At 58.5% G+C, this 115,343-nt stretch carries 85 protein-coding genes, 3 tRNA genes and 1 other RNA gene (1 of these 89 running past the window's edge); 34 read left to right on the top strand and 55 right to left on the bottom strand.

What is annotated here, in order from left to right; all coding sequences use genetic code 11:
- The 3 genes in view from fusA to rpsL are tightly spaced (at most 45 nt apart) and all read right to left on the bottom strand, a layout consistent with a single transcriptional unit that may run on beyond the window.
- Positions 1–1,126, bottom strand: partial view of an elongation factor G gene (gene fusA / locus QEH57_RS20345; RefSeq protein ID WP_309008627.1) — the 5' portion only. Its footprint begins 1,016 nt before the window's first position; 1,126 of the gene's 2,142 nt are visible here — the first part of the coding sequence; the start codon lies at positions 1,124–1,126; its stop codon lies beyond the left edge, outside the window.
- 45 nt (positions 1,127–1,171) lie between these two features.
- The gene (gene rpsG / locus QEH57_RS20340; RefSeq protein ID WP_309008626.1) at positions 1,172–1,645 is read right to left on the bottom strand and encodes a 30S ribosomal protein S7; all 474 of its coding nucleotides are present in this window, start codon (positions 1,643–1,645) and stop codon (positions 1,172–1,174) included.
- 20 nt (positions 1,646–1,665) lie between these two features.
- Positions 1,666–2,046, bottom strand: coding sequence for a 30S ribosomal protein S12 (rpsL, locus tag QEH57_RS20335; RefSeq protein WP_191619634.1), 381 nt, complete (start codon positions 2,044–2,046; stop codon positions 1,666–1,668).
- A 563-nt stretch (positions 2,047–2,609) separates the two neighbouring features.
- Here rpsL and QEH57_RS20330 point away from each other — a divergent pair.
- The 5 genes from QEH57_RS20330 to QEH57_RS20310 all read left to right on the top strand — a co-directional run bounded on the left by QEH57_RS20330 (position 2,610) and on the right by QEH57_RS20310 (position 12,102).
- Positions 2,610–4,049: a circularly permuted type 2 ATP-grasp protein gene (locus QEH57_RS20330; RefSeq protein ID WP_309008625.1), complete on the top strand. Its 1,440-nt coding sequence runs from the start codon at positions 2,610–2,612 to the stop codon at positions 4,047–4,049.
- A 48-nt stretch (positions 4,050–4,097) separates the two neighbouring features.
- On the top strand, positions 4,098–5,093 hold the full coding sequence (locus QEH57_RS20325; RefSeq protein ID WP_309008624.1) for an alpha-E domain-containing protein: 996 nt from the start codon (positions 4,098–4,100) through the stop codon (positions 5,091–5,093).
- Between the two features lie 84 nt (positions 5,094–5,177).
- On the top strand, positions 5,178–8,549 hold the full coding sequence (locus QEH57_RS20320; protein WP_309008623.1) for a transglutaminase family protein: 3,372 nt from the start codon (positions 5,178–5,180) through the stop codon (positions 8,547–8,549).
- A gap of 93 nt (positions 8,550–8,642) precedes the next feature.
- The gene (locus QEH57_RS20315; protein ID WP_309008622.1) at positions 8,643–11,201 is read left to right on the top strand and encodes a circularly permuted type 2 ATP-grasp protein; all 2,559 of its coding nucleotides are present in this window, start codon (positions 8,643–8,645) and stop codon (positions 11,199–11,201) included.
- Positions 11,202–11,226: 25 nt separating this feature from the next.
- Positions 11,227–12,102 carry a transglutaminase family protein gene (locus QEH57_RS20310; RefSeq protein ID WP_309008621.1) on the top strand — a complete coding sequence of 292 codons (876 nt, stop codon included), beginning with the start codon at positions 11,227–11,229 and terminating at the stop codon, positions 12,100–12,102.
- Positions 12,103–12,121: 19 nt separating this feature from the next.
- Here QEH57_RS20310 and QEH57_RS20305 read toward each other — a convergent pair whose 3' ends face one another.
- A complete protein-coding gene (locus QEH57_RS20305; protein ID WP_309008620.1) occupies positions 12,122–12,970 on the bottom strand; it encodes a heparin lyase I family protein in 849 nt (282 codons plus the stop codon).
- Positions 12,971–13,005: 35 nt separating this feature from the next.
- Positions 13,006–14,463: a hypothetical protein gene (locus tag QEH57_RS20300; protein WP_309008619.1), complete on the bottom strand. Its 1,458-nt coding sequence runs from the start codon at positions 14,461–14,463 to the stop codon at positions 13,006–13,008.
- Between the two features lie 397 nt (positions 14,464–14,860).
- Between QEH57_RS20300 and QEH57_RS20295 the strand changes: the two genes are divergently transcribed.
- On the top strand, positions 14,861–16,312 hold the full coding sequence (locus tag QEH57_RS20295) for an SLC13 family permease (protein ID WP_309008618.1): 1,452 nt from the start codon (positions 14,861–14,863) through the stop codon (positions 16,310–16,312).
- Positions 16,313–16,417: 105 nt separating this feature from the next.
- A complete protein-coding gene (locus QEH57_RS20290) occupies positions 16,418–17,326 on the top strand; it encodes a YceI family protein (RefSeq protein WP_309008617.1) in 909 nt (302 codons plus the stop codon).
- Here the strand turns inward: QEH57_RS20290 and QEH57_RS20285 are convergent.
- The 4 genes from QEH57_RS20285 to QEH57_RS20270 form a co-directional block, all read right to left on the bottom strand.
- Positions 17,323–20,004 (bottom strand): Hsp70 family protein, encoded by a 2,682-nt coding sequence (locus QEH57_RS20285; protein ID WP_309008616.1) that lies wholly within the window; start codon positions 20,002–20,004, stop codon positions 17,323–17,325. The two genes, QEH57_RS20290 and QEH57_RS20285, sit on opposite strands and share 4 nt — an antisense overlap.
- A 96-nt stretch (positions 20,005–20,100) precedes the next feature.
- Positions 20,101–21,942: an Hsp70 family protein gene (locus tag QEH57_RS20280; protein WP_309008615.1), complete on the bottom strand. Its 1,842-nt coding sequence runs from the start codon at positions 21,940–21,942 to the stop codon at positions 20,101–20,103.
- A 100-nt stretch (positions 21,943–22,042) separates the two neighbouring features.
- The gene (locus tag QEH57_RS20275) at positions 22,043–22,666 is read right to left on the bottom strand and encodes a DUF2760 domain-containing protein (protein ID WP_309008614.1); all 624 of its coding nucleotides are present in this window, start codon (positions 22,664–22,666) and stop codon (positions 22,043–22,045) included.
- 153 nt (positions 22,667–22,819) lie between these two features.
- On the bottom strand, positions 22,820–23,710 hold the full coding sequence (locus QEH57_RS20270) for a diadenylate cyclase (RefSeq protein ID WP_309008613.1): 891 nt from the start codon (positions 23,708–23,710) through the stop codon (positions 22,820–22,822).
- A gap of 201 nt (positions 23,711–23,911) precedes the next feature.
- On the opposite strand from QEH57_RS20270, the gene QEH57_RS20265 reads away from it, so the two are divergent.
- Positions 23,912–25,348, top strand: coding sequence for a malonyl-CoA decarboxylase (locus QEH57_RS20265; RefSeq protein ID WP_309008612.1), 1,437 nt, complete (start codon positions 23,912–23,914; stop codon positions 25,346–25,348).
- A gap of 32 nt (positions 25,349–25,380) precedes the next feature.
- Here QEH57_RS20265 and QEH57_RS20260 read toward each other — a convergent pair whose 3' ends face one another.
- The 17 genes from QEH57_RS20260 to QEH57_RS20180 all read right to left on the bottom strand — a co-directional run bounded on the left by QEH57_RS20260 (position 25,381) and on the right by QEH57_RS20180 (position 44,516).
- Complete coding sequence (locus QEH57_RS20260; protein WP_309008611.1) at positions 25,381–26,520, bottom strand: agmatine deiminase family protein; 1,140 nt, start codon at positions 26,518–26,520, stop codon at positions 25,381–25,383.
- 158 nt (positions 26,521–26,678) lie between these two features.
- Positions 26,679–30,833, bottom strand: coding sequence for a DNA-directed RNA polymerase subunit beta' (gene rpoC, locus QEH57_RS20255; protein WP_309008610.1), 4,155 nt, complete (start codon positions 30,831–30,833; stop codon positions 26,679–26,681).
- Between the two features lie 28 nt (positions 30,834–30,861).
- Entirely contained in the window at positions 30,862–34,635 is a 3,774-nt protein-coding gene (rpoB, locus tag QEH57_RS20250; RefSeq protein WP_309008609.1) for a DNA-directed RNA polymerase subunit beta, read from the bottom strand.
- Positions 34,636–34,798: 163 nt separating this feature from the next.
- On the bottom strand, positions 34,799–35,182 hold the full coding sequence (gene rplL / locus QEH57_RS20245) for a 50S ribosomal protein L7/L12 (protein ID WP_309008608.1): 384 nt from the start codon (positions 35,180–35,182) through the stop codon (positions 34,799–34,801).
- A 135-nt stretch (positions 35,183–35,317) separates the two neighbouring features.
- The gene (gene rplJ, locus QEH57_RS20240; protein WP_309008607.1) at positions 35,318–35,830 is read right to left on the bottom strand and encodes a 50S ribosomal protein L10; all 513 of its coding nucleotides are present in this window, start codon (positions 35,828–35,830) and stop codon (positions 35,318–35,320) included.
- Between the two features lie 21 nt (positions 35,831–35,851).
- A complete protein-coding gene (gene rplA, locus QEH57_RS20235; protein WP_309008606.1) occupies positions 35,852–36,544 on the bottom strand; it encodes a 50S ribosomal protein L1 in 693 nt (230 codons plus the stop codon).
- 57 nt (positions 36,545–36,601) lie between these two features.
- A complete protein-coding gene (rplK, locus tag QEH57_RS20230; RefSeq protein ID WP_191619650.1) occupies positions 36,602–37,027 on the bottom strand; it encodes a 50S ribosomal protein L11 in 426 nt (141 codons plus the stop codon).
- A 4-nt stretch (positions 37,028–37,031) separates the two neighbouring features.
- The gene (nusG, locus tag QEH57_RS20225) at positions 37,032–37,607 is read right to left on the bottom strand and encodes a transcription termination/antitermination protein NusG (protein ID WP_191619651.1); all 576 of its coding nucleotides are present in this window, start codon (positions 37,605–37,607) and stop codon (positions 37,032–37,034) included.
- A gap of 33 nt (positions 37,608–37,640) precedes the next feature.
- The gene (gene secE, locus QEH57_RS20220) at positions 37,641–37,844 is read right to left on the bottom strand and encodes a preprotein translocase subunit SecE (protein WP_191619652.1); all 204 of its coding nucleotides are present in this window, start codon (positions 37,842–37,844) and stop codon (positions 37,641–37,643) included.
- 13 nt (positions 37,845–37,857) lie between these two features.
- A tRNA-Trp gene (locus QEH57_RS20215) sits at positions 37,858–37,933 on the bottom strand.
- A 77-nt stretch (positions 37,934–38,010) separates the two neighbouring features.
- Positions 38,011–39,201, bottom strand: coding sequence for an elongation factor Tu (gene tuf, locus QEH57_RS20210; RefSeq protein WP_309008605.1), 1,191 nt, complete (start codon positions 39,199–39,201; stop codon positions 38,011–38,013).
- 80 nt (positions 39,202–39,281) lie between these two features.
- Positions 39,282–39,357: transfer RNA gene (locus tag QEH57_RS20205), tRNA-Thr, on the bottom strand.
- Positions 39,358–39,449: 92 nt separating this feature from the next.
- A complete protein-coding gene (locus tag QEH57_RS20200; protein ID WP_309008604.1) occupies positions 39,450–40,205 on the bottom strand; it encodes a hypothetical protein in 756 nt (251 codons plus the stop codon).
- The gene (locus QEH57_RS20195) at positions 40,202–40,648 is read right to left on the bottom strand and encodes a biopolymer transporter ExbD (RefSeq protein WP_309008603.1); all 447 of its coding nucleotides are present in this window, start codon (positions 40,646–40,648) and stop codon (positions 40,202–40,204) included. The genes QEH57_RS20200 and QEH57_RS20195 overlap by 4 nt, the downstream gene beginning before the upstream one ends.
- Positions 40,611–41,324: a MotA/TolQ/ExbB proton channel family protein gene (locus QEH57_RS20190; protein ID WP_309008602.1), complete on the bottom strand. Its 714-nt coding sequence runs from the start codon at positions 41,322–41,324 to the stop codon at positions 40,611–40,613. The genes QEH57_RS20195 and QEH57_RS20190 overlap by 38 nt, the downstream gene beginning before the upstream one ends.
- Positions 41,325–41,379: 55 nt before the next feature.
- Complete coding sequence (locus QEH57_RS20185; protein WP_309008601.1) at positions 41,380–44,076, bottom strand: hypothetical protein; 2,697 nt, start codon at positions 44,074–44,076, stop codon at positions 41,380–41,382.
- Positions 44,077–44,144: 68 nt separating this feature from the next.
- Positions 44,145–44,516, bottom strand: a complete 372-nt coding sequence (locus QEH57_RS20180; RefSeq protein ID WP_309008600.1) for a dUTPase — start codon at positions 44,514–44,516, stop codon at positions 44,145–44,147.
- Positions 44,517–44,718: 202 nt separating this feature from the next.
- On the opposite strand from QEH57_RS20180, the gene QEH57_RS20175 reads away from it, so the two are divergent.
- The 4 genes from QEH57_RS20175 to QEH57_RS20160 all read left to right on the top strand — a co-directional run bounded on the left by QEH57_RS20175 (position 44,719) and on the right by QEH57_RS20160 (position 50,969).
- Positions 44,719–45,732, top strand: coding sequence for a hypothetical protein (locus QEH57_RS20175; RefSeq protein ID WP_309008599.1), 1,014 nt, complete (start codon positions 44,719–44,721; stop codon positions 45,730–45,732).
- 156 nt (positions 45,733–45,888) lie between these two features.
- Positions 45,889–46,911 (top strand): Holliday junction branch migration DNA helicase RuvB, encoded by a 1,023-nt coding sequence (gene ruvB / locus QEH57_RS20170; RefSeq protein ID WP_309008598.1) that lies wholly within the window; start codon positions 45,889–45,891, stop codon positions 46,909–46,911.
- A 66-nt stretch (positions 46,912–46,977) separates the two neighbouring features.
- On the top strand, positions 46,978–48,999 hold the full coding sequence (locus tag QEH57_RS20165) for a hypothetical protein (RefSeq protein ID WP_309008597.1): 2,022 nt from the start codon (positions 46,978–46,980) through the stop codon (positions 48,997–48,999).
- Complete coding sequence (locus QEH57_RS20160; RefSeq protein WP_309008596.1) at positions 48,993–50,969, top strand: hypothetical protein; 1,977 nt, start codon at positions 48,993–48,995, stop codon at positions 50,967–50,969. Before QEH57_RS20165 ends, QEH57_RS20160 begins: the two co-directional genes overlap by 7 nt.
- 222 nt (positions 50,970–51,191) lie before the next feature.
- On the opposite strand, the gene QEH57_RS20155 is transcribed toward QEH57_RS20160, so the two are convergent.
- Entirely contained in the window at positions 51,192–52,415 is a 1,224-nt protein-coding gene (locus QEH57_RS20155) for an LL-diaminopimelate aminotransferase (RefSeq protein WP_309008594.1), read from the bottom strand.
- Between the two features lie 142 nt (positions 52,416–52,557).
- Between QEH57_RS20155 and QEH57_RS20150 the strand changes: the two genes are divergently transcribed.
- The gene (locus QEH57_RS20150; protein WP_309008592.1) at positions 52,558–53,358 is read left to right on the top strand and encodes a hypothetical protein; all 801 of its coding nucleotides are present in this window, start codon (positions 52,558–52,560) and stop codon (positions 53,356–53,358) included.
- 48 nt (positions 53,359–53,406) lie between these two features.
- On the opposite strand, the gene QEH57_RS20145 is transcribed toward QEH57_RS20150, so the two are convergent.
- The 4 genes from QEH57_RS20145 to QEH57_RS20130 all read right to left on the bottom strand — a co-directional run bounded on the left by QEH57_RS20145 (position 53,407) and on the right by QEH57_RS20130 (position 57,334).
- Entirely contained in the window at positions 53,407–54,057 is a 651-nt protein-coding gene (locus QEH57_RS20145) for an NAD(P)H-dependent oxidoreductase (protein WP_309008591.1), read from the bottom strand.
- An 81-nt stretch (positions 54,058–54,138) separates the two neighbouring features.
- Positions 54,139–55,740: an L-aspartate oxidase gene (gene nadB / locus QEH57_RS20140; protein WP_309008590.1), complete on the bottom strand. Its 1,602-nt coding sequence runs from the start codon at positions 55,738–55,740 to the stop codon at positions 54,139–54,141.
- Positions 55,741–55,769: 29 nt separating this feature from the next.
- Positions 55,770–56,855 carry a quinolinate synthase NadA gene (gene nadA, locus QEH57_RS20135; protein ID WP_309008589.1) on the bottom strand — a complete coding sequence of 362 codons (1,086 nt, stop codon included), beginning with the start codon at positions 56,853–56,855 and terminating at the stop codon, positions 55,770–55,772.
- Between the two features lie 394 nt (positions 56,856–57,249).
- Positions 57,250–57,334: transfer RNA gene (locus tag QEH57_RS20130), tRNA-Leu, on the bottom strand.
- A gap of 567 nt (positions 57,335–57,901) precedes the next feature.
- Between QEH57_RS20130 and QEH57_RS20125 the strand changes: the two genes are divergently transcribed.
- The 3 genes from QEH57_RS20125 to QEH57_RS20115 all read left to right on the top strand — a co-directional run bounded on the left by QEH57_RS20125 (position 57,902) and on the right by QEH57_RS20115 (position 60,038).
- Positions 57,902–58,663, top strand: coding sequence for a 16S rRNA (uracil(1498)-N(3))-methyltransferase (locus QEH57_RS20125; protein WP_309008588.1), 762 nt, complete (start codon positions 57,902–57,904; stop codon positions 58,661–58,663).
- Positions 58,664–58,910: 247 nt separating this feature from the next.
- The gene (locus QEH57_RS20120; RefSeq protein ID WP_309008587.1) at positions 58,911–59,117 is read left to right on the top strand and encodes a hypothetical protein; all 207 of its coding nucleotides are present in this window, start codon (positions 58,911–58,913) and stop codon (positions 59,115–59,117) included.
- 468 nt (positions 59,118–59,585) lie between these two features.
- Complete coding sequence (locus tag QEH57_RS20115; RefSeq protein WP_309008586.1) at positions 59,586–60,038, top strand: VPDSG-CTERM sorting domain-containing protein; 453 nt, start codon at positions 59,586–59,588, stop codon at positions 60,036–60,038.
- A 100-nt stretch (positions 60,039–60,138) separates the two neighbouring features.
- Here QEH57_RS20115 and QEH57_RS20110 read toward each other — a convergent pair whose 3' ends face one another.
- The 3 genes from QEH57_RS20110 to QEH57_RS20100 are packed head-to-tail and all read right to left on the bottom strand — an operon-like array spanning position 60,139 to position 63,645.
- Complete coding sequence (locus tag QEH57_RS20110) at positions 60,139–61,728, bottom strand: beta-ketoacyl-ACP synthase 3 (protein WP_309008585.1); 1,590 nt, start codon at positions 61,726–61,728, stop codon at positions 60,139–60,141.
- Positions 61,729–61,776: 48 nt separating this feature from the next.
- Positions 61,777–63,408: a CTP synthase gene (locus QEH57_RS20105; RefSeq protein WP_343224823.1), complete on the bottom strand. Its 1,632-nt coding sequence runs from the start codon at positions 63,406–63,408 to the stop codon at positions 61,777–61,779.
- A gap of 39 nt (positions 63,409–63,447) precedes the next feature.
- A complete protein-coding gene (locus tag QEH57_RS20100) occupies positions 63,448–63,645 on the bottom strand; it encodes a hypothetical protein (protein WP_309008583.1) in 198 nt (65 codons plus the stop codon).
- A gap of 153 nt (positions 63,646–63,798) precedes the next feature.
- On the opposite strand from QEH57_RS20100, the gene QEH57_RS20095 reads away from it, so the two are divergent.
- The 7 genes from QEH57_RS20095 to QEH57_RS20065 all read left to right on the top strand — a co-directional run bounded on the left by QEH57_RS20095 (position 63,799) and on the right by QEH57_RS20065 (position 69,886).
- The gene (locus QEH57_RS20095) at positions 63,799–64,227 is read left to right on the top strand and encodes a MerR family DNA-binding protein (RefSeq protein ID WP_309008582.1); all 429 of its coding nucleotides are present in this window, start codon (positions 63,799–63,801) and stop codon (positions 64,225–64,227) included.
- 118 nt (positions 64,228–64,345) lie between these two features.
- Complete coding sequence (locus QEH57_RS20090; RefSeq protein ID WP_309008581.1) at positions 64,346–64,615, top strand: hypothetical protein; 270 nt, start codon at positions 64,346–64,348, stop codon at positions 64,613–64,615.
- A gap of 75 nt (positions 64,616–64,690) precedes the next feature.
- A complete protein-coding gene (locus QEH57_RS20085) occupies positions 64,691–65,674 on the top strand; it encodes an adenosine kinase (protein WP_309008580.1) in 984 nt (327 codons plus the stop codon).
- A gap of 175 nt (positions 65,675–65,849) precedes the next feature.
- Complete coding sequence (locus tag QEH57_RS20080; RefSeq protein ID WP_309008579.1) at positions 65,850–67,112, top strand: NAD(P)/FAD-dependent oxidoreductase; 1,263 nt, start codon at positions 65,850–65,852, stop codon at positions 67,110–67,112.
- Positions 67,113–67,166: 54 nt separating this feature from the next.
- Positions 67,167–67,775, top strand: a complete 609-nt coding sequence (locus QEH57_RS20075; protein ID WP_309008578.1) for a hypothetical protein — start codon at positions 67,167–67,169, stop codon at positions 67,773–67,775.
- A gap of 79 nt (positions 67,776–67,854) precedes the next feature.
- Complete coding sequence (locus tag QEH57_RS20070) at positions 67,855–69,342, top strand: carboxypeptidase M32 (protein WP_309008577.1); 1,488 nt, start codon at positions 67,855–67,857, stop codon at positions 69,340–69,342.
- Between the two features lie 64 nt (positions 69,343–69,406).
- Entirely contained in the window at positions 69,407–69,886 is a 480-nt protein-coding gene (locus QEH57_RS20065) for a VanZ family protein (RefSeq protein ID WP_309008576.1), read from the top strand.
- Positions 69,887–69,900: 14 nt separating this feature from the next.
- Here the strand turns inward: QEH57_RS20065 and QEH57_RS20060 are convergent, their stop codons facing one another.
- A complete protein-coding gene (locus tag QEH57_RS20060; RefSeq protein WP_309008575.1) occupies positions 69,901–70,104 on the bottom strand; it encodes a hypothetical protein in 204 nt (67 codons plus the stop codon).
- Between the two features lie 162 nt (positions 70,105–70,266).
- Here QEH57_RS20060 and QEH57_RS20055 point away from each other — a divergent pair, with 162 nt between their 5' ends.
- Entirely contained in the window at positions 70,267–71,550 is a 1,284-nt protein-coding gene (locus tag QEH57_RS20055; protein WP_309008574.1) for a glutamate-5-semialdehyde dehydrogenase, read from the top strand.
- Positions 71,551–71,581: 31 nt separating this feature from the next.
- Here QEH57_RS20055 and lnt read toward each other — a convergent pair whose 3' ends face one another.
- The 3 genes from lnt to QEH57_RS20040 all read right to left on the bottom strand — a co-directional run bounded on the left by lnt (position 71,582) and on the right by QEH57_RS20040 (position 80,180).
- A complete protein-coding gene (gene lnt / locus QEH57_RS20050) occupies positions 71,582–73,216 on the bottom strand; it encodes an apolipoprotein N-acyltransferase (protein WP_309008573.1) in 1,635 nt (544 codons plus the stop codon).
- A 10-nt stretch (positions 73,217–73,226) separates the two neighbouring features.
- On the bottom strand, positions 73,227–76,334 hold the full coding sequence (locus QEH57_RS20045; protein WP_309008572.1) for a VCBS repeat-containing protein: 3,108 nt from the start codon (positions 76,332–76,334) through the stop codon (positions 73,227–73,229).
- 264 nt (positions 76,335–76,598) lie between these two features.
- Positions 76,599–80,180, bottom strand: coding sequence for a TonB-dependent receptor plug domain-containing protein (locus tag QEH57_RS20040; protein ID WP_309008571.1), 3,582 nt, complete (start codon positions 80,178–80,180; stop codon positions 76,599–76,601).
- Between the two features lie 663 nt (positions 80,181–80,843).
- Here QEH57_RS20040 and QEH57_RS20035 point away from each other — a divergent pair.
- Positions 80,844–81,404 (top strand): ATP-binding protein, encoded by a 561-nt coding sequence (locus tag QEH57_RS20035; RefSeq protein ID WP_309008570.1) that lies wholly within the window; start codon positions 80,844–80,846, stop codon positions 81,402–81,404.
- On the opposite strand, the gene QEH57_RS20030 is transcribed toward QEH57_RS20035, so the two are convergent.
- The 3 genes from QEH57_RS20030 to QEH57_RS20020 form a co-directional block, all read right to left on the bottom strand.
- Positions 81,401–84,385, bottom strand: coding sequence for a response regulator (locus QEH57_RS20030; RefSeq protein ID WP_309008569.1), 2,985 nt, complete (start codon positions 84,383–84,385; stop codon positions 81,401–81,403). The genes QEH57_RS20035 and QEH57_RS20030 overlap by 4 nt on opposite strands.
- Positions 84,386–84,630: 245 nt before the next feature.
- Positions 84,631–86,259 carry an ABC-F family ATP-binding cassette domain-containing protein gene (locus tag QEH57_RS20025; protein ID WP_309008568.1) on the bottom strand — a complete coding sequence of 543 codons (1,629 nt, stop codon included), beginning with the start codon at positions 86,257–86,259 and terminating at the stop codon, positions 84,631–84,633.
- Between the two features lie 155 nt (positions 86,260–86,414).
- Positions 86,415–87,521 carry a fatty acid desaturase gene (locus tag QEH57_RS20020; protein ID WP_309008567.1) on the bottom strand — a complete coding sequence of 369 codons (1,107 nt, stop codon included), beginning with the start codon at positions 87,519–87,521 and terminating at the stop codon, positions 86,415–86,417.
- A 189-nt stretch (positions 87,522–87,710) separates the two neighbouring features.
- On the opposite strand from QEH57_RS20020, the gene QEH57_RS20015 reads away from it, so the two are divergent.
- Both QEH57_RS20015 and QEH57_RS20010 read left to right on the top strand, forming a co-directional pair.
- The gene (locus QEH57_RS20015; RefSeq protein ID WP_309008566.1) at positions 87,711–88,373 is read left to right on the top strand and encodes an HAD family hydrolase; all 663 of its coding nucleotides are present in this window, start codon (positions 87,711–87,713) and stop codon (positions 88,371–88,373) included.
- Positions 88,374–88,450: 77 nt separating this feature from the next.
- Positions 88,451–90,634 (top strand): ATP-dependent RecD-like DNA helicase, encoded by a 2,184-nt coding sequence (locus QEH57_RS20010; protein ID WP_309008565.1) that lies wholly within the window; start codon positions 88,451–88,453, stop codon positions 90,632–90,634.
- A gap of 28 nt (positions 90,635–90,662) precedes the next feature.
- Here the strand turns inward: QEH57_RS20010 and QEH57_RS20005 are convergent, their stop codons facing one another.
- A complete protein-coding gene (locus QEH57_RS20005; protein WP_309008564.1) occupies positions 90,663–91,931 on the bottom strand; it encodes a beta-ketoacyl-[acyl-carrier-protein] synthase family protein in 1,269 nt (422 codons plus the stop codon).
- Positions 91,932–91,985: 54 nt separating this feature from the next.
- Positions 91,986–92,867: a phosphopantetheine-binding protein gene (locus QEH57_RS20000; RefSeq protein ID WP_309008563.1), complete on the bottom strand. Its 882-nt coding sequence runs from the start codon at positions 92,865–92,867 to the stop codon at positions 91,986–91,988.
- A 218-nt stretch (positions 92,868–93,085) separates the two neighbouring features.
- Here QEH57_RS20000 and QEH57_RS19995 point away from each other — a divergent pair, with 218 nt between their 5' ends.
- Both QEH57_RS19995 and QEH57_RS19990 read left to right on the top strand, forming a co-directional pair.
- Positions 93,086–94,273 (top strand): glycosyltransferase family 4 protein, encoded by a 1,188-nt coding sequence (locus QEH57_RS19995; protein ID WP_309008562.1) that lies wholly within the window; start codon positions 93,086–93,088, stop codon positions 94,271–94,273.
- A gap of 62 nt (positions 94,274–94,335) precedes the next feature.
- Complete coding sequence (locus QEH57_RS19990) at positions 94,336–94,740, top strand: thioesterase family protein (RefSeq protein ID WP_309008560.1); 405 nt, start codon at positions 94,336–94,338, stop codon at positions 94,738–94,740.
- 33 nt (positions 94,741–94,773) lie between these two features.
- Here QEH57_RS19990 and QEH57_RS19985 read toward each other — a convergent pair whose 3' ends face one another.
- Both QEH57_RS19985 and QEH57_RS19980 read right to left on the bottom strand, forming a co-directional pair.
- The gene (locus QEH57_RS19985) at positions 94,774–96,000 is read right to left on the bottom strand and encodes a QueG-associated DUF1730 domain-containing protein (RefSeq protein WP_309008559.1); all 1,227 of its coding nucleotides are present in this window, start codon (positions 95,998–96,000) and stop codon (positions 94,774–94,776) included.
- Entirely contained in the window at positions 95,997–96,530 is a 534-nt protein-coding gene (locus QEH57_RS19980; RefSeq protein WP_309008558.1) for a shikimate kinase, read from the bottom strand. The genes QEH57_RS19985 and QEH57_RS19980 overlap by 4 nt, the downstream gene beginning before the upstream one ends.
- 65 nt (positions 96,531–96,595) lie before the next feature.
- On the opposite strand from QEH57_RS19980, the gene QEH57_RS19975 reads away from it, so the two are divergent.
- A complete protein-coding gene (locus tag QEH57_RS19975; RefSeq protein WP_309008671.1) occupies positions 96,596–98,278 on the top strand; it encodes an FAD-dependent oxidoreductase in 1,683 nt (560 codons plus the stop codon).
- A 56-nt stretch (positions 98,279–98,334) separates the two neighbouring features.
- On the opposite strand, the gene QEH57_RS19970 is transcribed toward QEH57_RS19975, so the two are convergent.
- From QEH57_RS19970 to QEH57_RS19930, 9 genes are all read right to left on the bottom strand, one after another.
- On the bottom strand, positions 98,335–98,820 hold the full coding sequence (locus QEH57_RS19970; protein ID WP_309008557.1) for a cupin domain-containing protein: 486 nt from the start codon (positions 98,818–98,820) through the stop codon (positions 98,335–98,337).
- Positions 98,821–98,895: 75 nt separating this feature from the next.
- Positions 98,896–101,088, bottom strand: a complete 2,193-nt coding sequence (locus QEH57_RS19965; RefSeq protein ID WP_309008556.1) for a DNA polymerase domain-containing protein — start codon at positions 101,086–101,088, stop codon at positions 98,896–98,898.
- A 108-nt stretch (positions 101,089–101,196) separates the two neighbouring features.
- On the bottom strand, positions 101,197–102,096 hold the full coding sequence (locus tag QEH57_RS19960; protein ID WP_309008555.1) for an aldo/keto reductase: 900 nt from the start codon (positions 102,094–102,096) through the stop codon (positions 101,197–101,199).
- A 134-nt stretch (positions 102,097–102,230) separates the two neighbouring features.
- Positions 102,231–102,569, bottom strand: coding sequence for a hypothetical protein (locus QEH57_RS19955; protein ID WP_309008554.1), 339 nt, complete (start codon positions 102,567–102,569; stop codon positions 102,231–102,233).
- A gap of 68 nt (positions 102,570–102,637) precedes the next feature.
- A non-coding RNA gene (ssrS, locus tag QEH57_RS19950) (6S RNA) lies at positions 102,638–102,820 on the bottom strand.
- A gap of 56 nt (positions 102,821–102,876) precedes the next feature.
- On the bottom strand, positions 102,877–103,371 hold the full coding sequence (locus tag QEH57_RS19945; RefSeq protein ID WP_309008553.1) for a hypothetical protein: 495 nt from the start codon (positions 103,369–103,371) through the stop codon (positions 102,877–102,879).
- Between the two features lie 3 nt (positions 103,372–103,374).
- On the bottom strand, positions 103,375–103,896 hold the full coding sequence (locus QEH57_RS19940) for a hypothetical protein (RefSeq protein ID WP_309008552.1): 522 nt from the start codon (positions 103,894–103,896) through the stop codon (positions 103,375–103,377).
- Positions 103,883–104,191 carry an ATP-dependent Clp protease adaptor ClpS gene (locus tag QEH57_RS19935; RefSeq protein WP_309008551.1) on the bottom strand — a complete coding sequence of 103 codons (309 nt, stop codon included), beginning with the start codon at positions 104,189–104,191 and terminating at the stop codon, positions 103,883–103,885. Before QEH57_RS19935 ends, QEH57_RS19940 begins: the two co-directional genes overlap by 14 nt.
- A 19-nt stretch (positions 104,192–104,210) precedes the next feature.
- Complete coding sequence (locus QEH57_RS19930; RefSeq protein WP_309008550.1) at positions 104,211–105,974, bottom strand: proline--tRNA ligase; 1,764 nt, start codon at positions 105,972–105,974, stop codon at positions 104,211–104,213.
- Positions 105,975–106,274: 300 nt separating this feature from the next.
- Between QEH57_RS19930 and QEH57_RS19925 the strand changes: the two genes are divergently transcribed.
- Both QEH57_RS19925 and argA read left to right on the top strand, forming a co-directional pair.
- On the top strand, positions 106,275–107,015 hold the full coding sequence (locus QEH57_RS19925) for a hypothetical protein (protein ID WP_309008549.1): 741 nt from the start codon (positions 106,275–106,277) through the stop codon (positions 107,013–107,015).
- Between the two features lie 63 nt (positions 107,016–107,078).
- The gene (gene argA / locus QEH57_RS19920) at positions 107,079–108,392 is read left to right on the top strand and encodes an amino-acid N-acetyltransferase (RefSeq protein ID WP_309008548.1); all 1,314 of its coding nucleotides are present in this window, start codon (positions 107,079–107,081) and stop codon (positions 108,390–108,392) included.
- A gap of 57 nt (positions 108,393–108,449) precedes the next feature.
- Here argA and QEH57_RS19915 read toward each other — a convergent pair whose 3' ends face one another.
- Positions 108,450–108,668 (bottom strand): hypothetical protein, encoded by a 219-nt coding sequence (locus QEH57_RS19915; protein WP_309008547.1) that lies wholly within the window; start codon positions 108,666–108,668, stop codon positions 108,450–108,452.
- 94 nt (positions 108,669–108,762) lie between these two features.
- Here QEH57_RS19915 and QEH57_RS19910 point away from each other — a divergent pair, with 94 nt between their 5' ends.
- Positions 108,763–109,584: a metallophosphoesterase family protein gene (locus QEH57_RS19910; protein ID WP_309008546.1), complete on the top strand. Its 822-nt coding sequence runs from the start codon at positions 108,763–108,765 to the stop codon at positions 109,582–109,584.
- Between the two features lie 187 nt (positions 109,585–109,771).
- The coding region (locus QEH57_RS19905; protein ID WP_309008545.1) for a putative Ig domain-containing protein at positions 109,772–115,343 on the top strand (5,572 nt) is incomplete at its 3' end.

Below are 115,343 nucleotides of genomic sequence, written 5' to 3'. Positions count from 1 at the left end.
GGCTTACGCGCTCGCCCTTCCCTGTACGCGGATTGAAAAGCATGTCGCCCTTCTTGATCGTACCGGAATAGACGCGAACGAAGACCAGCTTGCCGACATAGGGGTCGCTCCAGAGCTTGAACGCGAGAGCGGAAGCCTTGCCGGCGTCGTCCGCTTCGATCTCTACCGTGGACTCGTCGCTCGCATGCGCTTGAGTGGCCGGGAGATCCAATGGGCTCGGCAGGTAGTTGACTACCGCGTCGAGTACGCTTTGCACGCCCTTGTTCTTAAAGGCCGAACCTGGAATGACGCCCACGAACTTGAGAGCGATGGTTGCCTTGCGGATTGCAAGGATGAGCTGGCTAACGGAGATCTCCTCTCCACTGAGGTATGCCTCTGCGAGCTCATCGTCGAAATCAGCCACTGCTTCGATCAGGGATTCGCGAAGCCTTGCTGCCTCGTCCGCGATGTCCGCCGGGATTTCAGTCTCGATGGCATTGACTCCCATCTCGTCAGATTCGTCGAACAAGAAGGCCTTGTTCTGCACGAGGTCGACCAACCCCTTGAAGCCTTCCTCGGCGCCGATATTGAGAAACAGCGGGTGAGCATTTGCCCCCAACTTGCTTCGCATATCTTCTACAGCCGCCTGGAAGTCAGCGCCGACGCGATCCATCTTATTGATGAAAGCGATACGCGGCACGCGGTACTTGTCGGCTTGACGCCAAACCGTTTCCGACTGCGGCTGTACGCCAGCGACCGCGCAAAAGACGGCGACCGCTCCATCGAGCACGCGGAGGGATCGCTCCACTTCCGCGGTAAAGTCAACGTGACCCGGGGTGTCGATGATGTTGACCAAATGGTCAACCCCCTCGAAAGGCCCAAACTTGGCCTTCCAATTGCAAGAGATCGCGGCGGACGTAATCGTGATGCCACGCTCGCGCTCTTGCTCCATGAAGTCCGTGACGGCATTTCCGTCATGAACTTCCCCTACCTTATGAACTACGCCTGTATAATATAGAATGCGCTCTGTAGTAGTCGTCTTCCCTGCGTCAATATGGGCCGCGATGCCGATATTACGCGTCCACTCCATCGGCACCGGTCTGTCGGCGCCGTTTCGTGGCGAATGAGCTGTGAGGGAAACTGACATTTACAAAGAACAAAACAGGCGAAGCTGCGGAGGGTTAGGAGATGATTACCAGCGAAGGTGAGCGAAGGCACGGTTGGACTGAGCCATCTTGTGCGTGTCTTCCTTCTTCTTAACAACGGAACCGGTGTTGTTGTACGCGTCCACGATCTCGGATGCGAGAGCGTCCTTCATAGGAAGACCACGACGACCAGCAGCTGCATTAACGATCCAACGGAATGCGAGCGACTCCTGGCGATCGTAAGAGATCTCAACAGGAACCTGGTAAGTGGCGCCACCAACGCGGCGGCTCTTCACTTCGAGGCGAGGACGAGCGTTTTCGAGAGCTCCAAGCAGGAGGTCGATCGGATCACCCTTACCGAGCTTCTCGGCAACCTTTTCGAATGCGGAGTAGACGATACGCTCAGCGACAGTCTTCTTACCATCACGCATGACGGTGTTGACGAGGCGACCTACGAGTACGCTGCCGTAGCGGGCGTCTGGCTTTGCTGGTCTTTTAGTAGCTCTTCTGCGACGTGACATGGTCTTATAAAATTAGATGATTACTTCTTTTCCTTAGGACGCTTTACGCCGTACTTGGAGCGGCTGCGGCGACGCTTGTCGACACCCTGCGCGTCGAGCGTTCCACGAACGATGTGGTAACGAACACCTGGAAGGTCCTTAACACGACCACCACGCACGAGAACGATGCTGTGCTCCTGAAGGTTGTGACCTTCGTCAGGAATGTAAGCGATCACTTCGTAACCATTGGTTAGGCGTACCTTCGCGACCTTACGGATAGCCGAGTTTGGCTTCTTAGGCGTACGAGTCATGACTTGTACGCACACACCGCGGCGGAACGGATTTGCTTCGAGGGCACGTGACTTGGACTTGGCCTTGATCACTTTGCGGCCCAATCGGACTAACTGGTTAATAGTAGGCATGGTGTGAAATTTTGAGAAAAGAGCGTGAACGTATCGTTTGAAGGTGCTTCGGCAAGTATTTTCTCGCCGAAATAGAACAAAAAACAGAACCAGCCCGTTCACCGGCTGAATCTGTCCTTTTCCTACACGTTAATTTGGGCGGAAAGCCCTTTTGGAGCCTCCTATGTGATGGGAAATTTTGAAGGAGGAAGGGTTTGGGGCGCCACAGCTCTCGCATCAAGCACAAAGAAAGCAAAAGCCGAGAAATCCGGCATCTACATCGCCCCGCTCCCCCGAAGCTCGAAGGCCCGCGGCGTTCGCGCCCAGGATTCGCGCTCTAATATTAATAAACAAGGTTCGCTTTCTCTACGGCGCGGCCTCATGGAGGACAGCAGCCCCGGCGGGCGCCTTTCAATATCCAACACTTCTCGATCAACTTTGAACGCAGCGATGCAGATTACGAATCGATCCGCGAACTTTCACCGCGCTGGCGCAGCGGGTGCTAACACGAACTCGCTGTCAAAGTGACCGCCCTTCCGGCCCGCGAAGACCGCACTGACTAACCCCCAGTTCGCTTCCTCTTAATGCAAATCAAATACGACACCGAATCCTTCTTCGACGAAATGTTCGACGAGAAGGGACTCCCTCGCCCGCACTACAAAAACTTCGTCGACCGCTTCAGCGAACTCACCGAATCCGAGTTCAACCGAAAACGAGAAGCCGTAAACCTCTCCTTCCTGCAGCAAGGCATCACCTTCACCGTCTACGGAAACCAGGAAAGCACCGAGCGCATCTTTCCCTTCGACATGGTGCCCCGCATCATTCCGGACACCGAATGGAAGCAGATGGCTCGCGGCCTCGAGCAACGCATCCAGGCCCTCAACCTCTTCCTGCAGGACGTCTACCACGAGCAGAAAATCGTCAAGGACGGCGTCGTTCCCGCCGAAATCCTCAATTCCTCCAAGCACTACCGCAAAGAGATCGTCGGGCTAGACGTCCCCCGCGACATCTACATCCACATCTGCGGGACCGACCTCATTCGAGACGACAACGGAGACTACCTGGTCCTCGAAGACAACGGCCGCTGCCCTTCCGGCGTCTCCTACATGATAGAGAACCGGCAGGCCATGAAGCGGGCCTTCCCCCGCTTCTTCCCCAAGGCCGGCGTACGCTCCGTCCTCGACTACCCGGAAAAGCTCCTCTCCGCCCTCCAGTACATCGCCCCCCAGGGCAAAAGCTCGCCGACCGTGGCGGTGCTCACCCCGGGCGTCTACAATTCCGCCTACTTCGAACACTGCTTCCTGGCCCGCCAGATGGGCGTGGAAATCGTGGAAGGCCGCGACCTGATGGTCGACTCCGACGACTGCGTCTACATGCGCACCACCGAAGGCCTCAAGCAAGTCGACGTGCTCTACCGCCGCATCGACGACGACTTCATCGATCCCGAAGTCTTCCGCAAGGACTCCCTCCTCGGCGTTCCCGGACTCGTTCGCGCCTACAAGAAAGGCAATATCGGCCTCGCCAACGCCCTCGGCACCGGCGTCGCCGACGACAAGGTCATGTACTGCTTCGTCCCGGACATGATCAAGTACTACCTCGGTGAGGACGCCATCCTTCCCAACGTCGAAACCTGGCTGCCCTACCGCAAGCCCGACCTCGACTACGTGCTAGAGAACGCCGACAAGCTGGTCATCAAGGCCGCCAACGAAGCGGGCGGCTACGGTATGCTTATCGGCCCGCACGCCAGCAAGAAGGAGGTCGAAGAATTCAAGGCCAAGGTCAAAGCGGCTCCCCGCGAGTTCATCGCCCAGACCCCGATTTCGCTCTCCCGCCACCCGACCTATTGCGACGAAGGATTCGGCGGACGTCACATCGACCTGCGCCCCTATATTATATGCGGCGAAAAGACGCAGATCATACCCGGCGGCCTGACCCGGGTCGCCCTCAAGAAAGGCTCCCTGGTCGTTAACTCCTCCCAAGGCGGCGGCAGCAAGGACACCTGGGTCCTCTACGGAGACGAATAAACCGCGCCTTCAGCCCTCAGTCCCTCAACCTTCAGACTCTCTAAAAACATGCTTTGCCGCGTCGCAGACTCACTCTTCTGGATGGCCCGCTACATCGAACGGGCCGAAAACACCGTTCGCCTCGTAGACGTCACCCTACAAACCCTCCTCGAATCGGAACACGCCCCGGAAGAGGATCCCTACAAAAACTGGAGCCCCATCCTCGCCAGCCTCGGAGACCAAGCCCTCTTCGAATCGCTCTACGAGGACAAGTCGAGCGCCAACATCACCGACTTCCTCACCTTCAACCGCGAGAACCCCAGCTCCGTTCTCCAATGCATCTCCGCGGCCCGCGAAAACGCCCGCATGATCCGCGACCAGATCTCCTCCGAAATGTGGGAGGTCATCAACCGCACCTACCTCTGGATCAAGAACCAGGACCCGCAAAAGGTCTGCGAAGAGGCAGACTACGACTTCTTCCAGCACATCAAGGAATTCTCCCAGCTCTTCCAAGGCCTCGTCGACACCACCTTTCCCCACCAAATCGGCTTCGAGTTCGTAAAGATCGGGGCCAACCTCGAACGCGCCGACAAAACCTGCCGCATCCTCGACGCCAAGCGTTACATGCTGCAGGACTCCCCCGCCAAGGACGACGCCCTGGACAACGCCCAATGGGCCGCCATCCTCCGCGGCTGCAGCGCCCACGAAGCCTACCGTCGCGTCTACGTGGCCGACATCGAAGGCGACACCGTACGCGACTTTCTCCTGCGCTCCCGCGACTTCCCTCGCTCCGTGCTCTACTGCCTCACCCGCACCCAACTCGCCCTGCACGCCATCTCCAAGTGCCCGGTCACCCACTTCTCCAACGAAGCGGAACGCCGCCTCGGCCAATTGATCGCCAAGCTCAACTACGCCAACCCGAGCGACCTGAACGGCAAGGAAGCCCACAAACTCATCGAATCGATCGAAAGCGACCTCGGCGAGATTGCGGTCGAAATCAGCAAGCGCTATATGTTCTCGGAAATCGTCGATCCCGCCGAAGACCTCGAGCAATCCCAAGCCTAGCCTCATAGTCCGCAGCCCGGAGCCAACCCCGCCCGCTCCCCTCGCGCACTTCACTCCTCACTCTCTACCTTTCACCTTTCCAAGATGGCCATCAAAGTCGCTCTCAACCACCGGACCTTCTACAACTACGACCGCTTCGCCACCCTCGGGCCGCAAGTCGTGCGCCTCCGCCCCGCCCCGCACTGCCGCTCCCGCATCGTAAGCTACTCGATGAAAGTCCACCCCGAGGAGACCTTCGTCAACTGGCAGCAGGACCCGCAAAGCAACTACGTGGCCCGCCTCCTTCTTCAGGAGCCGACCAAGTCCTTCGGCCTCGAAGTCGACCTCGTCGTCGACCTCGCCCCCATCAACCCCTTCGACTTCTTCCTCGAGGAAAGCGCGACCAGCTACCCCTTCGAGTACAGCAACGTACTCAAAAAGGAACTACGGCCCTACTTCTCGAAAATTCCCATACGCGGACGCTTCAAGGACTTCGTCGACTCCATCGACGTCTCCAAGAAGGACACCAACGACTTCGTCGCCTACATCAACCAAAAGGTAAACGCTCACCTCGAGTACACCCTCCGCATGGATCCGGGCATCTACAGTCCGGAAAGGACGCTCAAGGAAGGGAAAGGCAGCTGCCGCGACTTCGCTTGGCTGCTCGTGCACGTTTTCCGACGGCTCGGCATCGCCGCGCGCTTCGTATCCGGCTACTCGATACAACTCAAGCCCGACCAAAAGCCCGTCGATCCCGACGCTCCCGCCGGCGTGCAGGAAGACTGCTGCGACCTCCACGCCTGGTGCGAAGTCTACCTGCCGGGAGCTGGTTGGGTCGGGCTCGACGCCACCAGCGGCCTGTTCTGCGGCGAAGGACACATCCCCCTCGCCACCTCCGCCGACGCCAAAGGGGCCGCCCCCATCGAAGGCGGCATCACCGCCTGCAAGACCGAATTCGACGTGTCCATGTCGGTCACGCGCATCCACGAGGACCCGCGCGTCACCAAGCCCTTCACCGACGCCCAATGGAAGGCTATCCTCTCCCTCGGAAAAACCGTCGACAAACGGCTCGAAGCCGGCGACGTGCGGCTCAGCATGGGCGGCGAGCCGACCTTCATATCCATCTACGACCAGGAAGGCGAAGAATGGAACACCGGCGCCGTCGGCCCCACCAAGAAGCCGCTTTCCGACAAGCTCATCCGCCGCCTGCGCAAGAAGTTCGGCCCGCAAGGCCTCCTCCACTACGGACAGGGCAAATGGTACCCAGGCGAGCCCCTCCCCCGCTGGGCTCTCGGCCTCTACTGGAGAAAGGACGGCCAACCGCTCTGGGAAAATGACGAGTTTCTCGGAGACGAGTCCAAGGACTACGGATACACCCACGCGGACGCTAAGGAACTCATCGAAGAGCTCACCCGCCAGCTTCGCGTCGAAAAGCAATACATCAACCCCGCCTTCGAAGATCCCGTCGCCTTCTCCCTCAAGGAACGCAACCTCCCCGTAAACATCAACCCGCTCGACAACGAGCTCGACGACCCCCAGGAGCGAGAGAACCTGCTCAACGTTTTCAACCGCGGCCTCAACACCCCCGTCGGCTACGCGCTCCCCCTCCAGCGCGGTTGGGACAAGGACGGCCGCGCCTGGCACAGCGGCATCTGGATGCTGCGCGGCAAGCAGCTCTTCCTCACGCCCGGCGACTCCCCGCTCGGCCTGCGACTCCCCCTCGACCGCCTCCCTTGGGTCAAGGAAGAGGAGTACCCTTACCTCCACCCGTCCGACCCCTCCGCCCGCTACCCCGACCTCCCTTCCCGTCGCTCCCTCATCGTCCCCCAACGCAAGGAGGACGACCACGCCGCCCGCGAGATCGCCAAGCGCATCGAAGAGGAGCAAGAAGCAGCCGAGAGCTTCGAGGAGGAGTTCAAGAAGCTTCCCCAAAACCAAGTTCCCGCCGAAGGACAATCCGCTCCTTGGGTCATCCGCACCGCCCTCTGCGTCGAGTGCCGCAAGGGCCGCCTCTACGTCTTCATGCCGCCCACCGAAACCATCGAGGACTACATCGACCTCGTGGCCGCCGTCGAACACGCCGCCACCGTGGTAAACAAGCCCGTCCTCATCGAAGGCTACACCCCGCCGCACGACCCCCGCGTCGACTACATGAAGATCACCCCCGACCCGGGCGTCATGGAGGTCAACATCCACCCTTCCACGAACTGGGACCAACTCGTCAGCAAAACCGAAATCCTCTACGAGGAAGCCCGCCAGCTCAACCTCGGCACCGACAAGTTCCAGCTCGACGGACGCCATACCGGAACCGGCGGCGGCAACCACATCGTAGTCGGCGGCTCCACCCCTGCCGACTCCCCCTTCCTGCGCCGCCCCGACGTGCTCAAGTCCCTCATCGGCTTCTGGCTCAACCACCCGTCCCTCAGCTACCTCTTCAGCGGACTGTTCATCGGCCCCACCTCCCAAGCGCCTCGCGTGGACGAAGGTCGCCCCGACGCCTGCTACGAGATGGAGATCGCCTTCAAGCAAATCCCCAAGCTCGGCGAGCAAAGCATCCCACCCTGGCTCGTGGACCGCGTCTTCCGCCACCTGCTCACCGACCTCACCGGCAACACCCACCGGGCCGAGTTCTGCATCGACAAGATGTTCTCGCCCGACAGCGCCACCGGCCGCCTCGGGCTCGTGGAATTCCGCGGCTTCGAGATGCCACCGCACGCCCAGATGAGCCTCGCCCAGCAGCTCCTGCTGCGCGCCCTCATCGTTCACTTCTGGGAAAAGCCCTACGAAGCGCCGCTCACCCGCTGGCTCACCAAACTGCACGACCGCTTCATGCTCCCCCACTTCGTCAAGGAAGACTTCAAGCAAGTCATCCAAACCCTCCACGAAGCGGACCTGCCCATCCAGGAGAACTGGTTCACCACCCACTTCGAATTCCGCTTCGCCATCATCGGCACCGCCACCTTCGAAGGCATGACCATCGAGCTCCGCCAAGGCATCGAACCTTGGCTCGTCCTCGGCGAGGAAGCCGGCGGCGGCGGCACCGCCCGCTACGTCGACTCCTCCATCGAGCGCATGCAAGCCAAGATCACCGGCCTCGATCCGGACCGCTATGCCGTCACCGTCAACCGCATCGAGCTCCCCGTCACCTCCACCGGCGAGCCAGGCAGCTACGTCGCCGGCGTCCGCTACCGAGCCTGGCAGCCGCCCAGCTGCCTGCACCCCACCATTCCCGTGCACGCCCCGCTCGTCTTCGACATCGTCGACAAGTACCACTCCCGAGCCATCGGCGGCTGCACCTACTTCGTCAGCCACCCCGGCGGCCGCAGCCATGAACGTTTCCCTGTCAACGCCCTCGAGGCCGAAACCCGCCGCGCCGAGCGATTCCACGCGTTCGGCCACAACACCGGCCCCATCCAGATCCGCCACATCGAACGGAGCCCCGAGATGCCCGTCACTCTCGATTTACGTAGGTTATAAGACGTACTGTGATTTGGGGATCGCCACGCTTGCACTTGCAAGCGTTCGGAATACTCCAGTCATCACGCGCCTAGACAGCGCTCAACCCCTCTGATGACCGACGCTGGCCAGACAAATTTGCTCAACAACTGGATGGGAGGCTACGCCTCGCCCGGTGGCTCCTACGACGAGTTTCTCGACGAAAAGGGGCAACCGCGTCCGCATTGGCAAAGCGTGTCCGAGCACCTCGGCGACCTCAACCAGCCCCGCTGGGAGCGACGCGAGCGCCAGCTCGAGCGCCTCATCCGGGACAACGGCATCACCTACAACGTCTACGACGCAGAGGACTCCAGCTCCCGCCCTTGGTCCATGGACATGGTGCCCCTGGCCCTCCCGCAAAAGGAAATGGAGTCCCTGGAGGCCTCCCTCGGCCAACGCGCCCACCTCCTAAACCTCATCCTCGGAGACGTCTACGGTCGGCAGACCATGCTGCAGGGCAGCAAGATGCACCCCTACCTCGTCTTCTCGAATCCCGCCTTCCTCCGCCCCTGCCACGGACTCCTGCCCCCCCGCCAAAACCACATCCAGCTCTACGCAGCCGACCTAGCCCGCTCCCCCGACGGCAGCTGGTGGGTCCTCTCCGACCGCGTCGAAGCCGCCTCCGGCCTCGGCTACGCCCTGGAGAACCGCATGCTGATGTCCCGCATCTTCCCCAAGGCCATCTGGCAGTCCGACATCCTCTCCCTCCAGCCCTTCGTCCAAAAGTTCTGCCAACAGATCGAGTCGCTGGCCGCGACCTCCTCCGACCAGCCCAACATCGCCCTGCTCACCGCCGGCCCGAAAAACGAGACCTACTTCGAGCAATCCTTCCTCGCGCGCAACCTCGGCTACACCCTCGCCGAAGGCGAAGACCTCACCGTACGCTCCAACCGCCTCTACATGAAGACCATCGGCGGCGTGCAGCAAGTGCACGGACTCCTGCGCCGCGTCGACTCCCCCTGGGTCGACCCCCTCGAGCTCCGCAACGACTCCCTGCTCGGCGTCCCCGGACTGGTCAACACCATCCGCCAACGAAACGTTTCCCTCGTCAACGCCCTCGGTTCCGGCTTCGTCGAAACGCCAGCCCTGCTCGCCTTCCTCCCTTGGTTCTGCCGCAACTACCTCGGCGAAAGCCTCGAGCTCCCCTCCGTCGCCACCTGGTGGTGCGGACAAAAGCACGAGCGCCAATACGTGCTGGAGAACCTCGACAAGCTCATCGTCAAGCCGACCTTCCGCCAAAACGGAGGCGCCACCCACTTCGGGCCCCGCCTCAGCTCCAAGGAAAAGCAAGCCCTGATCGAACAGATCAACAAGTACCCGGAACGCTACTGCGGCCAGGAGATCCTCTCCCAAGCCACCACTCCGGTCTTCGAAAACGGCCAGCTCCAACCCCGCCACTTCCTCATGCGCGTCTTCATGGTCGCGGACGAAAACGGCTGGAACATGATGCCCGGCGGCCTCGTGCGCTACCCCGCCAGCGACGACGTCATGGACGTATCCATGCAACGCGGCGGCGCCAGCAAGGACGCCTGGATCATCCGCGAGCAAGACTCCGAAGCCGGACAACGCGCCGTCGCCCACATCCACACCGAGCGCCCCGTCCGCCGCACCCACACCGACCTCCCCAGCCGCACGGCCGACAACCTCCACTGGCTCGGCCGCTACATCGAGCGAGCCGAATCCCTCGCCCGCCTGCAACGCACCATCTGCAACTTCCTCACCGAAGAGCTCGGCAGCGAAACCCAGCGCGCCATCGTCCCCTTCCTCGAGCAAATCATCCCGCCCGACGAATCCATCGACAGCCTGCTCGACCCCGAAACCGAGCGCCTCGAGTTCGCCGCCGTCGAGCCCTTCCTCACCCGCTCCCTCTTCTCCAAGGCCAATCCCGAAAGTCTGATCAACAACCTTCACTTCATCGAACGCGCCGGGGCCAAGGTGAAGGAACGCCTCTCAGTCGATACCTGGAAACGCATGCAAGCCTTCCGGGAAATCGGCGACAGCTACGAGTCCAAGGAACTCAGCATCTTCGACGACGAAGTATCCATATTCCTGGACGACACTCTCGAAAACCTCTCCATCTTCGTCGGCAACGCCTACGAAAACATGACCCGCAGCCAAGGCTGGGCCTTCCTCCAGATCGGACGCCGCATCGAGCGAGCCCTCGCCATCTCCTCCCTCCTGCAAGCCTCCTACTCCGTCGCCAAGCCCTTCGACGAGCGCCTCGACTCCCAACTCCTCTACTGGGCCGATTCCAGCATCACCTACCGTCGCCGCTATCTGAATACGATGTCCTCCGAAAGCGTGCTCGACGTCCTCTGCTTCGACACCACCAACCCCCGCTCCCTCGTCTACCAAATTTCCAACCTCAGAGAGCTGCTCGCCACCCTGCCCCACGCCAGCAAAGGCCTTCGCAACACCATCGACACCCTCTCCCTCCAGCTCTTCAGCCGCATCGGACTCACCACCCCCGAAAGCCTCATGCAGCAGGAACCGCTTGCCCGCATGAAAAGCGTGCACGACTTCTTCGGCGACACCTTCAAAAACCTGCTCGACCTCGGCAGCGCCATCCAACAGCACTACTTCGCCCACACCACCAACGCGGCCACCAAAAAGCCAAACGCCACCATCGGCTAGCCCGACGCGGCAGATCACCTCAAACATGGCTACCTATCGCATAGACCACAAGACGACCTACACGTACAGCTACCCTGTAACCGCGTCCCACCATACTGCGATCCTCAAGCCCCTCAGCAACGAATCCCAAAGCTGCAGCCGCTTCTCCCTCGAAGTCAGTCCCGAAGCCGCCGACCTCGCGGAACGCATGGACTACTTCGGAAACACCTCCCACCTCTTCGCCGTCCAAGAGCCGCACGACGCCCTCGTCGTCGAAGCATCCAGCATCGTAACGGTCACCAGCGAAGCCGTCGATCTCCAAAAACTGGATACGCCCGCTTCCGAAATCAGAGAAGCCCTCGCCGACATCAAGCGGACCGATCTTATCGAAGCCAAAGAGTTCCTCTACGAGACCGAAAACACCCGCAAGTCAGACGAAGTCACCGCCTTCGGCGCCCGCTTCCTTGCCGGCGATGCCCCGATTGGCAAGGGAATCCTCGCCCTGCTTCAAGCCTTCAAGGACGAGTTCAAGTTCGACCCCGAAGCCAGCGACATCTACACCCCCGTCGAGCAAACCCTCTCCCACAAGCGGGGCGTCTGCCAGGACTTCGCCCACCTCATGATCGCCGCCCTACGGGCCCAAGGCCTAGCCGCGTGCTACGCCAGTGGATACATTCTCACCATGCCGCCTCCCGGCCAGCCCCGACTCGTCGGGGCCGACGCCTCCCACGCTTGGGTCAGCGTCTTCATCCCCAACAGCGGCTGGGTCGACGTCGACCCCACCAACAACCTCGTATGCGGCGACCAACACGTCGCCGTCGCCTACGGCCGCGACTTCTCCGACGTCAGCATGCTCAGCGGCGCCGTTACCGGCGGCGGAGAGCACACCATATCCGTCGAAGTCACCATGCAGCCGATTTGAGGCGACTCTTCTCGCTTACCTATTGAGGACGCGCCGAAGAATAAGAGGTGTCGATTCGAAGATCGGAAAGCTCGACGTTCAAATTATACTTCCGAGACGATTCGTTGTACGCCCCCCACTTCGGATAGGTATAGCTCCCGTCCTTAGTGCGATGATACGCCTTTCGATTGCTATCGCCAAACGTGCTGATGCTATAGTTGCTTCCCGTCTCTACATTGCTCAGAGTCTGCTTCGACCCGTTCTTCCAAAGCGAAACCCAACCGTCTCCGGGATCCGTGGAAAACTTAAACCCAATGACAATCGTCACCCATTGGTTTTCATTCAAAGTGGACTTCCATACCGTTGCCTTTCGGCTCGATTGAGACTGTCCCGTAGTGGTCGGACCATATAGATTCAGGCAGTACTCCTTCGTCTTCGGATTCCACTCCATGTTAAAAGGATAGTTCTGCATCATCCCGCTACCCGCCGATTTCCACTGAAAAACAGTCACATCGTCATCCTCTAGCGTGATGTTGTTCAGAACATCTGCGCGAAACCGAAAACCAATATAATACGTGTTCCCAGCCACGAAATTATAGTCCACCGAACTCAGCTGAGCTCGACTAAACTCGGCCCGCTTCGCGCCAGCGGGCTTATTGATGCGCCAAACGTTTCCATAAGTGCTATTGTTGACGATGCTCACAGTTGGCGTCGTGCCTCCATTGTCCTCCGTGTTGAAGTTCTTGAAGTAGTCGCGCCAGTCCGCTCCGCTCGCATCCGGATTCGCATACCAGTACTGCGCAGAGGCATGACCGGCGGCCAGGCAGGCAAAGACAAGAAAAACGAACGCTTTAGCGGTCGGCTTAAACATACTATTTTGTTTATTCATACTATTATTCATTTCTGGGGTTTTGGTACAAAAGATCAGCGAGCCACCAAATTCAGGAGTTCGTTATCCATACGGCGGTTCAACAGGGCTAAAGAACGGTTCCGCGCTTCTTCGCGTATCGGAGCATCGCGAAGACTTTGGGCGATCGCTGGCAGAGCACTTGTATCCGCTCTTTCAATATAGGAGCTCAGAAAGGCCGCTCTTCTCTCGGACGCTTCGATCTTGCCCGCCCATTGCAAGGTCGCCTGAGGATCTCTCTGAGCGTAATGCCCTGCAAACGCCTCCGCCGCTCGGTCGAAAGCCTCCCCGCGCGGCAAGGTTTCGACCCACTCTTGAGCCAGCTCAGCATCTCCCTCCGCAACCAAGAGCGTGCGCAACACCGAGCCCGCCGCCGTTGTCCTGAGATGATTGGGAAGATCGTCGAAACTTGAAATAAGCAAGTCTGGCGCTGTCCGAGACATTCTCGCGAAAAGGTCCGCGACCTCTTCCGCCTCGCCATCGAGCAGGTTAGCATGATGAGCAATCACCTCTATCGCAGCGACGACATCTTGCTCCACATTCTCGTCCAATAATGCCAATACGGAATTCCTCCTGGTAGTCTGGTCAACTTGCTCCGCGATAAGGTCCAGCGCAGCAGTCACATCCCTCCTGGACATCTCCGAAACGATTCTCGGCAACAGCTCCCCCTGAAGCCTATCCGAACCCAGTCGCTCCAGCTCCCGCGCAGCGCCCTTCGGATCCTGCAAGGCAAGAGCCCCCAGGATTTCCGAGTAACATCCGTAAAGAACGGCAGGCGGAACATTGCGATCTGGAAGCGAACGCAACCAATCCAATCCTCGATCAACGTCGAGACCTGCCCACCCCTTCGCAACTTCAACCGCCAAATTGCCACGTAACTCGCTATCTTCGATTGTATCCAAATACTCGAACGCCTGAGCTGGACTGCCTTTCGCATAAGCGCTCAAGGCTTCATTCAAGCCACTTTCGTAATCCTCCCCTGCAAGCTGCCCTTTCCGGTTTAGGATCCACTGCAAAGCCTCGGAGGGCGACTGCAGGCTCAAAGAACGAACAAAAGCGATCGACAGATAGCCACGCTGGCTCGCCTCACACCGATCAAGGACCGATGAAACCTGGCTAGGCTGTTCTAGGGCGAGCTTCTCCACCATTGCCAAAACCAATACATCGCTCATCGAAGCCTGTACCTCGTGGTAGAGCTCCGGAGCGACTCCTGCCAGTTCGAACAGGGCCTCGCTCTGACTGAGGCGGCGCCCACCGCTTTCGCTTTTCGCCTCACCCCTTTCGCCCGGGTTAACATCAGCAACGGGCACCAAGGGGATGCGAGGCTGCACCTTCTCGACTAAAGGCTCTGATGCGTCTGGATCGTTCGTCTGCCTTCCAAGGTCGAAACCGACAGCGAAACCAACAATCAACGTGAATAATCCGACGAGTAACAGGTTACTGGATACAGTACAATGAGATTTCGGCTTCTTCATTAAACGAAAAATTGTCCTCAGAATTTGGGCACAGTTTCTCAGGTCTCGACCTGTCGTCTAACAACGATTCCGGACGAGCGAGAGGAGGTGGGGAATACGGGGATGGGTAAGCTCGAAGAAAGCGAAATCGGACGCCAAGACCAACAGATCCAGATGCTAATAGTAGGGACGTCCCTCGACCACTCTTGCCCCTTCCGCGCCTCCCGATAGGCGGGCCTCCCCTTGCTATCGAGCAAGCCGACGAACTCCCCCCTTTCCTCTATAGTAAGCCCAATTTATCCCATCTCAGCCGAAAAAAGCTTTGTTCGATCCTCCTCCGCGCGTGAATCTTATGAGCCTAAGGTTTCAGCCGATTCTCGCGGTTTCCCCAAAACGCTAACCCAAGCTACCCCTCCCCATGCCCCAGGACTTCCCCTTCCTTCTCGCGGCAGGCGCGGCCGACTTGACTCCCTTCCTGGTCTTGTTCGCTGGCATCGCCTTCGTCGTCATCTCAATTGGCTACCTGCGTATCCATCCCTTCATCGCTCTCGTCATAGCGGCCGTCATCGTCGGATCCCTCACCAACCTGTTCGGCGACTCCGAAGGCAATCCTATCACCGCCGCCATCTCGGAAACCATGCGACAACTGGGCAATACCGCCGGCGGCATCGCATGGATCATCGCCCTCGCCGCCATCATCGGACTTTGCCTTATGGAAAGCGGAGCCGCCGACCGCATCGTGCGCGGCATGCTAAAAGTATTCGGCGAAAAACATGCCGGATACGCGATGCTGGCCTCCGCCTTCTTCCTCTCCATCCCCGTCTTCTTCGACACCGTGTTCTACCTGATGGTGCCTCTGGCCCAAGCCCTCGCCTACCGTCTTGGCAAACGCTACGTCTACTTGATCGTCGCCGTCTGCACCGGAGCCGCCATCACCCACAGCCTAGTGCCTCCTACCCCAGGCCCCTTGCTTGTCGTCGAAGCGCTGGAGCTAAACCTCGGCTTAACCATCGTAGGTGGCATCGCCCTCGGAATCGTTCCCGCATGGGCTGGCCTCAAGCTTGGCAGCTTCCTCGACGGCAAGCTCGGCGGGCAATTGCGCGAGAGCGGCATGCTCCGCACCGCGGACCTCAAGGCAATCGTCGAAAAGGACACCAGCGAACTGCCCAGTTTCTTCGTTTCCTCTCTTCCAGTCGCCCTCCCTGTCGCCTTGATCGCCACCGCTTCCTTCGTCGGTGAGTTCACCTCTCCCGAGTCCCAAGGGGCCTTGTATTCAATTATTGAAGTCGCCGGCCAAAAGCACGTCGCCATGTTCATCGGCGCTCTAATCGCCATCACCCTGCTGGCCCGCTCCAAGCAACTCGACAAGACCTCTCTCTGGAAAACCTTGGAAAGCCCACTCGGCACCGCTGGCACTATCATTTTGATCACCGCAGCAGGCGGCGCCTTCGGCGGCATGATCCGCCAGTCCGGTATCGGCCAAACCATTACAAGCCTCACCCATGGAGGTGGATTCTCCTACGTGCTGCTCGCATGGCTGGTTGCGGCCGTCATGAAGGTCGCCCAAGGCTCCTCCACCACTTCCATGATCACCACCTCCGGCATCATGGCAGGCATCTTAGCGACCTTGTCCGCCGGCGGAACCGCCCTCGGCTTCGATCCCTTCTATATCTTCGCCGCCATCGCCTTCGGAGCCATGTTCGGTTCCTGGATGAACGACAGCGGCTTTTGGATCGTTTGCAAGATGACCGGTTTCACCGAAGCGGAAACCCTCAAGACCTGGACCCTCAGCGTCAGCGTCATCTCCCTAGTGGGCCTCCTCCAGCTTCTCGTAGCATCCGCCCTGCTGCCCTTTCCCTTCGGCCGATAGAGGCCTAGTCGGACCGCAATATTTCATCGCAATTGAGGAGCGGATCGGTTCGTAACTCACGATACACCGCTAGCGACGATCTACATTCCTCAACATCCTCCCTCTATGATTCCATCCGAAGAATCGATCCCTTACATCGATCCCGACAGAGTGAACGCCTCGAGCATGGCCCTCATCGATGTAAGGTCCCCCGAAGCCTTCGCGGAATGCCGCATCGAAGGTTCGCAAAACCTTTGCGTCTACGAGACCTCCTTCCTGCAAAACGCCCAAAGCGCCTTTGCAAACAAAGGCGAAGCCATCGTCGTCTACGGCGACAACGATCGCTTCAAAGCAGCCGCCCTCGCCGCCGACAGGCTGAAGCAAGCGGGCTACAGCGACGTCCACGTCCTCCGGGGAGGCCTAGATAACTGGATCGCGACCGGGAAAGACCTGAGCAGGGGCGAACAGCCTCAGAGCCCCCCCGCCGGGACCTACACCCTCAACGTCGAAAAGTCCAAAATCCGCTGGATCGGCCGCAACCTAAGCAACCAGCATGAAGGCACCATCTCCTGCCTCCAAGGCTTCCTTGAAGTCGACGCCAACGGAGCCGCTAAATCCGGAAAAGTCGAGGCGGACATGAAACGGATTCACTGTAGCGACATTACCGATACAAAACTTTCATCCCTTCTCGTCGCTCATCTCCAGTCCATCGACTTTTTCGAAACCGAACGCTTTCCCACCGCCACCTTTTCCCTCGATCGTATTTTCCTCGATCCCACGGCCCGACTCGGCACTCCCAACGCCCGCATGGAAGGCCAGATGGTGATCCGTGGCGTCCAGCACCCCTTGCACCTCGAGTGCTCCTTCAACCACGCCGATTCTGGATACGTGCTGCAGACTCAGTTCGACCTGGACCGCACCCTTTTCGGCGTCGCCTACGGATCGAGCCGCTTCTTCGAACGGCTCGGCATGCACCTGGTCAACGACTTGGTGAATCTCCAAGTCACGGCCTTCTTCGAACCGTCCGCCAGCTAATCGAGCGGCTCGCCCTCGAGCAGCAATCCCGGCGGCAAACTTTCGCCAAACAGCGTCGCTCGATCCCCCTTGGTGATCGGAACATAATCCTGCAAGGGCAGCAGCCGCTTGGCCGCCACTCCCGATTTCTCGAGCTTGGAAACGATCTTTTCGGAGCTACGGCGGGAAAGGTTCAAACCTCGATCGTCGACAATCCGAGCAGCGGCGAGGAACACCTCGATCGCCTCGCGATAGCGGGGATCCTTCCAATCCAGCTTCTTCAAGCGATCAAACAACTTCTCGACCGTATCCGGTGGAAGAATACGATCCTCTCCCGCTCCAAAGGATACGCGACTGAGCAGATTCGCGAAGCCAGCCAACACGGACGAAATCGACTTTTCCTCCGCAAGCTGCGCCTCCATCCTCGCGAACAACTCGTCGTAAAGCTTTTGCTTCTGGGACAAAGAGACCTGCTCCAAACACGCGAGCAGTCGAATCCGCTCCGCTTCCGCCCTTTTCGTTTCGCGCCAGCGAGCGAGCTGCCGCTCGAATAACTCCTCTTGGAAGTCACCCTCGTACCCCGCAGCTACGCGACGCAGAAGGATCAAAAGCGGAACCTCAATCCGAACAGGCAAGGACAATTCCAATCCCTGCAATACTCCCTGCAAACGCTGCAGCCGATCTGCATCCCCCGGAGCGCCAAAGCCGGGCCTAAGCGCATAGCCAGCCAGCTGCAGCCATGCTTCCGTGCCTTCCACACTGCGGGTTAAGGCCTCCTCGCTCTCTAATGCCGTATCCGAGAAAGCACGACAGATGCCTAAGCTCCACTCATGCTTCGGCGTCCCCAAGGCTTGCTCCAGCTCGCGAAAGACTCGGGACGCCTTCACCCCAGCGCCACGAGCGAACAACCCCCTTCTGAGCGCCCGTTCCGCTCCCGCTAGCTTCCCACGAGAAACGCCCAAATCCATCTCCTTGGGATCCGCACCCCTACGATCCGCATCCCCACGGAGGTTGAAATACAAAGGCCAGCTTCCCTCGATCCCTTCTTCGAGCGACTCGCAACTTACGGTAAGCAAGCCCAGCTCGTTCACTTCAGCCGACAAGCGCACGGCAAGCGATTCTCGACCGTCCATTTCGACGCAAGCGTCCAAGGGAGGCAGAGACCGCATCGTACCCACATCATCGACACACCAATCGCCAGCGCCTTGCGTCATCGAGTCCGCGCCCTGAAACGCTTGAAAGCGAGCCCTTTGGTTTACCGCCAAGCGAAGTCCTGGGACTTCCACCTCAAACCGCTCGCCGGGCTGAGCCCCCTTCGGCAGCACGCAGACTCGCTTCGAACCAGTACCAGCCCCCACCTCAAGGAATACCGCCCGGGCGGCCCCGGAAGCGATCCGGCGACGCCCACGATACAAGTTTGCACCATAAGCAGCGGCACCGCGCGCCACTGCGAGATCGGTTTCGGCATTGGCCAGCACTCCCGGTTTCCGACCGCCCTGCCAGGCAGCGAACTGGGTAAGCAAGCGGTCCTGCACGATCTGCGGCGACAAGCTCCCGCCGTTGAAAAGCGCACGGTCGATCCGTTGCTCCGCGCCTAAAAACTCTGCGATGTGCCGGGTCACCGCGCAGTCCACGGCGTAGGGCAAGCCCATCTCCAACAAGCCCTCTACCGATCGTTCCGCTCGCGCGTCCCGATCGCATTCGGGAAAGAAGCCTTCCAAAATCAAGACCCTCGCCTGCTCCGACGATACCTCCGTGGAAAGCGTACCTGCGAACAGTCCAGAGCCCTTGCTCGGCAAGGACACGGCAATCTGCCGATCCTCTCCCTCCTCGCTTAAGCAGAGCTCCTTCAAGGCCCGAGCTCGGCTGAGCAAGTGCCCCCATTGGTCGACGCTTAGCTCTCCGCCATCGGGAGCCAACTCCGATTCCAAGGCATGGGCCAAGGCGAGATCGATATTGTCCCCGCCCAACAGCAAATGCTCGCTCACGGAAACCCGCTCGATCTTAGGCAACCCCGCCTCCGCGTCCCCAACCGCAAACAAGCTAAAGTCCGAAGTTCCCCCACCAATATCCACAACAAGGATACGCTCCCCGGCACGGAGGTTCTTGGCATCCTCGCCGACCGCTTCCAGCCAACGATAAAAAGCCGCCTGCGGCTCTTCCAACAAACGGATGCCCTCCGGATAGCCGGCCAGCTTGGCCGCCTCCCGCGTAGCCGCCTGGGCCGCCGCATCGAAGGACGCCGGCACCGTCACCGTGACCAGCTGTTCCGCGAAGGGAACCTCCTTCCCAAACCGTTCATCCCAAGCCTGCTTCAAGCGCAACAGCAAGCGGGACGACGCCTCGATGGGCGAGAGCTTCTGGCCTTCGTCCACTCGCTTCGAACGCCAAGGCAAGGTCTTCGCTTGCGAGCTGACCGAGTGGTGACACAGCCAAGACTTGGCCGAATGGATCAGCCGCTCCGGTTGCTCCCGCCCACGCTCGCGCGCATAAAGACCGACCTCCCAGTTTCCTTCCTCCGTCAAATACAGAAAGGAGGGCAAACTGCTACGCTCCACCTCGGTCCGCTCCGTCTCCCGCTGGCGGATAGCAAGCACCTGCGACTCCGCCCCCTCTTCGAGCTCCACGAACGCCAAAGCGCAATTCGTAGTGCCCAAATCGATACCGATGCTGTAGCGAGGATTCATCAGCGAAGCCATTACTGAACCACAGATCTTTTAGGATCTTCTGAAGGTTCTTTTAGATTAGATCTGAGCAAATCTGAGAAATCTGTGGTTAAAATACGCACAAACTTATCAATCCATGCGGACCTGGAACTCCACCTTCCATCGGCGGTCCGAATCCACGTGCTGCATCCAAAGCTCCAAGTTTCCGAGTTCCGTAACCACGGAGCTTAGGAACACCGGAATCGGCTGACCTTCCGGAAACGCGTCCATCGCCGGAAGCGTGATCTCCAGTTTGCTCGTTTCCTCCAAGACCTTGTCCGCCTTGTTCACCAAGTCTCCCGGCTTGTCTCCGCCTCGAATCTCCGAAGCGAAGAAGCGAAACACCGCCGGCTTCCCGGTCACCAAGCCAAAGGTTCGGCCTTCCAGCACATGGGAGGTTCCTTCCTCCATCCCTTGCGGCACCACGCAAACCGCCTTGATCGGCGGCTTGAAGCCCGGAACCGCCGGACGCGAAGACTCCAGCCCCAAGTAGTACGAGCGAGCGGTACCGGCCCGTATCCGAATTCCCTGACCGGTTACGCGATTACGACCGTAGCTCGCCGCGCCCTTGGCCACCGCCAAGTCCGGCTGGAAGCCTTGCAACTCCCGCGGAGCCGCCTCGCACCAAGAAGCCAGCAGCTCCATCACACGAGCCCGAATAGCATCCGCCTTGAAGACGCCGCCGTTGAACAGCACCGCCGTCGGCTTGAGCAAATCGCCCGCCAGAGCTTGCTCCGGATTGGCGATCAAAGCGGACAAACCTTCGCTGCCCTTCACGTTCTGCAAACTGCGAGCCAAGAAACGAGCCAAGTGCTTGCTCACCACCGCATCGGCGGCGTACGGCAATCCAAACTCCTGCAAGGCCGCGCCACCCTCCTCTTCCGGCATCTCGCTCGCGGCCGTCAGGGCAAAGAAGCCGTCGATCACCACGGCCTCCAAGGTTTCGCGTGTCAGCTTTGTGGATACGGTTCCAGCGAACAAACTGGAACCGCGCGAGGGGATCGAAAGCGGCAGTTCCGACAAGCTCGCGTCCTCGAAAAGCTTCGCCTTCGCTTGGCTGGCCGCATGCACCAGCGCGAGAAACTGCCAGTCGTCGAGCTCCGTGCCCTCGTCCTCCAGCTGAGCTTGCAAGGTATAGGCCAAGGCAAGGTCCATGTTGTCCCCGCCCAAAAGGATATGCTCGCCCACCGCGATACGCTCGACGGCGAGATTTCCCTCCTCCTCGCTCACAGCGATCAAGCTGAAGTCTGCCGTGCCGCCACCCACGTCGCAAACGAGCACGACGTCGCCCGCCTTGACCTGCTTGCGCCAGTCATTCCCCACCTTATCCGTCCAAGCGTAGAAGGCCGCCTGCGGTTCTTCCAGCAGGATGGGCTCCGGCAAGCCTGCCGCCTGAGCCGCGTCGGCTGTCAGCTTGCGGGCGACCTCGTCGAACGAAGCCGGCACGGTGAGCACGACCTGGGCCTCCTCGAGCGACCACTCCCGCCCTTCCAGGCGCTCCGCATAAAGGACGCCTTGCTTGAGGTGCTCCAAGTACAAGCGGGACGCCTCGACCGCGGAAAGCTTGCCGGTCTCGATCTCCGAGTTCCATGGCAGCACCGGCGACTGCGGATCCACGTGCGGATTCGAGAGCCACGACTTCGCGGAGGTTACCAGGCGATCCGGAACCTGGGCGCCGTGCTCCCGCGCGAAGGTGCCCACGATCCCCTTCCCTTGCTCGTTCGGCCAAGGCAGCGAAAGCGCCTCGGCGGAAAATTCGCTCTCGCTCGGCAGGTAAACTGCGGACGGCAAGGACTTGCGCTCCCCAACCTGGCTGGGCGCTAGGATCTGCGTCACCTCGACGACACGGCTCTCGCCGCTACTCAAGTCGCACAAAGTCACCGCGCTGTTGCTGGTGCCCAAATCGATTCCCAAGACAAATTTCTTTTCCATGTTCCCAAATCTCCGCGGAGCCGCTCCCCTTGCGCCCTCCGTCTCGCTCGGGCGCAGCTTAAGCTGCGCCCGACTTTCCTAATCCGTATCCAAACTTCCTTTACTTGATCTCCACCTGAGCTGGAGCGATCGGCGGCAAGGCGCCCGCTTCCGACTTCGTCACGCGTGGCAGATTGACCCGGCTCGCCTTCCATCCCTTGTGTACCAGCTTTCCGGAAAAAGGTCCTTCGCCCGATACGGAGCCCACCAAGCGGTACTGCTCCCCTGCATTCGCCGGAACGCTCACGGTCGCACCTTCGCTTTCAGCGGCGATAGCTTCCACGGAGAAGAACTCTTCGAAGGCGCCTTTACAGCCTTGGTGAACCACGCGAGCTGCCGCCCCGACTTGTGCATCGCTGTACTTGCTGATGTCATCCATCAGGAAATCAACCAAGCGCCCTTTGCTCTGCAACGCGGAGATCACGGCGATCACCTCCGCCTCGGCCGCATTCTTGGGAGCGGGAGGAGCAGGTGGCGGCTCCGGCGTCGATACCGGAGCAGGCGATGGCTCCTCTTCGATAGCGGGCAAGGAGTCAGCGACCGTGAGGGCCTTGAGCACGAGCCAAAGCGCGAGAGCGAGAGCCGCAGCGACCAAGTAGGTCCCATACGCCTCGAAACCGGGAACAAACAACAGCCCATTGAAAATCGCGATCAGGATGCCAGCGATGAGTGCCTTGTTTTTCATAATAGTAAGTGGTTGGAAAAATACGTTCAGCGGCGTCTGGAGACACCGAAAAATGACCCAAGCGTATAGAGCTCGCCCCGCGGCGTTGTCCAACTGAAAAGCTGCCGCCTTCTACCGGAACGCCCTGAACCAGCGCCGCGAGAGCGCCCGCCGCTAACCGCCGAGAGAGAGCACGCGAGCCCCTTCCCAAAACACGGAAACGGTCCCGGAAGATTCGGAGATAACGATGGCCAGCGACTTGGTACGGGCCGTGGTAGCCGCAGCCGCCAAGTGCCGCGAGCCAAGCCCTTTCGGCACCTTGACCTTGCTGGTCACGGGCGCATCGAGGTAGACGCCTGCCGCCTCGACCACTCCCTTGCGGTCGATGATGAAACCTCCGTCCAAGGCGGAAAGCTCCCGCATGGTCTCGATGAAGTCGGAGTCATGGATGTTACGGAACTTCTTCGCGTGCCCCTTGCACGGGTTCAGGATGAGCGGTCGCGAGATTTCTTCCAGCTCCTCCAAGTCACCGAGGACGAAGATCGTGCCGATCGGCTTCCCCTCCCGCCCTTCCGAAGCGAACTTGAGGGCGATCTCGATGAGGCGAGCAAACTCCTGGGATATCGGCAAAGCATCGTCCTTGGAAATCGAACGCTTGCTGAACCAATCGAAGTCGCGCTTAGGATTTACCAACAGCATGTTGTCCAATCGCTTGGAGCCCGCCACGCCGATCAAGCAAACCATCGACTCGTCCACTTCGATCGCCCCTTCCATCACCGCGATGATGACTGCCAGAGCGACCTGGTCCATGCGACCGACCGGATTCGCGGGAATCTGCACGCTGCTGTCCTTCGAGCCCAAATCCACTTCGAACGCTTCCTTGTCGTAGGTCACCCATAGGATCGATTCGGACTCGCGATGCTTCTCCACCATGCGCCGATCCGACAGCAGTTCAGCGAAAACGAGCACCCGCTTGATATCCAAGCGGCGAGCCAACTCGAAGCCGAGGGCCACGAGGTTCTTGGTTTCTTTTGCTTCAGTAGGATGCTTATGCGAAGACGACACGCCGCCTAGGCTTACAAGCAAAGGCGACGCTGTCGATGGCCGCTTTCGCAAAATCTCATTCCAGCCTTGAGAAGCAAAGCTGCTGCCTTAACATGCTTATCCTAGGAGAGCTCAGTATAATTTGTTTTTATAAGAGACTTTGAAACGGATCGGGCTCGGGCTTGTCTCGACGGGGCGAGCCAAGGGAAAGGCACCAACAAGATGGCAAAGAAATCGGACAACAACAGCAAGGAAGGCATTCTGGGGAGCACCTGGGCAGGGCTCCAAGTGGCATGGAGGGAGATCGTTCGTGTATCCACCCGCGCCAATACACCGGACGAGTCGGACCCCGACACCATTCGCACCCAGATACGAGCCTGCTTGAACCAAAAAGGCGGCGAAGTCTCCGCCCGCAACCGGGCCGCCGGCTTAGCCCGCTCCTACTTGGGCTTCTCTCCGGAGGAACGGCTGGAATTCCTGAAGATCCTCAACCACGAGTTCGGGGCGGACGGCGATCTGATCGCAGGCGCTGTCGACGCCCTGCAGGGAGCCGAGACGGAAGCCGAGATCGAGCTGGCCCGCTACCGGCTCCGCAAGGCTTTGGAGCCGGCTCGCGTGCAACTCCTCCGGGAATTCAATACCCTCCACTCCGGCCCCCGCTTCCTGGTGGAGCTACGACGCGAGCTGATCGACTTGGTTAAGGAACACCCGGATCTCTCCCCTTTGGAGCGCGACCTGAAGGAGCTGCTGCGCTCCTGGTTCGATGTCGGCTTTCTCGAACTGAGCAACATCAATTGGAATTCCCCAGCTTCGCTCCTGGAAAAGCTCGGACGCTACGAAGCGGTACACAAGGTACGGAGCTGGCGCGACCTGAAGAACCGACTCGACAGCGACCGGAGGTGTTTCGCGTTTTTCCATCCCTGCATGCCGGACGAACCGCTGATCTTCATCGAAGTCGCCTTGGTCAAAGGACTTGCCGTGCAGATCCAAAGCTTGCTGGACGAAAAGATGCCGGTACTCGAACCCGACGAAGCCGACACCGCCATCTTCTACTCCATTTCCAATGCCCAGAAAGGGCTCGTCGGCGTCAGCTTCGGAAATTTTCTCATCAAACAGGTCGTCAACCGCCTGCGGCGGGAGCTACCCAACCTGAAACGATTCTCCACCTTGTCTCCTATTCCTGGATACCTGAACTGGCTGAAATCCGAGCTCGCGGCAGAGCGCATCAAGCTCTTGCCTGCCGAAGCCAAGGCGCTGAAGCCCTTCGCAGCCGACGCTAAGCCCGTCGACTTCCTTGCCAACGCGCTCAAGGGCGCGAGCTGGCACCGCGACAACGCCCTGAGCGATGCTCTCAAGCCCGTTTTGCTACGCTACTGCGCGATCTACCTGCAGCAGGCGAAACGCCCAGGACGACGCACCACGCTGGATCCGGTTGCCCATTTCCACCTGACCAACGGAGCGCGCATCGAACAGCTGAACTGGATGGGCGACACCTCGCCCAAAGGCATGCAAGAGTCCGCGGGCATCATGATCAACTACCTGTACCGGCTCGACCGGATCGAACGTTACCACGAAGACTACCACAGCGAGGGCAAGGTCAACGCCTCCAAACCGGTGATCGCCCTGCAAGGAAAGGTAGACCCCCAGCGCTACAATTGAAGCGGCTCGGGTCTCGCCTCAAAACCACCCTCCTATTCCGTAAACTCCAGCAGTCCCGCTGGGTCCACGAAGTGAGGGATGCCCAAAGTAAGGCAGTGCAGGAAACCGCCCGTTTCGATCAAGTCATCCGCTAGGACCGGCACGACTTCCCACTTGGGAAGCAAACGACGGTAAGTGTCCATGACCGCTCGCTCGAGGGCCGGATCGACGTCGGAGTAGCTCGGAACCAAAAGCAAGCCGTTGACGTAAAAGACATTGGTATAGGAACGCCACATGCCGTCCTTGCGCGGCGGCAAGGGGATCCGGTGCACCTGCACCGGCAAGCCATCCACGATCTGCTCCCCTACCAGCTGGGCGGCCCGCTCGATATGGGACCGGACCTCCGCAGTCTCCTCCGGCAGGGCCTGGGCAATGACCACGTTCTTCGAATCCACAAAGGTGGCGAACATGTCCGCATGCCCGGTCTGCTCCCCTGGGATCGAAGGAACCAGAGTAAGGGTCTTCAGGGAAAAGTAGGTGTTCATCAGGCCGGTGAACTCCTCCCCGCTGAAATTCCGGAAGCGGTTGCGATCGAGCAGCTTCAGCGAGGACACCCCGAGTCCGTTTCCATTGTGCACCAAGTTGCCGCCTTCCAAGGCGATCGGCACGTAAGAGCACTGCAAGCCCAGCGCGTTGGCCAGCACCAGCGGAAACTGGTCGTCGAGCGGCCTAGGCCCCAGCTCGTCCCGAGCGCTGTAGTAGGTATCCACGATCGAGCCCGTGCCGTCCGAGCGACGGATAAAGATCGGCCCAAAATCGCGAATCCACATGGAATCGAGCGGGTGCACCAAAAAGTGGACCCGATCGCGCTCCACACCCGCGTCCTCCAAAGCCTCCCGACCGTCCAACATTTGCTCGGGTCCGCCTACGATCGCGATAACGGGAGCTCGATCGGAGATCGTTTTCACCAAGGACGCAAAGAGCTCCGGATGAAAATGCACCAGCTCGTTGGCCGAGAGCAGCACCGCGGAAAGCTTACCAAATTCTCCGGGGATGCGAATCGGCAAGGGCAAGCTGCGAGCGAAGGAATCCCGGGCGCCCCCGTTGCTCTTCTTGACTGGAGCTTGCTCCACTTGAGCGGAAATCGAGGCGAGACTGGCGAGAATCGCCACGAACAAGAGTTGTAATTTCATCGGAACAGAACCGGCTCCCCCCGGAGCGTCGGCCACTGGTCGGAAAACAGTAAAACGAAGCGAGTTTGGCAAGTCCCAAGCAATCGGCGTACGAACGCAAAAAGCCCGTATCCCCCCAAAGGGATACGGGCTTCGTTAAATGCTATCTAGCGATCGGTTTAGCCAGCTTCCGGCGTTGCCGTCGGAGCTTCGGGCGCTGCCTCTGCGGCGGGCTCGACTGGGTCTACGTTGTCCTCGATGTTGCCGCCAAACGGAAGCGTGATGCGGAGGTCGCGATAGGTGCGGAGACCGGTACCAGCTGGGATCAAGTGACCCATGATAACGTTCTCCTTGAAGCCGTGCAGCTTGTCGATCTTGGACAAGGTCGATGCATCCGTGAGTACGCGGGTGGTTTCCTGGAAGGATGCCGCGGAGATGAAGGACTCTGTTTCGATCGACGCCTTGGTGATACCGAGAAGAACGGGCTCAGCTTCGGCAGGCTTACCACCCGCTTCGATGATTTCGTTGTTCTCACGCAAGAAGGTCGTACGTTCGATCTGCTCGCCCCAGAAGAACTCGGTATCGCCTGGATCGGTGATACGAACCTTGCGGAGCATCTGGCGGATGATGAGCTCGATGTGCTTGTCGTTGATGGTAACACCCTGCAAGCGGTAGACCTCTTGTACCTCGTTGATGAGGAACTCGTACAAGCGGGCTGGTCCGAGGATATCGAGGATTTCGTGCGGGTCAGCGGAACCTTCGGTGAGGTGCTGCCCCTTGTGCACGACGTCGCCAACCTGGACGATGATCTGCTTGGAGTGCGGGATGAGGTGCTCTTCCGCTTCGCCGGACTCTTCGTCGGTAACGATGAGCTTGCGCTTGGAACGAACCGTACCACCGAGAGAAACGACGCCGTCGATACGAGCCATTTCCGCAGCTTCCTTCGGACGACGCGCCTCGAAAAGCTCGGCAACACGTGGAAGACCACCGGTGATGTCCTTAGTCTTGGAAGCCTGACGTGGCGTCTTCGCGAGCAGCGCGCCTTGGGCGATCTCGTCGCCTTCGGTTACCGCTACCTGAGCGCCGGTCGGAATGCTGTAGACCGCCTGGACCTTGCCGGATGCGTCCTTGACCTCAACCGACGGGTTCAAGTCTTCCTTGTGCTCGATGACCACGATGGCGATACGACCAGAGGACTCGTCGAGCTCCTTCTTGATGGTAACACCGGGAATCATGTCGCGGAAGCCGATGACACCTGGCTTTTCGGAAAGAACCGGAATGTTGTACGGGTCCCACTCTGCGAGGAGCTGGCCAGCTTCGATCTCTCCGCCGTCCGGTACACGTAGCAGCGATCCCACTACGATATCGTAAGCTTCGAGCTCGCGACCTGTTCCGTCTACGATCTGGACCGAACCTGTCTTGTTCAGAACAACGCTCACGCCTGGAGCGATCTCAACGAGACGGAGACCGCGGTACTTGACCGTACCACCGTTACGAACCGAGATACGTGGATCAGTGACAACCGAAGAGGCGATACCACCGATGTGGAAGGTACGCATGGTCAGCTGTGTACCTGGCTCACCAATCGACTGGGCCGCGATGATACCGACGGAATCGCCGATCTTCGCAACGTCGTTGGACGCAGGGTTGATACCGTAGGACTTGGCGTCGATTCCGTAGGAAGCAGTCGAAGTCAAAGGAGACATGACCTTGAGGCGCTCGATGCCGAGCTCTTCGATACGCTTGGCAACCTGCTCCGTGATGAGCTCTCCAGAACCAACGACGAGTTCGTCTGGCTGGATCGGGTTGTAAACGTCGTCGCAAGAGCAGCGTCCTTCGATACGCTCGCGCAGGCCGACGATCTCGTCGTCACCTTCGAAGATCGCCTTCTTCCAGATACCTTCGCGCGTTCCGCAGTCTTCTTCCGTGATGATGACGTCCATCGCCACGTCACAGAGCTTACGAGTGAGGTAACCCGCGTCAGCCGTCTTGAGGGCTGTATCCGCGAGACCCTTACGAGCGCCGTGAGTAGAGATGAAGTACTCGAGTACGGTTAGACCTTCGCGGAAGGAGGAGAGGATCGGACGTTCGATGATTTCGCCGGATGGCTTAGCCATCAAACCACGAGTACCACAAAGCTGGCGAACCTGATTCGGGTTACCACGAGCTCCGGAGTCCATCATGACGTAAACTGGGTTCACGCCCGGCTTTCCGCCGTTGGTCTTGAGCTGAACGAATACCGCCTGCTTGATTTCGTCGGTGGCTACAGTCCAGATGTCGATGATCTTGTTGTAGCGCTCGCCGGCGGTGATAATACCCTTCTGGTACTGGCCATCCACGTCAGCGATCTTGCCGAAGGCGCGCTTAACGATGTCGACCTTCTCGTCCGGGATGATCATGTCGTCGATACCGATGGAGATACCGGCCATGGTCGCCACGTCGAAGCCGAGCTTCTTGAGCTTGTCGAGCGAGTCGACAGTCGCTTCGGGACCCGCCACCTTGTAGGTGTTGTTGATCACGTCGCCGAGCTCCTTCTTGCCAACTTGGAAGTTGATGAAGCCGAGGTCGTTTGGCCAGATTTCGCTGTAGCGGATACGACCGACCGTAGTGGTGATGGTCTTTTGATCCGAGTTACCGAAGGTGGTTTCGCGTCCGTAGTCCGGGTTCGGAAGGCGTACCCAGTCGTGGGTGTGCAGCGCGCCGTCGAGGTTCGCGAAGATCGCCTCGGTCTTGTTTCCAACGAGTGGAATGCGATCGAGTTCTTCGTATCCATTGCGCGGAGTCATCGTGAGGTAGTAGGAACCTAGGATAACGTCCTGCGATGGCGTGAGGATTGGCTTACCGCTGGATGGCGAGAAGATGTTGCCCGTCGCCATCATGAGCATCTTACACTCGAGCGTCGCTTCGAGGGAAAGAGGCACGTGAACCGCCATTTGGTCACCGTCGAAGTCAGCGTTGTACGCAGTACAAACGAGCGGGTGAACGCGAATGGCCTCACCTTCGATCAATGTCGGCTCGAAAGCCTGGATCGAAAGTCTGTGCAGCGTCGGCGCGCGGTTGAGAAGGACGGGGTGTCCCTTGGTAACTTCTTCCAGGATATCCCAAACTTCCGGCGAGCGCTTCTCGATCATGCGGCGAGCGCCACGGACCGTGTGCACGAAGCCGAGCTCCTTGAGGCGGCGGATGATAAACGGCTCGAAGAGAACGAGAGCCATCTTCTTGGGAAGACCGCATTGGTTCAGCTTGAGCTCAGGACCGATAACGATAACGGAACGACCGGAGTAGTCGACGCGCTTACCGAGAAGGTTCTGACGGAAACGGCCCTGCTTGCCCTTGAGCATATCGCTGAGGGACTTGAGCGGACGGTTGCCAGCGCCGGTAACCGGGCGGCCGTGACGACCATTGTCGAAGAGCGCGTCCACCGCTTCCTGCAGCATGCGCTTTTCGTTGTGGATGATCACGTCCGGCGTCTTCAACTGCATCAAGTTCTTGAGGCGGTTATTACGGTTGATAACGCGGCGGTAGAGGTCGTTGAGGTCGGAAGTCGCGAAACGGCCCCCTTCCAATGGAACGAGCGGACGCAGGTCTGGCGGGATAACCGGCAAGACTTCGAGCACCATCCACTCAGGACGAGAAGAGGACTTGATGAAGCCTTGAATAACCTTCAAGCGCTTCGCCAACTTCTTCTTGATCTGCTTGGACTTGGTGGAGCGCATCGCTTCCTGAAGCTCGAGAACGGTGACCTCAAGGTCTGTATTCACGAGAACATCACGAAGCGCTTCGGCGCCCATCTTGGCCACGAAGGAATCGTCGCCGTATTCGGCCATGGCCTCAATGTACTCCTGGTCGGTGAGAAGCTGCTTCTCTTCGAGCGGAGTACGGCCTGGATCGGTGACCATGTACGCTTCGTAGTAGATCACGCGCTCGAGACTGCGGGCAGTCATATCGAGCAAGAGACCGAGGCGCGAAGGCATGCTCTTGAGGAACCAGATGTGAGTGACAGGCACTGCCAACTCGATGTGGCCCATGCGCTGGCGGCGCACGCGAGATACCGTTACCTCGACGCCACAACGGTCACAGATGACACCCTTGTACTTGATTCGCTTATACTTACCGCAGGCGCACTCGTAGTCGCGTACCGGGCCGAAGATGCGTTGGCAGAAAAGTCCGCCTGGCTCCGGCTTAAAGGTACGGTAGTTGATGGTCTCCGGGTTCTTGACTTCGCCACGTGACCAGGAACGGATGATTTCCGGTGACGAGACATTAATCGTAACGCAGTCGAAATTCGACTCACGTTCCGCGCTGAGCACTTGTTGGGCTTCTTGCGTAGACATTATATTAAATCCTCAGTCGGTTGGTTGGTTACTTGTAGTCGAGTTCGCTTTGGCGGCCCAGCTTCACGTCGAGTCCAAGGGATTGGATTTCCTTGATCAAAACGTTGAAGGATTCCGGCGTGCCCGCTTGCAGCGTGGAGTCGCCCTTGACCAGTGATTCGTAGATTTTGGTACGGCCCTGAACGTCGTCGGACTTGACCGTGAGAAGCTCCTGCAGCGTGTAAGCCGCGCCGTAAGCTTCAAGCGCCCAAACTTCCATTTCCCCGAAGCGCTGGCCACCGTATTGGGCCTTACCACCGAGTGGCTGCTGGGTAACGAGAGAGTACGGACCAACCGCACGGGCGTGGATCTTGTGAGAGACAAGGTGATTGAGCTTGAGCATGTACACCCAGCCAACAACCACTTCGTTGTCCAGCTTCTCACCCGTACGACCGTCGTAAACGGCGGACTTACCTGTGGTGGGTAGACCGGCATCGGCCAAGTGCTGACGCACGACCTTTTCCGGAATACCGTCGAAGACTGGAGTCGACACCTTCATGCCGAGAACCTTACAGGCCCAACCCATGTGGGTTTCGAGAACCTGACCAACGTTCATACGGGAAGGTACACCCAGCGGGTTCAAGCAGATCTGGATCGGAGTACCGTCTGGAAGATAAGGCATATCTTCTTCAGGAACGATCTTAGCGACGACACCCTTATTACCGTGGCGGCCCGCCATCTTGTCACCTACCTTGAGCTTTTCCTTGGTAGCGACGTAGACCTTAACCTGCTTGATCACGCCAGTGGCTGCGTCTTCACCGGACTCGATGTTGGCAGTCTTGCGCTCACGGTCGCCTTCGAGCTCGTCGAACTTGCTCTGGTAGGAACCGATGATCTCCATGATCTTGATACGGACAGGAGAAGGATCGATCTCAACGTGCTTGGAAACCGCAGCGAGCTTACGGAGAAGCGTCTTGGTGATCTTGCGGTTGGCAGGGATGATGATCTCGCCGTTCTGGCCGTTGACCACGTCCAGAGGAATCTTTTCACCGAGAAGGATGTTAGACAGAGCTTCGGTCAGACCTTCGCGCAGCTTATCCATCTGCGTCTTGTAGTCTTCGTTGATCTGCTTCACCTGACGGCGACGATCCGATGGGCTTAGGCGCTCGCGCTCGTAGTCGAGGCGGCTGGAAACCTTAACGTCCATGACGATGCCATCGACACCGGATGGTACGATGAGCGAGGTATCCTTAACGTCCGCAGCCTTTTCACCGAAGATCGCGCGGAGGAGCTTTTCTTCCGGAGCGAGTTCGGTTTCGGACTTTGGCGTGATCTTGCCCACGAGGATGTCGCCTGGCTTAACCTCGGCACCGACGCGGATAACACCGTCGTGGTTGAGGTTCTTGAGGGCTTCCTCACCGACGTTTGGAATATCGCGGGTGATTTCTTCCGGTCCGAGCTTGGTGTCACGAGCGGTGACTTCGAATTCGGAGATGTGGATCGAAGTGTAGATGTCGTCCTTGAGTACCTTTTCGGAGATCAGGATGGCGTCTTCGAAGTTGTATCCGTTCCACGGCATGAAGGCCACGAGGATATTCTTACCGATCGCGAGTTCGCCGTTCTGGGTACAAGGTCCGTCAGCGATGATCTGGTCCTTCTTGATCGGCTGTCCCTTGGAAACGATTGGCTTCTGGTTGAAGCAAGTACCGGCGTTGGAACGCATGAACTTACGCAACTCGTAAACGTGGATGCCTGCCTTCACGTCCGTGTAAGGCTTGCGCTCGAAGTTCGCGGGCAGCGTGCCGTCCTTGGAGATCACGATGCGCTTGGCGTCAACCGAAGCGACGATGCCGTCGATGTCCGAAACGGAAACCGTCTTGGAGTCGCGGGCAACGCGCTCTTCGATACCGGTTCCCACGAACGGAGAATCGGCCTGAAGGAGCGGTACGCCTTGGCGTTGCATGTTCGATCCCATCAAAGCGCGGTTCGCGTCGTCGTGCTCGAGGAACGGGATGAGACCCGCCGCTACGGAGACAACTTGCTTGGTGGATACGTCCATGAAGTCGACTTGGTCCGGATCCACTTCCAAGAACTCGCCAGACTGACGGACGGTGACCTTGCCAACGAAGTTTCCGTTTTCGTCTACTTCGGAGTTCGCCTGGGCGATGATCTTGCCCTCTTCCATGTCGGCGTTGAGGTACTTGATCTCGTCGGTTACGCGACCCTTCTCAACGATACGGTAAGGCGTTTCGATGAAGCCGAACTCGTTAACGCGGGAGTAGGTAGAGAGAGAGTTGATCAGACCGATGTTCGGTCCTTCCGGCGTCTCGATCGGACAAATGCGGCCGTAGTGCGATGGATGAACGTCACGCACTTCGAAACCGGCGCGCTCGCGGTTCAAACCACCTGGTCCGAGAGCGGAGAGACGACGCTTGTGCGTGAGCTCCGCAAGCGGGTTGATTTGGTCCATGAACTGGGACAGCTGCGAACGGGCGAAGAAGTCGCGGATCACAGTGGTCAAAGCCTTTGGATTGATCAGCTTCTGAGGCGTGATCGAATCGACGCTTTGATCGTAGAGAGTCATGCGCTCGCGAACGAGGCGCTCCGTACGAGCCAGGCCGAGACGGCACTGGTTAGCGAGCAACTCGCCAACGGTACGGACGCGACGGGAACCGAGGTGGTCGATATCGTCGAGGTAGCCCTCCCCTGCTTTCAGCTTGATCAAGTACTTGGTGGCGAGAACGATGTCTTCTCCCTGGAGCGTACGCTGTTCGACGTCCACATCCATCTCGAGCTTCTGGTTGATCTTGTAGCGACCCACACGACCGAGGTCGTAGCGCTTCGGATCGAAGAAGAGACGCTTGAGCAATGCCTTGGCATTGGCCGTCGTGGGCGGTTCGCCGGGACGGAGGCGCTTGTAGATTTCCTTGAGGGCTTCTTCCTCGTTCTGGGAAGTGTCCTTCTTCATGGCGCGAACGATGGCGCCATCGTCGACCGTGGTGTCGATGACCTTCAGGGTCGGGATGCCATGCCCTTCGAATTCGCGAACGATCGCCTTCGTGAGCGGCTCGAAGGCGCGAGCGATAACGACGCCCTTTTCCGCGTCGATCGCGTCTTCAACGAGAACGTACTGGGAAACGTTTTCCTTGGCCAAGGCTTCGGAGGTACCCAAGTCTTCGATCGTGTAGAAGAGCTTGAGGATATCCACGTCGGAGCTGTAGCCGACGGCGCGGAGCAAGGTCGTGATGAGGAACTTGCGGCGACGGCGACGGCGATCGAGGTAGACGTAGAGCAGATCGTTGTTGTCGAACTGGACTTCGAGCCAAGTGCCGCGGTCAGGGATGATGCGGAACGCATGCAACGGCTTGCCGTTGGTGTGCGGAGTGACTTCGTAAGCGATACCCGGCGAACGGTGCAGCTGGCTGACGACGACGCGCTCGGCGCCGTTGATGATGAAAGAACCACGAGCGGAGACCATGGGGATTTCGCCCATGTAGATCTCTTCGTCCTTGATGTTGTCCTCTTCGCGAAGGCGGAGCTTAACGTAGAGAGGAACGGAGTAAGTAATGCCCTCGCGGATACACTCGATTTCAGTGGCCTTGGGGTCGCCGACGGTGTAGGAAACGAATTCGAGCACGAGGCGCCCGTCGTAGCTCTCGATGGGGAAAACTTCCCGGAAGACGGCTTCAAGTCCGTCGTTTTTACGCTCCGAGATCGGGGTGTCCTTTTGCAGGAAGTCGAGATATGAATTGATCTGGATCTCGATCAGATTGGGCGGCGTGATTACGTCCTTAAGTTTTCCGAAGTTGATACGGTCTGCCATGTGAATCTGTGCTAGATGTGGGCGAAAATGTGGTGAGTCGGCTTGGTGAAAACGAGGTGTATGGAACTAAATTACTCCCCGGCTAATAAACGCAGGAAAGACAGGCGCGATTAGACGCGCCTGTCTTAAGAAAAAAGCTGTGTAAAGCAGCGTGCAACAATGTCTATTTAACTTCGACCTTGGCGCCAGCAGCTTCGAGCTTGGACTTGACTTCTTCTGCTTCCTCCTTGGATACGCCTTCCTTAACGGGCTTTGGCGCGCCTTCTACGAGGTCCTTAGCTTCCTTGAGTCCGAGACCTGTGATTCCACGTACTTCCTTGATCACGTTGATCTTCTTGTCGCCAGCAGCGGCGAGGATTACGTCGAACTCAGTCTTTTCTTCAGCAGGAGCAGCAGCGTCGCCACCAGCAGGTGCTGCGGCTACAGCTACAGGAGCAGCAGCGGAAACGCCCCACTTTTCCTCGAGGTCCTTAACGAGACCTGCGATGTCGAGTACGGATTGGCCGCTGAGCCATTCGATTACGTCTTCTTTAGTGATGTCTGCCATCTTCGTATTGATCGGCTAGTTTGGAATGGGATTCCGCTTTTAAGACGACGTGTCGCCCTAGCCTGTATCTTTGTGTTATGGTGTTGTAAGACGAAGGCATCCAAGCCCTCGAAAATAGTATAGGTGAATAAAGGGCTACTCGCCCTTGTCGGCCTTGGCCTGCAAAACGTTGAGCATTGCCTTGGGTACGCCGCTGAGGACGAAGACCATGCTTTGAGCTGGCTGGCTGAGGAGTCCAAGAAGCTGAGCGCGCATCGCGTCCAGGTTCGGCAACTTGGAAAGAGCGATGATCTCGTCCTTCTCCAAGCGCTGCGAAGATAGGATGCCTACCTTCACGTCCATCTTTTCCTTCTTGTCGAAGAACTTGGTCAGTACCTTCGCGACTCCGGATGGATTCGCGCCGCCGATTACGATGGCGTTCTGGCCGTTGAGGTGTTCGTCGATCTCTGGGTAGCCGCGATCGCGAGCCGCGACCTTGAGGATGTTGTTCTTAACGACGTGGAACTCCGCCTCTTCCTTGACGAGCTCAGCGCGAAGCTCAGCGATGTCGATTACCGTAGAACGCTCGTAGTCGGCGAGGAACAGGTAGTCGGACTTGTCGAGGTGAGTGTTGATTTCATCAACGAGAAATTGCTTTTCTGGTCTCATGGTATGTGAACCTCCTGTTGTTTAGTACTTCGCGTACTCTGAGCTCGCGAGTTTGATGCTCGGAGTCTGGGTTGCGGAGATGTAAGCGCTCTTGATGTAGCGGCCCTTGAAGGCGGTAGGACGAGCCTTGCCGATCGCTTCCATGATCGCAGTGAGGTTAGCAACGACTTCTTCGATTCCGAAGGAACGCTTGCCAACGCCAACTCCCAGAGAGGCGTTCTTGTCGACCTTGTACTCGACGCGACCTGCCATAACTTCCTGGATCGCCTTGGCGATATCGTCGGAAACCGTACCCGCCTTCGGGTTTGGCATGAGGCCCTTCGGTCCGAGAACGCGAGCGATCTTACGAACTTCCTTCATGGCGTCCGGAGTCGCAACGGCGACGTCGAAATCGAACCAGCCGCCTTGAACCTTAGCGATCATATCGTCGAGACCCGCCTCAGCAGCGCCAGCTGCCTTCGCCGCTTCCGCGTCCGCTGTGAAAGCGAGAACGCGAACGGTCTTGCCGCTGCCGTGTGGAAGCATAACCGTGCCACGAACCATTTCGTCGCCCTTGCGAGGATCGACTCCAAGCTTGAGGGAAACTTCGATCGTCTCGTCGAACTTTGCCTTCGGCAACTTCGCGAGCGCGTCGACTGCTTCTGCAATCGTGTATTCTTTACCAAGATCGGCGGCCTCTGCAGCTGCGCGAAACTTTTTGGATAGTTTTACCATTTAGTACTCCTTGCGGTGCGAACGCCTTCCGGCTCCCGCGTTGAGGTTGTTTTCTTATTAGCCCTCTACTTCGATACCCATGGAGCGAGCCGTACCTTCGATGATACGAGACGCCGCTTCTGGATCCGAAGCGTTGAGATCGGCCTTTTTCATTTCGACGATCTCGAGAATCTGAGCCTTCGTTACCTTGCCAACCTTGTCGCGGTTAGGCACGCCAGAGCCCTTCGCCAAGCCAGCCGCCTTCTTGAGGAGGACAGCAGCAGGTGGGGACTTCAGAATGAAGGTGAAAGACTTGTCTTGATAGACAGTGATTACGACAGGAAGGATGAGACCCGCCTTATCTTGTGTCTTCGCGTTGTACTCCTTACAAAAGGCCATGATGTTGACCCCAGCCGCACCAAGGGCTGGACCAACTGGAGGCGCTGGATTGGCGCCGCCGGCAGGGAGTTGTAGGCGAATGGTTCCTGTGACTTTCTTTGCCATTTGTTTAGCTTGTTAAGCGTTCGACTTGCCAATACTCCAGCTCGACTGGAGTGAATCGTCCAAAGATAGATACCGACACCTTGAGCTTGCCCTTTTCCGGGTCGATCTCGTCGATGCGGCCATTGAGATTGAGGAACGGGCCATCCGTAATTTTGACCTCTTCCCCGATCTCGAACTGTACCTTTGGTGTTTCTTTGCCCGTGGCGGCTTCCACTTGGCTGAGGATCGTGTCGATCTCAGCCTTTTTGAGAGGCGTTGGACGGTCTCCGCCTACGAAATTGATGACGCCCGCAGTCTCGCGGACGAAGTACCAAGGCTTGTTGAGGAGCTTTCCATTCTCGTCGTAGAGACGCATGTGAATGAAAGCGTAGCCTGGATAAAATTTACGCACGATCTGAGACTTCTTTCCGTTCTTTACTTCCGTAACGGTCTCAGTCGGCACGAGGACTTCGAACACGAACTCCTCCATCTCGTCTTCCTTGATGAACTTGTCCAGGTAGCGCTTCACCTTCCCCTCCTGGTTGGAGAGAGTTTGGATAACGTACCAAGCGGCGCCGGTCTTTGCGCTGGTTTCAGACATGGGATTCTTTTAGTTAAGGAAGAGTTTGGGAAACTAGCGCATCCAGCTCGTGAAGAGATTCACGACGTTCGCTATAGAGAAATCCGCAACCGCGACGAAGAGTCCCATGATTGCGATCGCAATGAGCACGACGAAGGTCGACTCCCGTAGCTCGGAAAACGAAGGCCAGCTTGCCTTCTTGAGCTCCGTGATTGTCTCACCGGTAAATATGCGAATGCTGCGGAACGGATTTTTCATTATATAAAAAAGATGGCAGGGCAGGAGGGACTCGAACCCCCAACCCTCGGTTTTGGAGACCGATGCTCTACCAATTGAGCCACTACCCTATGCCAAAAAAAACTAAAAACAATCGCCGGAACCCAGGGGATGGGCTCCGGCAAAAGATAAAAACTTAAGCCAAAGCTTACTCGACGATCGCAGTGATACGACCAGCACCAATTGTGCGGCCACCTTCACGGATTGCGAAACGCTGACCAGCTTCCATAGCGATCGGCTTAGTGAGGTCAACTTCGATGGAGATGTTGTCACCTGGCATAACCATTTCAACACCTTCTGGAAGCTTGCAAACACCAGTTACGTCAGTCGTACGGAAGTAGAACTGTGGACGGTAACCGTCGAAGAATGGAGTGTGGCGGCCACCTTCGTCCTTGGAGAGAACGTAGATTTCAGCCTTACCTTTGGTGTGCGGAGTGATCGAACCTGGCTTGGCGAGAACTTGACCGCGCTCGATAGCTTCCTTGTCGATACCGCGAAGAAGGATACCAACGTTGTCGCCTGCTTGACCTTGGTCGAGCATCTTGCGGAACATTTCAACACCAGTAACTGTGGACTTCTGAGTGTCCTTAAGACCAACGATTTCGATTTCTTCGCCAACCTTGATGACACCACGCTCGATACGTCCAGTTGCAACCGTACCACGACCAGTGATCGAGAATACGTCTTCTACGGACATGAGGAATGGCTTATCAACTTCGCGCTCTGGCTCTGGGATATCGTTGTCGATAGCGTCCATGAGCTCTTGGATACAAGCCTTACCGTAGTCGGTACCTTCGAGGGCTTGGAGAGCGGAACCGCGAACGACAGTCGTGCCGTCGCCGTCGAAATCGTACTTGTCGAGGAGTTCGCGAACTTCCATTTCAACAAGCTCGAGAAGCTCTTCGTCGTCGATGAGGTCACACTTGTTGAGGAAGACAACGATCTTAGGTACACCTACCTGACGAGCAAGGAGGATGTGCTCGCGAGTCTGTGGCATAGGACCGTCAGAAGCGGAACATACGAGGATCGCGCCGTCCATCTGAGCGGCACCCGTGATCATGTTCTTTACGAAGTCAGCGTGACCTGGGCAGTCAACGTGAGCGTAGTGACGCTTGTCGGACTCGTACTCAACGTGAGCAACGGAGATCGTTACAACCTTAGTCTCGTCACGAACTGTACCACCCTTTGCGATGTCGGAGTAGCTCTTGATTTCAGCGAGGCCCTTGCCGGCCTGTACTGACAAGATAGAAGTCGTCAGCGTAGTTTTGCCGTGGTCAACGTGACCGATCGTGCCGACATTAACGTGTGGTTTCGTTCTTTCGAAGGTTCCTTTAGCCATTTTTGTTTATGAGTTAGGTGTGTTGAAATTGGTTTCTGTTGAAAATTTCGACCCATCGATGAAACCGATCGTTCGCGTAGTGGAGCCCTCGAGCGGATTTGAACCGCCGACCTCGTCCTTACCAAGGACGCGCTCTACCGACTGAGCTACAAGGGCACTCCGAGAAGTGGATCTGAAAAAAAGAAGTGAGAACATGCGCAGGCCATTTTTGCCCGTCAACTACAATATCAATAAAAATCAGGCGCTTTTCACGGCACCATTTCCAGCAGGTAAACGCCATCTTCCAATAGCCCCAACTTTGGGAAATTCGAGTACGCAATTACGCCCATTTCGCGGTCCGCTTCGTCAAATCCGGAGCTCTCCACCACGGAAAGCCCGCCTACTTGAAAGCTTTCCTCCACGGTCGCAAGCAAAGTCGCCGGGCGACGATCCGGCCACTGGGCATCCAGCGCCTTCACCGCATCATTATATATATAGATGCGCCGCAACTCGCGACCGGTCGACGGATCCAAAACCGCCACCGAAAGCCCCTGCTCCTCTTCGTATTGGTTCGTCGCCTCCACGCGACCCAACTCGCGAAACGGCATAAACCCAAAATCGACCTGAGCCATGGAGAGCTGCTCGTAATTCGCAGGCACGTTGCCGAAATCGTCGATGTAATTCCCATCCTCCAGCTCAAACATAGGCGCAAACTCCGGAAAAATCTCCGCCTCCTCCTGCCAAAAACCCAACATGCTCACCGCATTCGCGCTGTTCCACTCCGTGGGAAGCAGCAGCGGTCGCGGATCGAACAAGCTCATTCGCTGGGCCAACACCTCCGATCGCTCCGTCGAGCTGGAATCGAGATACTGGATTTCAGCATGCTGCCGTTCCTGCCGACGCAGCTTCTGCCCGCTATCCCGCGTCAAGGCCACCCCCCAGTACAAGGAGACATGCACCATGACGGTCGCCACCAAGGCCCACGTCCAACGCAAGGTTCGGCCAAAAGTACGCTTCCCCTTCATCGAGCACCTCCGAAAGCGCCTCCCCCAGTCTTACGCTCCTCCGTCGCGAGCTGCACCCGCGAGTAGCCAGCCTCGATCGCCAGCTCGGCCAGCAAGCTAAGCGTCCGCATCGAAACCGCCACGTCCGCCTTCACCAGCAAGGTCGCCCCCTTCGGAGCCGCTCCACGCTTCTCGAAGTGCTTTTCCAAAGAAACCAAGTCGAACTTGCTGTCCTTGAAGAAAATCATCTCCTCGCCCCTCACCTCCGTGATGGCGATAACCTCGTAGATCGGCGAAATCGCGACCTGGGAGGCCCCCACCTCCGGCAAGGCCAAGGTAATGCCCGGAGCCATCACGAACTTCGAGCTGAACAGCACGAAGAACATCCCGATCACGCACAAATCGAGAAAGGGCCAAAAGCTCAGCTTAGCGCGCTTCGGCAGTTCCGCTTCCAGCTTCAACATCGTTCGCGCCCTCCTCAAACGCATCCGTCTCCTCCGAGCTCGGACCATTCTTAACTCGCGTGAAGATAACAACCAGCTCCTGGGCCAGCCACTCCATCTCCAAAACCACCGTGCGAATCCGCCCCACTAGAAAGTGGTGCGCCATAATCGCCACCGCCGCCAGAGCAAGCCCCGTCGCCGTGCTGATCAAAGCCTGCCAGCCGCCGCCGACCAAGTGCCCAGCATGCACGTAAACGCCCTGCTGCTCGTACTGCATGAAACTGTCGATCATGCCGATCACCGTCCCCAACAGGCCAAAGATCGGCGCCACCTGGGCCACCGCATACAAGGCCCCTACCCGACGCTTCACGGGAGCCAACTCAACCACCGCAGCCTCCCGCACCACTTCGCGGATCTCCGCATTGCTCTCGCGAAAGCTCATCAAGCCCGCCTTCACCATCGAGGCGGCCGGTCCCGGCGTGTCCTGGCAAATCGTCAACGCCTCGATCAAGCGCCCCTTGCTGAGCGAATTCTCGATCCCCGACAGGAACTCCTTCGAGCGAATCTGGTTTCGATGCAAGAACAGCAAACGCTCCACGAAGACGACCAAAGCCACCAAGCTCAGGGCGAACAAAGGCCACATTACCAGCCCACCCTGCCGGAACGTATCGAACAACTCTATCTGCAACGACTCCATCTAAGAAACGAAATTATCCCTCCAAAAAACGGTCCAATCCTACGGCCATAGCAATCTAATTCGGGACCGCAGCGCCCGTCTCGGGCTCCAGGATCCCCAAGCGCGCCTTGGCCAGCTCCACCCCGTTCAAGCGGTGCTCGATGATCTTCCGGTAGAAGGAGTTAGATTCGTCGATCTTCCCCTCCTCCTTCGCCAGCTCCGCTAGGCCAAACAAGCAACGGGCCACCCAGTAGCGCCCCTTGTTCGTCAACTTGCGAATCCCCAAGTCCTCCACCAACATCTGGTCGTAGACCAGCCAGAACAACTGCTTCGCCTTCAGCGCCTCCCCGCGCGAGCGCCAGGCCTGCCCCAGCTTGTAGCCAGCCTCTACCCGCAAGTCCAAGGACGCCTCCGGCAAGTCCATCAAAAGCTCCAAGCGCGACACCGCCCCGTCGAACTTGCTCGGATTCTCCTCCGCCTGGGCCAGCAAGGTATCCGCCATCGACATCTGGGCGAAGAACCGCTTCGGGTGGTCCGCGTACTCGTTCTCCAGCAGGTAGTAGATCTGCTCCGCCGAACCAAACTTGTTGAGACGCCGCAACAGGTCCGCCTGCATCAAGCGGGCCTGGTAAACGATTTCCGACTCCGGATAGTCGCTGGCGATACGCTGCAGGAGCTTCGTCGCCTCGTCCAAGTACGCATCCTGCCCGCGCTGCTCCGAATTCAGCGCCGCCTCGAACAAAGCGACCGGGGCCAATCGATGGTCCGGATACTCGTCCGCCAAGGATACCAGCAACTGCTGAGCCTCCACCGTCCGGTTCTCCCTGGACAAATAGCGAGCTTGGGAAATGTAGGACAACAGGGCCGACTCGTAACCGGCGTAATCTTTTCGCAAACGCTCCAGCAAGGCCACAGCCTCCTCCGGCTCCTCCAAGGCGAAGTGAGACTCGGACAAGGAAAGCAAGCTGCTCGCCAAAACCTTGTTCAACAAATCCTGATCCGCATCCGCCATGGCTTCGCTCGCCACGAAGGCCTCGATTTCGTTCACCCAATCGATCGTGTACTCAGGATCTCCCGCCACCGCGGACAAGCGAGCCGTCAACCACAGCAAGCGCAGCTTCAAAAGCGGATTCTCCGACTCCCCGAGCACCGCCTCCTGAGCGCGTTCATAGGCCTCGGACACACGCTCCACCCGACGCATCTCCCGCAGAGCCATCCACTGGGCCCGCCAAACCATCTCCGAGCCCGCCAAGGACCTCAGGGCCGGATTGTCGATCGCCTCCAAAGCTAAATCCAACTGCCCAGCCCGCAAGCGGGAATAGATCAGCTGGAAAAACAAAGGGCCGCCCTGCGACTCGCTCGATACGTTCGAAAGCGCCGCCGCATACGCCTCCGCCGCATTGCGGAATTCCTCCCGCGTGTTGGACTGGAGTCCCGCCCGCAAGTAGCAATCCGCGATCAACGCCGAGAGCCGATAGTCCCGCTGCAAGTCCGAAAACTCCATGCGCATCTGCTGCAGGCGATTCGCCGCCTTCCGGTACTGGTAGCGGTTCCAGGCCGAGGACGCCTGCAAGGCCAAGACCCCGCGCCGATACGGCGAATTCGGAAAACGCTTCTGCAGCTCAGCCGCGTCATCCTCCGCCCCCAGGAAATCGTCGTCCAAGAAACGGAAAACCGCGCGATAGTACAAAGCCTGGTCCAGCAAAACATGCTCCCGCTCCCGAGCGATCACCCGATCCAAGACCGCCCGAATCTCGTCGCCGCCCTCGCCGTCCTCCAGGCGAGCCCGACTAAACGCCTGCTGCAAAGCGATGCTCATCAAGTCCGGAAAACGATTGGCCGCGATCAATTCGCTCATGGCCTGGCGACCCTCGACCCGCCCCAGCCCTGCCGCCATAGTCGCGAGCAATTGGAACTGGGCCCGCTCCAAGGCCAGCTCCCCTGGGATCTCAGCCAGGTTTTTCATGATCAAGCGAATCGCCGCCTCCTCGTCCCCCGAGTCGAAAAGCAAAACCGCAAGCTGCTGGGCGTAGAGAAAGCGCACCTCCCTGCCGCCACTCTCCAGCACCGCGTTCTGCAATTGCGGAATCGTCTCCGCTGACGCCGTGCGCGACTCAAGTTGGCTCCTGAAAACCAGATAGCCAATCTGCGCTCCCAACGCCGGCGAGGCGCCCGCTGCAACGTCGCGAGCCGACGCGAAAAGCTCCGCCGCCGCATCGTCGTCTCCCTCAGCGAGCTCGGCCCAGCCCCGCAAAAACCAAAACCAAGCCGCATCCCCCACTCCCAAGCTGGAAGGCGCCACTCCGGACAAAAGCTCCCGCACTGCATCCGCGTCGCTCTCAGCGTACGCGATCATCGCCTCCCGCAAATCGATGCGCCGCTGCGGAGCCCGCGGCAGCTCCGCCAGTTCTGCCAGTCGCAAGCGAGCCTCCACCCACTGGCTACGCGCCAAAAGCGAATCCACGATCACCAGCTCGTTCGCGAAATCGACCCAGCCCAACTCTTCCAGCGCCTTCGCCCGAACCGCCAGCGAATAGGCCACGTCGTACAGCCCCGCCGCCAGGGCCCGATGAGCGCTCCCCTTGAGCCAATACGAATCGCTCAAATTCTTGAGGTCTACTGCATCAACATCCCCAGCCAAGGGAATCTCCAAGCTCGCCTCCGGCGCGTCCTCCTGGGAAACAGCCACGCTCGCGCCCAGAAAAAAAGCCAGCACCCAGGCAAACAAGCTACAGCCAAGCAAACGCATCTCGCCCACTATGGTCACGCCCATCCGCCTCCAAGTTCCCCAGCCCCACCGAGCGACGCTACCCCTCTCGCTATCACTTGACGGCAAAACGGTTAAATGTGGCGCGAGTCAGACTCGTCCTTCGTCGCGTAGCCACTCTCCTGGCGCTGGTGGTTCACCTTGTTCTTCGCCACGTAAGCCTCGTAGACGTCGTCCGCCGACATCCCCAAAGTCTGGGCCATCGAAATCAGGAAATGGAACAGGTCGATCACCTCCACCCGCGCGTTCTGCTTGTCGAAAGTCTGGTACTTCGCCCACCACTTCCAAGGCACCGAATCGATCAACTCCGCCATCTCCTGCTGCATGGCCCGCGAGTAGTTCAGCACCCACTTCGCTTGCTCCTCCTCGTCGATATCCTTGAGGTTCACGCCGATACGCGCGTTGAGCTCTTCCTGCATTTCGAAAATCCGCTGAAGCTTATCCATAAGTTCCGCTAGCTAGCCCAAGCGACCTCCCCCACGCAAGGCCCAAGGCGTTTAAGTTTGAACTTTTCATTTCAATAGTAAAGTACCTCTCCCGCGGTACAAACAGGACCCCACCCGACGACTCGCCCGGTCCACCGCGATTCTCACTGCGAGTCGCACGCTCAGTCGATGTCTAAATCCCGACTGACCAAAGAGTAACAACATGTCACAAACAGAAGAAAACCAAACTCCGTCCAAGCAGCCGGAGGCTACCAACGATCCCGTCGCAGAATTCGCAGACGACCTCCATATCGTTGACGCAATGAAGCCAACCGCTGCCCCGACGTCGGACAACAAGCCGCTTCGATACGGCACACGCAAGAAAAAGGCCGGCGAATCCGGCCCCAACATCAAAGACCTCAGCTCCGTCAGTAGCTTCGAAGAAGAAGAGGAGATCGAAATGGACGACCTCCCCATCCGCGCCACCGCGCCGGAGGAACTGATTGATACGAGACCAGCCCCGAGCGAACCACGCGAAGAGTACGGCGAACGCCGCCCTCGCCGCAACGATCGCTCGCGCGGAGAACGTCGCGAACGCAAGCCTCGCGAACGCGCTCCGAGAAAAGACGCGGACCAACCCTCCGCAGAATCCGAAACCAACACCGAAGCCGCTCCCCAGCAAGAAGCAGATCGCCCCGAACGTTTCGGCACGGTCAAGCCTTCGCCCGCTGCCAAGGCCGAGGTTACCGTCGACGAATTCCGTCCGTCCCGCGACGGCCGCTCCAACGCCAAGCGCGAGCGCAAGCCACGCGACGCTTCCGAATCCCGCTCCAAGGCTCCCGCCAAGAAGAAGGGCCTCCTCGCTAAAATCGTCTCCTTCTTTGCAGGCGGCGACAAGGAAGAGGAAAAGAAGCAGGAAGAACGTAGCAACCGCAGCGGCGATCGCCAACGCGGAGGCCGTGGGCGCCGCGGACCCAACAACCGCCAAAACCGCGACGAAAACCGCGAAGGCGGTGAAGGAGGCGGACAACGCCGCCGCCGTCGCCCGCGCAACCGCAAGCCACGCCCAGACGGAGAAGGCGGAGAACGCCGCGAACGACAAAACCGCGAAGGCGGCGAAAACCGTCGTCCACGTCGCCCTCGTCGCCCCCGCCGCGAAGGCGGAAAGCCCGGCGATGCCGACGCTCGCGAGATCGGACGTCGCGCCCGCGAAGAAAGCGAAGCTTCCAAGAAATAGGAACTGCCCAAACTTTCCCAACTCAGCCCTGCAGCCCACCGGCCGCAGGGCTTTTTTCGTATCCGCAAAAAGCCTTCGCTCTTCACTTTTCAGAGTTCGCTTTGTCTCCTCACTTTGTTCCTTGAGTGTCGCTACGCTCGGTACACAGTTCCTCGCATGCCCGAGCCCACCGAAACAGGAGTCGACTACTTCGCCAGCGCCCTCTCCAACCAGTTGAACACCCAAACCGAATCACTGCTTCGCCCCCCCTCCTTCGACCAGTTCGTGGGCCAAAAGAAAACCGTCGAACGGCTCAAGATCATGGCCGGCGCCGCCAAGAAGCGCGGCGAAGCCCTCAACCACATCCTCCTATCCGGCCCTCCGGGCCTCGGCAAAACCTCCCTCTCCTTCATCCTCGGAGCCGAAATGGGGCGCAACGTCCGCATCACTTCCGGCCCCGTCGTGGAAAAGGCCGGCGACCTAGCCGGCATGCTCACCAACCTCGAGGAAGGCGACATTCTCTTCATCGACGAAATCCACCGCATCCCCAAGACCGTGGAAGAGTACCTCTACTCCGCCATGGAGGACTACTGCATCGACATCATGATCGACCAAGGGCCCAACGCCCGCTCCGTGCGCCTCAACATCCCACGCTTCACCCTCGTCGGAGCCACCACCCGCAACGGACTGCTCACCGCCCCGCTCCGCTCCCGCTTCACTCTGCAAACCCGGCTCGATTACTACGGTCCCGAAGACCTGCTCAAAATCGTCACCCGCACCTGCCACCTCCTCAACGTTCCCCTCGAAAAGGACGGCGGCCTCGAGATCGCCCGCCGCGCCCGCGGCACCCCCCGCATCGCCAACAACCTCGTCAACTTCGTACGCGACTACGCCGAGGAAAAAGGCAACGGCACCATCACCAAAGCCAGCGCCAAAGCCGCCCTCGAGCTCCTGGAGATCGACGCCCGCGGCCTGGACGAGATGGACAAGCGCATCCTCCGCGTCATGGCCACCACCTACAACGGCCGCCCGGTCGGCCTCGCCACCCTCGCCGTCGCCGTCGGCGAAGAAAGCCACACCCTCGAAGAAGTCCACGAACCCTACCTCATCCAAAGCGGGCTCGTGCAACGCACCGCCCAAGGCCGGATCATCACTCCCGAAGGCCTCGCCGCCATCGGCCTCTCGGCCGCCACCAGCTAGCGAATCAGCCAGCACGCTGGAACTTTCCCCAGTTCCTCCTTAACTATACTCCCAGCCTGTTACCCCATGGGAGAGAAAAGCAATCCACCGCGAAACCATCTCCACCTGTCCGCCCTCGCGCTCCTTTGCCTCGGATCGCTTTGCCTTGCCTACTTTGCTCCCAGCAACACGCAAAAACTCGAGGCGCCCGCGGCTCCGCATCCCCAACGCCCCAGCGAGGAAGCAGACACAGCCGCCCCGCTCGCCCAGGATCCCAAGCTTCTGCAAGCGCCGCTCGCACAAATCCGGACGACCTTCGAAAGCGGCGACAGCTTTCGCATCCACTACCATGCGCTCCTTCTCACCCAAGAGCTCCCGCCCGCTTCCATCGAGACGCTCCTGCGCCACACCACCGACCTCAAAGGATTCGACGCCAACATCCTCGGCTTAATATTCGGACTCGACCTCGCTTTCCGCGACCCCGACCGACTCGCGCGACTGCTCTCGGATTCCAAATTCCGCAGCAAGTCCCCCCTCCGCATCGATGCCCTATACAGCTACTGGGCCCAAGGTCGCCCCCAAGCAGCTCTGGAGTCCGCAATCAAGCTCACGCAACCGGCCCGCAACATCGCCCTCTCCGGCATCTACCGTTCCGGAATCCCCGAAATAGCGAAACAAGCCGACGCCCACCTGAACCAAGCATCTCCCAACACAGCCCCCGACTCCCCTTCCCTCGCCCGCGAAAGCCTCCAAGACGCCATCGCCAGCAAGGAGTGGGAGCAAGACCGAGAAGCCTTTATCCAATCCTTTCGCGCCGCCTATTCGACCGACCCCCTTTCAGGCATAAAGGAAGCGTTGAAAATCGACGACCCCGTCACCAGCCAACGCCTCCTCGACGAGCTCTCCAACACCCGCTGGGCCAACCCCATCGAAGACCTGAAATCCCTTCTCCAGCTCGTCACGCCGGAGACCGTGCCCTCAGCCGAACGACGCCGCAACATCCTCAGCAAACTCTTTCGCAACATCGAAGAGAGCGACTACCCCACCGCCCTCGACATCCTGCACCAAGGACTCACCCCCGAAGAGCGAAACTTCGTCTACCCCCAGCTTGCGAGCCGTACCAGCAGCCCCCTCGCCCTCCTGCAATCCGACTTTTTCAAGTCCCTACCCAATTCGCCCCAAAAGCAGAACTTCCTCCAAAGCGCCCTCTTGCAGTACGCGAGAACCGATTGGGCAAGTTCCTTCGAGCTCGCCAGCGAGATTTTGCCGCCTCACGTCACAGACAAGCTCATCCCCCAGCTCATTGGCCAAGCCTTCCAAAACGACGGCAGCGAAGCCGCCCTGCAGCTCCTGCAAGCCACCTCCAACCAGCAGAGCCGTTCCCAAGCCATCAACACCCTATCCCACACTTGGGGCAGAACCGCCCCCATGGACTTTATCGCTTGGACCCAGTCCCAGCCCGACCAACACAATTTCCGGGAAATCCAAAAACAAACCGCTCGCAATTGGGCCCGACAAGACCTCGCTACCCTTCTCGACTTCGTGGACCAAATCGGAGAAAGCCCGCTCAAACAATCCCTCCAAAGCGGAATCGCCCACCACTACGTACAGACGGACCCACTACGCGCCATCGAGTACGCCTCCAAATTGCAGAACATAGACGAGGCCGCGCCCATCATTTCCCAATCCGCCGCATCCCTCGCCCAAACCAACCCCACGCTCGCCCTCGAGCTGCTCTACTCAACCTTCCCCGACCACCCCACTACGACCAACGGCCTACAACAAATCGCCTACCACTGGGCTAACAAAGATCCCGAAGAAGCCGCAATCTACTTCAGCAGCCTCGAGAACGAAACCCACTCCCAAGCCGGCCTCCATCCCGTTTTGGAAACGTGGGTCCAGTACGACTACGAGAAAGCCATTGGTTTCATCAAGGAAATCCCGGCCAGCAACGCGCGCGACGCCTTCCTCTCGCGAATCGGCGTAAGTTTGCGATACAGCCGCAACGATCTCCAAGCGGCCGCGGAAATCATTTCGCTCATCAGCGACGAAACTCTGCGAAACAACACAAAGCTCCGCATCGAATCCGCCCAACCTTGGCAATGGTGAACCGCAGCAAGCTAAAGACCGGACTCTTCGCCCTCCTCGCAATCGCAAGCGGGTATGCGATTGGCGTATCCATAAAACCGTTACCCGAAACGGATAACAAAAAAGACAAGGTCCCGGAACCTTCCGCGCCGCTCGCCGCCCCCTCAACTCCCAAAGCCCCAAACACGCCCGCCCCACACGACGAATCCCTTAGCGCCGCCCAATGCATCGAGCGAATCAGGCAATGGATGGAATCCTCCGACGCGCTCCCCCAGCAATTTCCCCTCTACGACGCCATCGCCAAAACGCCCCCCGCCGCATTCCGCGAAGTTGCGCTCGCTCTTAGCGACTCCAAGAGCGAAACCATCGGAGAAGCCAGGGAAGTCCTCATTCTCCGCTGGAGAATGGACGACCCCGAAGGACTGCTTCGCTTCCACCACCACTTCAAGGAAAGCTACCCCCGCAGCTCCTACTACAGCGCCGACGTCATCATCCAAAAACTCGTCCAGAGCGACCTCCGCCACACCCTCGACCTCCTCGCCGAACTCGAAGCGAAGGGAGAAAACCTAGCCGCCGAGTTCCGCGCCCTCTACCACATCGCCAGCAAGCTACCCCATAGCCAAGCAAACCTGGAAGCCATCGCCTTCGCCGAAGCAGGGGCGAACCGTCTCGGCATAGAAATCGTAGCAAAGCCGCCGCCGCACACGCAGCCGGAACAGCCCGCTCCCAGCGTAAGCAATATCCTCACTCTGCTCGAGAAAGACACCAACAGCGCGCTCCATCTCTTCAACAAGCTCGTCAAGTCCGACCCAGACACCGCGCTCGAGCTCGCCCTCAGTATCGAAAACTCCGATACAAAAGAAAGGTTCCTAGGAAGGGTCGTGTCGGACTACGGCGAAGCCCATCCGCACGAATCCATTTGGCTGCTCCGCGAGCTCTATACCGTCAACGACCGCAACTCCATCAGCCAAATCGAGATCCTCCTCTCCAAAGCGCTTGCCGCCGATCCCAGCGCCGCGACCACTTGGGCCAAGGACCCGGGCTCCAAGGAACTCATTACACGCTTCCTCCAAACCAGCCATTCCGCTCGTCCCGAATTTCTTCCCCTGCTTTCCCAACTCGAAGACTCGCACTGGAAAAGGGACAAGATCGCCAGAGCCCTCCAATCGCTCGGCCAACGAGACTATCAAGCCTCCCAAGACTGGATCGCGGCCAACCTCACTGCCGAAGAAGCCCCAATCCCGCAAGCTGGCCTCATTATCCAACACTTCGAACATGCGCCCCAAAAAGCGCTGGCCCTAATCGACAAGCTTCCGCCCGGCCCCACTCGGCAAATCGCCATCGGGCAGCTCTCCCGACACTGGGGACAAAGAGACCTAGACGCCGCCTTGGACTGGGCAAAGAAACAAAGCGCCCCCCAAGACCAAGCCAACGCCTTCCAATCGCTCGCCCAACTCTGGGTGAACGACAACCCCCAAGCCGCCCAAGATTTCGCCCAGCAAAATCGGGATCCCCAGACCGCCGAAATATTCGACAGAGCAATCTACCAGCATCTCCAGCAATTCGCATCCTCCAAGACCGCCCTGCTCTACTTCGCCAACTCGTCCCAGGAATTCGACAGAAACCGCCTCGCCCGCCAAGCCTTCGCCAACTACGCCGCCACCGACCCGCTCGGAGCGATCGAGCTCTCTCTCGAAAATCCAGCCTTCGAGGGAGCCGCTCACCTGGCAGCCAACCGATGGGCCCAGTCCGATCCAGACGCAGCCACCCGCTATCTCCTTAAGCTCGGAGGAAAAGTCGCCGAAATCGGCATCCCTGCCATCGTGCACAGCTACGCCGAGATCGAGCCGCAAAGATTGATCGAGCTCGACCAACAAATAACCGACCCCGAGATGCGAAAAGCATTCTACCACTCCGTCCGCTCCTCCCAAATACTCAAACAATACAACCCCGCGATCTACCAACAAATCATCGACGATCCCGCCCCCTAAGCTCCCCCCACACACGCGCACTCGCACACGCACACTCAAACGCCCGCCCCAAGCCGCCCCCACACCTGCGCAAACAAAACACAACGTTATATAAAACTTGCGCAACCCTCCGCCATCCGCCCCGCGAGCCGCCACTCCCCGCAAAAAGGACTGTGGAAAAACAAAAAAAGGTCCGCCCCTGCAGCAGGGACGGACCGAAATGAGATGCTTCTGGAAGGCGGCTTAAGCCAGGGCCTTCTTGATGCGAGCCATCGCCTCCACGATCTTCTCGCGAGAGTTGAAGGCGCTGATACGGATGTGGCCTTCGCCGCAAGTTCCGAAACCAGCTCCCGGCGTGCAAACCACACCGGCTTCGTTTAGCAGCAGATCGAAGAAGTCCCAGCTCGGGCGCTTGGCATTGATCCAGATGTAAGGCGAATCCTCGCCACCGATACAATCGAAGCCAAGATCCTGCATGGCCGCCTTCACAAGCTTTGCGTTCTCGAGATAGAAATCCGTCAGCGCCTTTACTTCCGCCGCGCCTTCCGCCGAGTAAACCGCTTCCGCAGCCTTCTGCACTGGGTAAGAAACGCCGTTGAACTTCGTGCAGTGGCGACGATTCCAAAGGGCGTGCACGCTGTGCTCCTTGCCAGACGCGTCCTGCGCCTTGAGCGACTTCGGCACCACCGTGTAGGCGCAACGCGTGCCCGTGAAGCCCGCGTTCTTCGAGAAGCTGCGGAACTCGATAGCAACATCGCGAGCGCCTTCGATTTCGTAAATGCTCTGCGGCAAGGATTCGTCGCGGATAAACGCTACGTAAGCCGCGTCGAACAAGATGATCGCTCCGCAGTCCTTCGCGTAGTCGACCCAAGCCTTCAACTGCTCCTTGGTCGCGGTCGCGCCGGTCGGGTTGTTCGGGAAGCAGAGATAGATCAAGTCCACCTTCTCGCTCGGGATCTCGGGGACGTATCCATTTTCTGGAGTCGAATCGAGATAGACAAAGCCTTCGTAGCGACCGTCCACGTTGTTGCCGGTACGGCCAGCCATCACGTTGGTATCCACGTAAACAGGGTAAACCGGATCCGGAACGGCAATCTTGATGTCGTCCCCAAAGATTTCCTGAATGTTGCCGCTATCGCATTTAGCACCGTCGCTCACGAAAATTTCACTGGCATCCACCTCAGCACCGCGGGACTGGAAATCGTTTTTCGCAATCGCCTCGCGCAGGAACGCATAGCCCTGCTCCGGACCGTAGCCATGAAACGCTTCACGGGTGCCCTGGTCTTCGATCGCCGCATGAAAAGCCTTTTGGCAGGCCTGGGGGAGCGGCTCGGTCACGTCGCCGATACCAAGGCGGATGATCGGTTTCTCAGGATTCGCTTCCTGGTAAGCGGACACGCGCTTGGCGATGTCGGAGAAAAGGTAGGAAGCCTTGAGCTTCAGGTAGTTTTCGTTGATGCGGATCATGATGGTAAAAGTGAGCCGACATCACACCGATCGCTCGGCGCGAGTCAACAGAATCGGACCTCCTACCTTTACCGCTCGTTAAAAAGGCGTAAATTAAGAGCTCGTCCCGATTGGGAGCGTTCAACCCTCAATACATCGTACCATGCAAAAAACTCAAAGATTCGCCAGAATCCTCGTCTGCGGATTCCTGTCGCTAGTCGGCACCTACGCCGCGCATGCCATCGTCTTCACCGTTACCGTAGACGGCCCGGACGCCATTTATCTAGCTGGCCGCACAGACTTAACAATTCCTGACCCGAGTGATCCTTGGACGGGACCCGCCGACCACCTCGTTCGACATTCCGGAGTCACGCCCGAAGAAGCAAAAGAGTCGATTCCTCCCTACGTTCCAGTTAGCGGTGGCGACGTCATAAAGGTTGCTGACCCCGCATCCGGCGGAATCAACTTTTTCAACGGATTCGGTCCTCCCTACTTCGGACCGAGCGGAAATGGAGCGGCCGGCAGCGACTTAAGCCCTTTGGGCGGCCTGAGCGGATACAAAGGCCCTCAAGGCCCCCTAGCCGGAGTTTTCCTCGACGACTCAGTTCCTGCCAGCGGCCCTCCGGCAACCTTGGACTTCAGCCCTAGCGGGATGGGAATCGACTTTCTCTCCTTGAGCCCACTTCTCAAGCAAGTGTTCTATATCGGCGATGGCATCACCAGCGGAGGTGAATTCCAGACCTTTATCGCCCCCACAGGAGCGACTCGACTATTTCTAGCAATTCCCGATGGTTTCGGATTTGGAGGCCCTCCGGGGGCTTACGACGACAACGACGGAGCTTATCGAGTCAATGTCGGCATTAACGAAGATCCTCCCACCACAGTGCCAGAGACCGGCGCGTCGCTCGCATTGCTCGGATTGGGGATCGGAGTCCTGCTCGCATTCCGAAACCATAAGCGTTGAAGCCTTCAATGAGCGAAAGCCGGCTCTATTCAACCGGCTTTCCTACGGCTAAATTCTCTGGATCAAGTCCGACTTCTCGAAGCGAACCTTCGCCGTCGTAGCGTACTTGTCGCCCGCGGCGCGATAGCCAAGCGGACAAGCAACGACCGTAGAGTAACCGGAGTCTTCCAATCCCAAAATCCTGTCATAGGCAGCGGGATCGATCCCTTCCATCGGGCAGGCGTCCACTCCCAAGGCTGCCGCGGCAAACATCAATTGCCCGAGGGCGATGTAAACCTGCTTTTGGGCCCAGGCATCGATCCATCCCTGCTCGTTCGCTTGGTCGACGAAGCCACCCGCGAAGCCCTCATAGCCAGCGAGACTCTCCTCGCTCACCCCGCGTACCTCCGCCATACGCGCCACGAAAGCGCCTACGTCCTCCCGCTTGTACCCCTTCCTCGCGGCGAGCACAACCAGATGCGAGCAATCCTTGGGCTGCTGCTGGTTCCAGGAAACCGCAGGCAACTGCTCCTTCACGGCGGCATCCTCCACGATGTAAAACTTCCACGGCTGCAGGCCGAAGGAAGACGGAGTAAGAACCAGAGCCTCCTCCAGCGCCGCGATCGTCTCTGCAGGAATCGTCTTCGAGGAATCGAATTCCTTGGTCGCATAGCGCCAATTGAGCTGCTCGATGATGTCGTTTGCGTTAAGTGTAGCCATAAAAATCAAATGCTGAACCCGTTTGGCCTCCCCAAACGAAAACGCTCGCGAAGGGACTGCAAAGGAGTGGCCCGCGCCGTACTATTTCCCCTCGTCGAAAGATTCGAGCGGAACGTCGATCTCCTCTTCCTCGGCCGCGATATAGTGGCTGCCCTTGCTCTCTGGATTGAGGCTCGCGGCGTGCACCACCAACAGAGCCGCCTTCACCGCATTGCGCAGCTCCACCAAGGACCGCGTCAAGCGCGCCCCCGCATAGAAGCTGCTGATCTCCTCGTCCAACTGTCCAAGGATACGGCGGGCCCGCTGCAGTCGACGCGGCGAGCGAATCAAGCCCACGTAGTTCCACATCGTGCTCTTGATCAAACGCATGTCCTGCTGGATCAAAACCTCGTCGGCCGCCCGCTCGGGGCTCACCCATTCCTTGACCTCCGGCAGATGGAAGTCGTCGCGCTTCAAGTCCTCGAGATCCGCCTTAGCCGTCAGCTTGGCGGAAACCAAACATTCCAACAGCGAGGTGCTGGCCAATCGATTGGCCCCGTGCAAGCCCGTGCAGGCCGTCTCGCCAATCGCATTGAGATTCCGCACCGAGGAACGACCGTTCAAATCCGTATAAACGCCGCCGCACGTATAGTGAGCCGCCGGCGCCACCGGTATCGGTTCGCGGCTGATGTCCACCCCGCAGGCCAAGGCTCGCTCGTAGATCGAGGGAAACCGATCGCGGATAAACTCCGGCTTCATGCTCGAAAGGTCGATGTAGACGCAGTTTTCCCCGCTCGCGATCAACTCGCGATGGATCGCCCGGGCCACGATATCGCGCGGCGCCAGCGACTTCATCGGATGCTGGGCGTCCATGAAGGCATGGCCATCGCCGTTGACGAGCACTCCCCCCTCTCCGCGAACCGCTTCCGATACGAGAAAGAGCTGGCAGTTCTTCTTTAGGAAAACCGTCGGATGAAACTGGATATACTCAAGATCGATAATACGAGCGCCCACGCGACTCGCCATGGCCACTCCGTGTCCGACCACACCGGGCTGGTTGGTGGTGTTCTTGAAAACCTGCCCTAGACCGCCGGTTGCCAAGATGGTCTTCTTCGCGATGATGGCCTTCACCTCTCCGCTCAATGTGTCGAAAGCATACACGCCGATACAGGTGATCGGCTTGTACTTGTCGATCGAATGAACCGAGTTGTGCGACAAGGTCAGCAAGTCGATCGCCACATGGTTCTCCAGGATAGTGAGATTCTGGATACCGCGCACGTAGTCGTGGAAATTGTTGAGGATCGCCCGTCCCGTGACGTCCTTGGCGTAGATGATTCGCTTGTCGCTATGCCCGCCTTCCCGAGTGAACTGCAAGTCTCCCGACTCGCTCCGGTCGAAAGGAATATCCAAGCGATCGAGCAAAAGGTCCTGCACCGCCGCCTGGCCTTCGCGGACCAGGCAACGCACCGCCTCCGGATTGGCCGTGTTGGCCGACGCCACCATGATGTCCTTCTCCAACTGGTCCGGATGGTAGGAGGTATCGTAGATGATACCGCCCTGAGCCCACTTGCTGTTGGCCCCCGTCGAGAGCTGGTCAGCGCAAATCATGGTGACCGATAGGCCCTGGCTACAAGCATGGTGAGCGTAGGCGCTACCGGCGAGCCCAGCCCCGATGACTAGGCAGTCTGTACGAATCGTTTCCACTCGAAATCAGTTGGTTGGCATCTCGCGCCCTAACAGCCCTTGCCAGGCTGGTGCGGGGCGCCTTCCGCGATTTCGAACATCCGATCGATGGAATGCAGGGCCTTTTGGCGAAGGCCTTCCTCCAACTCGATAATCTGTTCCTTTCGCGGTGCCACCAAGACGTCGCGGATCTTCTCAAGCGAATTCATCTTCATGTACGGGCAGAGCTTGCAGCCGGAAATGAAACGCTTCTCCGGGGCCTCGACCTCGATCCGCTCCACCAAGCCGCACTCGGTCAACATCATGAAATACGGGGCCTCCGTGGCCTTCACGTACTGCATCATGCCGCCCGTGCTGCCCACGTAGTCGCTCTTCTCCGTTATGTTGAGCGTACACTCCGGGTGGGAAACCACCTTGAGTCCGGGAAACTTCGCCCGCGCTTCCGCAATGGTCTCCGGATCGAAATGGTCATGCACAATGCACGTCCCGTCCGAAGAAACGATTTCCTTATCGATCCCCAGCTTTTTCATCTCCACCCGAATGTTCTCCGCCATCAAGCGGTCCGGAACGAAGAGGATCTGCTTCTGCGGCAACGAAGCCACGATCTTGTAAACGTTGCTGGACGTTACGCAAACGTCGCACTCCGCCTTCACCTCGGCTGTGCTATTGATGTAGCACACCACAGCCGCCTCGGGATAAAGCTTCTTGAGCTCGCGCAACTGCTCTCCAGTCAGCGAATCTGCCAAGGAACAACCCGAAGCGCGATCCGGCACGACGACCTGCGAGTGCGGCGAAAGGATCTTCGCAGTCTCCGCCATGAAGACCACCCCCGAAAAAACGATGCTCTTGGCCCCCGACTCCTTGGCCTTCAGGCTCAGCATGTAAGAATCGCCGGCAAAATCGGCTACTCCATAGATGATCTCCGGTTCCACATAGGAGTGCGCCAAGATAACCGCGCCCTTCTCCTTCTTGAGCTCGTTGATCTCAAGCGTCAGCGGCGCGATTTCGCGACAAGCTTCCAAGTTCCAAGAACGGCTGGCCTCGCACTCCACGTGCATAAGCTTTGCGAGCAGGCGTTCCGCCTCCTGCGCGATTTGAGCTTCCGAATAGTTTCTGTTGTCTGCGGCGCTTACCATAGTCTGAGCACTAAGCTTTAATTTAAAAGCAAACAAGCTTGAGCACTTCCCGCCCGAAAGGGAAGCATTTGCTGCGACAGCCGCCCCGAGGCCTTGATTAGGTCAAGTTGAAGAGGGCCTTGGCCAAAGCCGGCTTACCCGCTCCGTCGAACCCGATGGCTTCTCGTCCCACCGGAACGATCGATCGGCGGATCGCGCCTTTCGCAATCCCCCACGTTCACTCCCCAAGGATGGTACCCAGGGTGGGATTGATTCGCTTCGCTCAGGGCTGCGCCCCAAACCTGCGGTTTGCCCATCTCCGCTGCGCTCCGTCGAACCCGATGGCTTCTCGTCCCACCGGAACGATCGATCGGCGGATCGCGCCTTTCGCAATCCCCCCCTCACTTCCCAAGGATGGTACCCAGGGTGGGACTCGAACCCACACTTCCGGAGAAAGCGGATTTTGAATCCGCCGCGTCTACCAATTCCGCCACCTGGGCATCCTTTAAGAAGTCTCCCTCGGATCGAATCGACCCGTAGGAAAGATTCGGTGTTTTGCCACGAGCTGGATCCGATGCAAGCCAAATTCAAACGGAAGCGAACAACATCTCAAATACTTCAGAAAAATGCGGCCTCTCCCCTTCCGACAGAATAGGTTTAAAAAGCACAAACCGCTCTACAAAAACACCTTACGAAACAATCCAAAAGAAATCCATTTTCTTATCAGAATCTTTGAACGTTTGCGGTGGGGCTACGTCTATCTTTGCAGGACATATTAAGGGTTTGTTCAATTTTGTATCTAGTTTGTAGTTTGATAAGTCGAAAGAGGCACCGCTAAGCGGTGCCTCTTTTCGTTTTCCAGATAGCTTCGAAAGCCGCCGAAAACATTTTTTGATTTTTCTCCCAAAACTTTTGAACGAAACGCGGACGAACGCGCCTATCCTTTTTGTAGGTAGTTAATCATTTTTTAGAATCTGGTTTGTAGTTTGATAAGTTAGGAAAGGCGTCGCGAAAGCGGCGCCTTTTCTGTTTGTCAGTTTGCTGCCCCTATTCCTTAGCTATCAGCCATGCCAGACTTTCGCAGCTACTACGAGCATCCGCCCTCTCAGGTGGGTGAACAGGTGACGCTCAGCCCCGAGGAATCCAACCACCTCGTCGCAGCCAATCGGGCTCGCGTCGGCGACCTCGTCTCGCTCTTCAACGGAATCGGCTGCGAATCCCAAGCCCGCCTGCTCGAAGCGAACAAGCGAAAGGCCGTTCTCGAGATCCTGGAAATCAAGCAAGCCCAGCCGCCCGCACAGAACATCGCCCTCGCCCAAGCCCTGCCCAAAGGGAAGCTTATGGAAAGCATTATCCGCAAGGCTTCCGAGATCGGAGCTCAGCGGATCTTCCCCGTCGCCTCGCAGCGGTGCGAAGCCAAGGTCGACGCCAAAAAGCAAAACGCAAAAAACGCGAAATGGACCGCCGCCGCACTGGAAGGAGCCAAGCAAAGCGGCAATCCCTTCCTCGTGGAGATCGAACCGGTGTCAGACTTCTCCCGCCTGCTGGAATTAAGCCAAACGTTCGACCTCATGCTGATCGCAAGCCTCGAGCCTGCGGCAAAATCCCTCAAACGACACCTTGCGGACCTTCGAACGGAAAACCCCGATCAGCTTCCCCAGTCCGTCATCTGCCTGATCGGCCCCGAAGGCGACTTTACCCCAGAAGAATACCAGCTCGCGGCCGACAAAGGATTCCGCTCCCTATGGCTCGGACCGCACGTCATGCGCAGCGAAACCGCAGCCATCCACGCTTTGAGCGTCATCCACTACGAGCTCTCTGGAAGCTGAACATCAGTTTTCGAGACAAGCCGCCCTAATCCTTTCCCTGAATAACCTCTAGTGTTAAGAATTAAGTCAAAGTGTAAAAAAAACAGACAGAACTCGTAGCCAAGATGTATTACTTAATTCCGTCTTTCCTGCTCGGCTCCAACAACTTAACCCCGTTCTTCTAAACTTGGCACTCAACTCGCTCCTGCTTGGCAAGCTGCTTGGCGCCTGAAAAAGCCGCCTCTTGAACAGCCAAACACGGACCGAAATGAACCAAGCAAAAACGACCCACTCGCAAACCGGCACGCCCCTTGTCCCAACACAAGAGACGCCTGCCTCGAATGCGTCTACCGCTCAGCTTGCCATCAGCGCCGACCTCGGTCTGATCGTCCTCGGCCTCCTCCTGCTCGGAGTCAGCGGTTACATGTTCCTGCTCAAGCTTTGCAAAGCGCTCGCCAGCAGCGGCAATAAGTAAGCCCGAACTACGCATTCACACGTATCAAGCTGTTAGGCATAAACTTACAGCGCCACGCCCGGCCTGTAAGGCCGTCTGGATTTCCTTACACATTCACGCAATGAAGGATTCCCTGACCATTTTGCATGAGCTTCCCCCACAAGAGCTTGCGCAATGACCGAAAGATGTGGCGCCCGAACAGCTGGCTGGTTCGGGAACTTTTGCTGCAGCTCACTGCGAGGCAGCAAACCGTGAAACCAACCAACCCAAACTAAAGAAATGACGCTCTTTCCCAAGAGATTACTTATCGCTGCAATTGCTTGCGCACTAACAGCCCTAACGCAGGCCGCTATTATCTACGACTCAAGCCCCAGTTCAACTGGGCTTGATCTCTACCCTAGCGGCGATGGATCGATTCTCCAGAATTCCTATACCGGCACGAGCTTTGTCGCTCCCGTAGAATTTACTGAGGATGTCGTGATTACCGGCATGGAAATTTTCACATCCAGCGATTTCGCATCCGTCAACCAGCTCGTAAAGATACTGCTTTTCTCCGATACCTTCAGCCTCACCCACTCCTTCTCAGAGAGCCTAACTTCGGTTACGCCCACTACCGTTTCCGGAGATTCTCGAAACCATTTGGTCGTCGCTCGGACAGATTTCTCCTCTCCCATCTCGGTATCAGCAGACACCTTTTTCTTCATCGGCATGAGCGGAGAATCTACGAACCTCGGACTCTACGGTCTGGACAGTGCCCCCGGCCCCAACGTGATGGGCGTCGTACAAAACTCCGTAATCACCGGACCTGAGATAAACCTCAAGAGAATGGCATTCCGACTCCACGGCTATACAGCGGCTGTTCCCGACGCAGGATCAAGCCTCGCACTTAGCGCATTCGGACTCCTAGCGATCGCCACCTTCCGGCGACGTTTTAAGAGCTAGCTTTTCCGCAAATTCCCAAAAACAAAGAGACCAGCTCGCGAGCTAGTCTCTTTTTGTTTCAAAGTTTCCGGGAGCGAATCCCGGTCCGCCGCGAGGTGAGCTACCAGGTCATCAAGCCGCCAGCGAAGGTGAATCCCGCGCCGACCGAGCAAAAGATAATCTTGTCGCCCTCCTCGAAGATTTCCTCTTCCGCGGCCCATCCAAGAGCCATGGAAACGGAGGCAGCCGAGGTATTGCCGTACTTGTTGATCGTAACCACGAACTTCTCGTAGGGAATGCCCACTCGCTTGCTCACCGCCCGCAAAATCCGGGCATTGGCCTGGTGCGGCACGATCCAAGAGACGTCTTCCGGCTTCAACCCGTGACGCTTTAAAGCGCTCTCGATAATGTTCGAAAACGCCAGCACGGCCCGCTTGAAAACCACCCCGCCATCCATCTTCAGGTAGAAGGAATCCAAGTCTTCGCCCGGTGACGGCATCGGCTTCAAGGCGCCACCGCCCGTACGGGAAATCGCGTCCGTGAAACGAGCGTCGCCGCTCAACTCCAAACGGTGCAAGCGATGCCCTCCCTCTCCGGGAGTCAGGATCGCCGCTCCGGCTCCGTCGCCAAACAAGAATGCGGTTTCGTGATCCTTGGGGTTGGTGATTCGCGACAGGATTTCCGCCGTCACGACCAAGATGTTCTTAGCCGTACCGCCGTAGATCAAGCTGCGTCCTACCTCGAGCGCGTAGAGCCAGCCCGAACAAGCCGCGTTCAAGTCGAACGCCAGGGCATGCTCAACTCCCAACTCCTTGGCCAAAATGCTAGCCGCGCCCGGTACTGGATGGTCCGGCAGCAAGGTCGCCACCACAACCGCGTCGATATCCGACACCTCCAGCCCGGCCATCTTGAGAGCGTGACGCGTGGCCTTGCTCGCCAAACTGGTCGCCGACTCGCCTTCGGAAATGACGTAACGCTGCTGGATGCCCGTGACCTTGACGATCTCCTCCTCGGTCTTGCCGGGAAACTGCTTTAGGATATCGGCGTTGGAACGCATGTTCTTCGGGACCGCGTACCCGATGCCCGCAACGCACGCCGTCTGCAGCGATCCATCCACCGCTGAGCTCGCAGCCGCAGCCTGTGGAGCCGCTGCCCCAGCCGGAACGTATGCCTCCAAGTCGTCGCCCGTCACGCGTCCGCCTGGACCCGTGCCTACGATGTCGGTGATGCTGTCCGGATCGAGACCGCGCTCGCTCGCCAGCTTCTTGGCTCGCGGCGTCCAGCGAATCCCATTCGCCTTGGCCACAGAACTCGCCACAGCTGGCGTAGCAGCGGGAGCCGAAGCGGGAGAGCTCGCCACCTCCGCCATGACCGCGACGGGAGCCGCCGCTTCAGCGACCGGCTTCTCGACAGCCGCGCCCTGCGGAGCCGCATCGGCCTCGACCGTCAAGTGGGAAACAGACGTATCCTCCGTTTCAATACGGACAAAGGGAGCCCCCACCTCGAGAATATCCCCCGCCCGGCAGTGGATCTGCTTGATCACGCCATCACAGGGAGATTCGAAGTCGAAGACCGACTTGTCGCTCTCCAATTCCGCTAACTTTTCGCCTTTTGCGATTTCCTGCCCTGCTTCGACTTCGAGATCGATCAAGGTCATTTCGTTGACAGTAGCCCCCATGGAAGGGATTGGCACGTCGATTTGAAAGCTCATGGCTTTGGCAGTGGGGTTGCTTGAATACGGTTTTGAACGTGGTTCTGGCTAACGGTTTTCGTCCCGATTGATCGCCGCTTCCACAAACGCTTGGAAAAGTGGATGGGCTTTGTTCGGCTTGGAAAGGAATTCAGGATGGGATTGAACCGCGAGGAACCATGGATGTTCCTTCAACTCAACCATTTCGACGAGATTGCGCTTGGGATTAACGCCGCTGACGACGAGTCCCGCCTTCTCCAGATCCTCCACGAAGGCGTTGTTTACCTCGTAGCGGTGGCGATGGCGTTCGCGAATGATCTCCTGCCCGTAAGCAGCGAAAGCATGCGTCCCCTTCTTCACCTTGCACTCGTAGGAGCCGAGTCGCATGGAGCCGCCCTTGTCGACGACCTGCTTCTGCTCTTCCATCAAAGTGATGACCGGATGCTCGGTCTTCTCGTCAAACTCCAAGCTGTTCGCGTCCTTGAGACCCAGCACGTTGCGAGCGTACTCGATAACAGCGATCTGCAGGCCAAGGCAAAGGCCGAAGTAAGGAACGTTGTTTTCGCGAGCGTAGCGCACCGCGGCGATCTTGCCTTCCGTGCCACGGTCACCAAACCCACCCGGGACCAAAATCCCGTGCAAGCTCTTGAGCGACTCAAGACCTTCCGCCGTTTCGAGCGACTCCGCATCGATACGCTTGATCGTTACGGCGCAGTCGTTGGCGATACCGGCGTGGGTGATCGATTCGTAAACCGACTTGTAGGCATCCTGCAGCTCGATATACTTGCCGACGACGCCGATGGTCACCCGTTTCGACGGCGACTTGATGCGACGCACGATGTCCGTCCAAATGCTCTGCTTTGGCTGAGGAGCGTCCAGCTTGAGAAAGTCTACCACCAGATCGTCGAGGTGCTCGCGGCGGAGCATCACCGGCAGCTCGTAGATCGAGTCGTCCACATCGATCTCCTCGATAACCGCCTTGACCGGCACGTTGCAGAAAAGGCTCATCTTCTCGCGCAGCTCGCCATCGATCGGGTGCTCCGTACGGCAAACCAAAATGTCTGGCTGGATACCGATTTCGCGCATCTTGGCCACGCTCTGCTGAGTCGGCTTCGTCTTGAGCTCTCCGGCCGCCGCCAAGAACGGCAACAGCGTACAGTGGATGAAAAGCACGTTGTCGCGCCCCGCCTCCAACGCAAATTGACGCATGGCCTCGAGAAACGGCAGCCCCTCGATATCGCCCACGGTGCCACCGATTTCGGTGATCAGGATGTCGACGTCCTCGCTGGCGGCCCGGATACGCGTCTTGATCTCGTTGGTCACGTGCGGGATGACCTGCACCGTCTTTCCGAGGTACTCGCCGCGACGTTCCTTCTGGATGACCGACTCGTAGATTTGCCCGGAGGTAAGGTTGTTGAACTGGCTTAGTTTGCCCGAGGTGAAACGCTCGTAGTGCCCTAGGTCGAGGTCGGTTTCCGCCCCGTCGTCGAGGACGTATACCTCACCGTGCTGGAACGGATTCATCGTGCCTGGATCCACGTTCAGGTACGGGTCGAACTTCTGGATCCGCACCGTGCAGCCGCGCTCCTCGAGCAGCGCGCCCAGTGACGCCGCCGTCAAACCCTTGCCTAGGGACGAAACGACACCGCCCGTCACGAAAATATACTTCTTTGCCTTACTGTTTTCCACTTTGGCTGCCATGAGAATTAGATATAAAAGAGGAGGTCAAACTACATCGCGCTAGGGAGCTAAAATCATCCACCCGGCAAAGACCACGATCGCCAGAAGCGCCACGGTCACCAGCAACACCATGCCAACCCGTACCAACTTCCAAACCACCCAGCCGAGCCCAAGCCCTACTACGACGAGGCATGCAGTGACGAGCCAGGATGGGTAAATCCCATAGAGTCCTTTGATTTCGTCGAGTATCTGCGCCATGGGGGGCGACTCTAGGTGACCCCTCTCCGCCGCATCAACCACCAATTCCACACCCAAGCAATTTTGCCGACGCCCCAGCCGTTTCCCCCTTTGGGAAAAAAATTCCGGCAGCCCCTTGACCTTGCGCCAAGGTACAAGCCCTAAACTCGCTCCATGGAACAGCAATCACTCACCCGCGGACAACTCGCCAAGCGCAGCGGCAAGACCTTCGAAACCATCCGCTTCTACGAAGAAAAAGGACTGATCCGCCACCACTACCGCGACAGCTCCAACTACCGACGCTACCGTTCCAGCGACTCCGATCGCCTCGCCTTCATCGACCAAGCGAAGCAGCTCGGCTTTTCCCTGCGGGAAATCGGCGAGATCCTCGAGATCCACGACCGCGAGGCAGGGGCCTGCAAAAACCTCAGCCAAAAGGCCCAGCTCAAGCTCGAGGAAATCGAGGCCCAAATCAAGGAGCTCGAAGAACGCCGCGCCCTGCTCCAACGCTTCCAAAACTGCGCCGCCCTCGACCTCGCCGATTGCGACTGCGACATCATCGCCCAAGCCAGCGGCAAACAGGCCCCCTGCGACTGCGGCTGAAGCCGCTTCAAGACTGAAAGTCCCAGCCTTTCCATTTCCGCGCCCAACTCGCGGCCCAAGCTACTGCTTTGCCCCGAGCCAAGCGCTCTCAACAACCAACACGAACCCGATAAAACACATGGATAAACAAACAAAAATAGAACTCTTCACCGAAACCGACTGCTGCGACGTAGAGGCCAGCTCCAGCTGCTGCCAAGACAACCAATGCGAATGCGACGTCCACGTGCATGCGGCCGATACCCAAGGCGGCAAAGAACGCGCCGCCCAACTCAAGGTCACGCGCTTCCCCGCGATCGCGGTGAACGGCCAACTCCTCGGCTGCCCTGCCATCGAGAAGGCCATCGCCAACGCGCTCTGCTCCAAAGACGCGAACTGCTGTTGCTGCTAGCCAGCGCGAACAGCCTCCCCGCGAACGACATATCGCGTTGCCAAGCCATCGGGGAGCATCCACAACCACTCCCCGATGGCTAAAAAGTACAACATCTACGGTATGGGGAACGCCCTCGTCGACATCGTGACCGAAGTCGACGACGCCTTCTTCGCAGCAAACCAAATCGAAAAGGGAGTCATGACTCTCGTCGACGAAGCCCGCCAAAGCGCCCTTGTCTCCGCCATCGACCTCGATGCCGCCGACAAGCAATGCGGAGGCTCCGCCGCCAATTCCATCATCGGCGCCGCCCAGTTCGGAGCCAGTACCTTCTACAGCTGCAAGGTCGCCAACGACGAGCTCGGCCGCTTCTACCTGACCGACCTCAAGGCCAACGGCTCCGACACCAACCTCGCCGCCGATACCCTCCCAGAAGGCATCACCGGCAAGTGCCTCGTCATGACCACTCCCGACGCGGAGCGCACCATGAACACCTTCCTCGGAATCACCGCGACCTACTCCACCGAGCAAATCGACGAAGCCGCCCTCGCCGACTCCGAGTACCTCTACATCGAAGGCTACCTCGTCACCTCACCCAACGGAGTCGAGGCCATGAAGGCCGCCAAGGCCAAAGCCGAATCCCTAGGCGTCAAAACCGCCCTCACCTTCTCGGATCCCGCCATGGTAAAATACTTCGGCGACGCCATGAAAGACGTCATCGGCGACGGAGTGGACCTGCTCTTCTGCAACGAAGAGGAAGCCATGACCTACACCGGCACCGAATCGATTCCCGCTGCCGTAGAAGCCCTCAAGGCAGTCGCGAAGCAATTCGTGGTCACCCTCGGTCCCGACGGAGCGCTCGTGTGGGACGGCCAAAGCGAGATCAAGATTGCCCCAGTGCCCACCAAAGCCGTCGACACGAACGGCGCCGGCGACCTCTTCGCCGGAGCCTTCCTCTACGGCATCACCAATGGACTCAGCCACGCCGAAGCCGGAGCCCTCGCCAGTCGAGCGTCCTCCGCGGTCGTCTCCAAATTCGGCCCACGCCTCACCAAAGAGCAGGCCCAAGCGCTGCTCTAGAGCAGCGATCCACAACACAGCTTCCATTCCAATCCTGCCTCGCCTCCGTCGCGATGCAGGATTTTTTTGGGCCACCAGCAAGGCTCGCCTCAAACCACGCGTTCACCCTCGCCCCAACCAACTCCTCAAGAAGCAAACTTGTATCCGCAGGAGAACCCAAGTTTCCTTGCCCCTCATGTCGTCCCCTCATTCCAGCGAGAACAAGTCAGTCGCCATCGTCGGCGCCGGAGCAGCCGGCTACTTCGCCGCCATCAACGTAGCCGAAGCCGACCCCAGCGCCCGCGTACACCTCTACGAAGCCTCGCGCCGCACCCTAACAAAAGTATCCGTCTCCGGCGGCGGCCGCTGCAACGTCACCCACCACTGCTTCGATCCCCGAGAACTCGTCAACTACTACCCACGCGGCGGCAAGGAGCTCCGCGGAGCCTTCCACCAATGGGAGCCCCAAGACACCGTCGACTGGTTCCAATCCCGCGGGGTCACCCTAAAAACCGAAGCCGACGGACGCATGTTCCCCACCACCGACGATTCCCAAACCATCGTCGATTGCCTCACCCAAGCAGCCCAAAACGCAGGCGTCACCCTCCACCTAAAAACCGGCGTATCCAAGATCACCCGACACGAAGATCCACACGCACCCTATTTTAAACTGCACTCCTCCCAGCTCTCGACCGCCCCCTGCTACTCCCACGTAGTCATCGCCACCGGCGGCGGCCAAAAGAACGCCGGACACGAGCTAGCCGCTAGCCTCGGCCATACCATCACCGACCTTGCTCCCTCCCTCTTCACCTTCCACATCGACCACCCCCTCCTCACCGATTTGCAAGGCCTTTCCCTCCCCCAAGTACAAGTATCCTATCCTCCCGCCAAGCTCGAGCAGAGCGGGCCCATCGTATTCACTCACTGGGGACTCAGCGGGCCCGGCATCCTCAAGCTATCCGCTTGGGGAGCTCGCGTTTTCAGCGAACTAGACTACCATTGCGAGCTCAACGTCAACTGGTTCGGCGGAGCCAAGCCCGACGCCATCCGCCAAGCGCTCGAGCATTCGAAAAAGCAATACGCCCGCAAAGCCCTCGTTAGCCTCAACCCCTTCGACTTCCCGCGCCGCTTCTGGGAACGCCTCCTCCAATACGTATCCATTTCTCCAGACACCCAATGGGCGCAGCTCCCCAAGAAAGCCCTCAACCAACTCGTGGAAACCATCTCCAATACCCGCTTCCAAACCAACGGCAAAAGCATGAACAAAGAGGAATTCGTCACCTGCGGCGGCATCAAGCTCAAGGAAGTCGACTTCAAGACCCTGCAAAGCCGCATCGTCCCCGGTCTCTACTTCGCCGGCGAAGTCCTCGACATCGACGGCGTCACCGGCGGATTCAACTTCCAAGCCGCCTGGACCACCTCCCGCATCGCCGCCCTGCACATCGCAAACGGCGCATAAGCGAAACGCTTTACTCCTTCCCATTTCCCTGCTCCCCCTTCAAGCTCTGTCATTATGAATACAACCACTAAGTTCCTAGCCCTCGCCCTCCTCAGCTGCGCCGCCCTAAGCGGTTGCTCGAAAAAGGAAGAAATCACCGAAGCCGACGTGCAAGCTGCCGCCGACAAAGCCGCCCAAGAAGCCGTCGCCGCTTCCGAGAAGAAGAACGACGACAAGCTCGCCGCCGCCCAAGCCGACGCAGCCGCCAAGCTCGCCGCGGCCAAGGCCGACTCAGACAAGAAACTAGCGGCTGCCCAAGCGGAAATGAAAGCCGAGATGGAAGCGAAGCTCTCCGCCGAAACCAAGGTCCTCAAAGAGCAGTTCGCCTCCAGCAACGCCGCCCTCAAGAGCCAATTCGACTCCCTCAAGGAAAAGTACAACTCCATCAAGGATAAGCTCCCCGAAGACACCGCTGCAGCCGTTTCCGCCAAGCTGCCCGAACTCGCATCCAGCCTCGGCAGCCTCGAAACGATCGCCAACAAGTTCAGCCCCAGCTCCGTCGAGCAACTCAACGAGCTGAAGAGCAAGTACGAGACAGAGCTCGCCGTCGCCAAGAAGGTCGCCGACGAAATCCTCAAGCTCCTCGGCAAAGGCAGCCTCGAAAGCATGCTGCCAAAATTCTAAGGCAACCCTCCTCTTCACGAAGCAGGCCGCCCTCACCCGGCGGCCTTTTCTCTCTCCCACTCTAGAACCGCGCCCACCCATGACTCCACTCGAAGCCCTTTCCGAAAAGCAAAAACGCATTCACTCCCTCGAAAGCATAGCCGGGCTTCTCGGCTGGGACGAGCAAACCTTCCTGCCCCCAGGCAGCGCCGACCAACGCCAGAACCAAAACGCGACCCTCGCCGCCGTCATCCACGAAGCCAAGACCGATCCCGAAATCGGAAAAATCCTCGGCCTCCTCGAAAACTCCGACTCGCGCCCCAAAGACAAGCAAGCCGCCGTCCTCCGCGACGCCCGCATCGACTACGATCGCGCCACCAAGCTCCCCGCAGCCTACGTCGAAAAACACGCTCGCCTCTCGTCCGAAGCCTACCACGCCTGGGCCGCCGCCCGCAAAAACAACGACTTCGCCAGCTACGCTCCCTACCTCCAGCAACACCTCGACCTCGCCAAGCAAGGAGCCGAGTACCTTGGCTGGGGCGACCGGCCCTACGACCTGCAAATCGACTTGCACGATCCCGGCATGGACGCGAAAACCATCGATCGCCTGTTCTCCGAACTGAAGGCCGAGCTGGTTCCCATCGTGCAGCAAATCATCGACTCGCCCGTTAAAGCCCGCACCGACATCTTCAAAGGCTTCCCGGTCGAACAGCAAAAAAGCTTCCTCGAAGAGGTAACCGCGTCCTTAGGATTCAACTACAAGCGCGGACGCATAGACATCTCCCTCCACCCATTCTGCAGCGGAAATGGGGCCGACACCCGCATGACCACCCGCTTCGACGTCGACAACCCGCTCGATTCCCTCTTCTCCTCCATCCACGAAACCGGACACGGGATGTACGAGCAAGGCCTTCCCCTCGATTCCCTCCACAACGCCCTCGGCAAAGCCGCCGGCATGGGGGCCCACGAGTCGCAAAGCCGCCTCTGGGAAAACCAAGTTTGCCGCTCCCGCGCCTTCTGGGAACACTACGAGCCAAAGTTCCGCGCCGCCTTCCCGCAACAGCTCGACGGAGTAGCACCCGACGACCTCTACCTCGCCATCAACTCCGTATCAAAGAATCCGATACGTGTAGATTCCGACGAAGTCACCTACAACCTGCACATCATCATCCGCTTCGAAATCGAGAAAAAGCTCTTTTCCGGCGAACTCGCAGTGAAAGACCTGCCTTCCTACTGGAACGAGCAATACAAGCAACTCCTCAACATCGAACCCCGAAGCGATGCCGAAGGCGTCCTGCAAGACGTACACTGGTCCGCCGGAGCCTTCGGCTACTTCCCCAGCTACTGTCTCGGCAACATGCTGGCCGCCCAACTCTGGTACAGCGCCAACGAACAGCTCCCCGACCTCCAGCAAGACTTCGCCCAAGGCAACTTCTCCCGCCTTCTCGAATGGCTAAGAACCAACGTGCACGCCCACGGAGCCCGCTACCGCCTCATGGAACTCAGCGAAAAAGCCACCGGCCAAGCCCTCTCGCCGCAAGCTCTTATCCGCTACCTCAAGGAGCGCTACCTCCCACTCTACACCTAAAGCGCTACGCTTTGCGATTCACTGGCGTTTCAGTCGAACGCCATGCGGCCGATTAAGGCCTTGAATGAACGAGGCCAGCGACAAACCCAGCTCCCACGAAGGCGCCCTTTCGCGCCTTCGCCCTTGGGTTCCCATCCTCGTCGCCTGCGCCCTCCTGTCCGCCTATTCCGCAAAAAGCGGCTCGCCCGCGCCTCTGATCGAACTGAGCTGGCGGGACAAGGTCGACCACTTCTGCGTCTACGGCCTGCTCGCAACCCTCGTTTTCCAAGCACTCCCTTCCCACCTCCAAGGAACGCGCCGCTGGCTCTGCGCCTTTGCCCTGACCAGCGCCTTCGGCATTTGGGACGAAACCTTGCAGCACTTCAATCCTGCCCGTACCGGCGATCCCCTCGATTGGTTCGCCGACAGCCTGGGAGCCCTCGCCGCCGTCGTCCTCTGTTCGGCCTTTCCCTGCGTGCAAAAGCTAGCAGCGTGGAGTTGCTTCTCCCTACGCCAAAAAAAGGCCTGTAGGGAAAAATCCACTACAGGCCAGATAGGGGTATAAAAGCGTTAAAAAAACTAGTGCTTCGCCGCTTCCTTCTCGGCCGCTTGCTTCAAGGCGCCAGCTTCCTTCTCAGCAGCCTTCGCTGCAGAATCGGCTTGGCTCGAAAGGCTGTCAGCAGCCTTTTCTTCTTCTGTCTTTTGACCGCAGCCGGAAAGCGTTAGGCCAAAAACAATAGCGGTGAACGAGAGGAGGGATACAAGAACTTTAGATTTTTTCATAAGCTCTTGGATATGCTCAAGTTAGGCGGAAAACGCAAGGTCTATATCGCCTCGCAAAAAGTCGATATCTCAACCGCGCCGCTTGGCCCCTATCAGAAAGACACGTGACAAATCCCCGCCTTGGGCGCAGGGTCCTGAGCCTGCAATTCGTCAACTATCTATATGAGTACAGAAGTCACAGACATCGCCAGCCAAGTTAAGCAAATCGCCCTCGACGCCCGAGCGGCGTCGCTCACCCTCGCAAACGTTCCGAGCGAATTGAAGAACAAGGCCATCCTCCGGCTCGCCGCGCTCATCGAGGAAAACGTTCCGAGCTTGGTTAAAGAAAACGCAAAGGATTTGGAAGCCGGCAAAGCCGCAGGCCTCACCGGAGCCATGCTCAATCGACTCGAACTGAACGACAAACGCATCTCCGGCATGGTGGAAGGAGCCAAGCAAGTCGCCGCCCTGCCCGATCCCGTCGGCGAATCGCTCGACACCTACAACCACCCGCAAGGATTCACTATCGAAAAAGTGCGCGTCCCTATCGGGGTCATCGGCATCATCTACGAATCCCGCCCAAACGTCACCGTCGACTGCGCCATCCTCTGCCTCAAGAGCGGCAACGCCAGCATCCTGCGCGGCGGCAAGGAAGCCTTCCACACCAACACCGCCCTGGCGAAGCTGGTCTCCCAGGCTTTGGCTGAAACCGGCCTTCCCGAAAAGGCCGTGCAGCTGATCCCCACCACCGATCGCGCCGCCATGAACACCTTGCTCAAGCTAAATGAGCAAATCCAGTGCATCATCCCACGCGGCGGCGAAGGCCTCATCCGCTTCGTTTCGGAAAACTCGACCATCCCCGTCATCAAGCACTACGACGGCATCTGCACGCTCTTCGTTGATAAGGCGGCCGACGTATCCATGGCGGAAAGCATCGTGGTCAACTCCAAGACCCACTACCCATCCGTTTGCAATGCCGGCGAAAACCTGCTCGTGCATCGCGATGTAGTGCAATTTCACCTACCGCAGATCGCACGCGGTCTCGTGGCCAAGGGCGTCACCCTCAAAGCCGACCCCGAAGCCGCCGAAGTTCTCGAAAGCGCCGGCATAGACTGCGAGCCTGCCACGGAAGAAGACTGGTCGACCGAGTACCTCGATCTCATCCTTTCCATCAAGGTCGTAGCGGACGAACAGGAAGCCATGGCCTTCATAAACAAGTACGGAAGCTCGCACAGCGATGCGATCATCACCGAAGACGCAGAAACTGCCACCGCCTTCCTCAACGGCGTCGATTCGTCCACCGTCTACTGGAACGTCAGCACCCGCTTCACCGACGGATTCGAGTTCGGGCTCGGCGCGGAGATCGGCATATCCACAGATCGACTACACGCCCGCGGCCCCATGGGCTTGCGCGAGCTCTGCAGCTACAAGTACAAAGTCGTGGGAAAAGGCCAAATCAAAGCCTAGCTCCTCGAACGTTACCTTTCCGAACGGCCACTCAAAAGGTGGCCGTTTTTTTGTCCACCAAGCGAGGAGCCATCCACACCGCGAGCCCGAACAAGCCCCAACAGGTCCAAACGAACCAATCCCCATACCGCACGTAAAACGTTTCCTTGCCCACCCACCGACGGTCGCGAGTCACCTCGAATACGGTGGTCGCTTGCACCCAAGGCTCCAGCGAGTTCTTGACGCTACCATACTCATCGATCCAGCCCGTCCAGCCATCGTTGCCTACACGGAGCACCGGACGACGCGTCTCGATCGCCCTCAAGACGGAATGAGCCTTGTGTTGGGCCGCGGCGCTGCTCTTGCCATACCAAGCGCTGTTAGTCGCCACGAAAAGGAAGCTAGCCCCTTCCTTCACCGCTTCTCGCGCCAAGGTCGGGAACACGTCCTCGAAACAAACCAACGAGCCCACTCGCAAGCTCGTATTCTCCAAGTCGAGCGGCAAAAGCTGCGTCTTTTGCCCCGGCAGGATATCGCCGTTGATGGGAACCACCTTCTCCATCCAAGGCCAAAACGAGCGCAACGGGATGTATTCGCCAAACGGAACCAAATGCTGCTTGGAATAATACAAAGGAAAAAGTCCATACTCAGGACGCACGAGAAACACGCTGTTATACCACTCCCGATTTCCCGCCTCTCCCTCGATGCCCATCGCCCCCGCGTAAATCGGAGCCTCTACAGCCGTAGCCAGGCGCGTCGCCCAAGCCTCCATCACGCCATCGTCGTTTAGCGGATACGGCAGCACGGTCTCCGGCCAAAAGATCGCGTCCAGCTTCGCGTTCTTGCGAGGCAAGGTCAGCCACTCGAGCTGCTCGATGATTTTCCGTTCGAAGGCGAGATCCCACTTCTGGTTCTGAGGAACGTTAGGCTGGACCACCGCAGCCCGAAAAGCCTTTTCCCTCTGCTGCCCGGAGCTCAGTCGCAGCAACAAAAAGCTGATCGCCACGATAAAGGAGAGGGCCAAGTAGAACTCCGGACAGATCCCCCGTTTCTTGGTCCGCGCGTACTCGACCAAGCGAATCAAGTAAGCGGCGATCCCGAAATTCAAAAGCACCAAAGCGAAGGAAACGACCCAACTTCCGAAGATCGAAGCGCTCTGCAGCATGATCGGCTCGTTTACCTGGCTGGCGGAAAGCGGCAGCCATGGAAAGCCCGTGAAGATGTGAGTACGCAAGTGCTCGACCATCACCCACAAAGCCGCCGCTCCGAGACTAGGGGCGATCCCTCGCCACATTCCCTCGCCTGCGGCTCGCTTCATCAGCCAAGCCGTTCCGCTGGCCCAGAGAGTGAAATGCAAGCCCATGATCCCAGCCAAGCCAATCATCCCCGCCCATGTCACATGGTGTAACCAAAAGATCATGACAAGCCAAGCGCCCCATCCCATTCCCAAGCTCGTCAGGAAAACGGAGCGAAAGGATGGCCTGAAGCTCAACCACGCCACAAACGGAACCAGGAAGACGAACGCCCCCTCGTTCACCTCAAACGGCGGGAAGCTCGCCACATAGAAAAGCGGCGTCAACACGCAGCACACGAGATGTGCAATCCTCTGGCGATTCGACTCGAACCATTCCGCGACCTTGGTGATCATGCCGAGACTCTGCGGATCCTCTCCCTTTGGGCGAAGCACAAAACTTCGCCTAGTCCGTTTTCGTCGAAAAAACCAACGGCATGCCCCCACTCATGGTCAGAATCAGCTCCTCACGCCCATCGCCATCCAAATCCTTCCAGGCGAGATGCCTAGGATAGCCGTCGATCTCTAAGCCAGACTCCCGCGGCAAGAGAGTCCGGAATCCTTTCCCCCTCTCGTTTCGCAACAAAACCAAGTGCCCCTTCAACGGCCTATCGACCCACAACTTCGGAGCCCTAGGCTGCAGACTCAGCACAATATCATCCCAACCGTCGCCATCGTAATCGCAAACCAGGGAATCCTTCACTTCCCCCGATTGGGCCCAACGAGGCAAGGCGATCCATTCGAAAACCTCAGGAGACTTCTGGAAAAGTACCCCCGATTTCGTGTCGTTCATTTCGAAGCGAGAAAAGGCGGAGAGCACCTCCGTTGGAAATATTTCAGCGACCTCCTTGTTCGCATAGTCTTCGACCGAGGATGTCGTCCGCTCCAGCAAACCGGGGAACTGGGCGCTGTGCAAAAAGCGACTCTCGACAGGCAAGAGCCTGCCCCCATGACTGAAGCATTCGATGTAGCGATTCTCCGTTTCCGGCCCCTTGGGCGCGAACAGGACCAAAGGATCCTCCACGCTCGGTACATGAGTCAGGTTCTCACCTCGATTCCCCATCACGATGTCCAGGCGTCCATCGCCATCAAAGTCACCACAAGACAAGGAACTCCAGGCTCCGAGCATTTGAGCTGCCGGAAACGCGTTCAATACAGGCTCCAATCCGCTGTCTTCCAATTTCCAAAACAAAGGAGCTCCCCACTGCAGCGATTGAACGAGATCGACTTTGCCGTCCCCCGTCCAATCCACGACCAATAGATCGGTCGTGTTTCCTGAGGTTGCGAAGCTCGAAGCGAACTCGCTTTGCAAATCCAAGGCATAAGAATCTCCGTCCTTCCTCCAAACAAGATTTGGCTCGTGATGCGGATAAGCCTTTAACCGCGTTCCCCCCGCTTGCAATAGATCGAAATCGCCATCGCCATCGTAATCGATCGCCACCGTTTTCCGCGTGGGAGACGGCGAAAATTCCGCCCCCGCCAAGGCAACGCGCTTCAACTTGCGGTCCCCCGAAAAAGCATAAACCCGATCCACATACGCCTCATCTCCTGCGTCTAGCTCAATACCTCCGGAACTGACGATCAATTCGTAACGCTGATCCCCGTCTAGATCCGTCAACAGCAAATCGACATCCTCCGCATCGAAGACATCCGATAGCAATTCATAGTCAAACGCCTCAAATTCAACGCCCGCCCGATTCCAAAGGATCCGGGTCTCCAAGCCACATGGGCCCCCAAGCGCGATATCGCAATAACCGTCCCCATCGAGATCGGCCAATGCTATCGGCGGTCCCAAGCGCGACTCATCCTCCGGCAGCAACATTTGTTTCGGGTGCAACTTGAAAGGCTCTTCCCACGACTTCGCCTTCGATGGAATACGTATGCTCGAGGCAACAAAAACGGTTTCCTGAGGCTGGTCATCTTTTGGATCAAAACTGCCTTCCTCGATCGTGTACCGGTACCCCGGATACAGTCCGCAAACAACTTGACGCCCCCCTCCCGGCCAATCGATCTCGAGACGGTCGATGGCTTCTACCTTTCCCAGGCCAAAATGAACAACAGGCTCATCGGTGGATAAGTATCCACGCGTCGAAACCAACTCCCTCGCAAAAATCTGCCCTTCCGCGAAAAGCCGCAGGCGCGCCCCCAAGCCAAATCGATTCGCCTTCTTTCCGACAAGCTTGATCGAGAGACTAGATCCAACGGCGAAACGATTTTCTAATAAACTCAACGGTTCATCCATATTCGCAACGACCAGGTCCAGATCTCCATCTAAATCCAAGTCGGCAAGAGATGCAGCAAAGCTCACCCCCAACTTGCCCAAACCAACAGCTTCCCCCATTTCCTCGAACTGAAAGTCCCCTCGGTTTCGATAAAAAAGATTCCTCTCATCGTATCTTGGGGAGGACTTATAATAGGCGATACGCTGCCACCCCGTCTTCGCCTTTTCCGATTTCCGCCCGAGGTCTCCATCGTGAAAGGCTCGTACCATCCCATTGGTGAAAAAGGCGTCCTGCAGTCCATCGTTATCGAAATCCGCGAAACGTACAGCCCAAGTCCAATCCGTAGCGTTCAAACCCGCCCACCTAGAAACCTCAGTAAACTGCTCACGCCCAATCTTCACGGACAGCATATTCTGCATGTATTGGCTAGCCGAACGTCGAGGAGCATATATCGATTTGGTCTCAATCGTGGCAACCGTTCGCTGATGCTTCACCGGATCTCGAGTAGCCATTTCGGCAACCAATAGCTCCGCGACTCCATCGTTGTCCAAGTCCCCTACATCTGCTCCCATCGCCGAATAAGGCGACGTAGGAAGGCGATCCCGCAAAACGTCGCTAAACGTTCCGTCCTTATTATTTCGATACAGCCGATCAGCAGACTCGAAGTCGTTCGCGACATAAAGGTCAGGCCAGCCGTCGTCATCGAAATCCCACCACAAGGCGACGTGTCCTTGCCCGCGACCCGAGATGCCAGCCTTCTCCGTAACATCAACGAACGTCCCCTCTTGGTTTTCGAGCAACAGATCCGCCATTCCCTCACCATCGCCCGAATCCGTCAAAAAATTGCACTGCAAGTAGAGATCGAGATCCCCGTCCAAATCGTAATCCGAAAACGAAGGCGCGTTCGACCCAGTCTCAACAGCAAGCCCCCAGTCCGTTGCAGACTCCCGAAAGACACCTTTCCCCTGGTTTATATATAGCTCGTTAGGGAATCCAGTGTAGGTCACATAGATATCGAGGTCCCCATCATTATCAATATCCACCATGGCAGCTCCCGCTCCGATTCCGTTGTGCTCTGGAATCCCACGCTGGGCCGCATCCTCGACGAAACGCAGGTCACCTTGATTTATATAAAGACGGTGCGGCGTATCTTTCCCCGCATAGAAAATATCCGCCAAACCGTCGCCATCGACATCTCCCAGAGCCAGCCCTGAACCGATCGTCCCCAGGAAATACTGATGCCACAAACGACGCCAACGCTCCGGATGCTTGTATTCGTTTATATGAGACAAACCTGACTGCTCCGAGGGAACGAGAACGAACCTTCCTTCGCCGTTAGTCTCCGCTAGACGAACTCCCCGCGGAGTATCCGCGCCTCCTGCTACCGGAAAGCAGAAGAGAATACTAGCGATTTTGAGAAAGCGACTGAAGAGCATCTATAAATCTCACCTAAGAGGAGCAAAGGAATCATCCTCGATCCGCTTGAGATCTACAAACGAAAAAGCGCTTCACCCATCGGGTGAAGCGCTCGCTTTTCAAATGCTTACGTCGAGTAACTAGAAGCTAAACGTATTGGTCAGGAACCAGTTCGGATCGCCTGTAACCCGGTACTCGCGAATCGATCCGTCGGGGTTAACCGAAAGCGGAATCAACTCACCGTCCGCCAAAGCGTCCCGGACATTCAACTGAATTCTCCAATTGACGCTGTCGTTCAGGTCGAGCGAATAGCCCGCCCAAAGGTCAACGTGCGTTTCACTCGGCCCCATGATCGGGTTGTTGATATCGTAAACGATAACCTTGTTACCCGCCTCGGTCACACCTTCGGATTGAGGATAGCCAATGCCAACCTCGTCTTCCCAACGTACGCTACCACCGATGCTCAGTCCCTTGAACTTGCCATCTCGGAAGCTGTAGTTGGTTACGAGATTTGCGCGCCATTCGCGGATTTCAGGCTGTGACTGGCCCTCCTGGGCCAAGGCGAGCTGGTACCTGGAGTAAAACTCTTGGTTCCAACGAGTCTTGAGCGTATTAGCTCGGTCGCCTGACCACCAAAGGCGAATATCGCCGTTGTCGCCATTGTGGATGAGGTTTCGCTTCTCCACCCAATCCTTCAGGCTACCAGCGAGATTGTCGCGAACCGCTTCGGTCTTTGCGGCGTTGAAGGCGAAGTTCCAGTTTTCGGTGGGCGAGTAGTTAACTTCGATTTCAGTACCCTTCGAAACGAGGTCGGAAGTCGAAGTGAAACCTGCTGGCTGAGCACCAGTAGATTCGCTCCAAGGATCCCACCAACCGTTTTGCCAGCGAGCGTCGCTCTTGGTAGCGCCCCAAGCGTCCCAGAACTCCTGGGGAGCGAGGTTTTGCTCGAGGTTGTTTACCGCTCGAGCCTGCCAATCGGCCGCCTCTTGTTCCGTCTGGTCCCGAGACGCCTCTCCTCGATCCGCGAGGTAATCTTCCCAAGGACGGTCCCCCGCTTGGTACGGACTGTTAGCGTAGCTTCTCCAGGAATCATCCCAACCTGCGACCCCATCCAGGTTTGCCTTGTCGCGCATACCAGCAGCGAAGAGACTGGTTTCAGCAGTGCCGACATACCAGAGATTGCCTGGATCGAAGGACGATCCAGTAACCGTGCTCTCGTAACGATTGACCTTGAGAGTCAGCTTGTCGTTGAAGGTTCTGATGAGGAAACCGACATCCTCCGTTGTACCAGTTGGCGGAGCGAGCGGCTGGTTCAAATGATCCACACGCGTTTCCGCTGGCTGAAAGTTCGACGACTCATTCCAGAACACGCTGAGCTTAGTGTCGAGCGGGAGCTCTGGCAGGAATTGGTCTAGGTGAACCACCAAGCTCTTGGATTCGTTCGTACCTGTGAAACGATTAACGCTTCCAAGCTTCGCAGGTTCCTGAGCCGCTGCATCAGCAGGGGTATAGTTCAAGTAGTTTCCGCCCGATTCCGCAAACGGAGTCGCTCCGCTTGGCTCGAAGATGTTGCGGTTAAAAACTCCGTTGGTAGACTCACCCGCAGGTGGCTCGGTCTCGATACGAGGGGCCGTGACCGAGTACTGAAGGACCTCATCGTCGCGAGTACCATAAGTAGCGACGACCGCGCCACCCCAGAAGTAACCTTGGTACACGAACGCTTCGGAACTAACCTCCTCAGTCTTCGAACGGGCCGTGGTGATCAGGCTCGCCCGGTCCCCTTCGGTGTCCACCAGAACGCTAACTGGCATCGTGGTCCAACCAATGTAGTTATTCGGGTTGTCCTGCTGGGCCGCGTAGTTTTGGTCCCAAGGCTGATACCAACCGCCCTCTTCGGTGTTGTCCGTCAAGTATTCAACGGTACGGGTCGCGGGATTCGCCCAATTGGAATCCCAGTACGTAATCTCGGAGATCCCCTTCGGGTTGAGCTTTGGCACCGGCTGCAGGTTCAGACCCGATGGGCCCGATGTACCCACGACCGAAGGTCCCATGTAGATCGCAGCCATGACTTCCGACTCGTTCTGAGCCAGACCTGCCGTGCCCTGGTAGGTCCGGTAGTTGTCGTCAGCCAACCAGTTCTTGAAGCCCATTTCGTAGAAAACGATGTCGTCCGATGACTTCAAGCCAGTCACGCGTTGCTTGCCTACCAGCTTACCGAGGAAGGAATCCGCCTCGAAGATATCGCCTTCGCGCAGCTCACCGAATACCGTGTAGCGGTCGCTGACGCGCTTGCGGTTGTTCAAGTTGCTCGCTCCTTGCGTACGCTGCATGATTACAGGTCGGCCTGCATTCGGGTTTGGCGTCACCAAGTCAGCCATGTACGCATTCGCGTCGATGGTGATACGAGGAGACCATCCAAAGGGACTGGACTGACCGTATTCGTAGCTTTGGCTGTTGAAGGCCGCTTCTACACCCACGCGATTATCCCAGAGAGTCTGGCTTACGTTGAACGTGCCGACGTTGAAGTCCTGCATCTCACGCTTGTTGTCGCCGTCAATCAGGTGGTTCTTGTAGTCGAAGATGGAGCGATCGTAAATCAAGGCATCCCCGTAGCCGCCGTAGTCAGCCAGAGGAAGGCCAAGTTGGCGGGCCGCCGCTTGCAAACCAGTGGAAGTAGTCGTGGCACGATAGAAGATCATGCTCGTTCCACCAAGATCGCGAACGATTTGATCGTTGTCGTTGACGGTGATGACATTGTTGTCAGACGCAGCGATGCTGTTGACCGAGAAGAAGGTCGGATTTCCGTCTCCCTTATCCGCGTTGCCAAAATAGAGGATAGGACCGTCCGTGTAGTTCTCTCCATAATACGGATTGTTGAAGGTGATATCGCGGAGAGTCGGAACCGTACGCGGCATCGGGAAATCACCGTCGAAATCGACGACTTCCGTCCCCACCTGCTGGCCGCGGACCCAGACGCCAGCCGGAGTGCCATCTTCCATGTACGCCTTTTCTCCCGCAAACGCGAGGGCGTGGGCGATAATCTGGGAGTTGCCCTCCCATTCCTTCCAGAAGTTCGACAGGTTGTCGACAGGAGGGCGGGTACGCGGACGGTTGGAGCTGATGCTGCCGGACTCGTAGTTACCGGATATCGTCGTGGTGGCGCTGTCCGTCTTAAGGAACTTCGGCTCGTACTTGAAGGCCACGAAGAAACGTTCGTCTTCTGCCCAAGCTTCCTTCTGGCGATACTTGTCATCCTTCTTAACGCCCGCAACGCGGATCGCCAATTCATCTTCCAAGATAACGCGGTTCACGTTGAAATGAACGCGAGTGGAGCCATAGCTGCCGAAGCGAATTTGCACTTCGCCTTCGTCCTGGAAGGCCGCGCCGTCCGTCGTGTTGTTGATGATACCGGCCGGGCTTCCGAGACCGGAAAGAATCGCGTTCGGACCGCGTTGCATATCGACGCGATTAACGTTGTACCCATCCCACGGCAGATCCGTCAGGAAGTAGTCACGGGTGTTGTCCGCAGCCTGCAAGCCGCGCACGCGGGTGTTAGCGTTCGGGTTCAAGAGCCCCAAACGCTCGTCGCCAGCGAAGTTGCCTCCGATGCCGCCCACTTCCGTGCTGGTCGTGTACTGGAGCAGAGATTGGTTGTCGACGGCTCCCGTATCGCGAAGGAATTCTTCGGTAATTACAGAAATCGCAGAACCTACGTCCTTCAAATCTGTACGAATACGCGAGCCAGCCATTGTGCTCGTAGCGCGGTAGCCTTGGTCCTCGGACCCCTCGACGGTAAACGGCGAGAGTTCGAAGATTTCCTCATCCTCTTGGTCATCTTGAGCGATGCCGAGAGGAGCAACTAGAAGCGCGGCGCCACAGAGCAATGCCTGTGCCCCACGTCTAGGCCGTAGGTATCTATATGTCTGTTTGATATTATTGTTCATGGTTGTCTTTGCGGTAGCTTGGAACCCCTCGTGACACACCTTCCCCAAAAGCGCTCGGCGTAGGGGTACGGTGGGGCTCGAAAAGTGCCTAAAAAATCAGTGCGGTAGCTGACAAAAAATGGGGGTGTTCTCAGATAGGGGCGCTCTCGGGGCTGAGAGCTGGAGCGCGAAACCAGGAAAAATAACCTGTGCTTTCGTAGCTCCCAAAACAGCACCTCCTAGGCCTTACTGTCAACTTAATTGAGGGTATTTCCGCCGAGAATGACGAAACGTTCAAAAAAAAATGGTTTTTTATAACACACTGAAGCACATGAACCTACGAAACCTATAAAATCGATTTCGCGCTTCTCCAAGAGCCCGATATTTGCTCTTACTATACACAAGCCACCGCATTCTCAAATCGGGTAAACTGATCTCAAAAACCACCACTAAACGCCCCATATGGCCCGTCCAAACAACCTATATCTCATTACAGGAATGCCGGCAGCCGGCAAATCGACCTTCGCTCGCGAACTAGCCCAACGAGTTCGGGCCTGCCTCATCGACATCGACACCTGTACCGAAAATGTGGTGCAAGCCGCCATGAAGCAACTTACGGGCGATCCCGACGACCGCGACAGCCAGCGCTTCAAAGAAACCTTCCGCTCGCCCATCTACGATACGCTCTTCGCCATCGCTGACGAAAACCTCCTCCACACCCACGCCATCATCACCGGCCCCTTCACCAAAGAGCTCAGGAATCCCCAATGGCCCCAAGAGATCCAAGCTCGTCTCAGTACCCCCTGCATAATCAAATGCGTCTTCGTCCACTGCGACCACCAGCTTCGCAAAAAGCGGCTCGTGGAACGCGGCAACCCTCGCGACAACGCTAAGCTCAAGGATTGGGAGGCTTTCTTGCAGTACTATGAACAAGACGCTTTTCCCGAGTACCCGCACCTTCGCGTCGATACCGGCCAAAGCGACCCATTCGAGAAAGCAATCCGAGACGGGCTGCTGGACTAGGACCCTCGCTTGAAAATCCGACCGAGGACCGCTCTCAAATCTTCCGGCACGACCGGCTTGCTCACATAGTCGTCCATCCCTGCCTTCAGGCATTTTTCGCGATCTCCATGCATCGCGTTCGCCGTCATCGCTACGATCGGAATCTGAGCTCGCCAACCACCCATGGAGCGAATGCGACGAGCGGCATCGAGACCATCCATGATTGGCATCTGCCAATCCATGATGATCGCATCCAACTTTTCCGTTCCCGCGACCGCCTCAATGGCCTCCTGTCCATCTCCCGCCACGAGACAGGATACCCCCATGCTCGTGAGCATCCGGGAAGCAACTTTCTGGTTAACCGGGTGGTCTTCCACCAGCAAGACCCGATAGCCAGCAAAGATCCCATCTTCTTCGCGATCTTCCGCCCCGTCGTCCTCAGTCCCTTCTTCGTTCCCCAATTTCTGGATACACTTCTCCAGGCGCGATCTGCTGAACGGCTTGTCAATCGAGTCCGCCAAAGACGCCTTCACGCTGGGATTCAATGCATAACTTCTCACCGCGCTCGCAAAGGAGACGACCCCCTTCAACGCCGAGGCATCCATCCTCACCAGGTCCTTGAGCAACTGCTCATGGGACAGCCCGTTCACCTGACCGGCAAAAACGACAACCTGCTCGCGGCAAGCGCGCAACGCCGTTTCCATCTCCGAAAGGTCCTTGAACAGTCGTGCTTCGAGCCCGAACCAGCGCAATTCCGACTGCAGCATCTCGCCATGGGGCCAATCGTTGTCTACCACGAAAGCGACCCAAGCAATACGCCGCGGCGGCCCTGAGCCATTCGACTGAGGCCGCGCCACCTTTTCCAGGCGAACCGTAAAAGTGAACTCCGAGCCGAGCCCCTGCTTGCTCGAGACCGAAATCGCCCCGCCCATCTTGTCGCACAAGCGCTTGCAAATGGCCAAGCCCAGCCCTGTGCCGCCGAACTTCCGCGTCGTCGTCGAATCGACTTGGCGAAAGGAATCGAAAAGATTCTCGAACGCCGACTCGGGAATGCCGATTCCCGTATCCTTCACGCAAAACTCAAGCGTTTGATGCGTATCAGTCTCTTCGATACAGGTTCCACTGATATCCACTCGACCTGAAATCGTGAACTTGATCGCATTGGAAGCCAAGTTGAGCAAGATCTGCCTCAAACGCCCCGGGTCTCCCAGCACCTGCCCTTCGACGTCGGTCTGAAGGTAGCAACTCAATCCCAAGCCCTTCTCCTCGGCTTGTACCGAAATCATGCCGGAGAGCTCCTCCATGACCTCGCGCAAGTCGAACTCCACCAACTCCAAATCGAGCTCGTTCGCCTCGATCTTCGTATAGTCCAAAATATCGTTGATGAGAGAAAGCAGCGACTCCGACGAGGCGCGAATGGTATCCACGAAATTCTTCTGCTCCTTGCCCAGCTCCATCTCGCTCAGCAAAGCCGTCAATCCGATGATCGCATTCATCGGCGTACGAATTTCATGGCTCATGGATGCAAGGAAAACGTTTTTGGTCCGACTCGCCGACTCCGCCGCAAGCTTCGCCTCCTCCAAGCTCGCGTTGCTCTTCTTCAGCTCCGCCAAGGCTTCGTTAAGCTGGTCCGTCCGCTTGTTGAACCAATAGGCGATTCGCCCGAGCTCGTCGTCCCCCTCCAGCTCCAGCCGCGCCCCGCTATCGCCTCCCAAAGCCAGCTTGCGCACCTCTCCCCGCAAAGCCTTGACCGGCGAAAACATGCTAAACCAAAGGTAAGCGTAAAGAAGGGCGCAGATCAGCGCGACCACGCTCAGGACCGTCTTCGCCACCGTCCCGACCACGTGGGACACTGCCTTGTCCGAATATTCCGACGGCATCGCCACCAGAACCTTCCAGTCCGTCGACGGGACCGAGAACAAACTGATCAAGGAGCTTTGCTTCAGGAAGAACTCCTGCTCCATGCGAAACTGCTCCACCCGCGGCTCGAGGTTGCCGCGCGACAAAAGCGATCCGGCAATTCGCCGGGCTTCATCCGCGTCGATCTGGTACGACTCCGCCGCAAGCCTTTCCGCCAGCCATTTGGATTCCCCCGCGATCGCGCTGCTCACCCTCGCGTCTCCTACTGTACTAAATTTTTCGATACGCTCTGCGATCCCGCTAAACGACGAACGACCGGGAGCGACCTCCCCCACCAAACGGTACTCCACCACTTTCTGTCCCGTCCCATCCAGATGGGAGCGCTTCCCCAGCTCCGGATCGGGGAAAGAGATCAAGCGATTATTACGGTCCACCGCAAACGCGTAGCCTTCGATATGCTCCGCCTGCTCGGCCATAAATTCCGAGATCCCGTCCAACCGCAGGTCCACCGTGGCCACCCCTGCAAAGCGTCCATCCCTCCAATAGGGAGCCGTACAAGTCACCATCGGCACGAACGAATAAGGATCCATGTAAGACTTCGACCAATACACCTCCCCTTTCTGCAAATAGCGGGCCGGCACGTACCACTCCTCGTTGTGGTATCCCGCGCCCGCAGGTTCATTATAGTCGTCGTAGTACAGCAAATTCCCTTCCACGTCGCGCGACCAAAAAAACGAGCGTCGCGCCACGCCTGCCTTGAACTCCCCCGGCTCCGGCCAAATCCCGCCGCCAGCGACCAAACGGTTCGCCGCAGGGATCTCCTCCTCGAAGTTCAAGAGCTTCGGAATCACCTCCCGGTAGACCGATTCGTCGGACGGCAAGGTCTCCCCCAGCTTAGCCAAGGAACGAGTCAAGGCCTCGGTCCCTGCCACGCGCTCTCCTAGCTTCAAGACGATCTTCTGCCCGATCTCGCGATGCAGCTTTTCCGCCTGATCTACGAGCGTGCGCTCCGCCGCAGCCTGGATGGCCACGTAGGTAGCGCCAATCACCAGCGCGAGAAAGACCAGCAGGCCGATCAGCACGCGCACGGATAACTGCTTGTAGGCCGGGGTTTCGGATTCCTGTACAAGTGAGGAGGACATCGGGAGCGGGTTCGGGGAAGTCTTGAAAGTGATATGCGAAACCGCCAAGTAGCAAACGAAACCTAATATTTATTACTTATGCAAATGAACGAAGCACCTCCCACCCCGCAGCAACCAAAATAAATGCAGAACAGGCCGACGCTTTTGGCCGCTAGCAAAAAAGCCCCTTCACTCGGATCAGACCGAGGTGAAGGGGCTCTGAAAAGCGTGTCGCTCCAAGCCGAGAACCAATCCGCTCCAACGGACTAGCGACGGCCGCCGGACTCTTCTTCGATGCGGGCGATGTATTCGCTGACGTTGCAGGTCAGGAGACGCGTTCCATCCTTACGGACTTCCAATACCTTGTTGACCAGCGGATCGAGGAAGTCGCGGTCGTGGCTCACCAATATGATAGTGCCGTCGAAGGCCTTGATCGCGTCTTGCAGCGTCTCCTTGCTTCGGATGTCCAAGTGGTTGGTCGGTTCGTCGAGGATGATGGTGTTGGCCCGCTTCATCAGGATCTTGGCCAAGGCCAAACGATTGCGCTCCCCTCCGGACAGGACCGTGGTCGGCTTGAATACATCGTCCTTGCGGAAAAGCAAAGCTCCCAACACAGCCCGCGGATTCGCGTCCTCGTGCCCCGCGTCGGCAGCCGCAGCCTCCACCTCTTCCAACGCAGTCTTCTGAGGGTCGAGCTCCTCGGCCTGCTGCTGGGCGAAATAGGCCAGCACCGTGTTCAAGCCTACCACCCGCTCTCCGGACTGGAACGGCTCGATGCCCGCCAAGACACGAGCCAAGGTCGACTTACCCGCGCCGTTGACACCTACCACCGCGATACGGTCGCCCTTGTCGATGTGGAAGTTGAAGTTGTTGAAAACCTCGAGATCGCCATAGCGCTTCGACATGTTGATCAGCTCGATCACCTTCTGGCTGCTCGGTGGCGGCTCCGGAAAACGGAAGAACATTTTCCGCTCCGTCTTCGGCATCTCGATGATCTCCAGCTTCTCGAGGGCCTTGATGCGGCTCTGCACCATGGACGCCTTCTTCACGTTGGAACGGAAGCGATTGATGAAGTCCTTCTGGCGCTGGATCTCCTTTTCCTGGTTCGCCTTCTGCTTGCGCAAGGCGTCGAGGCGGGCCTGCGACTCCTTCAGGTAGAAGCTGTAGTTGCCCTTGTAGGAAGAGATGTTGCCCAAGCTGAGGTGCAGGGTGCGATTCGTCACCGCGTCGAGAAAAGCGCGATCGTGGGAAATCACCATGATCGAGCCCTCGTAGCGCTTCAGATAGTCCTCGAACCAGTTCTGGGCGATGATATCCAAGTGGTTGGTCGGCTCGTCGAGGAGCAATAGCGACGGCTGACGCAGCAGGAGCTTCGCCAATGCGATACGCATCTGCCACCCACCGGAAAACTCTCCCGTGTCGCGATCCATGTCCTCGATCGCGAAGCCCAGGCCGAGCAAGACACGCTCGATCTTGGACTTCATCTTCTCCGGCTCGTACTCCTCGAGCTTCTGCTCCCAGCCGCCGATCATGTCGATCATGTCGTAGTACTCCTCGGAACTGGTATCCATCTCGGCCAGCTTCTCGTCCGCCTCGTCGATCTTGGCCTGCAGCTCCAAAGCGTCGTCGAAAGCCGTCTCGACCTCCTTATAGAGAGAGCGGCCCCTTACTTCGATGCCATCCTGCGGCAAGTAGCCGAGCGTCACCCAGTCGGGCTTCTCGAATTCGCCGCGATCGATTTCAACCTCGTCGAGCATCAGCTTCAGCAGCGTCGACTTACCGGCGCCATTGGATCCTACCAGACCAATGCGGTCGCGCACGCCGATCGTAAGCGATACATCGCCGAAAATTACTTTCTCGCCGTAGCGAAGGTGGAGATTCTTGAGTCCGATCATGGTTCTTAAAAAGCGAAGCACCCTAGCAAGGGCGGAAAAAAAAACAACGGCTCATTCAGAAAATTAGAATGAGCCGCTGAGCGGAAAAATTATTAGTCCGAACGCCTCCAGCCTGCATGCGCAGCCGACAGCGATCTGCCCCTGGGGAAGGGAAACTAGTGGGCGTGTCCGAGCTCGTAGCGAGCGGAAGTGAACTCCGTGAGCTTGATCCACGACTTCCACATCGCGTGAAGCTCCTTCTTCTGCTGCTTGATCTCGATCTCCAGCAGCTTACGGCGCTCGTCGGTGGCGCTCTTGAGCTCGCGGATCTTAACCATCAAGGAAGCCGCCTTTTCCTCGAAGTTCTCAGAGAGGTGCTCGAGCTTGTTGTGCAGCTCCTTGGAAGTCTCGTCGATCTCGTGGCGAATGCGCTCCAGCAGCAAGTTCTTGTCCTTCTTGACCAGCATCTGGCGAAGCTTCACGTCGCTCACCCAACGCAGGTCCGAAACGAGACCGAGCTTGGATGAGGTCCAGATCAGCCACTTGGTCGGGTCGAAGTGGTACCAGCGAACCCCGTTGCGGTAGTCGTTCGCCATGGTGTGGTGGTAGTTGTGGTAGCCTTCGCCGAAAGTGAAAAGGGCCAGAACCGCGTTGTCCACCGCCGTCAGCTCCTTCGCATAGGTGCGGGCGCCCCAAACGTGGCACAAGCTGTTGATGAACCAAGTACAGTGGTGGATCGCGAAAAGACGCATGAAGAAACCGGCGAAAAGGGCCGCGATCGGCTCCATGAAGAAACAGCCGATGCCTACCACCGCCACGTTCACGGCGATCGTCATCAAGGCATAGTGGTTGTGCTGGAACATCACCCGCGGGTTCTTGAGCAAGTCCTTCACCAAGCGCTTATCGATCGGCTCGTTGTAGCTGAACATCCACCAGATGTGGGCGTACCAGAAGCCCTTGTTGATGCTGTACGGGTCCTTGTCGGTGTCCACATGGCTGTGGTGGATACGGTGGTCGTGCGACCACTGCAGGGCCGAGGACTCGATCGCCAGGCTAGAAGAAAGCAGGCAGGCCCACTCGTAAACGGGCTTGGCCTTGTAGGTGTTGTGCGAAAACAAGCGGTGGTAACCCGCCGTGATCGAGAAGACCGAAATGGCCCAAGTCACGCCAAACAGCACCAGCGACTCCCAGCTGAAAACAGAAATGTACGCGGGCAGCAGTGCGATGAGCAGCACGTGGTAGCCAGCGATGAAAGCGAATATTCCCCAATTTTTGATACGCATACGTAAATAGACTAAAGACCGAAATAGGGCGCGAATTCCCCTCATTGGCCAGCCTCGTTTCCCTTTGAAACACAAAATTAATAAGTTCAATAAGGCAAAACCGCAGCAATCCCGCGAAGTTCCAAAATTAAGTTAAAAGCGAATTGCCATGAATCCCCTAGGGCGCCACCCACTTTCCCCAAGAACAAGATGGAAGTAACACCTAGCAAAATTCGCGGCATCCTCATCGATCTGGACGGCACCTTCGTCGACCACATCCAAACCATCACGCGCTGTTTCCAATACGCCTGCCGGGAGCTCGGCTTCCAGGAACCGACCTCCGAAAAAGTGAAACGCAGCATCGGCGGATCCATGCCGGTCACCATCCAAAAGTTCCTCCCCGCCGAGCACGTCGAAGCCGGCAAGGAAATCTGGCGCCGCCGCTTCGAGGAAATCCACCTCCAAGGCGTCATCGTGCTGCACGGAGCCGACGAGCTGCTCGACCACTGCAACTCCACCGGACTCAAAGCCGCCATCTTCACCAACAAAACCGGCAGGCACTCCCGAGCCATCATCGAAAACGAAGGCTACAGCGAGCGCTTCGAATTCGTTCTCGGAGCCGAGGACACCCCCTTCCGCAAGCCGCAACCGGAATTCAGCGCCCTCGCCATCGAAAAGATGGGCATCCCCGGAGAGCAGCTCGCCATGGTCGGCGACTCCCCCTTCGACATCCAAGCCGCCCGAGCCGGCGGCATGGCCGCCCTCTGCGTCACCACCGGCTCCCACAATCGCGAAGAGCTGCTCAACGCCGGAGCCGACAAGGTCTTCGACTCCCTCGCCGAGGTCTCCCACTGGCTCGCCTTCGGCCGCTGAGAGGAGCAACTCCAACACCAAGTCCGGGAACAAAGACAGTTGCACGCGGCGACTCAAACGCCACCCTACCTTCCACCTTGCCAGCCCCGTCTAACATAGAATCCCTTTCCGGCGTCCTCGAGCGCATCATCTTCTTCAACGAGGAAAACAACTACACCATCGCCGAACTGCGTCCCGGCGACGGATCCGAAAAAGTCACCATCACCGGCCAACTCGGCGGCGTGCAGTGCGGCGAAACCCTCCGCATCCAAGGGACCTGGACCAAGCACCCCACCCACGGTCCCCAGTTTAAGCTCACCTCCTTCAAGTCCGAGCTGCCCGCCTCCATCTACGGAATTCGCAAGTACTTGGGCAGCGGCCTCGTCAAAGGGGTCTCCAAAGGCCTCGCCGAACGCATCGTCGAACGCTTCGGCGACGACACCCTGCGCGTCATCTCCGAGGAATCCGCCAAGCTCCAGGAAGTCAGCGGCATCGGCAAGCAACGCGCTCGCTCCATCAAGGAAGCCTGGGACGAGCAGGTCGTCCAACGCGAGCTCTTCATCTTCGGCCAAACCTACGGCCTCTCCCCCGCCCTCTGCCTGCGCATGTACAAGCAGTTCGGTCCGGAAGCCACCCAAGTCCTGCGACTCGAGCCCTACCGCGCCGCCCGCGAAGTCCAAGGCATCGGCTTCAAGACGGCCGACAAGATCGCCATCAATACCGGCATCCCCAACGACTCCCCCCAACGCATCGACGCCGGCATCGAGTTCGTCCTGCAGGAGCTGCAAGACGACGGCCACACCGCCTACCCACTCGAGGACCTCGCTGCCCTCGCATCCGAAACGCTCCAGGCCAAGCCCGAAATCGTCCACGAAAGCGTCGGGCGCCTCCTCGCCTCCAAGTCGCTCCGCGCCACCGAAGCCGCCAACGGGCACACCTACCTACAGCTCCCCTACAACTTCTTCGCCGAGGAAAAGATAGCCCTCGCCATCAAGCGCCTCAAGGAAACCGAAAGCTCCCTCCCGCCCATCAAACGCGACATCGCCGTCGATTGGGCCCAGGAAAAAGCGGGCTTCGAATTCGGCGACTCCCAAAAGGAAGCCATCAAAGGATCCCTCGCCAACAAAGTCTTCATCCTCACCGGCGGCCCCGGCACCGGCAAGACCACCATTCTTCGCGCCGTCGTTTCCATCCTCAAGGCCAAGAAGGCCAAGATCCTGCTCGCCGCGCCCACCGGCCGCGCCGCCCAACGTCTCGCCGAATCCACCCGGGCCTACGCCCAGACCATCCACCGGCTCCTCAAGTTCGATCCCTCGGAAGGCGGCTTCGTCATGAACGAAAACAAGCCGCTGTCCGCCGACGTCGTCATCGTCGACGAAGCCTCCATGCTCGACGCCCGGCTCGCCGCAGCCCTGCTCTCCGCCATTCCCTCCCAAGCCCACCTCATCCTCGTGGGCGACGTGGACCAACTCCCCTCCGTCGGAGCCGGCAATGTGCTGAAAGACCTCATCGCGTCTCGAAAAATCCGATACGTCACCCTCGACGTCGTCTTCCGCCAAAAGAAGTTCAGCTCCATTGTCCACTACGCCCACGCCATCAACAAGGGCGAGGTTTCCCTCCCCACCGCCCTCGAAGACGTGCGCCAGCTCGACCCCAAGAAAGACTTCCAGTTCGTCGCCGCCAGCGACCAAAGCGACGCCGCCCACAAAGTCGCGCAAGTATTCGATCTGTTCATACGCGGAGAGCTTTGCCTCGACCCCATCGCCGACGCCCAAACCCTAGCTCCCATGCACAAAGGCCTCGCAGGAGTCGGCAACCTAAACCAGACCCTGCAAGAAACCCTCAACAAACGAACCGAAGCCATACCCTTCGGGCAGTTGAAGTTCAAGGTCGGCGACAAGGTCATCCAAACCCGAAACAACTACGACAAAAACGTCTTCAACGGCGACATCGGCATCGTCACCGGCATCGACGGTGTCAACGGGCTGCTCGACGTCGACTTCGACGGACAGGAGGCCACCTACGATCGTTCTGAGATGATCGACCTGCAGCTCGCCTACGCAGTCAGTATCCACAAATCCCAGGGCAGCGAATACCCCGTAGTGGTCATACCACTACTGAAAGCTCACTTCATGATGCTGCAGCGAAACCTGATCTACACCGCCGTCACACGCGGCAAGAAGAAGATCGTCATCGTAGGCGAACCTGCCGCCTACGCCATGGCCGTGCGCAATTCCGACGCCAAATCCCGCTGCACGCTCCTGCAAGAATTCCTGAGATAGCGGCCACAAAGCCAAACCACGCGAGGCCCTAAACCCGCCGGAAGGCCAAACTCACGTTCGCCCCGCCGAAGCCAGAACTATTGCTCAAGGCCACTCGCGGGCCTTCCGCCAACGTTTCCCGGATCACATTGACTCCTTCGAACTCCGGATCCAAGTCCCGAATATGGGCCGAACCCGGCGTAAAGCCCTCCTTCAAACAGAGGGAAACGATCGATGCCTCCAACGCGCTCGCCAGCGATAGCCCATGCCCCGTCAAGGCCTTCGTGCTGGAAACCTTCGGAGCGTGTCCTTGTTTCGTGAATACTTCCTTAATCGCGCGCCCTTCGCTCAAATCCCCTACCAAGGTCGATGTTGCGTGGGCATTGATGTAGTCGATCTCGCCCGCATCTACCGCCGCGGAACGCAGCGCCCGCTGCATCGCCTCCACGAGGCCAACACCCTCCGGATGCGACATCGCCACATTGTGACCATCGCTAGCCTGGCCCCAGCCGAGCAACTCCGCATAGGGAGTCACGCCGCGACGCAACACCTCCTCCTCGCTTTCGAGCACCAAAACCGCTCCGCCTCCCGTACTCACAAAACCATTACGGCCCTTATCGAAAGGGCAGGAGGCCCGCTCGGGATCACCCTCCAAGGACAAAGCCCGCATCCCCGCAAAGGGCAGCAACGACTCGTCGTTCAAATCCTCTCCCGCAGCCACGAACATCCGCTTCTGCCGCCCCAACGCGATATCGTCGTAGGCGAACCCAATCGCATGCCCCGAAGACGCGCAGGCCGACGAAAAGCCGCACGAATTGCCGCGAATCTTAAATTGGGCCACGAGGTTGAAGCTCAGCGTACCCGCGATCGACGCCACGATTCCCGTCGGCGGACAACGCATAGGGCCGAGCTGATGAAGACGCGTGGTGTTCTGGTGGATCAAGCGCGTCGACCCGCCGGAAGACGTATACATGCCTGTATCCAAATTTGAAATATCCGCTTCCTCGAGCTGGGCGCTCTCGATAGCCTGAACCATGCTCGCATGCACGTAGGGACCATGCGGAGGCAACGATCGCATCACGTCGCGACGGATCCGATACGGAGCCGGCAATACCCAATCCTCGAAATCCGACGAGCTCACATCGAAGCCCTTCACCGTTCCCGCCAGCTTGACCTCGGTCGGGATCTTCGCGTTCTGCGGAGTAAACGCTTCGAAGCCGTGCCTCATGTTGCGCACGCTGTCCACCACCGTGGCCGCATCGTTGCCGATGCTGCTCACTATTCCGATTCCGGTTACAAATACTCGCTGAAGTCCCATGAAGCCTGCTTCGTTCAGCAACGAAAACACGACGGCTCGCGAAACAAGTCGAGCCTAAGCTTGGACTCCGCCCTTGGGGCTCGACTCCTCGGCAGGCGCCACGATCAAGGTAATCTCTTCCGCCGCGGCCGCCTTTTCGCCCCCGACCGAAATCTTGCCCGCGTACACCACCATCGGGTCGCGCCGGCGCTTCAGTTCCACGCTCAGCTCCAAGGTATCCCCGGGCTTGCAAACGCGGCTGCAGCGAACCCCGTCCGCCCCCGTGAAGAAAATCGAGTTCCCCGCCTTTTCCCCCTGCGAATCGTCCGTGACCAAAAAGTGAAAAACGCCGAGCTGCCCGAGCGCCTCCAGCATGATGGAAGCCGGAAATACGGGGTTCTCCTTAAAATGCCCCTTCAAAAAGGCTTCCTTGCCGGAAATACGATACGTCCCCTTCGCCGTCGCCCCATCGATCTCCGCCGTCTGCAAAAACAAAAACGGCTCCTGCTGCGGCATCACCGCCGCGATTTGCTCGATCGGATAGGACTTCGCCTGGGCCACCACTTCCACGCCGGAAAGCTTGGCCGAGATGAACGCCTTCAAGTCGCCCACGGTACGCAAGTCCCAGAGCTCCTCGTTCTTGATGCTCACCCCCAAGGACTCCTCCACCATCATGATCGCCTCGAACATCGTCAGCGAATCCATCCCGAGGTCTTCCATGAACTTCACCGAGTCGTCCCCGCCCTTGAGCGTGTCGACGACCTCCGGCTCCAGAAAGCGCTCGATGATGCCCAGCACCACCGTCGGAACCAGACTCACGTCCCCGCTCCGACGAAACGCAAGAGCGGCAGTAATAGTCTCCGGCGAACAACGCTTCAGGGTCTCCTTCAGGAGCTCGTCGGCGTTCGGTTCGACGGGGCTTGGATTCTGGTTTGTGCTGGAAGCCTCGTTTGCCATTTGAAGCGTGTAAAAAAGGACCGCCGCTTATCCTTGTAAACAGCAAAAGACGGGCCAGCCCCCACATCCTATAGAGCGAGACCGAGCTAGAATGAATCCCCTTAGAGAGGATGCCCCCTTACCCCCGCTCCGCTTTTAGAGTTGATTCGCCCCTACACATTGCCTCCAATCCCCGCAGAATCCGAACCGCCCGCCGCCAAGCCGGGCCGCTACAGAACATGGAACTCGCCGCCAGCGCCCCGATCCTGATACTCACCCATGAGTTCGCCCCCACCAAGGGTGGGATCGCCACCTTCGCGGAAGAAATGGCTCGCGCCGCCGTCAAACTGGGTCGCACCGTCGAAGTTTGGGCCCCTAAAGCCAAGTCGCAGGAAGATTCGGAATTTCCCTTCGACATTCGCCGCCTCGAGCTCAAAGGCAGCCAAGACCTCACCTGCCAAGCCCGCCTCGCCATGCAAATGATCCGCGAGCGCCGACGCCTGCGCAACGCCGTCGTCTACCTCTGCGAGCCCGGCCCCGTGCTCGCCATGTGCTACCTGCAGTTCTTCAAGACCTTCAAGCCCCGCAAGCTCATCCTCACCTTCCACGGCACCGAGATCCAAACCTTCGCCGCCAATCCCGGCAAGCGCATGGCCGTCAACGCCCTCATCAAACGGGCCGACCGCATCAGCACCCCCTCCGAATACACCCACGGCCTGCTCAAGCGAAACTTTCCCCACGCCAAGCGAAAAACCTTCCTCACCCCCTGCGCCCTGCGCTCCGACTTCGCCGAAATCGAAAACCGCCGCAACCGCACCTCCAAGAAGGTCCACATCCTCACCGTCGGCCGCATCCACCCGCGCAAAGGACAAACCTTCATCCTCAACGCCCTCGCCCAGCTCCCCCGCCCCCTCCGCCGCCAAGTCACCTTCTGGGTAGTCGGCACCGGCAAGAAGCACGGCTACGAAAGCGAACTGCGCGAACTCGCCGCCAAGGTCGACTTCGGCGTCACCTTCTTCGGCGACGTCACCAACGAGGAGCTCGAGGACATCTACGCCCGCGCCGACATCTTTTCCATGACCAGCGTCAACTTCCGCAAAAGCGTGGAAGGCTTTGGCCTCGTCTACCTCGAAGCCGCTGCCCACGGCCTTCCCATCGTCGCCCACCGCATCGGCGGCGTCGCCGAAGCCGTCTCCCATGGCGAAAACGGTATCCTCGTCGAACCCGGAAACCAAGCCGAGCTCACCCAAGCCTTCGCCCAGCTCATCCAAGACCGGGACCTCCGCGAAAAAATGGGCCGCAACGGCAAAAAATGGGCTCGCCGCAACACCTGGCTGCAATCCGCCGACCTCCTCTTCAACCGCTGGGACATCACCATCGACCCCAGCCTCGACGAGTCCGAGCGAGCCATCGAGCTCTGCTCCTAAGGAGCTCAACAAAATGTGGGAGCGTGCTTGTCACGCGATTCATTCCAGCATTCCCTCCCTCCATGTTAGAAAGCGTCACCACAATCCAAGTACGCTACGCGGAAACCGACATGATGGGCATCGTCTATCACGCCAACTACCTACCCTGGCTCGAAATCGGCCGCACCGAACTCCTCCGCGAAAACGGACTCCCCTACAAGGAAATCGAAGCGCGCGGCCTCATGCTGCCCGTGCTCGACGTATCCGTTCAATACAAACGCCCCGCCAAGTACGACGACACCGTCACCATCCACACCCGCATCGCCGAAAAGCCCTTCCTCAAGATCAAGATAGCCTACCAGCTTACCCGAGACGGAGAACTCCTCGCCACCGCCAGTACAACCCACGCCTTCATGACCCCCGACGGCCGCCCCACCAAACCGCCCGCCTTCTTCCGCGAAGCCCTCGACAAAAAGTTCACCCCGTAGCGTTGAGTTTTAGCCAGCGTCCCCATTGCAGGATCAACAATCAACTGACCCATACTCCCCCAACACGCTCTCGTCCCTCTCCCCAACTCGCGCCTTAGCCAGCAATCCCTCCGCCTCGTCGCCACAAAGCTGATACACCGCCCATACAGCGTGCCCGCGAACCAGCGCTTCCTCCTCGCTCTCCGCCATCTTCACCAGCTCCGCTTTCACCTCCGCCAAAAAAGCGCCGCGCTCCGCGTCACTCGCTCCCTTTGGCCACCAGTCCTCGCAGCGCAATAAGTTCCCCGCCGCCACGCAGGCATTGCGACGCAGGCCGCTGCGCTTCGTACGCTTCTGCGGCATCTTCCGAAAAATCTCCTGATAGCTTTCCACGTCCAGGCGCAGCAGATCCAGCAACCCCAGCTCCGCCGGAGCGTAGCGAGCCTCCAGCAGCTGCAGTCGCCCCGCCTCCGCAAATCGATTCCAAGGGCAGGCGTCCAAGCAAATATCGCAGCCGTAGACCCGCCCGCCAAACTTCGCCCTCAACTCCACTGGAATCGGTCCGCGGTTTTCGATCGTCTGATACGAGATGCACTTCCGCGTATCCAAAATCCCCGGTTCCACGATGGCTCCGGTCGGACACGCATCCATACACCGAGTGCACTTGCCGCACAGCAAGCCCAAGTGATTCGACTTCTCCTGACCCGCTCCTCCGGCGCGAACCGCCTGATTCTTCTTGAGCGGCTCATCCACCTCGATCTCCAAAGGAACGAAAACCGTGGCCAACAAAAGCCAATTTCCATGCTCCTTCGAGATCAACATCCCGTTCTTGCCCTGCCAGCCCATGCCAGCAGCCGCAGCCCAGCCTCGCTCCATCACCGGCCCCGTATCCGTGTAGTAACGATACTCCCGCGGACCCAACCCGAAACGCTCCTCCAAAAGCGATCCCAGACGCTTCAAGCCCGCCAAAACCGTGTCATGATAATCCCGATACAAGGAATACTTCGCAAAGCCAGCTTGCGAGCGGGCCACCTCGTTCTCCGGCGGAAGGTAGTTCACCCCCAGCATGATCACCGAGCAGGCTCCCTCCAAAATCAACCCGGGATCCAGACGCTTCTCGATCGAACGCGCCATCCACTCCATGTCCGCATGGTAGCCGGCCTCGATCCACTCCTCTAACCGCGCATTCGGAATGGGTCCCAGATCCGTAAAGCGCACCGCATCGAAGCCCAATTCCTGGATCGCCCCGCGCAGTTCCTCCTTTTCCGAACCCGCAATCATCTCGCCCGCTGGGCCGCCTCCAGGCGATACGAACGACACACATGGTTCACCACCTCGTTCACCGTGCGCCCCTCCGTCAAGATGCAGCAATGGGCCTGCTGGTAGATCGGATCCCTCACCGCCAGCAGCTTCTCGATCTCGGCCAAGGGGTCCTCCACTTGCAATAGTGGCCGATTCGAATTGTGCCGCGTCCGCTCGTAAATCCCCTTCGCCGAAGCGATCAATGAAAACACCAGCCCCCGCGACTTCAGCAAATCCATCATGCCCGGCTGCACCGCAAGGCCGCCTCCGCAAGAAATCAAATTTCCTTCGCTCGAATGGCCCGACTCAACAAAAGCCCGCTCCATCTCCCGGAAAGCCCCCTCGCCCACCGACGCGAAAATCTCGGGGATCGACTTCCCCTGCTCCGCCTCGATCGCGTTATCGCTGTCGACAAAGTGTAGCCCCATACGCTGAGCGACCTGGCGTCCCACCGTACTTTTTCCCGTCCCCATAAATCCCACGAGGTAAAGGTTTGGCTTCGATTTCATATTCATTGCACCCAAAAGCCCCGCCCCTACATAGTCTATCCCAAATTTAACAACCCACCACTCCCATTCCTAAACACCTCACAGCAATCATCTTCGGCGGCGGACTCGCCGGCAGCATCCTCGCGGAACGCTTCCAAGCCGCCGGACACAGCATCCTCCTCGTCGACGACCCGAGCAAGTCCCGCTGCTCCCGCGTCGCTGCCGGCCTCATCAACCCCATCGGCGGCAAACGCCTCAAACGCGTCTGGCAAGCCGGCACCCTCATCCCCCACGCCCTCGCCTACTACCAAAAGCTCGAGCAACAACACGCCGCCCCGCTCTACCACCCCCGCCCCATCCACCGTTACTTCGCCAACGCTGACGAAGCCAAGCTCTGGCAAAAGCGCCTCCAAGACCCCGCCTACTCAAACGCCACCACTCCATTGCTGCCTCCCGCCTCGCCCCAAGAGCAAGAGAGCGCCGCCCCAGCAATCGGCTTCATCATTCCCAAAGCCGGCTACCTCGACACCAACGCCCTCCTGGACCTACTCCGCTCCCAGCTTTCCGCCCGCAAGAGCCTTCTGTCCTCAACATTCAACTACGAGGAGATTCAGCTTACCGAAACCGGCGTCTCCTTCCGCGGCCACACCGCCGACTTCGCCATCTTCGCCGAAGGCCATCTCGCCACCCACAACCCCCACTTCAAGTTCATCCCCTACAAACCCGCCAAAGGCGTCATCGCGACTCTAAAAACAGCTCCCCGCCACCAGCCTTCCCACTCCGGAGCTCCAATCATCCTCAAAGGCAAATTCATCGTCCCCCGCCACGACGGCACCCTCCAAGTCGGAGCCACCTACAACTGGGACGACTCCACCGACACGCCCGACGAATCCGGTATCCAAGAACTAACGACATTTCTCGATTCCCACTTCGGCCCCAAGACCTGGCAATTCGACCAAATCCGCGCCGGCGTGCGACCCGCCACCGCAGGCGCTTACCCCGTCGTCGGCCCGCACCCCCTGCACCCACAACTCATCGCCTTCAACGGTTTCGGCAGCAAAGGCTCCCTGCAAATCCCCTACTTCGCCAACGCGCTCACCCAGACACTTATCCCGTCAAATGCCCCCCTTCGCTCTTCTCCCCTCCCCTCCGAAGTCCTCCCCGCCCGCTTCATCAAAAATGCGCTCAGCAAACCCAAACGCTGGATCGCTACCAACGTCGTCAAAGAAGCCATCCAACGAACGCTCCAACCCGGCGACCTCGCCATCGACGCCACCGCCGGCAACGGCCACGACACCCAATGGCTCGCCCAGACCGTAGGTCCTACCGGACACGTATTCGCCTACGACATACAAGAGCAAGCCCTAGCCACCACCCGCACCCGTCTCGCAAAGTACGAGCTGCTCCCCCAAACCACCCTCATCCAAGCCGGTCACGAAACCCTGCTCGAAACGATCCCCGCAGAACACCACGGCCAAATCGCCGCGATCGTATTCAACCTCGGCTTCCTTCCCGGCGGCGACGCCTCCGTCATCACCCTCCCCGACACCACGCTCGCCGCCCTCGAGGCCAGCCTCCAGCTCCTCAAGCCCGGCGGCATCCTCGTCGTCACCCTCTACCCCGCCCACCCCGGAGCCCAACAAGAAGTCGAGCAAGTCCTAGCCTGGCTCGCTCACCTTCCCAAAACCCAATTCCAAACCAAAATCGAACCCCATCCCCAAAACAACCCCAACTCCCCCTATCCGGTTTTCATCCAGAGAAAATCTTAACTACAAAAAGCCCCAAGCAACCCTCTGTGATCTTTGTGCCTCTTGTGGTTAAAAAACTATCGCGTCAGCAATCGAATGGAATCCCCATATTTCGGATACACCGCCAAAAGGTCATCGCGCCGACCAACCTCGAATCCTTCCCACTCGAAGCCAGGCGTCACCACGCAACTCATCAACGTCCAGCCGCATTTGCCGCCCGCCACGGGAACCCCACCGAACCATTCGCCCGGATCGAACACCAAATGCGGCGATTCGCCCTTCTCGAAATCACGCCCCAGCGTTTCCCAACGCCCCTCGACTTCCGACCCGATCCGAAACACCTCGAAGGCATCCCCATCTAGAAAGAAAAACTGTTCCACCGCATCCAAGCGGTGCAGAGCTGAAAACTCCTCCCGAGTGAAAAGCGCGTAGATCGTAGTGCAACAGGCCCGGCCCTCGCTCCGCTTTTCACCCGTATGGATTCGCCGAAACCAACCGCCCTCGTGATCCAACCGCTCCAACCCCAAACGAGCCACAATCTCCTCAACCAACATCCCATTCATAGATCATCTGTGTAAACCTGTGTCGTCTGTGGTTAAAATAACGCCCCAATCTTCCTCCCTTTAACCTTCCCCCTTCTAAAACAACTCTCCTTGATCCGGGTTCTCGAGCAAAGCGGGGCAAAACGGAGCGTAGCGTTTCCGCCAGTCGTTCAGCTTCTTCACGTAGTAGCTCGGATCGTACGGACGGTCGTTCTTCTCGTAACCATCTACCGGATACGCTCGTTGCCAATCACTCGTCTGCCCCGGTTTCTTGGGTTGGATAAAATACGAAACACGATCCCCCATGCCGACCGCTTTCTCCATTTTCAACGCGACCTCGGCCGAGGCCCGACGAGGCTTGCCCACTGTATCCATTTTCTTCTGATACGCCTCTGGGCTCTGGCTCAAGACTTCCGACTTGGCGATATCCTCCACTGCCAGCTCCTGGGCTTGGATCTTCGACTCCACCTCCATGGCTAGGCGAGCGGGATCTCCCTCGGCCGCGCCCAGCAAACTATAAATCAACTTCCAAGTCAGGTCCTTTAAAAACGGCTCCATACCGCGGGAACGCAGTCCAGAACCGCGAATCGTAACTTTTTCACCGTCGTACAATGCGTAATTTTTAGCCTTGTAGCAAAACATGGATACATACTTCCCATCGTACTCCAGCTCGATCCCCTTGGGCAGAATCTCCTGAGCCTTCGCCAGCAATGCGTCCTCGTTATCGAAATACTTGCCGGCGCAGACATAGATACCATCCGTATCGGCCTCCAGCGGCTCGCAGCCTGCCTCCCGAAAAAACTCGATGAGCGATTGCAAGATCTCGCGCCCCTTCGCTGTCACCTCCGCCGCCAAGGCCGCATCCCCAAAGCGAGCCCCCGAGAAACCGAGGTAACCATAGAACGAATTGATCAAGATCTTAAAGCTGCTCTGCCGTGCGTCGTATTCGCTAGCCAAGGACGCATCCTCCGTTTCCCGAGCCAACTTCTTGTACTTCAATCGGTACTCCCGCAAACGCTTCAGCATCGGAATAAACACCTGCAGGTGATCCCGCTTGGGATTGCGGTCGATCAAGAGCAGCAAGCTCGGATACAGCGAGGCCACGTCGAAATGCAGCACCTTTTCATAGACGCCTTCCGCAAAGCTCGCCGTGTAGCCGCCCTCGAAAGAGCTCACCTCGCCCGGCATCGGACAAGCCGCCCGAGCGTGGTAGTACTCTTCCTGGAAAACAAGATCCACCTTGCTCGCCGACCCACGCAAACAAGCCTCCTGCAAGGTCGTCGGAAACGCCTTCGCCTGTTCGAAGTAGGTAGGCAGCAGACGATCCGCCACTCCCTCCGTCTCCCGCAAGTCGTCCTTAAGGTACTCGAGGAAGGTCTCCCGATCCTCGTCGAACATGTACTGGATCTTCGACCCCTCGATATAGGTTCGTTCCTCGCCTTCCTGAGAAGTCACGCCGAAGAACTTCGCGACTTCCTTCAATCCGTAGGACATCATTTCGCGCGAAGTGATATCGAAGATTTGCACCAACAAATATGTATCCACCACCGCACGTCCCGGAATATCGCAACGCGTGTAGTCGATCATGCGCTCCGCCACTCGGATCCGCGTCTTGCGAAAAGACGCGCTTTGCCCGTAGCGGCCCCACTGTGGAGCAAGCTTAAATCGCTTCGAACGGCGATGCAGGTAATCAAGGTCGAACTTAAAGATGTTATGCCCTTCGATCACGTCCGGATCCAGATCCTGAATACGCTTGTTCAACTGCTTCAGCAACGCCCGCTCCGCCGCATCGGTCCGCTCCTCTAGGACCAGCGTTTCCACCTGTTCTCCACAACGTAGCCCGATCGCCAACACCCGATCTCCCTTGCGGGTCGGAGTGCTGAATCCGCCTTCCACCTCGCAAGCCGTTTCAATATCCAACTGCAGCCGGCGCAGGTCGGAAAACTTCATCTCATCGAAGAGGCGAAGCCGCTGTTCCATGAGAAACTGGCTTTCCAGCAAACGTATCCAATCGATGGATCCGCTACGCCCCCGCTCCTTCACGAATTGCTGGTAGCACTCCAACGAATCGAAGCGGACCAAGTGATTGTATTCGCCGTCTCCCGACAAGCGCTCGGCGACGACTCCCTCCAACTCTGCCCACTCCTTCTCTTCGCGTCCCCAAACAAAGGGGACAAACGGTCGCGTCTCGTCGCGGCGTTCCCCCGAAGCGTTCGCCCAGGTCAAATGGGCCACGCCCTCGGGACTTACCCACACACCGCAAAGAGATTCCAATACAGAGCCAGTCATGCCAAACCGTAGCGCGGTGCTTCAGCCCGCGTCCACGCAAATTACGAGGTAGATTCGACGCTCGCCTCGCGGCGTCGGAGGCGCGGAGCCACCTCATCCATCCAGCTTTCAGCTCGCCGGGTATTTCGCCATCAATCGGATATTGTCGTCGATCTCCTCCGGGCTTCGGGCGCCAATCGTCATGGCGTCCAGGTAGCCAAGGTTCTGAGCGAACTTCATGCACTCGTCCCGCTTGTCGACCAAGCCGCCCGCCCCGAATATCTTCATCCCGATCACGTTCGCCCCCCGCTCTTTGAAGCGGCGCTGCACCGGCATCACCTCCTCCGGCGTGCCGTCCATGTGCTTCCCGTATGGATTGATGCGCGTCAGGGCGATCTCCACCCAAGGCGTTTCCGCCGCCCGCTTCAAGGCCACCAAGGTATGGCACGACATGCCTAAGGCTCGGATCACGCCGCGATCCCGGTACTCCTGCAAGACTTCCAGGTAACCCGCCATATCCTCGTCCCACTCCGCGGAGGTCACGTTATGCATCAGCAAGATATCGATCGCGTCCACCCCCAGCTCCATGCGAAAGCGCTCCACTGCGGTGCGGGCGGAGCGCCGCTGCTCGTCGAGGCTCAGGCGCTTCGGGTTTTCGTCGTTGTAGCGCCACCACAGCTTGGTCAGGATCGTCACCTCCTCGCGAGGGATGAAACGCAGGGCCTCTCGGAAGTAATAATGGGTGCCGTACAAATCCGCCAAATCGAACAGGCGAATCCCCCGGTCGTAGCCGTGGCGCAAGAGGTTCACGAATCCCTCGAATCCCTGCCGCGTTTGGTCGGACTGCCGATTCCACCCATTGAACCCCGTCCCCTGGGCCAGCCGCGTGGTGGCGATCCCCGTTTTCCCGAAGGTCACCCGCGGCACTTCCGGCAGGGAGTCCTCCGGCTTCGAATAGGCGACGGAACCAATCAAAGGAGCCGCCATGGCAGCTCCCGCTACGCGACCGAGGAAATCTCTACGCTTCATAATTTTGGCGGGGTTAGGGTTAGCAATCGAGTCCCCAACGCTGACAAGTACCCCGAGCCAGCTCAACCAGAAACAACGAAGGCCCCGGGACCAAGATCCCGGAGCCTTCCAAATTGTTTAAGCGAAGCTGCCGCCTAGAACGGCTTGAAGTAGACCATGTACAGAGCCACCCCTAGGGAAATGATCAGTCCCGAAAGCACGAATCCCTTCGGCTTCTTGTACGCCATGCCGGCGAGTCCCATCAGGAAAAGCCAGGCGACCAGCTTTACGATAATCCAGCCGGCCGAATAGCTGTAGCCAAGCTTAGCGATCAAACCGAAGGCGCCTACCAAGGCGATCAGACCAACGATACCGTTGATCGCCATCATCTTCGACTTCTTATGCTTTTGCGGATTGGCGGCGATGTAGAAGATCGAGCCGCTCAGCATCAGGATCGAAAAGACGTGGATAATTGAATAGATTCTCGGGTCCATATAAGACCACCTCTACCAAGCCTTTACCGGAAAGAGCAATCTATGAATCGCTCTTCGTAAAAAAATACGCGTACCCCACCATTGTGCCGTATGCCGAAGGGGCTCATAGTCCTGTTTATATACAGGTGGGCGACCGTCAGGCAGCCTCTGCTTTCCGGTTTACGGCTTAGCATCAACTACCCTTCGAGACTCCCGTAAAAGTAAAGTAGGCGATGAGCGTTTTATCAGCACCTCGAACACCGCAGGGTACGCGAAGACCTCCGATACTCAGCGCCGCCGCCAGCGGGTCAACCCCAATGCGGACCGCCTAAAACTTTTGCCGCTTTTTTGACGCCGGCTTCCGCAGCAGCCCTCTGGCTAACCACAAGCTGACCAGCAAGTTACCGATCAGGAATCCGAGAACCAGCGGCTCGCCGAAGATTTCACCTAAGCGATATCCGCCCACGAAGGCGAGGCCTGCGCTGATCGCCAGCACCTGCCAGTCGCTGAACAGCTTCGGCTTGGAAATCGCGAAGAAGAACCCGTTCGCCAGCAGCGCCACGCCGCCCGCGACCAAGGACGCCATAGCAAACTTCGCCGCATTGTCCGGAGCGTTCTTCGACAGCGCCAGCAAGTCCATTCCCGCAAAAAGCAATTGGTTAAAAAGCAGGAATCCCCAAGCCAAGGCCACTCCCAGCTGCCAGGTCGCCGGCAAGTCCGTCTCGCCTCGCGGCAAGCGACGGGCCAAGTCGCAGCCAGCCGAGCAACAATCGTGGTTCTTGGCAGCTGTCTCGCCGCAGTGGATACAGGAATAACTGCTCATCGTCTATCGTTCGTCCTCCAAGTCTTCTTCGTCGCCACCCCAGTCGAGGCCATCGCCCTCCTCGGAGGCTTCGGGCCCCGGCGCGGCAAGCTGCGAGATGATCAACTCCTGCAGGCTGGCGAAAAGGGCGTAAGCCGCGTAGCCGATCTGCAACTCATCGGTCCACTCCAAGCCTTCGAGGTTCCCCTCCTCCAGCTGCGAATCGCCGATGGGAGCCAGCATGGTTTCGCGCAGCTTCAAACGGATCGCAGAGCAGGCGCGGATCACCTTGTCCATCTCGTCCTCCGCGATCAACGCCCGACCGCTGAGCATGAACTCGTCATCGAAAAGATTGGCGATCACCTTCAGCTCCTCCCGCTGGGAATCGAGCAAGTCGCTCTTCCAAAAGTCCTCCAGCAGCTCGTCGTCCTCCGGCAATTCCGCCGGAGTCGCCAACTCGTTCTGCAAGGCATCGAGCACGGGCTGGATGGTCTTGAGCAAGGACTCGACCAAAGCCGGATCTAGCCTGATTTCAATCTGCCTCATCACGTTCCAATATCGCGTTCAAGTGCCACTCCTGCAGCTGGTACACGTAGCCTTCCGCCTTCTCGCGATTGCCCTTCCAGACCAGCGAACGCCCCTTGTGGTGCACTTCCATCATATGCTCCTCCGCCTTGCTGCGCGACATGCGCAGCACGCGCTCGAGCACCATGGTCACATAGGACATCAGGTTCACAGGATCGTTCAGCACGATCACTCCCCACACATCGGAGAGCGCCGTTTCGTCCTTCGTCTTCGGGTCCGCCGCTGGCGAACCTACGCTAGTTACCGGTGCTACCATCAATCTAATCTAAGACCGTTCAGGACTTCGCCTTGATCCCTTCGACCAACACGGATTCCGCATCCGCGATCGCCACCTTCTGCACTTCGTCCCGGTCGCGCCACTTCATCTCGACTTCGCCGTTCTTCAAGCCGCGTCCGCCAATGGTGAGGCGCAGCGGGATGCCGATCAAATCCGCGTCCTTGAACTTAACGCCCGGACGCTCCTCGCGATCGTCGACCAGCACCGACGCGCCAGCCGCTTCCGCAGCTTCGCCGAGCTTGAGCGCCAGCGTATCCGCTTCTTCCATACCCGGATCGAGAACCGTGATGATGACCTGGTAGGGAGCGACCGACCAAGGCCAAACGATACCGTTGCCGTCGTGCTTCTGCTCGATGATCGACTGCAAGGTACGGGAAATCCCGATACCATAGCACCCCATGACCGCAGCTTGGCGATTGCCGTCCTTGTCAACGTATTGGGCGCCGTACTCCTCGTTTTCGCTGTACTTGGTGCCGAGCTTGAAAATGTGGCCCACTTCGATGGCGCGCTGGATCTCCAGCGGCTTGCCCGAAACCGGACAAGGCTCGCCGGCCTGCACCTTGCGGAAATCGCCGAAACGGTCGATGTCCAGGTCGCGGACCACGTTCACGTTCTTCAAGTGCATGGCCTTCTCGTTGGCCCCCGTCACGCCATTGCCGATCAAGCGGATCGCGTTGTCGCCAAAGATGCCGTCAAGCTTCTCGCGGTTCTTGATCGTGCCCTTCACCGCGCCCAGGCTTCCTGGATACGCGCCCATGGCTTCGAAAATCTCGTCCACGGTAGCCGGGCGAATCAGGGAATAGCCGAGAGAGCCGAGCTTGGCTTCCTCCACTTGATCGCAACCGCGAACCACCACTGCGAAGAGCTTGTCGTCGCCCACGAAGAGCAAAGTCTTGTACTGTTGGTCGGCCGGGATGTTGAAGGGCTCCTGAGCGAGCTTTTCGATCGTCTTAACGCCAGGCGTCTCGAACTTCTCGATTTCGCCAACCGCCGCCGCATCCTCGAGGTCCGCCGGCACCAAGGCGCTGGTCGCCTTCTCCACGTTCGCCGCGTAGCCGCTCTCGATGTTGTAGACCACATCGTCGTCGCCCACTTCCGCAGGTACCATGAACTCGTGCGAAAACGCGCCGCCCATCACGCCCGTGTCCGCCTCGACCGAGATGAACTTCAAGCCGCAGCGAGCGAAGAAGCGCTCGTAGGCCTTGGCTATGTTCTGGTAGGTCGCCGTCGCTTCCTCGTCCGTCGCGTCGAAGCTGTAGCCATCCTTCATGATGAACTCGCGAGCGCGCATGAGACCGTAGCGGGGCCGGATCTCGTTGCGGAACTTGGTCTGGACCTGATAAAAAGTCTTCCCCATGTCGCGGTAGCTCGTCGCTTCGCCGCCGATCAGCGGCGTGATAATTTCCTCGTGCGTCGGGCCGAGCACGAAAGTCGGCTCCTCCGGAAACTCCGCCTTTTCGCCCGCGCTGGCCACTTGGTACATAATTTCCCGCGCCGCATTCCAGCGCGGTCCAGCCTTCCAGTATTCCGCAGGCACGACCGCAGGCATCAGCAGCTCCATCGCCCCGGCCCGGTTCATCTCCTCGCAGCAAAGGCGCTTCACGTTCTCCAAGACCTTGGCCCCCAAGGGCAAGAACGCGTAAATGCCGCTCCCGATCTTACGCACCAGCCCCGCTCGCAGGAGCAGCTTGTGCGAATCGATTTCCGCTTCCGCGGGCGTTTCCTTGAGAGTTGGGATGTATAGCTTGCTCCAGTAGTCCATGGTGATAGAGGGCCCAAAAAATGCGCCGCCGCTCCACTCATACAATCCTTAAATAAAGCCGACCCATCTTCCCCGCCCCCAACCCAATCCCTCTCCCTATTTCAATCCCTTCCGCCAACCTTCCCCTTCCCCCAAAATCCTCCCGAACGCCCGGCCCTCTCCCTGCTCCGCTTTACGCAAGTTTCGTCCAACGTTATATAACTTTTGCGCACCCCGAGCTCCGCCGATTTCGGTCCACCGCCGCCCCCGCCCCATTTCGAGCTTTAACTCCCTCTCAATTCGCGCTCCCTAAGCAAGCTCATGAGCACGCCAGAGAAGCCCGAACCGAAGACCCAGTTGCCCAGCGGCATCGCCGACCGCAAGCCTTGGCCCCTGTGGCCCATCGCGCTCACCATCGTCCTCTTCATGGGCGTCTACACTTGGATCAACCTCGAATACCGCAAGGACGGCAAAGCCTTCGAACCCTTCCAGGCCATGATGGACCGCAAAAACGCCATCGTGGAGAAAAACTTCTACGAGTGGTACAGCATCAAGACCGACCGCGCCACCGAAGCGGTCGAGATCGCCTCGCCCGCCCGCTCCACTTCCCGTGCCTATCCGGACGCCCTCGACCTAGTCATTCCCGAGCAACTCAAGTACTACATGGCCGGCAAGCCCGTCCTCGTCCCCGGCTTTCTCAAGACCGAGTCCCCCGACACCCTCACCCCTGGCGAGCCGCTCCCCATCCGCGTCCACGTCCCAGCCCCGCTGGCTGAACACGAGCTGCTTCACCTACTCAGCTTCTACAAGGATGGCGAACTCTACATCCTCGCCACCCTCTACGCCGAAAAGATGGAGGACGTCGACCCCAGCCTCCTCGTGGGCGAACCCACTCCCGCCACCTTCCTAATCCCCACCGATCCCATGGCAGCCGAAACCATATCGGTCAGCTTCGTGAACCAGGACCGCCTCGCCCAGTGGCAGATCACCAACCTCGATCCCAGCAAGGCCACCGTCGAAGAGGAGCAAGACGCCGGACCGCCCGCTCCGAACGCGAAGTAGCCCATCCCACTCTCCGCTTGCTTCCCCTCCTGCATTGGCTTGAATACGACTACCTTACGAATCATGGACGCAAGCGAGAGCGAACAGACCATCAAGCCGACCGACCTGCGCGGCATCCTTAACTACGTACCCAGATTTCTGGGACAAACCTTCGTAGTCGCACTCGACGGATCCATCATCGAGAGCGACAACCTGCCCAACCTGCTGCTCGACATCGCCGTCCTGCGCAGCCTGCAGATCAACGTCGTAATCGTGCACGGCATCGGCAAGCAACTGGCCGACCTCTCCTCCGCGCGCTCCATCACCCCGAGCAACACCGACGGCAGCGGAGCCACCGACGGCCCCACCCTCGACCTCGCCATCCGCGCCTCCTCCCGCGTCTCGCACCAGATCCTCGAAGCCCTCACCAAGGCCAAACTCAAGTGCGCCATCACCAATTCCGTCAAAGCCAAGCCAGTCGGCATCCTCAAAGGAGTCGACCTACTCAACACCGGCAAAACCGACCAGATCGACTCTGACTTCCTCGGCCACCTCATCGCCAAGAGCATTATCCCGATCATCCAGCCCATCGGCTTCGATCGCAACGGGCACACCTTGCGCATCAATTCGGACGCCCTCGCCGTCGACACCGCCATCGCCCTCGGAGCCACCAAAATCCTCTTCCTCTCCGAGGAGAACGGCTTCAGCCAAGGCGGGCGTCTCACCCAGCAAATCCCCGTCGCCGAGCTGGAAAACTTCATCGCCAGCGCCGACTTCAAATCCCTTTCTCCTGCCATGCAGAGCAAGGCCCACCAAGCCCTGCGCGGCGTGAAGGCCGAAATCTCCCGCATCCACATCCTCGACGGCCGCATCCACGACGGACTCGTACGGGAAGTATTTTCCAACGAAGGCGTCGGAACTCTCATCTACGGAAACGAATACCAACAGATACGCCGCGCCACCCGCGACGAGGTCCCACTCGTGTACCACCTCACCCGCAGCGGCGTCGCCCGCGAAGAGCTGGTCGAGCGCTCCATGGCGTCCATCGAGGAAAAGATCCACCACTACTACGTATACGAAGTGGACGGAAACATCATGGCCTGCGTGCTGCTCGACCGTTTCGAGGAGGACCCGGAGCTGCGCGAGGTCAGCTCCCTCTTCGTGCACCCCTTCTACCAACGCCAAGGTATCGGCCGAAAGCTCGTGCGCTTCGCCTGCCAGCTGGCCGAACAAGAAGGAGCTCGCCGCGTCATCGCCCTATCGACGCAAACGCAAAACTTCTTCACCAGCCTGCTCGGCTTCGAAGAAGCGAGTCCCTCCATCCTGCCTCCCAGCAGACGGGCTAGCTACGACGCCAACCAGCGCCAGTCCAGAGTCCTGCTCAAAACCTTCGCCTAACGCACTGCGGAGGGTTCGCGACGCGCCTGCGTAGCGAGCCTTGCGATCACCGACCCGCTAGTCCAAATGCTTGGACGCGGCCGAGTCGATCCTCAGGCGGGCCAGCTTGCGCAGCTGCTCGTCGTTGGCCTTGCGAATCGCCGTCTCGAAGAGCTCATCCTCAGCCGACTTTTCGTTGATGCTACGCCCCAGACCGTTCAAGCCGATCATCGCGTCGCGGGAAAGGCCCGAGGCAAAAGCGCCGCCGAGCAACTGTTCGAAATTCTTAGCCTTCATAGTAACGATTGGTTCCCCATACATCGGATTCCCGCTTGCCCTCTTTAGGGGCTCGCCTTGCATCCGATAAGTCGTTTCCTCCTTTTTACAAAATATGCCAGCCAAGATCCGTATCGTCTCCGATCTCCACGTCGGCCACAAAGCCAGCGTCATCGACGAATTGCGGGCGCTTGCCCCCCTCGCAGAAGGCATTGACTGGCTGATCTTTAACGGCGACACACTCGAGCTCAAGTACGGGGATCTCGACATCGCGCACTACGACGCGAGCCGGGAAAAGAAACGCTTCGACGAGGAAGCTTCTAAATGGGGCTGCCGCATCAGCATCATCACCGGCAACCACGACCCCGAAATCTCCGATATCCATTCCCTCAGCCTCCTCGAAGGCAAGGTCTTCATCACCCACGGAGATGGCCTCTTCCCCGACATCGCCCCCTGGAGCTCGAACATCGAAAACCTCCGCAAGCACGCCTCCATCATCGATGCGCAGGCCACCGGAAGCACCCAGCAAGACCTGCACGACTACCTCCAGCTCCACAAGGAAGTCACCATCCGCGCCCACAAGGACGACAAAAAGTACAATCCCACCCTTTGGGGAAAACTGAAGATTTTCCTCCACCAGACTTGGCCCCCCACCACCCCCTTTCGCATCCTCAAGGCCTGGGGCGAAGTCCCCGAGCGCGCCCTTTCGCTCACGAAGCGATTCGGCCTGACCCCTAAGGTCATCGTAGTCGGCCATACCCACAATCCCGGCATTTGGAAACGCGGAGAGCAAACCGTCGTCAACCTCGGCTCCTACTTTCCCTGGCCCGGAGCCCGCTGCATAGACATCGAAGGGAACGAGCTACGCGTCCGCAAAATTCGCAAGAATCAGAACGCGATCGAAATCGGCCGTACCCTCGCCACCTTTCATATTTAAGCTCCCGGCGAGGGAAAAGCCCTAGCGTTTGGGTAAACGATCCCAAAGGCAGCTAGGAAATAAAAGCCGCGGGAATGCGGGAAATTGGGCTAAATCCGCCCTTATACAGTAAGTTTTTTGCGGAGTGATCCGATGAGGAATAGGCGCCCTACGCGCGGATTCAGTTAACATCGATCGATCACAGCATATGAGCTTCCGCTTCCACCACTCAGGAGATTCCTCTACCCCCACAGCCTACGAACTCTCCAACGGCCAGTCCCTCGACTTCAACGCCGGCGATTCGCTGAAACTCACCAACCCCGAAGAGATCGCCGACATGGTCCCCCAAGGGCAAGACGTGCTCGTGATGACCAAGGACGGCTCGTCCTACCTCCTCAAGAACTTCCTCCTCGCCGAAAGCACCGAGCTCGAGCTCCCAGACGGGACCACCATCACCGCCGACAACTTCCAAAATTCGCTCGACGACGCATCCGCCGAGCAGGACGCCAGCGGACTCCGCGGCATCAACTTCGAGCCCGACGACGCATCCGGCAACGTCGTCCTGCAAAGCGTCACCCTCCTTTCCATCATCAGCGCCCTTTCCCAAAACACCTCCGCCTTCGACGGATTCAAGTTGAACGAGGACGGCGAGGAAAATCCAGAGCTTCGAAACTACTTCCAAACCCTCACCCTCGCAGCCATGGGCAAGCTCGAGAGCCAGGAAGAGCAAGCCCACACCGCCCAAAACACTCCCCAGGAAGAACAGTTCACCTCCTTCCGCAGCGCCCAAGGCCCGCAGGTACAAAACCAAGCCAGCGCCCAAGCGAAGGCCACCGCTGATTCCGAAAACGGAAACACCCGCTCCGTCACCGTCGACGTGAGCGACACCCTCGACACCGACTTCCTCGACCTCACCCGATTCCGGGTCAACGCCGTCGTCGTCGATGAGGAAGGCAACGTCGTAGACTCGGAAACCATCGTCGACGAAGAAAACGGCACCGTCGAAGTCGTCGTCGATATCGGCGAGGAGGACGCCGGCAAGCAGGTCGAGATCGACGTCGTCGTCACCGACCCGACCGAAGAAGACAAGGTCATCGACCGCAGCGAGCTCACAGTCGTCCTGCCAGACCCTTTCAACAACGAAAACGTCACCCTCTCCCTCTCCGGAAACGACGTGCTCGAAAACGAAGCCGGTTACACCATCGGCTCCCTCGAAGCCCTCGGCTCCGAAAAGGAAATCGAAGGCCCCTTCACCTACAGCATCCTATCCGACCCGTCCGGCCTCTTCGAAATCGAAGGCTCCAACCTCAAGCTCAAGGACGGCACCTCCATCGACTTCGAAACCGCCCCCGAAAGCTACGGGCTCACCCTCCGCATTGAAAACGAAGAAGGCACCCAGATCGACCGGGCCCTCACCCTCAAGCCAGCCGACGCCAACGACGCTCCCGAAATCGCCGCAGTCGACCTCTCCGGAACCGAGGACGCCAGCATCTCCTTCGAACGCGAAACCTTCGAGCAAGCCTTCTCCGACGTAGACGGCGACGATACCCTGCAGTCCGTCCGCATCGATTCCCTTCCCGAAAACGGAAGCCTCACCCTAGCGGGCGAAACCATCGAGCTCGGCCAAACAATTTCCGTCGACCAACTCCCAAACGTGGCCTTCCAGCCCAACGAAAACTGGAACGGACACACCGACTTCCAGTGGTCCGGTTTCGACGGCGCCGACTGGTCCGCCCAAGCCGCCACCGTCTCTATTGATATAGAGAACATCAACGACGCGCCCGTCGCCACCTTCTCCGTTGCCGCCCAAACTGCCAACGAAGACGCCGCCTTCTCCTTCACCCTACCCGAAAACCTTTTCTCGGACATCGATGCCGGCGATACCCTCACGCTCAGCGCCCAGCTCCCCAGCTGGTTGAGCTTCAACGCCGAAACCGGAGAAATCACTGGCGTTCCCTCCTACCAGAACGTCGGAGAACACCGTATCCAGATCACCGCTACAGACTCCAGCGGGGAGCAAGCCACCACCAGTTTCACCCTCGAGATCGAAAACGTAAACGACCGCCCGACCTTTACCCAGATCCAAGACGTATCCATCAGCGAATACGATCTCATCGACATCGACGCCGGCGCCTCCTTCTCCGACGAAGACGGCGAATTCGGAGACAGCCTCACCTACGCTGCCACCCTCGCCGACGGCAGCGAACTTCCTGACTGGATCAGCATCGACGCAGCGACCGGCAAGCTCACCGGCACTCCTCCCCAGGGCCAAGACTCCGACATCGAAATCAAGGTCAGCGCCACCGACACCGCCGGAGAAAGCGTATCCAATACCTTCTCCCTGCACGTCGAAAACCAAAACGACGCGCCTGAGCTCGACTCCCCTATCGCCGACCAAAGCGCCGACGAGGACAGCAGCTTCTCCTTCAACATCGCCAACAACTTCAGCGACAGCGACCTCGCCGACCAGCTCACCTACACCGCTACCTTGCCCGACGGATCCGAGCTTCCAGATTGGCTATCCTTCGATTCCGCCACCGGACAGTTCTCCGGAACGCCAGGCAACGACGATGTCGGCATGCTCACCATCCAGGTCACTGCCAGCGACGGCTCCAAAAGCGCCGACGACTTCTTCGCGATCATGGTGGAGAACACCAACGACAAGCCCGTCGCCACCGCCATCGTCGACCAGGCGATTGCAGAAGACAGCGGCTTCTCCCTAGACGTCTCAGACGCCTTCTCGGACGTCGACGCTGGCGATACGCTTACCTACTCAGCCACCCAGATGAACGGCAGCGAACTGCCGGAATGGCTCACGTTCGACGAAACCACAGGTAAATTCTCAGGCACTCCCGACAACGACGACGTCGGCTCCCTCTCTATTCTCGTTGTCGCGTCCGATGGGACCGAAAACGCGAACGCCATCTTCTCCATCGAAGTCGAGAACACCAACGACGGTCCTGTCGCAACCTTCATCCCCGAACAAACTGCCACCGAAGACGCCCCTTTCCTTTTTGACGCCTCAGACGCTTTCAGCGACGTCGATGCAGGCGATGAGCTAACGTACTCCGCCACCCTTGCAGACGGCAGCGAACTGCCCGAATGGCTCAGCATCAATCCTCTGACAGGCGAACTCTCGGGCAACCCAGAAAACGCGCACGTCGGCGAACTGCAGCTCACCGTCTCCGCGAGCGACGGCCAAGAAACCGCATCCGCGAGCCTTCACCTCAGCGTCGAGAATACTAACGACGGCCCCGTCGTCTCCGCCGGAATCGAAGACCTATCCACCGCAGAAGACGCCGCCTTTTCACTCGACGTCTCATCCAACTTCGGCGACCCCGACTTCTTCGATACACTCAGTTTCTCCGCAACCCTAGAAGACGGATCCCCCCTTCCAGATTGGCTCAGCTTCGATCCCTTCACTGCCTCATTCAGCGGAACGCCAAGAAACGCTGACGTCGGCAGCCTATCCGTCCGTGTCGTCGCCGACGATGGCGAAGCCGCCATATCGGACGTATTCACCCTCGAAGTACAAAATACCAACGACGGCCCCGTTGTCACCACGGACTTCACCCCGATCAACACAGATGAGGACAGCGCCTTCTCCTTCGACGCCGCATCCCACTTCAGCGACATCGACACTGGTGACACCCTCACTTACTCAGCCAAGCTTTCCGACGGCTCCGATCTGCCAGACTGGATATCCATCGACCCTATCACCGGAGAACTCTCCGGAATCCCCGACAACAGCGACGTAGGAAAAATCCGTATCCAAGTCACTGCGACCGACGAAAGCGGAGAAAGCGCAAGCGGCACCTTTACCCTAGAAGTCGTCAACACCAACGACGGTCCATTAGCTCGCCCCATTTCCGACCAAGCAGTTTCAGAGGACGCGACCTTCAACCTAGATGTCCTAGACAGGTTTTCCGATCTCGATTCAGACGACAACCTCACTTTAGATGCCACGCTTGAAGATGGATCGCCCCTACCGACTTGGCTAGAATTCGATGCCGAAACCGGCACCTTCTCCGGCACTCCAGAGAACGGCGACGTAGGTGCCCTTTCAATCAACGTCACAGCTACAGACGAAAGCGGATCCACCGTAACCAAGAACTTCGGTATTCAAATCCTAAACACAAACGATGGTCCCATCGCATCGGAAATCGAAGATGCGACCGCAAGCGAGGATGCGGAATTCACCCTCGATGTTTCAGGCAGTTTCTCCGACGTAGACCAAGGCGATTCACTCACCTTTTCTGCCCGTCTAGAAAATGGTGATCCGCTCCCTAGCTGGCTCAGCTTCAATTCAGAAACCGGCAGCTTCTCAGGCACCCCGACCAATGCCGACGTATCGGACCTACAAGTCACCGTCACTGCGAGCGACGGCTCCCTCGACGCCAGCCAAACCTTCACCATCGCCGTACAAAACACCAATGACGGTCCCACTCTCGTTGCGAATCTAGCCGACCGCTCGATCGAAGAAGACTCACCGTTCTCCCTGGACGCTTCCAGCAACTTCGCCGATGTCGACCTCGGCGATACGCTCTCCTATTCCGCAACGCTGGAAGATGGCTCTGCCTTGCCTGCCTGGCTCTCCATCAACGAAACAACCGGAGAACTCTCCGGTACACCAGAAAACGGAGACGTGGGTACCATATCGGTAACCGTTACCGCCACCGACACCTCCGGATCATCCGTATCAGACACCCTTAGTATCCAGGTTGAAAATACAAACGACGGTCCCGTCGCCTCCCAAATCGACGACCAATCCGCACACGAGGATTCGACCTTTACCCTCGACGCGTCCACCGCTTTCCACGACGTCGACACCGGCGACACGCTCTCCTACTCAGCTACGCTCGAGAACGGCGATCCGCTCCCCTCATGGCTCTCCATCGATTCGATTACAGGAGAGCTTTCCGGAACGCCTGAAAACGAAGACGTCGGACAAATCTCCGTCAAAATCATCGCATCCGATGGTGTAGAAAGCGCCTCCTCAGCTTTCACGATCGAAGTCGTAAACACAAACGACGGCCCCACCGCGTCTGCAATTAACGACCAATCCGTTGAAGAAGATTCCAGCTTCAACCTAGATGTTTCGAGCAATTTTTCCGACATCGATCCCGGAGACGAACTCGTCTACGAAGCGACCCTCGAAAACGGTGATCCGCTTCCCGCATGGCTGTCCTTCGACGAGGACACCGGTGTCTTTTCTGGCACTCCCGAAAACGGCGATGTCGGCGAGCTCGCAATCACAGTCATCGCATCGGACGGCGAATCCATTGCGGAATCCAGCTTCAGCATCCAAGTTTCGAATACCAACGACGGTCCGACCGTCTCGGTAATCGCCGACCAAAGCGTCGAAGAGGACTCAGCCTTCAGTCTAGACGCATCCGCGAACTTCTCCGACGCTGACGCAGGCGACATCCTCACCTACTCCGCGACCCTCGAAAACGGCGATCCCCTGCCAAGCTGGCTCTCCATCGACGCAGAAACCGGCCTGATCTCAGGCACTCCAGAAAACGGCGACGTCGGCAACATCTCCGTCACCGTGACCGCTACTGACGAAGCTGGCTCGAGCGCATCCGACACTTTCAGTATTCAAGTTGAGAATACAAACGACGGACCCACGGTGTCCTCAACCAAAGGCGAAACGCTATGGCAAGAGGACTTCTCCGGCTTGAGCGACGGATCGAAGTCGGACGCAGGCGACTCCGCGTGGACTACCGACGATTCCGCAGCCACAGCTACGCCCAACCACGGCGTAGCGGACGAAGCCT

Origin of the sequence: Pelagicoccus sp. SDUM812005 (genome assembly GCF_031127875.1) — a bacterium.
GTDB lineage: Bacteria > Verrucomicrobiota > Verrucomicrobiia > Opitutales > Opitutaceae > Pelagicoccus.
Note: the sequence above shows the minus strand (reverse complement) of the source record. Positions and strands in the feature narration are given on the sequence as shown.

What these genes read in the sequence shown, in the direction of transcription:
- QEH57_RS20070 (WP_309008577.1), top strand. Translation starts at nt 67,855, where the DNA reads ATGACTCCACTCGAAGCCCTTTCCGAAAAGCAAAAACGCATTCACTCC.
- QEH57_RS19915 (WP_309008547.1), bottom strand. Translation starts at nt 108,668, where the DNA reads ATGAAGGCTAAGAATTTCGAACAGTTGCTCGGCGGCGCTTTTGCCTCG.
- QEH57_RS20165 (WP_309008597.1), top strand. Translation starts at nt 46,978, where the DNA reads ATGGGAGAGAAAAGCAATCCACCGCGAAACCATCTCCACCTGTCCGCC.
- QEH57_RS20115 (WP_309008586.1), top strand. Translation starts at nt 59,586, where the DNA reads ATGGAAATTTTCACATCCAGCGATTTCGCATCCGTCAACCAGCTCGTA.
- QEH57_RS20015 (WP_309008566.1), top strand. Translation starts at nt 87,711, where the DNA reads ATGGAAGTAACACCTAGCAAAATTCGCGGCATCCTCATCGATCTGGAC.
- QEH57_RS20035 (WP_309008570.1), top strand. Translation starts at nt 80,844, where the DNA reads ATGGCCCGTCCAAACAACCTATATCTCATTACAGGAATGCCGGCAGCC.
- QEH57_RS20105 (WP_343224823.1), bottom strand. Translation starts at nt 63,408, where the DNA reads ATGGCAGCCAAAGTGGAAAACAGTAAGGCAAAGAAGTATATTTTCGTG.
- QEH57_RS19960 (WP_309008555.1), bottom strand. Translation starts at nt 102,096, where the DNA reads ATGAAGCGTAGAGATTTCCTCGGTCGCGTAGCGGGAGCTGCCATGGCG.
- QEH57_RS20185 (WP_309008601.1), bottom strand. Translation starts at nt 44,076, where the DNA reads ATGGGCGTGACCATAGTGGGCGAGATGCGTTTGCTTGGCTGTAGCTTG.
- QEH57_RS19955 (WP_309008554.1), bottom strand. Translation starts at nt 102,569, where the DNA reads ATGGACCCGAGAATCTATTCAATTATCCACGTCTTTTCGATCCTGATG.
- QEH57_RS20090 (WP_309008581.1), top strand. Translation starts at nt 64,346, where the DNA reads ATGGATAAACAAACAAAAATAGAACTCTTCACCGAAACCGACTGCTGC.
- QEH57_RS20175 (WP_309008599.1), top strand. Translation starts at nt 44,719, where the DNA reads ATGTCACAAACAGAAGAAAACCAAACTCCGTCCAAGCAGCCGGAGGCT.
- QEH57_RS20095 (WP_309008582.1), top strand. Translation starts at nt 63,799, where the DNA reads ATGGAACAGCAATCACTCACCCGCGGACAACTCGCCAAGCGCAGCGGC.
- QEH57_RS20055 (WP_309008574.1), top strand. Translation starts at nt 70,267, where the DNA reads ATGAGTACAGAAGTCACAGACATCGCCAGCCAAGTTAAGCAAATCGCC.
- ruvB (WP_309008598.1), top strand. Translation starts at nt 45,889, where the DNA reads ATGCCCGAGCCCACCGAAACAGGAGTCGACTACTTCGCCAGCGCCCTC.
- QEH57_RS20110 (WP_309008585.1), bottom strand. Translation starts at nt 61,728, where the DNA reads ATGAGCTTTCAAATCGACGTGCCAATCCCTTCCATGGGGGCTACTGTC.
- QEH57_RS20085 (WP_309008580.1), top strand. Translation starts at nt 64,691, where the DNA reads ATGGCTAAAAAGTACAACATCTACGGTATGGGGAACGCCCTCGTCGAC.
- rpsG (WP_309008626.1), bottom strand. Translation starts at nt 1,645, where the DNA reads ATGTCACGTCGCAGAAGAGCTACTAAAAGACCAGCAAAGCCAGACGCC.
- rpsL (WP_191619634.1), bottom strand. Translation starts at nt 2,046, where the DNA reads ATGCCTACTATTAACCAGTTAGTCCGATTGGGCCGCAAAGTGATCAAG.
- QEH57_RS20195 (WP_309008603.1), bottom strand. Translation starts at nt 40,648, where the DNA reads ATGTTGAAGCTGGAAGCGGAACTGCCGAAGCGCGCTAAGCTGAGCTTT.
- QEH57_RS20120 (WP_309008587.1), top strand. Translation starts at nt 58,911, where the DNA reads ATGAACCAAGCAAAAACGACCCACTCGCAAACCGGCACGCCCCTTGTC.
- rpoB (WP_309008609.1), bottom strand. Translation starts at nt 34,635, where the DNA reads ATGGCAGACCGTATCAACTTCGGAAAACTTAAGGACGTAATCACGCCG.
- QEH57_RS20150 (WP_309008592.1), top strand. Translation starts at nt 52,558, where the DNA reads ATGCAAAAAACTCAAAGATTCGCCAGAATCCTCGTCTGCGGATTCCTG.
- QEH57_RS20330 (WP_309008625.1), top strand. Translation starts at nt 2,610, where the DNA reads ATGCAAATCAAATACGACACCGAATCCTTCTTCGACGAAATGTTCGAC.
- QEH57_RS20075 (WP_309008578.1), top strand. Translation starts at nt 67,167, where the DNA reads ATGAATACAACCACTAAGTTCCTAGCCCTCGCCCTCCTCAGCTGCGCC.
- rplA (WP_309008606.1), bottom strand. Translation starts at nt 36,544, where the DNA reads ATGGTAAAACTATCCAAAAAGTTTCGCGCAGCTGCAGAGGCCGCCGAT.
- QEH57_RS20310 (WP_309008621.1), top strand. Translation starts at nt 11,227, where the DNA reads ATGGCTACCTATCGCATAGACCACAAGACGACCTACACGTACAGCTAC.
- QEH57_RS20325 (WP_309008624.1), top strand. Translation starts at nt 4,098, where the DNA reads ATGCTTTGCCGCGTCGCAGACTCACTCTTCTGGATGGCCCGCTACATC.
- QEH57_RS19930 (WP_309008550.1), bottom strand. Translation starts at nt 105,974, where the DNA reads ATGGACTACTGGAGCAAGCTATACATCCCAACTCTCAAGGAAACGCCC.
- rplK (WP_191619650.1), bottom strand. Translation starts at nt 37,027, where the DNA reads ATGGCAAAGAAAGTCACAGGAACCATTCGCCTACAACTCCCTGCCGGC.
- rpoC (WP_309008610.1), bottom strand. Translation starts at nt 30,833, where the DNA reads ATGTCTACGCAAGAAGCCCAACAAGTGCTCAGCGCGGAACGTGAGTCG.
- QEH57_RS20300 (WP_309008619.1), bottom strand. Translation starts at nt 14,463, where the DNA reads ATGAAGAAGCCGAAATCTCATTGTACTGTATCCAGTAACCTGTTACTC.
- nadA (WP_309008589.1), bottom strand. Translation starts at nt 56,855, where the DNA reads ATGGTAAGCGCCGCAGACAACAGAAACTATTCGGAAGCTCAAATCGCG.
- QEH57_RS20305 (WP_309008620.1), bottom strand. Translation starts at nt 12,970, where the DNA reads ATGAATAAACAAAATAGTATGTTTAAGCCGACCGCTAAAGCGTTCGTT.
- QEH57_RS20180 (WP_309008600.1), bottom strand. Translation starts at nt 44,516, where the DNA reads ATGGATAAGCTTCAGCGGATTTTCGAAATGCAGGAAGAGCTCAACGCG.
- QEH57_RS19980 (WP_309008558.1), bottom strand. Translation starts at nt 96,530, where the DNA reads ATGAAATCGAAGCCAAACCTTTACCTCGTGGGATTTATGGGGACGGGA.
- QEH57_RS20265 (WP_309008612.1), top strand. Translation starts at nt 23,912, where the DNA reads ATGGCAAAGAAATCGGACAACAACAGCAAGGAAGGCATTCTGGGGAGC.
- QEH57_RS20065 (WP_309008576.1), top strand. Translation starts at nt 69,407, where the DNA reads ATGAACGAGGCCAGCGACAAACCCAGCTCCCACGAAGGCGCCCTTTCG.
- QEH57_RS19990 (WP_309008560.1), top strand. Translation starts at nt 94,336, where the DNA reads ATGTTAGAAAGCGTCACCACAATCCAAGTACGCTACGCGGAAACCGAC.
- QEH57_RS20295 (WP_309008618.1), top strand. Translation starts at nt 14,861, where the DNA reads ATGCCCCAGGACTTCCCCTTCCTTCTCGCGGCAGGCGCGGCCGACTTG.
- QEH57_RS20290 (WP_309008617.1), top strand. Translation starts at nt 16,418, where the DNA reads ATGATTCCATCCGAAGAATCGATCCCTTACATCGATCCCGACAGAGTG.
- QEH57_RS20285 (WP_309008616.1), bottom strand. Translation starts at nt 20,004, where the DNA reads ATGGCTTCGCTGATGAATCCTCGCTACAGCATCGGTATCGATTTGGGC.
- QEH57_RS19925 (WP_309008549.1), top strand. Translation starts at nt 106,275, where the DNA reads ATGAGCACGCCAGAGAAGCCCGAACCGAAGACCCAGTTGCCCAGCGGC.
- QEH57_RS19940 (WP_309008552.1), bottom strand. Translation starts at nt 103,896, where the DNA reads ATGAGGCAGATTGAAATCAGGCTAGATCCGGCTTTGGTCGAGTCCTTG.
- QEH57_RS20275 (WP_309008614.1), bottom strand. Translation starts at nt 22,666, where the DNA reads ATGAAAAACAAGGCACTCATCGCTGGCATCCTGATCGCGATTTTCAAT.
- QEH57_RS20000 (WP_309008563.1), bottom strand. Translation starts at nt 92,867, where the DNA reads ATGGCAAACGAGGCTTCCAGCACAAACCAGAATCCAAGCCCCGTCGAA.
- QEH57_RS20200 (WP_309008604.1), bottom strand. Translation starts at nt 40,205, where the DNA reads ATGAAGGGGAAGCGTACTTTTGGCCGAACCTTGCGTTGGACGTGGGCC.
- QEH57_RS20280 (WP_309008615.1), bottom strand. Translation starts at nt 21,942, where the DNA reads ATGGAAAAGAAATTTGTCTTGGGAATCGATTTGGGCACCAGCAACAGC.
- QEH57_RS20155 (WP_309008594.1), bottom strand. Translation starts at nt 52,415, where the DNA reads ATGATCCGCATCAACGAAAACTACCTGAAGCTCAAGGCTTCCTACCTT.
- QEH57_RS19965 (WP_309008556.1), bottom strand. Translation starts at nt 101,088, where the DNA reads ATGACTGGCTCTGTATTGGAATCTCTTTGCGGTGTGTGGGTAAGTCCC.
- QEH57_RS20100 (WP_309008583.1), bottom strand. Translation starts at nt 63,645, where the DNA reads ATGGCGCAGATACTCGACGAAATCAAAGGACTCTATGGGATTTACCCA.
- argA (WP_309008548.1), top strand. Translation starts at nt 107,079, where the DNA reads ATGGACGCAAGCGAGAGCGAACAGACCATCAAGCCGACCGACCTGCGC.
- QEH57_RS19970 (WP_309008557.1), bottom strand. Translation starts at nt 98,820, where the DNA reads ATGAATGGGATGTTGGTTGAGGAGATTGTGGCTCGTTTGGGGTTGGAG.
- QEH57_RS20030 (WP_309008569.1), bottom strand. Translation starts at nt 84,385, where the DNA reads ATGTCCTCCTCACTTGTACAGGAATCCGAAACCCCGGCCTACAAGCAG.
- nusG (WP_191619651.1), bottom strand. Translation starts at nt 37,607, where the DNA reads ATGTCTGAAACCAGCGCAAAGACCGGCGCCGCTTGGTACGTTATCCAA.
- QEH57_RS20060 (WP_309008575.1), bottom strand. Translation starts at nt 70,104, where the DNA reads ATGAAAAAATCTAAAGTTCTTGTATCCCTCCTCTCGTTCACCGCTATT.
- tuf (WP_309008605.1), bottom strand. Translation starts at nt 39,201, where the DNA reads ATGGCTAAAGGAACCTTCGAAAGAACGAAACCACACGTTAATGTCGGC.
- QEH57_RS20125 (WP_309008588.1), top strand. Translation starts at nt 57,902, where the DNA reads ATGCCAGACTTTCGCAGCTACTACGAGCATCCGCCCTCTCAGGTGGGT.
- QEH57_RS19995 (WP_309008562.1), top strand. Translation starts at nt 93,086, where the DNA reads ATGGAACTCGCCGCCAGCGCCCCGATCCTGATACTCACCCATGAGTTC.
- secE (WP_191619652.1), bottom strand. Translation starts at nt 37,844, where the DNA reads ATGAAAAATCCGTTCCGCAGCATTCGCATATTTACCGGTGAGACAATC.
- QEH57_RS20315 (WP_309008622.1), top strand. Translation starts at nt 8,643, where the DNA reads ATGACCGACGCTGGCCAGACAAATTTGCTCAACAACTGGATGGGAGGC.
- QEH57_RS19910 (WP_309008546.1), top strand. Translation starts at nt 108,763, where the DNA reads ATGCCAGCCAAGATCCGTATCGTCTCCGATCTCCACGTCGGCCACAAA.
- QEH57_RS19985 (WP_309008559.1), bottom strand. Translation starts at nt 96,000, where the DNA reads ATGATTGCGGGTTCGGAAAAGGAGGAACTGCGCGGGGCGATCCAGGAA.
- QEH57_RS19945 (WP_309008553.1), bottom strand. Translation starts at nt 103,371, where the DNA reads ATGAGCAGTTATTCCTGTATCCACTGCGGCGAGACAGCTGCCAAGAAC.
- rplJ (WP_309008607.1), bottom strand. Translation starts at nt 35,830, where the DNA reads ATGAGACCAGAAAAGCAATTTCTCGTTGATGAAATCAACACTCACCTC.
- QEH57_RS20145 (WP_309008591.1), bottom strand. Translation starts at nt 54,057, where the DNA reads ATGGCTACACTTAACGCAAACGACATCATCGAGCAGCTCAATTGGCGC.
- QEH57_RS20260 (WP_309008611.1), bottom strand. Translation starts at nt 26,520, where the DNA reads ATGAAATTACAACTCTTGTTCGTGGCGATTCTCGCCAGTCTCGCCTCG.
- QEH57_RS20005 (WP_309008564.1), bottom strand. Translation starts at nt 91,931, where the DNA reads ATGGGACTTCAGCGAGTATTTGTAACCGGAATCGGAATAGTGAGCAGC.
- QEH57_RS20020 (WP_309008567.1), bottom strand. Translation starts at nt 87,521, where the DNA reads ATGCGTATCAAAAATTGGGGAATATTCGCTTTCATCGCTGGCTACCAC.
- QEH57_RS20080 (WP_309008579.1), top strand. Translation starts at nt 65,850, where the DNA reads ATGTCGTCCCCTCATTCCAGCGAGAACAAGTCAGTCGCCATCGTCGGC.
- QEH57_RS20025 (WP_309008568.1), bottom strand. Translation starts at nt 86,259, where the DNA reads ATGATCGGACTCAAGAATCTCCACCTTCGCTACGGCGAGAAAGTAATT.
- QEH57_RS20190 (WP_309008602.1), bottom strand. Translation starts at nt 41,324, where the DNA reads ATGGAGTCGTTGCAGATAGAGTTGTTCGATACGTTCCGGCAGGGTGGG.
- QEH57_RS19935 (WP_309008551.1), bottom strand. Translation starts at nt 104,191, where the DNA reads ATGGTAGCACCGGTAACTAGCGTAGGTTCGCCAGCGGCGGACCCGAAG.
- rplL (WP_309008608.1), bottom strand. Translation starts at nt 35,182, where the DNA reads ATGGCAGACATCACTAAAGAAGACGTAATCGAATGGCTCAGCGGCCAA.
- QEH57_RS20160 (WP_309008596.1), top strand. Translation starts at nt 48,993, where the DNA reads ATGGTGAACCGCAGCAAGCTAAAGACCGGACTCTTCGCCCTCCTCGCA.
- QEH57_RS20320 (WP_309008623.1), top strand. Translation starts at nt 5,178, where the DNA reads ATGGCCATCAAAGTCGCTCTCAACCACCGGACCTTCTACAACTACGAC.